This window comes from Enterobacter sp. 198 (assembly GCF_009025585.1).
Taxonomy (GTDB): Bacteria; Pseudomonadota; Gammaproteobacteria; order Enterobacterales; family Enterobacteriaceae; genus Enterobacter; species Enterobacter ludwigii.
The window spans coordinates 1-115,343 of the sequence record NZ_WCIM01000006.1; the positions used below are offsets into that span (position 1 = coordinate 1).

Genomic DNA, 115,343 nt, shown 5'->3' on the forward strand with positions numbered 1-115,343 from the left:
CACTACAAAGGCAGGTTCTTTAAGGTAAGGAGGTGATCCAACCGCAGGTTCCCCTACGGTTACCTTGTTACGACTTCACCCCAGTCATGAATCACAAAGTGGTAAGCGCCCTCCCGAAGGTTAAGCTACCTACTTCTTTTGCAACCCACTCCCATGGTGTGACGGGCGGTGTGTACAAGGCCCGGGAACGTATTCACCGTAGCATTCTGATCTACGATTACTAGCGATTCCGACTTCATGGAGTCGAGTTGCAGACTCCAATCCGGACTACGACGCACTTTATGAGGTCCGCTTGCTCTCGCGAGTTCGCTTCTCTTTGTATGCGCCATTGTAGCACGTGTGTAGCCCTACTCGTAAGGGCCATGATGACTTGACGTCATCCCCACCTTCCTCCAGTTTATCACTGGCAGTCTCCTTTGAGTTCCCGGCCGGACCGCTGGCAACAAAGGATAAGGGTTGCGCTCGTTGCGGGACTTAACCCAACATTTCACAACACGAGCTGACGACAGCCATGCAGCACCTGTCTCAGAGTTCCCGAAGGCACCAAAGCATCTCTGCTAAGTTCTCTGGATGTCAAGAGTAGGTAAGGTTCTTCGCGTTGCATCGAATTAAACCACATGCTCCACCGCTTGTGCGGGCCCCCGTCAATTCATTTGAGTTTTAACCTTGCGGCCGTACTCCCCAGGCGGTCGACTTAACGCGTTAGCTCCGGAAGCCACGCCTCAAGGGCACAACCTCCAAGTCGACATCGTTTACGGCGTGGACTACCAGGGTATCTAATCCTGTTTGCTCCCCACGCTTTCGCACCTGAGCGTCAGTCTTTGTCCAGGGGGCCGCCTTCGCCACCGGTATTCCTCCAGATCTCTACGCATTTCACCGCTACACCTGGAATTCTACCCCCCTCTACAAGACTCTAGCCTGCCAGTTTCGAATGCAGTTCCCAGGTTGAGCCCGGGGATTTCACATCCGACTTGACAGACCGCCTGCGTGCGCTTTACGCCCAGTAATTCCGATTAACGCTTGCACCCTCCGTATTACCGCGGCTGCTGGCACGGAGTTAGCCGGTGCTTCTTCTGCGGGTAACGTCAATTGCTGTGGTTATTAACCACAACACCTTCCTCCCCGCTGAAAGTACTTTACAACCCGAAGGCCTTCTTCATACACGCGGCATGGCTGCATCAGGCTTGCGCCCATTGTGCAATATTCCCCACTGCTGCCTCCCGTAGGAGTCTGGACCGTGTCTCAGTTCCAGTGTGGCTGGTCATCCTCTCAGACCAGCTAGGGATCGTCGCCTAGGTGAGCCGTTACCCCACCTACTAGCTAATCCCATCTGGGCACATCTGATGGCAAGAGGCCCGAAGGTCCCCCTCTTTGGTCTTGCGACGTTATGCGGTATTAGCTACCGTTTCCAGTAGTTATCCCCCTCCATCAGGCAGTTTCCCAGACATTACTCACCCGTCCGCCACTCGTCACCCGAGAGCAAGCTCTCTGTGCTACCGTTCGACTTGCATGTGTTAGGCCTGCCGCCAGCGTTCAATCTGAGCCATGATCAAACTCTTCAATTTAAGTTTGATGCTCGTGAATTAAACTTCGTAATGAATTACGTATGTTCACTCAGAGACTTGGTATTCATTTTTTGTCCGAAGACATTAAGAATCCATGTCACTTTGAGTGCCCACACAGATTGTCTGATAAATTGTTAAAGAGCAGTTGCGGCGCGGCTTACAGCTCACCGTCGCGAGGTGGCGTATATTACGCTTTCCTCTTTCAGAGTCAACCCTGATGTTCAGGATTTTTTCTCTTCAACCGACCGGGTTATCTGTGAAGTGATTCACATCCGCCGTGTCGATGGAGGCGCATTATAGGGAGTTCTCTGCAGGCCGCAACCTAAAAGTTGCAAAAAGATGACTGACTGCTGTATTCCCCAGCAAAACCCCGCTTTATACCCTTTTACGCACAGAGTTATCCACAATTGAGGCGGGATCTCTGTGCGATCCTACGGATTAACAGGCAAGATCAACTATACTAGCGACAAATATTCCCCCAGCAGGCCACCCCATGACCACACAACAACTGACGCGTGACTGGCGCCTTCCTACAGCAGGCATCATGTTGCTGGCGATCCTCTTAGCCGGGTTTACCCTGCATACGCACTGGAACACCTTTCTTCAGTGGTGCCTTGCCACGCAAATTACCCTGCACCGTTATCTGGTGATGTACCTGCTCCAGCTTAACAACCACCAGTACAGCGGCGGGTTATGGCTATTAACCGGCGCCTTCTTCTATGGCGTATTGCACGCCATCGGGCCGGGGCATGGGAAATTCATTGTGACGACCTACCTCACGACAAATAAAGAAAGCGAACGGGCCGCCCGGGTCGTTCCTTTTCTTGGCAGCCTGATGCAGGGCGTCAGCGCCATTCTCTTTGTCTTTATTCTGGCGGTAGGGTTTAACCTCGCATCGGGGGATATCAGTACCAGCCGCTGGTACGTCGAGAAGATAACCGCGGTGCTCATCGGTGCATTTGGTGTATTTGTCATTTACCAGGCGCTGAAAAGCCTGCGACCTCGCCGGATGGCTATCTCAGCCATCACGCCCCTTCATCAACATAATGAACACTGTGGTTGTGGTCATCACGGTGTAGGTGCAGACCTGGCGCAAGGCGACTGGAAAACCCGGTTGGGCGTCATACTGGCGATTGGTGCGCGTCCGTGCAGCGGGGCGATCATGATCCTGATGTTTTCAAATGCGCTGGGTATTGTTACCTGGGGGATGGCCGCGGTCATGACCATGTCGCTGGGAACGGCGTTGTCGATTATGGGCCTCTCACTGGCGGTACGTTATGCCCGAGAGCGGACGGTGGCCTGGTTTGGCGGCGGGGCTTCACTCAGCTGGCTGGTCCCGGTCTTTAAAATAGCCGGAGGGATAGTCCTGATCCTGTTCGCGACCGTGCTGTTCCTGACGGTACTCCCCATCAGCGCCAATGGCGATTACATCGCCGCAGGCTGCTAATAAAAGAAAACCCGCCAGCGGCGGGTTTTTTATTACTCGTTGATTCGTGGATGCTGGTCCACCAGGCGGGAGCGTTTTTGCTGCAGCTCTTCAATCTCTGCATCAATATCTTCAATCTTCTGCTCTACATTATCGTAGTGTTCGCGCAGGATCTCTTTCGCTTCCTGGATATCAGACGCCGCAGGCGTGGCCCCTTTAAGAGGACGATTCGCCGTCTCCTTCATGGTAATACCGGTAATCAAACCAATCACCGCGATAACCATCAGGTAATAAGCCGGCATCATCAGGTTCTGCGTACTTTCCACCAGCGAGGCGGCAAGCGTCGGGGTCAGACCGGCAATCAGCACCGAGATGTTAAAGGCAGCCGCCAGCGCACTGTACCGAATGTGTGTCGGGAACATCGCAGGCAGCGTCGAGGCCATCACCCCGATAAAGCAGTTGAGGATCACCGCCAGCATCAGCAGACCGGCAAAAATCAGACCCAGCACATTACTGTTAATCAGAATAAAGGCCGGGATTGCCAGGGCAAACAGCGCGACACTCCCCAGAATAATGAACGGTCGACGGCCAAAGCGGTCACTCAACAGCCCCATAATCGGCTGCACAAACAGCATACCCACCATGATGGCGATAATAATCAGCACACCGTGGTCTTCGGAATAGTGCAGGTTATGCGACAGATAGCTCGGCATGTAGGTCAACAGCATGTAGTAGGTCACGTTCGTGGAGATGACCAGACCAATACAGGTCAGCAGGCTGCGCCAGTGCTTCGTCGCAATCTCTTTAAAGGAGACTTTCGGGCCATCCTGCAGTCCTTCGCGGTCGCCCTGCTCCAGCTTCTCAACGTGCTGCTGGAACGCCGGCGTTTCTTCAAGAGCATGACGCAGGTAAAGACCGATAATCCCTAACGGCAGCGCCAGGAAGAACGGAATACGCCAGCCCCAGGAGAGGAAGTTCTCTTCACCGACGACGGTAGAAATCAGCACCACCACGCCCGCACCCAAGACAAACCCGGCAATCGAGCCGAAGTCCAGCCAGCTTCCCATAAAGCCGCGCTTACGGTCCGGGGAATACTCTGCGACAAAGATAGAGGCACCCGTATACTCACCGCCTACGGAGAAGCCCTGGGCCATCTTACAAAGCAGCAGCAGAATCGGAGCCCAAATGCCGATGCTGGCATAGGACGGTATCAGGCCGATACAGAACGTACTGATCGACATAATGACAATGGTGATGGCAAGGATCTTCTGGCGACCATATTTATCGCCAAGCATACCGAAGAACAGACCACCCAGCGGGCGAATCAGGAAGGGGACGGAGAACGTACCCAGCGCGGCAATCATCTGCAGACTGGGGTCGGCGCCGGGGAAGAACACTTTACCTAACGCATAGGCCACAAAGCCGTAAACACCAAAATCGAACCATTCCATCGCATTACCCAGCGAGGCGGCGGTGATCGCTTTGCGCAGTTTGGCGTCATCAATAATGGTGACGTCGCGAAGCGTGATGGGTTTGATTTTTTTCCTTCTGAGCATAGCTATCCTCGTAGACTCGGCCCTGTCCGTTTCACAGTCCCGTATGCGATCTGTGAACCATGGGATCCGCTCCATGCGAATCGCCTTATTCAAGCGTAGCAGGTTTACTTACATTGACGTTTTACGTCGATACAACCGAACCTGTTGACGCCTGCCTGGGCAGTTAATGACCTTTTTACCCTACCAGCGTTTATATTTGTGATCAACTTCACACATATATTTATGTTACGTCAGCTGGCTGCAGTTTTTGTCAATTAGCGCAAATCTACACGTTCTCAATCGCCATAAAAACACATCCTCACACACGTCATTATTTCCCGGAAAACGGAAAATGAAACCCCATTACTTCACATCAGATTTACATAAATTCTAACCCTCCGACGCGCGTTTAAAACGTTTACGTCAATATGTGATGCAGATAACTAAAACACTGTTTTATTTTCATTGAATCATCATTCCAATGATCGCATGATAATTCCGAATACCACGTTCCCGGTGCTGTGGCACCGCGTTTACCAGGATCGCTTTTTTAGTTTTATTGCATGGGTAATGACACCATCGAACCCAAAGACATTCAATTCATTGAATTTATTGATTTATTTTTTAGTTTTTGCCGCCCGCCATGCGGGATACGATTTGAGGGTTATCTATGAAGATTAAAGCCACGATTGAACGCATACCGGGTGGTATGATGCTGGTTCCGCTTGTACTGGGCGCTATCCTGAATACCCTGGCTCCTGAAACCGGCGCTTATTTTGGCGGGTTCACAAAAGGGATGATTACGGGCACCGTTCCCATTCTGGCCGTCTGGTTCTTTTGTATCGGCGCCTCAATTAATTTACGGGCAACAGGCACCGTATTACGGAAATCCGGCACGCTGGTGATTACGAAAATTGCCGTGGCCTGGGTAGTGGCAATGATCTGTGCGATGTTCATTCCGGAGAATGGAATTCAGACCGGATTCTTCGCCGGATTATCGGTTCTGGCAATTGTCTCTGCGATGGATATGACCAACGGCGGTTTGTATGCCAGCCTGATGAACCAGTACGGCACCAAAGAAGAGTCAGGTGCATTTGTCCTGATGTCTCTGGAGTCCGGTCCGCTGATGACCATGCTGATTCTGGGCTCTGCTGGCCTGGCGTCCTTTGAACCCCACCACTTTATCGGCGCGATCCTGCCCTTCCTGATCGGTTTTGCTCTGGGTAACCTGGATCACGATCTGCGTGATTTCTTCAGCAAAGCCACGCCGGTGCTGATCCCGTTCTTCGGTTTTGCGCTGGGTAACACCATCAACCTGAATGTCATCCTCGATACGGGTCTGCTGGGTATCGTGCTGGGCGTGGCGGTTATCATCATCACCGGTATTCCGCTGATTATTGCCGACCGGGTCATTGGGGGAGGAAACGGAACGGCGGGGATCGCCGCCTCTTCAGCCGCAGGTGCAGCCGTGGCCAACCCGGTGATCATTGCGCAGATTAACCCGGCTTTTGAACCGGTGGCCGCGTCCGCGACGGCACTGGTTGCAGCCAGCGTGATTGTGACCGCGATTCTGGTTCCCATCATCACCGCACTGTACGCAAAACGCGTCGGACATGTTGCTGAGGTTCAGACAGAGCCTAAGCCTGTTGAAACACACCACTAACCGGTGCTCCCCCTCCCGGTGAGAGGGGGATTTCAGCTACCAAAAATCTCTTCCACCATCCCATCCACAAGCCGTTTTGCCGAGCACAGCCTCGGCATACCCAGCGCGACAGTATGCCAGCTTTGCGTCACCGACCAGCTCACCGGATGGTTATCCGCCTGACACCAGTCGCCCAGCCAGCCGAGCATGTCTTTATGATCTATCAGTCCCGGCGACGCGGGCGTTGTCAGCCACTGATGGTAGAAATGGCGGGTGGAAGGAGAAGCGTTGATGCCCTGCGCAAGATAGTTTGCCGCCATACTGCGTAAGTTATCCTTGAGCATCGCCGCCACGTCTTCATTCGCCAGGCGACAGGCATCACCAAATGCACCCCAGCGCAGCTCTTCCAGGACGACATAGCAACGCCCGGCCAGCGACCAGCCATCGTAGTGGCCGGCTCGCCAGCGGGTAAAAATTTGTTCACTGTGCTCACCCGCCTGCACCGTCAGCCCTCGCTGGGAGAGCGCCTTCTCTTTATAGGCGGCTCGTTGCGTAAAATGAGCGGAAAGCTCAGCGTACTGCTGAATCAGGCCGGGCGATTGCTGGGCCCGCGGGTTAGTCTGCTGACGCAGCGCAATCAATTTGTCTGCCATCAGCGTCAGCGCAAGGTGCCCGGGGTCAAGCATACCGGCCAGCTTTTCCGCCAGCCCCAGGCGCAGCGCCGCATTTTCATTAAGCATACCCGCCATCGCCCAGGGCCGTAGCCGGGTATGCGTCATGATCTCCTGGGTCAAACGCTCACGAAACTGCAGCTGTTGTGGTCCCGGGTGGGGATGACGTGCCGCGTCTACCCCCTGAACCAGATCGACCATAAATTTTGGATGAATACACTCCAGCGTTCGCCCGGGGCCGTCCAGTAGTTGTGTTGTCATGGTTGTTCTGCCGCGAATAGGGTTTGAATATCATCGCGTAACAGTCGGGTATCTTCCTGTATCCACGTCGCAGTCGTGATACTTTGCTTTAACAGCTGGCTGAGCGCTCGGGTCGAATGCTCATTTTGCTGACGTACTGCGAGGCTATCACGCAAACTTTCCTGTAACCCGGTCAGGCATAACGAAAATTCCGCAAAGAACGTTGCCATCCCCGCCGTAACAGAGACATCGACCTGGGCGGTCAAAGCTTTACGGATTTGTTCACAGAACTGGTCGATATGCTGCTTGAATTTTTCATGCAGCTGTTCAATGTCAATGACATAGCGTGTTCGTGCGACAACATAATCTTCCCAGCCCCAGCCCGGGTTATTCAGCCAGCGAGAGACGGTTTCACGCATGCTCGCCGCGCCCGCTGGCTGGCCTGCCGGGCGGTGGTCCTGCGCAATGGCATCGTTAAACAGCGCCCGGGTGTTGAAGTTAAGTTGATGCGCCTGAAACGCCGGGAAGCTTATCCGCGCGCGAAAACCCGCATGGCTGAGTTGTTCTTTAATACGCGTTTCGATTGGCCGCATGGCTTCATTCAGCGAGCGCGCCAGCGTCGACTCCAGTTGATCGAAGCGTAATGCCAGCTCCCGGCCGATCTTCGTCTGCGCATCCAGCATGATCAGCTCGCAGGAGGAGCGGATTTTACTCAGCGCAATTTGCGCCTGCCCTTCATCATCCAGTACCAGCTGTTTCAGCGCCTGCGGCTCGTCACGGCGAAGATCCCGCGGTTCGATGCCCGCCAGGTCGAGAACAGAGCGGGCGCTAAACACATGGCTAATTGCCTGCTGGAGTGAAGTATTCTGCGACATCATAAAGTCAGCGGTGGCGTTAAGCGCCTGCTCCACTTCATGCTTCACTTCGTCGCTCACCACGCGCTGACGCGTATGCAGCAGGGCCATGTCCTCTTCCAGGCGCGCGATATTCAATTCCAGCGCCTCAAAAGCGACCGTCAGCCCCTGGTAGCGGAAGTCGAGGTACTCCCGGGCATTTTGGGCATAGTTAAGCAGCTTATGCGATGCCGAACGCAGAGCGAAGAGCGATGCATTGGCATAGGCGGCATAAATAAGCTTGCGGATCGGCTGTTCAAATAACGAATCTTCCCACAGCAAATCGGCAGCATGACGAATATGGTCGATGTCGTCCAAATCCTCCGTACGCCAGCGGCGTCCCAGCGCGGCTTCGGCGAAATCCTGAACCCAGCGCTGCTCCTTGTGATCCGGTAGCTGACCGTGGGTAGTCATCTCATAACGGGCGCGGTTCGCCAGATACGCCCACATCGACGAAACGGGATAAATTTGCCCCGGCGAAATATTCCCTTTCATTAAGGTGCCGGAGATCATCGCTTTAACCTGTTCTTCATCGTCGCTGTTACGATCTTTCTGATCGAATTTATTGACCAGCGCATACAGCGGAACCGATTTACCGGCGACTGAAATGGCCTGCCGGACCTCGTGATCGGAAATCGATTTGAGCTGGGTGTAATCCATCACCGCCAGCACCGCCGACGCGCGGGATAACTGCTCGCTCAGCATTTTTTGCAGATGCGGTTGCCCGGCCTCATTCGGCCCGGGGGTATCAAGCAGCGTCAGTTGCCCAAGGTGGGCATCCAGACCCGCGAGATGCACGAACTCCACTTCAATCACCGGAATGTGTTCGATGGCCGCATATTCAGAGAACGGAAACTCGACGCCCAACGCCTGTGAGAGCCTCACCAGATCGTTAAGGCTTTTCAGACAATGAAATATCGGCTGCGCACCAAGGTGATGCTTCTCGAAAGCCTCACCTTTTTCAATTCTTTCCAGCAGCGTAATCATGTCCTTATCAATTTCCAGACGCTGCGCCAGCTTCCCGCGATCGTAATCGCAGAGTTTTTTCTGTAACAGGAGGATTAATTCATCGATAGGAGAGACGTGAGCAAAATGGAGCACCGGCTCTTTCTGACCCGGCGTATGACGGATCAATGTCGGAAGCGCCGTCATCGGTCGGTTGCGGTTCGGCAACACTTCGGTTCCGACAATGGCATTAATGGTGGTCGATTTCCCCGCTTTCATGGTGCCCACAATTGCCAGCACCATTTCCAGACGGGTTATTTTTCGTAATTCATTATTCAGCATAGCCTGCTGGGCTTCGACACCCCGCGCACTAAAATGCAAAGGTAAGACGTTGTTCTTTTCACCCGTAATGGCTGCGGCGGTGCTTTCCAGCTTCGCCGTCGGCATTGATTTCAACGTATCAAGATTTTGCAGGGCGAGCTGTAACAAACGCTCTGCTTCCTGGCTTAATTCAAAAATGGTCTGTGTGTGCATGATAAAAGCCTTTCCTTAACGCAAATTTATTACTTTTATTAAGCCACTGGTTTTAATTATGTTGTTCAGGCTTATATGATCACGTGTGGAAAACATGTTCACCGAAATATAACTGATTGAAGATAATCAGAAATAAATCGCTATCCTTGCATGGCGTGTAAAGCTTCCCCTCTGGCATGACAGCCAAAAGATAAAAGCCTGGCCCATTTTTAAGAAACTTCAGGATATATCATCATTATTTACCCACCTAAAAAGAGAGGTAATGCGTCACCGCCATAAGATATGGATGACGGGGAAGTCAGGAGATAAATAACAATGTGTCGCTTCACCTTATCCGAAATGGAGGTGCGTAGCAATTTGCTGCAATAAAATATTCGATATATTTACTGCCATTTCTTTCCACCGTGTTAATGCCGTAAGCATCGCTTAACTGACTGACAGAAAATGTCACTGGCGACACGCTTTTTGCTTTTTTTTTAAATAGAATATCACCGACAACGGTGTGGATTTGCGTTATACTTGCCCCCTTTTTCGGCACCCAGCCGTCATTTTGCTGGCACTTTCCAGCGTGTTACGCACTTTTTGAGGATACCCTAATGCAACTCCCACACTGCCCGAAATGCAATTCTGAATACACCTATGAAGATAATGGCATGTTCATCTGCCCGGAATGCGCTCACGAATGGAATGACGCCGAGCCGTCGCACGATACTGATACGCTTGTTGTAAAAGATGCGAACGGTAATCTGCTGGCTGATGGCGACAGCGTCACCGTGATTAAAGATTTGAAGGTTAAAGGCAGCTCTTCCATGCTGAAGATCGGCACTAAAGTGAAGAATATCCGTCTGGTAGAAGGCGACCATAATATTGACTGCAAAATTGACGGCTTTGGCCCGATGAAACTGAAATCAGAGTTTGTGAAAAAGAACTGATTTACCCGCCCGGTGGCGCTTCGCTTACCGGGCTGGCGAGAACTACACTTAACGGGCTCTTCTTACGTGAGGTATAGATTATGCCGTTAAGTCCCTACATCTCTTTCGCCGGTAACTGTGCCGAGGCCTCCGCCTTTTATCAGCACGCCGTCGGCGCAGAGCTCCTCTATAAAATCACCTTCGGTGAAATGCCAAAAGGCGACAGCAGCGAAGAAGGCTGTCCGTCTGGCATGCAGTTTCCGGATTCGGCGATCGCCCACTCGAATGTTCGCATTGCGGGCAGCGATATCATGATGAGTGATGGGCAGCCGCCCGGCAGCAAAGCGCAGTATGCCGGGTTCACGCTGGTGCTGGACACCCAGGACGTGGCAGAAGGCAAACGCTGGTTCGACAATCTGGCCGCGGAAGGCCATATCGAAATGGCCTGGCAGGAGACCTTCTGGGCGCACGGTTTCGGTAAAGTCACCGACAAATACGGCGTGCCGTGGATGATTAACGTCGTTAAGCAACAGCAGTGATCTTCTGGCGGTGGGCAGTCTGCCCCCGCCTGTCATCAAACTCCCCTCAACTCTTCAAACTCCCGCAACCGAGACTTAACCCAAATGTCATATTGATGCGCCAGCATGAGGCCACATTTATTGTGAGGCCCAGCATATGCAAACTGTTATCCGCGTCGAGAAACTGAGCAAGACCTTTCATCACAACAAGGCCCTGCATGCCGTTGATCTGACCGTCCAGCAGGGCGAAATGGTGGCGCTCCTGGGGCCATCCGGCTCTGGTAAATCCACCCTTATGCGTCATTTAAGCGGCCTTATCACCTGTGATAAGACCTCAGAAAGCCACGTCGAGCTGCTGGGCAACACCGTGCAGCGTGCAGGACGCCTGGCGCGGGATATCCGCAAAAGCCGCGCCCAGACGGGCTATATCTTCCAGCAGTTCAACCTGGTCAATCGCCTGACGGTACTGGAGAACGTGCTGATTGGCGCGATCGGCAGCACCCCGTTCTGGCGCACCTGTCTGCGCTGGTTCTCCCCCTCTCAAAAGCAGGAAGCGTTGCAGGCGCTGACCCGCGTCGGAATGGCGCATTTCGCCCACCAGCGCGTCTCCACCCTGTCCGGTGGACAGCAGCAGCGCGTGGCTATCGCCCGAGCCCTGATGCAAAAAGCGCAAATCATTCTTGCCGATGAACCCATCGCCTCGCTGGACCCGGAATCGGCTCGCATCGTGATGGAAACCCTGCGCGACATCAACCTCAACGACGGCATCACCGTGGTGGTGACGCTGCACCAGGTGGATTACGCCCTGCGCTATTGCGAGCGCATCGTCGCGTTGCGTCAGGGGCATGTGTTCTTTGATGGCCCAAGCCATCAGTTTGATAACGACCGTTTCGACCATCTCTACCGCAGCATTAACCGCGTCGAAGAGAACGCGCAGGCTGCTTAATTAAAACCGATCCGAGGAAAGTACATGAGCTACAAAGCCGTTGCCGCGCTGGCGTTTACCAGCATGTTCAGCATAAGCACTCTGTTAAGCCCTGCGTACGCCCAGGAGCAGGAAAAAGCGCTGAACTTTGGCATTATTTCGACGGAATCACAGCAGAACCTGAAACCTCAGTGGGAACCGTTCCTGAAAGATATGGAAACCAAACTGGGGATCAAAGTGAACGCCTTCTTCGCCCCGGACTATGCGGGCATCATCCAGGGGATGCGCTTTAACAAAGTCGACATCGCCTGGTACGGTAACCTCTCCGCCATGGAAGCGGTGGATCGCGCGAACGGCCAGGTCTTTGCCCAGACCGTTGCCGCGGATGGCTCTCCGGGTTACTGGAGCGTGCTGATCGTCAATAAAGACAGCCCCATCAACAACCTGAACGACATGCTCGCCAAACGTAAAGAGCTGACGTTTGGTAACGGCGATCCCAACTCCACCTCTGGTTTCCTCGTGCCGGGCTATTACGTCTTTGCTAAAAACAACGCCTCTGCCAGCGAATTTAAGCGCACCGTGAACGCCAGCCATGAAACCAACGCGCTGGCCGTGGCCAATAAGCAGGTGGATGTCGCCACGAACAACACCGAGAACCTCGACAAGCTGAAAACCTCGGCACCGGACAAGCTGAAAGCGCTGAAGGTTATCTGGAAATCCCCTCTGATCCCGGGCGACCCCATCGTCTGGCGCAAAAACCTGTCTGAGACCACCAAAGACAAGGTGTACGACTTCTTTATGAATTACGGCAAAACGCCGGAAGAAAAAACGGTTCTGGAACGCCTGGGCTGGGCACCTTTCCGCCCGTCAAGCGACCTGCAGCTGGTCCCGATTCGCCAGCTGGCGCTGTTTAAAGAGATGCAGGGCGTGAAGGACAACAAGGGCCTGAAGGAGGAGGAGAAGAGCAGCAAAGTGGCTGCGATTCAGGCTCAGCTCGAAGACCTTGACCGCCTGACCGCGGCGCTCGGCGCCATGAGCAGCGTGAATAAAGCGGTGCAATAACGCTTACCGCCCTCTCCCGGTGGGAGAGGGCATTCAGACCAAAGGGGCACACATGCAAACCATCACCCTCCCACCGCCGAAACGCAGCTGGTTCTCGCTTTTTAGCTGGGCCATTTTGCTTGCGGTGCTCGTTATCTCCTGGCAGGGCGCGGAAATGGATCCGCTGCTGCTGTTTAAAGATGCCGGCAATATGGCCACTTTTGCCGCCGACTTCTTCCCGCCTGATTTCAGCCAGTGGCAGGATTACCTCAGTGAAATGGCGGTCACTCTGCAAATCGCCGTCTGGGGCACCGCCCTGGCCGTCATCCTTTCTGTTCCGTTCGGCCTGATGAGCGCCGAGAACATCGTACCGTGGTGGATTTACCAGCCGATGCGTCGCCTGATGGACGCCTGCCGCGCCATTAACGAAATGGTCTTTGCCATGCTGTTCGTGGTGGCCGTCGGCCTGGGTCCGTTCGCCGGGGTGATGGCGCTGTTTATTCATACCACCGGCGTGCTCTCCAAGCTGCTCTCCGAGGCGGTGGAAGCTATCGAGCCGGGCCCGGTCGAAGGCATCCGCGCAACGGGCGCCAACAAAATTGAAGAGATTCTCTTCGGCGTACTGCCCCAGGTGATGCCGCTGCTGATCTCCTACTCCCTGTACCGTTTCGAATCCAACGTTCGTTCCGCCACCGTCGTCGGCATGGTGGGCGCAGGCGGTATTGGCGTCACGCTGTGGGAAGCGATTCGCGGGTTCCAGTTCCAGCAAACCTGCGCCCTGATGGTGCTCATTATCATCACCGTCAGCCTGCTGGATTTTATGTCTCAACGTTTGCGTAAGCACTTCATCTGAGAAGCGAGGCTTTGATTTGTATGCACTTATCCAGACATCCGACCAGTTACCCCACCCGCTGGCAAGAGATAGCGGCAAAGCTCGAGGTGGAACTTCGCACCCACTACCGCTGCGGAGACTACCTGCCTGCCGAGCAGCAGCTTGCCGACCGCTACGAAGTGAACCGACACACGCTGCGCCGCGCCATTGATCAGCTGGTCGAGCGCGGCTGGGTGCAGCGCCGTCAGGGCGTCGGCGTGCTGGTGTTGATGCGTCCGTTTGACTATCCGCTCAATGCGCAGGCGCGTTTTAGCCAGAACCTGCTGGATCAGGGCAGCCACCCGACCAGCGAAAAACTGCTGTCGGTGCTGCGTCCGGCCTCAAGCCACGTCGCGGACGCGCTGGGCATTCAGGAGGGCGACAATGTCATCCACCTGCGTACCCTGCGTCGGGTCAACGGCGTGGCGGTGTGCCAGATAGACCACTACTTCGCCGACCTGGCGCTGTGGCCGGTGCTGCAAAATTTCTCCAGCGGCTCGCTGCATGATTTTCTTCAGGATGCCACGGGCATCGCGCTTAAACGTACCCAGACGCGGATCAGCGCCCGCCGCGCGCAGGCCAAAGAGAGCAACGTGCTGGAGATCCCCAACATGGCTCCGCTGCTCTGCGTACGCACCCTCAACCACCGTGACGGCGAAATAGACGCGACGGAATACTCCGTCAGCCTGACCCGCGCCGACATGATCGAATTCACCATGGAGCACTGAATGCATTTCGATACCTCCACCCGCCAGCGCTGGATGGGCGTCCTGGCGCACAGCCAGCCCGCTGCGCTTTCGGACCGCATGCAGGCGCTGAATCTGACGCCGGAATATGACCTCATCCGCGCGCCGGAAATCGGTCTGGTGCAGATCCAGGCGCGTATGGGCGGTACCGGTGAGCGCTTCTTCGCCGGCGATGCCACCCTCACCCGCGCAGCGATCCGCCTGAACAGCGGCACGCTGGGCTACAGCTACGTGCTCGGGCGCGACAAACCACACGCCGAACGCTGCGCGGTGATTGACGCCCTGTTACAGGAACAACCTCATTTCCAGACCCTGATGGAAACCCTTATTGCCCCGCTGGAAGCCGACCGTGCCGCACTGATTGCCGCCCGCCAGGCCCAGATAAACACCAGCCGGGTCGACTTCTTTACGCTCGTTCGCGGAGATAACGCATGACGCTTCAACCCGCTTTTACCCTGGCCGTCCAGGATGCCCAACAAAGTTTTCGTCGCCTGCTGAAAGCCATGAGCGAACCGGGCGTCATCGTCTCGCTGCATCAGCTCTCTCAGGGCTGGCTGCCGCTGAATCTGGCGACCACCAGCGTACTGCTGACGCTCGCCGACAACGACACCCCGGTGTGGCTCTCTGGCGCGTTATCGAATGATATCGCCAGCCAGAACCTGCGCTTTCACACCAACGCCCCGCTGGTTGAACAACCCCGGCAGGCGGTGTTTGCCGTGGCCGACGAGCAAATCAGCCACGAGCAGCTTAATGCCCTGAGCGAAGGAAGCGCGGTGGCACCGGAGACCAGCGCCACGCTGATTTTGCAGGTATCAAGCCTGAGCGGTGGCCGCATGCTGCGACTCACGGGGGCGGGTATTGCCGAAGAGCGCATGGTCGCGCCACAGCTGCCGGAGTGCATCATTCATGAACTGACCGAACGCCCGCACCCGTTCCCGCTCGGTATTGACCTGATCCTCACCTGCGGAGAACGCCTGCTGGCCATCCCTCGTACCACTCATGTGGAGGTGTGCTGATGTACGTTGCCGTCAAAGGGGGCGAGAAGGCTATCGCCGCCGCCCATGCCTTGCAGGCGCACAGACGACGGGGTGATGACGCGCTTCCCGAGCTCAGCGTCACCCAGATTGAGCAGCAGCTCAATCTGGCCGTCGACCGGGTAATGACTGAAGGCGGCGTCGCTGATCGCGAACTGGCGGCGCTGGCGCTGAAACAGGCCAGCGGCGACAACGTCGAAGCCATCTTCCTGCTGCGTGCTTATCGCACCACACTGGCGAAACTGGCGGTGAGCGAACCGATCAATACGGCAGAAATGCGTCTGGAACGTCGTATTTCGGCGGTCTATAAAGACATCCCCGGTGGCCAGCTGCTTGGGCCCACCTATGACTACACCCACCGTCTGCTGGATTTCACCCTGCTGGCGAACGGCGAAACGCCCCAGTTGAGCACCTCGGATGCAGAGCAGGTTCCCTCCCCGCACGTTTTTAGCCTGCTGGCGAAACAGGGTCTGGCGAAGGCCGAAGACGATACTGGCGCGCAACCTGACGACATCACCCGCACGCCGCCGGTTTACCCCTGTTCACGCTCGTCGCGCCTGCAGCAGCTGATGCGCGGCGACGAGGGGTATTTACTGGCGCTGGCCTACTCCACCCAGCGTGGCTACGGCCGCAACCATCCGTTCGCGGCGGAGATTCGTAGCGGCTACCTTAACGTCGAGATCGTGCCCGAAGAGCTGGGTTTTGCGGTGAACGTCGGCGAACTGCTCATGACCGAATGCGAAATGGTGAATGGATTTGTCGCCCCCGAGAACGAGGCCCCGCATTTTACCCGCGGTTACGGGCTGGTGTTCGGCATGAGTGAGCGCAAGGCGATGGCGATGGCGCTGGTCGACCGTGCCCTGCAGGCACCGGACTACGGCGAAGCGGTCTCCGGCCCGGCGCAGGACGAGGAGTTCGTGCTGGCCCATGCGGATAACGTCGAGGCCGCGGGCTTCGTTTCCCACCTCAAGCTGCCGCACTACGTCGATTTCCAGGCCGAACTGGAACTGCTGAAACGCCTGCAACGGGAGCGCGCACATGACTAACTTAAGCGGCTACAACTTTGCTTATCTGGATGAACAAACTAAACGCATGATCCGCCGCGCCATTTTGAAAGCGGTGGCTATCCCCGGTTATCAGGTGCCGTTCGGCGGTCGCGAAATGCCCATGCCATACGGCTGGGGTACCGGCGGCATTCAGCTGACCGCCAGCGTCATTGGCGAGTCGGACGTGCTGAAGGTCATCGACCAGGGGGCTGATGACACCACCAACGCCGTGTCGATTCGCCAGTTCTTTCAACGCGTGACGGGCGTCAATACCACCGAAAAAACCGAAGATGCGACGCTGATCCAGACCCGTCACCGCATTCCGGAAACGCCGCTGACGGAAGATCAGATTTTGATTTTTCAGGTGCCTATTCCGGAGCCCCTGCGCTTTATCGAGCCGCGTGAAACGGAAACCCGCACCATGCACGCCCTGGAAGAGTACGGCGTCATGCAGGTGAAGTTGTATGAGGATATCGCCCGCTTCGGCCATATCGCCACAACCTACGCCTATCCGGTCAAGGTCAATGGACGCTACGTGATGGACCCGTCCCCCATCCCCAAATTCGACAACCCGAAGATGGACATGATGCCTGCCCTGCAGCTGTTTGGTGCCGGGCGTGAAAAACGCATCTACGCCGTACCGCCTTACACCCGCGTGGAGAGTCTCGATTTCGACGACCACCCGTTTACGGTGCAGGAGTGGGACGAGCCGTGCGCCATTTGCGGCTCAAAACACAGCTATCTGGACGAAGTGGTGCTGGATGACACGGGCAAACGGATGTTTGTCTGCTCCGACACCGACTTCTGCCGCCAACAGAGCGAGGCGAAAAGCGAATGAAACCGCTGCTTTCGGTTAATAACCTGACCCACCTTTACGCGCCGGGCAAAGGCTTCAGCGACGTCTCGTTTGAGCTGTGGCCGGGCGAGGTGCTGGGCATTGTCGGCGAGTCCGGCTCGGGCAAAACCACCCTGCTGAAATCTATCTCTGCACGACTGACGCCGCAAAAGGGCGACATTTTATATGAGGGCCGGTCGCTGTACGGCATGAGCGAGGCCGAACGCCGTCGCCTGCTGCGCACCGAATGGGGCGTGGTGCATCAACATCCCATGGACGGCCTGCGCCGGCAGGTCTCGGCCGGAGGCAATATCGGTGAAAGGCTGATGGCCACCGGCGCACGCCATTATGGCAACATCCGCGCCACGGCACAGCAATGGCTGAGCGATGTGGAGATCCCCACCTCGCGCATTGATGACCTGCCCACCACCTTCTCCGGCGGTATGCAGCAGCGCCTGCAGATTGCCCGCAATCTCGTCACTCACCCGAAGCTGGTGTTTATGGACGAACCCACCGGTGGGCTGGACGTCTCCGTTCAGGCGCGTCTGCTCGACCTGCTGCGCGGCCTGGTGGTGGAACTGAACCTGGCCGTGGTGATTGTCACCCATGATTTAGGCGTTGCCCGCCTGCTGGCGGACCGTCTTCTGGTGATGAAGCAGGGTCAGGTGGTGGAAAGTGGGCTGACCGACCGCGTACTCGACGATCCCCACCATCCGTACACCCAGCTGCTGGTGTCATCGGTATTGCAGAATTAAGAGGCCCCCATGATCCGCGTAGAAAATGTCAGTAAGACCTTTGTACTCCACCAGCAAAACGGCGTGCGCCTGCCGGTCCTGCACAGCGCCTCTCTGGAGGTTAGCAAGGGTGAATGCGTGGTGTTGCACGGCCATTCCGGCAGCGGCAAATCGACGCTGCTGCGCTCCCTGTACGCCAACTATCTGCCGGACGAAGGCCACATCTATATTCGTCATGGCAATGAATGGGTCGATCTGGTGCAGGCGCCGGCGCGTAAGGTGCTGGACGTGCGCCGCTCGACGATCGGCTGGGTCAGCCAGTTTTTGCGGGTGATCCCACGGATCTCCGCCCTGGACGTGGTCATGCAGCCGCTGCTGGACCTGGGCGTTCCGCGCGAGACCTGCGCCGCGAAAGCCGCCGGCCTGCTCACGCGCCTGAACGTGCCGGAACACCTCTGGCACCTTGCCCCGTCGACCTTTTCCGGTGGCGAGCAGCAGCGGGTGAATATCGCCCGCGGGTTTATCGTCGACTACCCGATTTTACTGCTTGATGAACCCACTGCCTCGCTCGACAGCAAGAACAGCGCGGCGGTGGTTGAACTGATCGAACAGGCCAAAGCACGCGGCGCGGCGATCGTGGGGATCTTCCACGACGACACCGTTCGCTCCCGCGTCGCAGACAGGCTGCACCCGATGGGGACGCTCGCATGATCGTGAATAACGTAAAGCTGGTGCTGGAAAATGAAGTCGTTGATGGCTCGATTGAGATCCAGGCCGGAGAGATCCGCGCCTTTGCGGAAACCCAGAGCCGCGCCCCGGAAGCGATGGACGGTGAAGGGGGCTGGCTGCTGCCGGGCCTTATCGAACTGCACACCGATAATCTGGATAAATTCTTTACCCCGCGTCCGAAAGTCGACTGGCCAGCTCATTCCGCAATGAGCAGCCATGACGCGCTGATGGTCGCCAGCGGCATCACCACCGTGCTGGACGCCGTAGCGATTGGCGACGTGCGCGACGGCGGCGACCGTCTGGAAAACCTTGAGAAGATGATCAACGCCGTAGAAGAGACGCAAAAACGCGGCCTTAACCGCGCCGAGCATCGTTTGCACCTGCGGTGTGAACTCCCGCATCACACTACTCTGCCGCTGTTTGAAAAGCTGGTGGACCGCGAACCGGTCTCACTGGTCTCATTGATGGACCACTCGCCGGGGCAGCGTCAGTTCGCCAGAATAGAGAAATACCGCGAGTACTATCAGGGAAAATACGCACTGACCAACGAGGAAATGGCGCGTTATGAAGAGGAACAGCGACAGCTTGCTGCCCAGTGGTCTCAACCAAACCGGCTCTCCATTGCCGCTATGTGTCGGGATCGCAACATTGCCTTAGCCAGCCATGATGATGCGACGCATGAACATGTGCGCGAATCACACCAGCTTGGCAGCGTAATCGCTGAATTTCCCACCACGTTTGAGGCAGCAGAAGCCTCCCGCACCCATGGCATGAACGTCCTGATGGGGGCGCCGAATATCGTGCGCGGTGGCTCACACTCCGGCAACGTGGCGGCAAGCGCGCTCGCGTCGCTAGGTCTGCTGGATATCCTCTCGTCCGACTACTACCCCGCCAGCCTGCTGGACGCCGCCTTCCGGGTCGCGGCTGACGAAAACAATCGCTTTACGCTGCCGCAGGCGATTCGTCTGGTAACGAAAAACCCGGCAACGGCGCTTAATCTTCACGATCGTGGAGAGATAGCTGAAGGTAAACGGGCGGATCTGGTGCTGGTTCACCGTAAGGGTGAGCACATCCATATCGACCACGTCTGGCGTCAGGGAAAACGGGTGTTCTGATGGGAAGACTAATCTGGCTAATGGGGCCGTCAGGCTCCGGTAAGGACAGCCTGCTGTCCGCGTTACGGCAGCGGGAACATCCCCAGTTTCTGGTTGCGCACCGCTATATCACCCGTGCGGCGAATGCCGGGAGTGAGAACCATATCGCCCTGAGCGAGCCGGAATTTTTCACGCGCGCCGGGCAAAATCTGCTGGCGCTTAGCTGGCACGCCAACGGTTATTACTACGGGATAGGCATCGAGACAGACCTGTGGCTGCACGCCGGGTTCGACGTGCTGGTCAACGGCTCACGCGCACACCTTCAACAAGCGCGCGCTCGCTATGAAGCAGCGCTGTTGCCGGTCTGTCTGCAGGTCTCGCCTGATGTGCTGCGCAGCCGGTTGCAGAGCCGGGGTCGCGAAAACGCCAAAGAGATCGAGCAGCGGCTTGAACGTGCGGCGCGCTATACCCCATCGAACTGTCATATCCTCAATAACGACGGAAGTTTGCTACAGTCAGTCGATAACTTTTTAACGCTTATCCGTCAGAAGGAGAAACAGCATGCCTGACTGCCAGCTTCGCCCCGCCACTGCCGACGATGCGCAGATTGTTTACGCGCTGATTTGCGAACTCAAGCAGAGTGAGTTTGATCATCAGGCGTTCCACGCCGGGTATCTTGCCAATCTGCAGGACCACAATATGCGTTACCAGCTGGTTGAATTAAACGGCCAGGTGGTGGGCATGATTGGCCTGCATATGCAGTTTCACCTGCACCACGCCAGATGGATTGGCGAGATCCAGGAGCTGGTGGTCATGCCGCAGGCGCGCGGTCTCAGGGTGGGCAGCCAGCTGTTGGCCTGGGCGGAGAACGTGGCGCGGCAGGCGGGCGCTGAACTGACAGAGCTATCCACCAGCGTGAAGCGCCTGGACGCTCACCGTTTTTATGCGCGTGAAGGGTATACGCAGAGCCATTTTCGTTTCACCAAACTGTTGTAGAGGTGCACGATGAGTCTGACGATTACGTTAACGGGAACCGGTAGCGCTCAGCTGGTGCCGGTGTTTGGCTGCGACTGCGCCGCGTGTCGCCGGGCGCGTCTGCAGGATAACCATCGCCGTCGCCCCTGTAGCGCGGTAGTCAAATTCAACGATGCGGTAACGCTGCTGGACGCCGGTATCCCGCACCTGATGGACGACTGGCCGGCAGGCAGCTTTCAGCAGTTTTTACTGACCCACTACCATATGGATCACGTCCAGGGGCTGTTCCCCCTGCGCTGGGGCGTCGGTGCCCCTGTTCCGGTGTACGGTCCGCCAGACGAGTCGGGGTGTGACGACCTGTTTAAACACCCGGGAATTCTGGATTTCAGCCATACGGTAGAGCCGTTTGTGGTGTGTGAACTGCAGGGCCTGCGGGTCACGCCGCTGCCGCTGAATCACTCGAAAATCACCTTTGGCTACCTGCTGGAGTCCGCCCACAGCCGCGTGGCCTGGCTCTCCGATACCGCCGGATTACCCGATAAAACGGTAAAATTCCTGCTCAATAACCGGCCGCAGGCGATGATCATCGACTGCAGCCACGAGCCGCGTGACGAAACGCCGCGCAACCATTGCGATCTGAATACGGTTATTGCCTTAAATGAGATCATCGGCTGTCCGCAGGTGATCCTGACCCATATCAGTCATCAGTTCGACGTATGGATGATGGATAACCCGCTACCCGACGGGTTCGAGGCGGGATATGACGGAATGACGTTGTTGCTGGATTAGGTCACTCCCTCTCTGAATGAGAGGGCGAAGCGTATGGATGCTAAGCCGCGCGTATCAGCGATCGTAATCGTCTTCTAACCGGCGCTCATCTTCTTCTAACTGACGTCTGTCATCATCCAGCTGGCGTTGACGCTCATCCAGACGGCGACGGCGATCCTCCAGTTGCCTGCGGCGATCGTCATACTGACGGCTGTCGGTCTGGCGGCTGCGATCGTAGCGATCGTCGTCATCATCGCTACTGCGACTGCTGCTGGGGTTATAGGCATCGTTGATCGCCTGCTGAATATTGCCAATGGCTTCATCAATAACATCGGCGTGAGCCAGTTGGCTGGTAAGTGACAGCAGACCAAATAACAGAGCGGTAGAGTAACGTTTCATAAGACCAGACTCGCAGGTGGACTGGCCTTACGGTAATGAACAACAGCTGGCTGGGGTAGCGGAGGAATCTCATTTCTGCGCCTGTTCAATCACCCCTATCGCTTCCACTCTCACCTGGTGTCTCCCGCCCTCAAATTCTGCATTGAGCCAGGCATCGACAATCATTTTTGCCAGCTCAAGGCCAACAACACGTGAGCCAAATGCCAGGATATTGGTGTTGTTATGCTGCCTTGAAAGCTGCGCAGAATAAGGCTCACTACATACCACTGCACGAATGCCGGGGTATTTGTTGGCCGTAATAGAGATCCCAACGCCGGTACCACAAATTAAGATACCGCCATCAACCTCACCGTCGAGCAGGGACGTCGCAACAGCGCTGGCATAATGCGGGTAATCGGTGCGTTCGGGCGACCAGGTGCCCTTATCCACCACCTCTACACCACGCCTACGCAGATGGGCCAGTATGTCCTCTTTCAGTATGAAGCCAACGTGATCGCAACCAAACGCAATCCTTTTCATGATTTGCCTCTCAGTGAGTAAACTTTACAAACGCGATGTATTTTGTGATTTAAGACCGGTTAGTTGTGCAATAAAACCACAAAAACATCGCGTTCTGAGCGTGTTCTACACCCCTGAGGATCGCATTTCAACCCTGACCTGATGGTTAAGTTTGCCTGTAAGTCTTAGGCCATTAAATGCAGAAGAAATTAAATGATTGATTTACAACGAATGAAGCAACAACACACAGCCCAAAACTTCACAAGCAATAAAACTTTATGAATTTATAAATATTGTGAAGTTGACAGCATATTTCCCGGGGAGGTTGTGATGATATAGTGTCGTCTTCATTTTTAAGGACAACAGAGAGCGATGAGTCAGTCAGAATTTGAAAAAGAGCTGCCTAATGGCATCGGTCTGGCACCTTACCTGCGTATGAAACAGGAAGGGATGACCGACAACGAGAGCCGTATCGTCGACTGGCTGCTTCAGCCAGGTAACCTGAGCGGTGCGCCGGCAATTAAAGATGTTGCCGAAACACTGCTGGTCTCGGAAGCGATGATCGTCAAAGTAGCCAAGCTGCTCGGGTTTAGCGGTTTTCGTACTCTGCGCGCAGCGCTTGTGGACTATTTCTCTCAATCCGAGCAGGTGCTCCCCGCTGAACTCGCCTTTGATGAAGCACCACAGGATGTGGTTAATAAAGTGTTCAACATTACGCTTCGCACCATTATGGAAGGCCAGTCGATTGTTAATGTGGATGAAATTCATCGCGCAGCACGTTTCTTCGCTCAGGCTAACCAGCGCGATCTGTACGGCGTCGGCGGCTCTAACGCCATTTGTGCCGACATCCAGCACAAGTTTTTACGTATCGGCGTGCGCTGCCAGTCCTATCAGGACGCCCATATCATGATGATGTCAGCATCGCTGCTGAAAGAGGGAGACGTAGTGCTGGTGGTAACACACTCAGGACGCACCAGCGATGTGAAAGCTGCAGTAGAGTTAGCGAAAAAGAACGGTGCGAAGATTATCTGCATTACCCATAGCTATCATTCACCCATTGCCAAACTCGCTGATTATATTATTTGTTCGCCAGCACCAGAGACCCCTTTATTAGGGCGTAACGCCTCCGCGCGTATATTACAACTCACACTATTAGATGCTTTATTTGTATCCGTTGCACAACAGAATATTCAACAGGCCACACTTAATATGCAAAAAACCGGTGCTATTGTGGATTTCTTCTCCCCTGGCGCCCTGAAGTAACTATAAAATGTTGATCCCGTATTAGCGGGATCAACAAAATATACCCTACATTGAGAACACTGCTATGAATAAATATCTGAAATATTTCAGCGGCGCCGCTATGGGCTTAATGTTATCTACCAGCGCATTTGCTGCCGCAGAATATGCAATAGTATTAAAAACATTGAACAATCCATTCTGGGTGGATATGAAGAAAGGGATCGAAGATGAAGCAAAAACCCTGGGGGTAAGTGTTGATATTTTTGCTTCGCCGTCAGAGGGGGATTTTCAGTCTCAACTGCAGCTTTTTGAAGACTTGAGTAATAAGAAATACAAAGGCATTGCCTTTGCCCCACTCTCCTCGGTCAACCTGGTGATGCCCGTCTCACGCGCCTGGCAGAAAGGCATTTTTCTGGTCAACCTCGATGAAAAAATCGATATGGATAACCTGAAAAAAGCCGGCGGTAACGTTGAAGGTTTTGTCACGACGGATAACGTAGCCGTTGGGGCAAAAGGCGCAGGCTTTATCATTGATAAACTCGGTGTGCAGGGCGGTGAAGTCGCGATTATTGAAGGGAAAGCCGGAAATGCATCGGGAGAGGCACGCCGCAATGGCGCTACAGAAACCTTCAAAAAAGCAAGTCAAATCAAGCTCGTTGCCAGCCAACCCGCCGACTGGGATCGCATTAAAGCCCTGGATGTCGCCACCAACGTTTTGCAACGCAACCCGAATTTGAAAGCCTTCTACTGTGCAAACGATACCATGGCAATGGGCGTGGCACAGGCGGTGGCAAACGCCGGTAAAACAGGAAAAGTACTGGTCGTTGGCACGGATGGCATTCCTGAAGCACGTAAGATGGTCGATGCCGGACAAATGACCGCCACCGTCGCGCAGAACCCAGCGGATATTGGTGCTACGGGCCTGAAGTTGATGGTGGATGCGGCGAAAACCGGCAACGTGATCCCCCTAGAAAAAACGCCTGAATTCAAACTGGTTGATTCGGTTCTGGTGACGAAATAACTGATATCCGGTGCGGTCAGAAGCCCACACCCCAGCTCTCTCCCGCAGGATGAGAGGGAAAACATAAGGAGTAAACATGGTCACGCCATATATCTCAATGGCGGGGATCGGCAAATCCTTTGGTCCGGTTCACGCATTAACGTCGGTTGATTTAACTATTTATCCCCACGAGATTCATGCGTTATTAGGGGAGAATGGCGCCGGTAAATCAACCTTAATGAAAGTATTGTCGGGAATACATGAACCGACCAAAGGAACTATTACTATCAACGAGGTAAATTACGACAAGCTCGATCATAAACTGGCAGCACAGTTGGGCATTGGCATAATTTACCAGGAGCTTAGCGTTATCGATGAATTAACCGTTCTGGAGAATTTATATATTGGCCGTCATCTGACGAAAAAAGTCTGTGGCGTCAATATCATCGACTGGAAAGAGATGCGTATTCGCGGCGCAATGATGCTTTTACGCGTGGGATTGAAAGTCGATTTAGATGAAAAGGTGGCGAATTTATCCATCAGCCACAAGCAAATGCTGGAAATTGCAAAAACATTAATGCTCAACGCTAAAGCGATCATTATGGATGAGCCCACATCGTCTTTAACCAATAAAGAGGTGGATTATCTTTTCCTGATCATGAATCAATTACGTAAAGAGGGCACAGCAATTGTGTATATCTCGCATAAGCTCGCAGAAATCCGCCGCATTTGCGACCGCTTTACCGTGATGAAAGATGGAAGCAGCGTCTGCACGGGCATGGTGAGTGATGTCACAAACGACGATATTGTGCGCCTGATGGTGGGCCGCGAGTTGCAAAACCGCTTTAACGCGATGAAAGAAAGTACCGGCAACCTCGAACGCGATACCGTGTTCGAAGTGAAAAACGTCACCAGCCGGGACAAGAAAAAAGTACGTGATATCTCGTTCAGCGTGAACCGCGGTGAAATCTTTGGCTTTGCAGGACTCGTCGGCTCAGGCCGCACCGAGCTGATGGACTGCCTCTTCGGGGTGGATAAACGCGCTAGCGGTGAAATCCGTCTCAACGGTAAAACCATCTCCCCACACTCGCCGTTGGATGCGTTGAAAAAAGGGATGGCCTACATCACTGAAAGTCGTCGGGAAAACGGCTTCTTCCCCAACTTCTCTATTGCTCAGAACATGGCGGTCAGCCAAAGCCTGAAAAATGGCGGCTACAAAGGCGCCATGGGCCTGTTTCGCGAACATGAAGAGCGCAAAACTGCTGAAACGCAGCGCCAGCTGCTGGCGTTAAAGTGCCATAGCGTGGAGCAAAACATCACTGAGCTCTCAGGCGGAAACCAGCAGAAGGTGCTGATTTCCAAATGGCTGTGCTGCAACCCGGACGTCATCATTTTTGATGAACCTACCCGCGGCATCGACGTCGGCGCAAAGGCCGAAATCTACAAGGTGATGCGCCAGTTGGCTGACGAGGGCAAGGTCATCCTGATGGTGTCATCCGAGCTACCTGAAATTATCGCCGTCTGCGACCGCATCGCCGTGTTCTGCGAAGGGCGACTGACGCAAATCCTGACCAATCGCGACGACATGGGCGAAGAGGAGATTATGGCATGGGCATTACCACAAGAGTGAAACGCGATATGGACGAAAAAAAACCGTTTAATTTCGCGCTGTTCTGGGACAAGTACGGCACCTTTTTCATCCTCGCGATCATCGTTGCCATCTTTGGCACGCTGTCGTCGGAATACTTCCTGACCACCAACAACATCACTCAAATTTTTGTCCAGAGTTCGGTGACGGTGCTGATCGGGATGGGCGAGTTCTTTGCCATTCTGGTGGCAGGTATCGATCTGTCCGTCGGGGCGATTCTGGCGCTGTCCGGGATGGTGACCGCCAAGCTCATGCTGGCCGGCGTCGACCCGTTCCTGGCAGCGCTCATTGGCGGCGTGCTGGTTGGCGGTGCGTTAGGCGCGATCAACGGCTGTCTGGTCAACTGGACCGGGCTGCATCCGTTCATTATCACCCTGGGCACTAACGCCATTTTTCGCGGCATTACGCTGGTGATTTCGGATGCCAACTCGGTATACGGCTTCTCGTTCGACTTTGTAAACTTTTTTGCCGCCAATCTCTTAGGTATTCCCGTGCCGGTGATCTTCTCGCTGGTAGTGGCGGTGATCCTCTGGTTCCTCACCACCCGTATGCGGCTGGGACGCAACATCTACGCGCTGGGCGGTAACAAGAACTCGGCGTTCTACTCCGGTATTGACGTGAAGTTTCATATCCTGGTGGTTTTCATTATCTCCGGTGTGTGTGCAGGGCTGGCAGGCGTGGTGTCAACGGCACGACTGGGGGCAGCAGAGCCGCTGGCTGGGATGGGCTTTGAAACCTACGCCATTGCCAGCGCCATTATCGGCGGAACCAGCTTCTTTGGCGGTAAAGGGCGCATCTTCTCTGTCGTGATTGGGGGGCTCATCATCGGCACCATCAATAACGGACTCAATATTTTACAAGTACAAACCTACTACCAGCTGGTGGTGATGGGCGGGTTGATTATCGCCGCTGTCGCCCTCGATAGATTGATCAGTAAGTAAGGAATTGACGATGAAAATTTCCCCCTCCCTGATGTGTATGGACCTGCTGAAATTCAAAGAGCAGATCGAATTCATAGACCAGCACGCGGACTACTTCCATATCGATATCATGGACGGTCACTTTGTGCCCAATTTGACACTATCACCGTTCTTTGTCAGCCAGGTGAAGAAGCTCGCCACCAAACCGCTGGATTGCCATCTGATGGTGACGCGCCCCCAGGATTACATTAGTCAACTGGCACAGGCCGGAGCGGATTTCATCACCCTGCATCCGGAAACGATTAACGGTCAGGCCTTCCGCCTGATTGACGAAATTCGCCGTCATGGCATGAGAGTCGGTCTGATCCTCAACCCTGAAACGCCCGTTGAAGCGATGAAATATTACATTCACAAGGCGGACAAAATTACGGTCATGACCGTCGATCCTGGCTTTGCCGGGCAGCCTTTCATTCCGGAAATGCTCGAAAAAATTGCCGAGCTGAAAGCCTGGCGCGAACGTGAAGGGCTGCGCTATGAGATTGAGATCGATGGCTCCTGCAATCAGTCCACCTACAAAAAACTGATGGCCGCCGGGGCTGATGTCTTTATCGTCGGGACGTCAGGACTGTTCAACCACGCAGAGAATATCGACGACGCATGGCAACTGATGGCCGGACAGATTCTTTCGGCAAAGAACGAGGCCCTTCCTCATGCAAAAACAGCCTGATGTCGTTGCCGGAGTGGATATGGGCGCTACCCATATCCGTTTTTGCCTGCTTACAGCCGACGGGGCCGTGCTGCACTGTGAAAAACACCGTACAGCAGACATTATCCGTTCAGGCGTCATGTGCGGCGTCGCAGAAATGATCGTTGCAAGGCTTCGTCACTATCAGGTTCGCTGTCGGGGTCTGGTGATGGGTTTTCCTGCACTGGTCGGCAAAGACAAACGCACCATTATCTCGACACCAAACCTGCCATTACAGGCAACAGACCGACGGGACCTGGCGGGCAAACTGGCGGACGCGCTGGGATGCCCGGTCGAATTCTACCGTGACGTTAACCTCCAGCTCTCTTTTGATGTTATGCAGCACAACTTGCAGCATCAGCAGGTTCTGGCAGCCTATCTCGGTACCGGCATGGGGTTCGCCATCTGGCTGAACGGCGCGCCCTGGACAGGTGCACACGGGGTCGCGGGCGAGCTTGGACATATTCCGCAGGGCGATATGTCACGCCATTGCGGTTGTGGTAACACAGGATGTCTGGAAACCGTCTGTTCCGGTATTGCCCTGAAACAGTGGTATGAACAACAGCCCCGTGATTACGCGATTGGCGAGATTTTTACCTCAGCATGTCATGACCCCTTTGTCATACAGCTCTTAAATCATGCAGCCCGAGCCATTGCCACCAGCGTAAATCTCTTCGACCCGGATGCGGTGATCCTCGGCGGCGGCGTGATGGATATGGTCGATTTTCCACGCGACGCGCTGATTGCCAGAATTAAACAGCATCTGCGCCGTCCGCTGCCGTATGAGGCAGTCCGTTTCATTACAGCATCATCGTCATCCTTTAACGGTGCTCAGGGGGCGGCGACCCTGGCTCTCAGCCAGTTCCTGTCATCACCTTGCGCAACGCCTGCGCCAGCTGTACACGGGTAAAAGGCTTACGCAGTAACGCCACGTCCGGCAGTTGCGGGTTATGCGTCGGACGCAGATCCTGGCCGCTGATCAGCAACACCGGAAGCTGCGGATAATGGCTGCGCACATGGTTGATCACCTCGGCACCGCTGAGGTTGCCGGGCAGCATTAAATCGCTAATAAACATGCCAATATCCGGTGACGCGTCCAGCATCTTCAGGGCCTGTTCGCCGTTGTCCGCTTCAAGCGTCAGATAGCCCAGCTGATGCAGCTGCTCGCACAGGGTCTGGCGGACATCGGCTTCATCTTCCAGCACCAGTACCAGGCGTTCATTTTCAACGGCAGCCGCGGCGGCCTGAGTCTCATCAGCAGAACGAACAGGCAGCGTCGAGCGTGGCAGATGCAGCCGCACGGTGGTCCCCTGCCCCGGCGCGCTTTCAATCTCCACGCGCCCACCGGACTGGCGCACAAAACCGTAGACCATCGACAGGCCTAATCCGCTACCGCTCCCGGTTTGCTTGGTCGTGAAGAACGGTTCGAAGACCCGGGATTTGACCTCCTGCGACATTCCACTTCCCCGGTCAATAACCTCCAGCGCCACCATATCCTGCCTGCGTCCGTCACTGCGGGTCACGCGCTGATTCCACGTGCGGATCTTAATAACCCCCGTCTGTCCCTCCATCGCATCGCGGGCGTTCATCACCAGGTTAATAATGGCGTTTTCCAGCTGGCTGACGTCTATCCACGCCGGCCACGCCGGTGATTGCGCTTCAATTTCCAGCGTCAGGGTGGCCGGCAGCGAGTGGTACATCAGCTCCCGCAGGTTCTCGAGCAGCGGTTTCATCTCTACCGCGTGCGGGGTCAGGGATTGCTTGCGGGAAAACGCCAGCAGGCGCTGGGTCAGCACCGCACCACGCTCGGCGGCCTTGAGTGCCCGGGTGATACGCGGGGCGTCATGTGAGTCAGGATCGGTGAGTTCCAGACTGCCAATGATCACCGCCAGCAGGTTGTTAAAGTCATGAGCCAGACCGCCCGTCAGCTGCCCGACGGCCTTCATCTTCTGGCTGTGCACCAACGCCTCTTCCAGCCCCTGACGCTCGATGCGGTCGATCTCCATCTGCGTGGTTTTTTCTTTCAGCAGGCGGGTGGTGTGGACAAGCGAGGCGGTGTTGCGGGCAAAAACGTTAAACGCTCGCGCCAGCTCACCCAGCTCATCACGGCGCTGCAGCCCGGGGACAGAAACATCCTGCTCACCATGAGCAAGGCGCGACATCGCCCGGGAGATGGCCGTCAGGTTGGAGGCCAGATTACGGTAGATATACCAACAGGCGCACCCGGTGATGATCAGCGCCAGCACGGCGAACACGCTGATAAATACGCTGATGGAGCGCAGCTCCTGGTGACTCTGGGCAGTGCGCAGCCGGGAGGCCTGCGCCACCTGTTCAACGTACTGATTGATGTCGCTGTTTAATATCGCCACCAGCGCCTTGATGTGGAACATATACCAGCTGATCGCCAGATCGCTCTCCTCCAGCTGCGTCGAGAGCGGAACAAGCTTGTGAAGCTCGGCATTAAAATCGGGCAGGATAGCGTTCACCACGGGCTGCGTCACGCTCCGGGGCAGCGTTGCCGTCACGGCATCCAGCTGTTGAACCGTGGCGCGCGGCGAGGGCGTTTCAATAGCGGCGATGATTAGCCTGTCCATTTCCATAAGCTGTTGCGCATCCGGGACGTTGCTGGCGTAACGGCGGTTGATGTCCTGCAGATGGCGCAAATAGCTCTGGCTTTGATAGAGCGCGCTGAGAAGCGCATTACGCTCCAGATGACGCCGCTGCCCGCGCTCCAGCATGCCCGTCACGCTCTGCTGTAACTCATTACTTCTCTGAATAATTCGCGCCACCAGCGCGGGCTCCTGTTGCGCCAGTGGCGCATCGGCAAGCTGTTCCAGCGAGTGACGCAGCGCCATCTGCGTCTGCTTCAGGCGCTCGGCTTCGCCCTTGTATTCCAGCGCGCCTACAACTTGCGAGAGCCGCACCGCCGCCGTTGCCACATTGGCGGTATCGCGGGCGAGGTTCATGCTGCCGGTCATGTCATCCAGCGTCTGCTGCTGCACCTGTTCCTGGATCTGGCTGGCATGACGAAAGCCGAGCACCGCCACGCCGCTGACCATCAGCGTCACCGCCACCACCAGCAGATTAAAAATCAGCAGGCGACCACGGGCGCTGGCAAAGAAGGGCGGACGGTGTGATGGCATACGGTAAGCTCCGGTGCAATGTGATGCCCTCACCCTGGCCCTCTCCTGCTGAGAGGGAAAAAGCGGGGAATTGTGATGTAAGTTAACTATTCATAACTATGACAAATATGAACGGCTTCTGACATTTTGCATTTACCAACCTGTGATGAAGTGCGGATATCGACATTCAAGGAGATCCGCCATGAGCAGAACCCCGGTACTGGAGATGCGCAACATTGCCAAAACGTTTGGCCATTTCCACGCGCTCAAGGGTGTGGATTTGACGGTATACCCCGGTGAGATCCACGCGCTGATGGGGGAAAACGGCGCAGGAAAGAGTACCCTGATGAAGATCCTCGCGGGGGCCTATACCGCCACCAGCGGCGAGATCCTGATTGACGGACAGCCGTTTCACATCAAAGGGCCAAAGGATGCGCTGGCCGCGGGTATCACCCTCATTTATCAGGAGATGCAGCTTGCCCCCAATCTGACCGTCGCTGAAAACATTTTCCTGGGCAGCGAGCTGTCGCGCGCCGGGCTGGTACAGCGCAAAGAGATGGCCGCACAGGCGCAGGCGGTGATTGACCGTCTGGGCGCGCACTTCAAGGCGACCGACCTGGTAATGAGGCTAACCATCGCCGAGCAGCAGCAGGTTGAAATTGCCCGCGCGCTACACCGCAACAGCCGCATTCTGGTGATGGATGAACCCACCGCCGCCCTCTCCTCACGTGAAACCCATCGCCTGTTCGAGCTGATACTGCGCCTGCGAGAGGAAGGAATGGCGATTATCTATATCAGCCACCGCATGGCGGAAGTGTATGAACTCTCCGATCGCGTCAGCGTTCTGCGTGACGGGCAGTACGTCGGTAGCCTGACGCGCGACAAACTGAACGCCTCTGAGCTGGTGAAGATGATGGTCGGCCGTCCGCTAAGCGATCTGTTTAACAAAGAGCGCGATATCCCGCTCGGCAGCCCGCGTCTTAACGTGCATCACCTTACCGACGGCAAGAAAGTGCTCCCCTGCAGTCTGCAGGTGCGTTCCGGAGAAATTGTCGGGCTGGCAGGTCTGGTGGGCGCCGGACGTTCCGAACTGGCGCAGCTGATCTTCGGCGCGCGCAAAGCCACGGGCGGCATGATTGAGGTCGACGGCGAACCGGTGGTGATCCACTCCCCGCGTGCAGCCATCGACAACGGGATCGGTTTTCTCACCGAGAACCGCAAAGAACAAGGGCTGTTCCTCGAGCTGGCCGCACAGGAGAACATCACCATGGCGACGCTGGAGCGCGACGCCACCTTCGGCATGCTGAACCGCAAAAAAGCGCAGACCATTTCTGACGATGCGATCGCCCTGCTTAACATCCGCGTGCCGCATTCACAGGTCCGCGCGGGTGGCTTGTCTGGGGGCAATCAGCAAAAGCTGCTTATCTCCCGCTGGGTGGCCATCGGCCCACGCATTCTGATTCTGGACGAACCGACGCGCGGCGTCGACGTCGGGGCGAAAAGTGAAATCTACCGCATCATGAACCAGATGGCGCGCAAGGGCGTGGCGATCCTGATGATCTCCAGCGAGCTGCCGGAAATCGTCGGCATGAGCGACCGCGTCTATGTCATGCGTGAAGGCAGCATTGCAGGTGAACTTCACGGAGCAGAAATTTCTCAGGAAAACATCATGACGCTGGCGACCGGCGTGAACGACTCTCATCATCAGGCGGTGCAACTATGACAAATTCAACCCATCCGCAGCAGGTGGCGAAGTCCGCCTCTGCCAAAAAAATGCTGATGAGCGATCTGATGCAGACGGTCGGCATTTTGCCCATCTTGATCCTGATTGTGGCGGTATTTGGTTTTATCGCGCCTAACTTCTTTACCGAAAGTAATCTGCTCAATATCACCCGCCAGGCGTCGATCAACATCGTACTGGCCGCAGGGATGACCTTCATCATTCTGACCGGCGGGATCGACCTCTCCGTCGGCTCCATTCTGGGCACCACGGCCGTGGCGGCGATGGTGGTGTCGTTAATACCTGAGTTCGCCATGCTTTCTATTCCGGCAGCGCTCATGCTCGGCCTGGTGCTGGGTTTGTTCAACGGCGCGCTGGTGGCTTTTGCCGGGCTGCCGCCGTTTATCGTGACGCTCGGTACTTATACGGCCCTGCGCGGTGCGGCTTACCTGCTGGCGGACGGTACGACCGTCATTAACTCCAACATTAGCTTTGAGTGGATCGGCAATAACTATCTTGGACCCATTCCGTGGCTGGTGGTGATCGCGCTGGCGGTCATTGTGCTGTGCTGGTTTATTCTGCGCCGCACCACGCTTGGCGTTCACATTTATGCGGTTGGCGGCAACATGCAGGCGGCGCGTCTGACAGGCATTAAGGTCTGGCTGGTGCTGTTGTTTGTGTACGGCATGAGCGGGCTGCTCTCGGGCCTGGGCGGCGTGATGAGTGCCTCGCGTCTCTACAGCGCCAACGGCAACCTGGGCATGGGCTACGAGCTGGATGCGATCGCGGCGGTGATCCTCGGCGGCACCAGCTTTGTCGGCGGGATCGGCACGATCACCGGCACGCTGGTGGGGGCGCTGATCATCGCCACGCTTAACAACGGCATGACGCTGATGGGCGTCTCCTACTTCTGGCAACTGGTGATCAAAGGGGCGGTGATCATCATAGCGGTGCTGATCGACAAATACCGTACCCGACACCATCAAAGTGCATAACAACAATACCCTACAAGCGAGGAAGAGAAGATGCGTTTGAAACCGTTAGTGACCGCGCTCTGTGCTGGCGCGCTGCTTGCCGCAACGCCGTTTGCGCAGGCGAAAGATCTGAAGTCCATCGGCGTGACGGTGGGCGACCTGGCCAACCCATTCTTCGTGCAGATCACCAAAGGTGCCGAGCTGGAAGCGCGCAAACTGGCGGGGGATAACGTCAAAGTGACGCTGGTTTCCAGCGGTTACGATCTCGGCCAGCAGGTAGCGCAGATAGACAACTTTATTGCGGCCAAAGTGGACATGATCATCCTTAACGCCGCGGATTCCAAAGGGATCGGCCCGGCGGTTAAACGCGCGAAAGAGGCCAGGATCGTGGTTGTCGCGGTTGACGTCGCGGCGGAAGGGGCGGATGCCACCATCACCTCCGATAACACCCAGGCGGGGGAAATGGCCTGTAAATACATTACTGACCGCCTGAAAGGCAAAGGCAACGTGGTCATCATCAACGGGCCGCCAGTGTCCGCGGTGCAAAACCGCGTCGAAGGCTGCCAGACCGAGTTCAAAAAACATCCGGATATCAAGGTGCTCTCTGATAACCAGAACGCCAAAGGTAGCCGTGAAGGCGGTCTGGAAGTGATGACCTCACTGCTGGCGGCCAATCCGAAGATCGACGGCGTGTTCGCGATTAACGATCCGACGGCGATCGGTGCCGATCTGGCGGCAAAACAGGCCCAACGCAATGAATTCTTTATCGTTGGCGTAGACGGCAGCCCGGACGGCGAAGAAGCGCTTAAGCGTGAGAACTCCCTGTTTGTCGCGACGCCGGCTCAGGATCCGCAGGTAATGGCGGCAAAAGCGGTTGAGATCGGCTATGACATTCTGCAGGGCAAACCTGCGCCTAAAGAGCCTGTGCTGATCCCGGTGACGATGATCGATAAAAAGAACGTCGGATCCTATAAGGGGTGGACAGTGAAGTGATGTAGTGCGGTTTGATGCCCTCACCCTGATCTTCTCTTCGCGGGAGAGTTGGGGTGAGGCCTGACATAGCGTCCAGGGGGCCCCATGAAACGCTCCGAAATCAATGAAATCCTTGGCCACACGCGGCAATTCTTCTCCATGCACGATGTGCATCTCCCTCCCTTTGCCAGTTTTCCGCCGACGAAATGGCAGCAGCTTGACCCGGCCGCCTGGCAGGAAGTGTTTGATCTCAGGCTTGGCTGGGACGTAACGGCATTCGGCGGCGACCATTTTGCCGGACAGGGGCTAACGCTCTTTACCCTGCGCAATGGCTCACCGAACGGCGTGCCCTATGAAAAGTGCTATGCCGAAAAAATCATGCACGTCCGGGATGGTCAGGTGACGCCCATGCATTTTCACTGGCGTAAACGGGAAGACATCATCAACCGTGGCGGCGGAAACCTGATCGTCGAGTTATGGAATGCCGGCGCACATCAAGAACCTGAAAATACCGACGTGACCGTTACCCTCGACGGCTGTCTGCAGACCCACGCGCCCGGCAGTCAGTTACGCCTGCAACCCGGGGACAGCATCTGCCTCCCCCCCGGCCTGTACCACAGTTTCTGGGGCGAACGCGGCTTTGGCGACGTACTGGTGGGGGAAGTGTCATCGGTGAATGACGATGAACACGATAACCATTTTTTACAGCCCATTGCCCGCTATAACAATATCGAAGAAGACGAACCGGCGGTGCTGGTGTTGTGCAACGAGTACCACCTGTTTCGGAAATAAGGAGTAAATAATGCCATTGATTTCTCTTGCCGACGGTCTTGAGCACGCCAGGAAACACCGCTACGCGCTCGGCGCGTTTAACGTTCTCGACTCCCATTTTTTGCGCGCGCTGTTTGCTGCCGCGAAACAGGAACGCTCGCCGTTTATCATTAATATTGCGGAAGTCCACTTTAAGTATGTCTCCCTGGAGTCGCTGGTCGAAGCGGTCAGGTTTGAAGCCGCCCGTCATGATATTCCGGTGGTGCTCAACCTCGATCACGGCCTGCATTTCGAGGCGGTGGTACGTGCGCTGCGCGTAGGCTTCAGCTCCGTGATGTTTGATGGCTCCACCCTGAGCTATGAAGAAAACATTCGCCAGACGCGGGAGGTGGTGAAGATGTGCCACGCGGTTGGCGTATCGGTAGAAGCGGAACTGGGTGCGGTAGGCGGTGATGAAGGTGGCGCGTTGTATGGCCAGGCGGATGAAGCGTTGTTTACGGACCCGCTGCGGGCGCGCGAGTTTGTCGATGCCACCGGCATTGATGCGCTGGCGGTCGCCATTGGCAACGCGCACGGTAAATACAAAGGCGAGCCGAAACTCGATTTCCCTCGTCTGGACGCCATTCGCCAGCAGACCGGCCTGCCGTTGGTCTTACACGGCGGCTCCGGCATCAGCGATGCCGATTTTCGTCGCGCCATCGAACTGGGGATCCATAAAATCAACTTTTATACCGGCATGTCACAGGCCGCGCTCTCTGCCGTTGAGCAACGGATGGCAAAACGTCAGCCTCTGTACGATGAATTTGCAGAACTGTTGCTGGGCATAGAAGAGGCGATTACCGATACGGTCGCCGCGCAAATGCGCATCTTTGGCAGCGCGGGGCAGGCATAATGGAACGTAAAGGGATTATCGCCGCCGGCAATATGCTGGTGGATCATGTCCACCAGATTGTGCAATGGCCGGAGCGCGGCTGGCTGGCGGAAATTACCCACAGCGAACGTTCAACCGGCGGTGCGCCGCTGAACGTCCTGCTGACGCTGGCCAAAATGCACGTTGGCCTGCCGCTGCAGGCCGTCGGCCTGATTGGCGAAGATAGCGACGGCGATTACATCCTGGCGATGCTCGACCAGTATCACGTCAACCGCCAGCGGGTGCAGCGCACGACCTTTGCGCCAACCTCTATGTCGCAGGTTATGACCGACCCCAGCGGGCAGCGCACTTTTTTCCACTCCCCGGGCGCCAACCGTCTTCTGGATCTGCCCGCCTTCGACCGCCTCGACGGCGCGATGAAGATTTTCCACCTCGGCTACCTGTTACTGCTCGACAGCCTGGATATGCCCGATGACGAGTACGGCACCCGCAGCGCACGGCTGCTGGCCCAGATGCGCGATCAGGGGTATGAAACATCGCTCGATCTGGTCTCGCGAAAGGGTGACCCTCGCTATCAGCCGCTGGTTCTCCCTGCCCTGCGCCATCTTGATTATCTGGTCATCAACGAACTGGAAGCCGGCGAGTTTAGCGGGCTGGAGATGCGCGACGAGAACGATGCCCCGCACATTGCCCATATCGCGGAAGCCGCCTCACAGCTTCTGGCGGCTGGCGTGCGTCAGCGGGTGGTGATCCACTGTCCGGAAGGGGCGTGGGGGTTAACACCGGACGATGAAGGGCGCTGGATCCCCTCCTGGTTGCTGGAGCGGGAAGAGATTATCGGCAGCGTCGGGGCGGGTGATGCCTTCTGCGCAGGCTTCTTATACGGCTGCCATGAAGCGTTGCCGCTGGTCGAGAGTATTTACCTGGCCCATGCCTGCGCGCGGGCAAGCCTGCTGGCTGCGAACGCCATTGATGGGGCAAAAACGCTGGCCGAGCTGCAGCTGTTTATTAAAGAGAATATTTAAGCCGCTTTCTCGCTGTGAGACACATCGGCAGCAAAGACGTAGCCCAGCCCACGGACGGTTTTAATGAGTACGGGCTGATGCGGGTTGGCTTCTATTTTACGGCGCAGGCGCATGATCAACACATCGATTGTGCGGTCGAACACCTCGGCACTTTCGCTGTGCGTCAGCTCGAGCAGTTGTTCCCGGCTGAGCACCCGCCGGGCGTTCTGGGTGAGCGCCAGCAGCAGACCATATTCTCCCTGGGTCAACGGTACGGGGTTACGCTGCGGATCGCTGAGTTCACAGCGGGAGGTATCCAGCGTCCAGCCATTGAACGTCACGCCCGCCACGCGTGGCACCGGGGTGTCTGCGGCCAGCGCCCCGGTCCGGCGAAGCACGGCTTTAACCCGGGCAACCACCACGCGCGGGTTAAACGGTTTGCCAATATAATCGTCGGCCCCCATCTCCAGCCCCACCACCACGTCTGACTCACTGCCCAGCCCGGTCAACATCACCACCGGCAGCTCCGGACGTTGCTTTTGCAGGTGCAGTAATACCTGCAGGCCGTTGATATCCGGCAGCATCATATCCAGCAGGACAAGGGCGATGTGTGGCTCATGCTGAACCAGACTCAGCGCGTCCTGGCCGTTATGGCAGACGAGCACGCTAAAGACGTGCTCACTCAGCACATCCTGCAGCAGCTCGCAGACTGCGGTATCGTCATCAACCACCAGAATCGCCGGTTTCATCGCATGCTTCCATCAGGGGATTATGTTAAGTCTGAACTATTCTGCCGTCGGCTCCAGCCAATTTGACTTTTACATGACGGAATTACAACCCATGTCACATCCACTGCCCATTCGACACGTCAATTTTGACGATTGGCTGTTTTTCGTCAGGGTTTTGCCCCTCTGTTGGCCGTAAAGTCTGTTGATACCCACAATAAAAACATGGCATAGAAGCTGCATAGTGGGGCGTAAGCATTGATTAACTGGAGCAGACTGATGAAAAAAGTCGTCACGGTTTGCCCTTATTGTGCCTCGGGTTGCAAGATCAACCTGGTGGTCGATAACGGCAAAATCGTCCGGGCGGAGGCCGCCCAGGGGAAAACCAACCAGGGCACGCTGTGCCTGAAAGGCTACTACGGCTGGGATTTTATTAACGATACCCAAATCCTTACCCCACGCCTGAAAACCCCTATGATCCGCCGCGAGCGCGGTGGCAAGCTGGAAGCCGTCTCCTGGAGCGAGGCGCTGGATTATGTCGCCACGCGCCTGAGCGCCATCAAAGCCAAGTATGGCCCGGATGCGATCCAGACTACCGGCTCTTCACGCGGTACCGGTAATGAAACCAACTATGTAATGCAAAAATTCGCGCGCGCCGTTATTGGTACCAATAACGTCGACTGCTGCGCTCGCGTCTGACACGGCCCATCGGTTGCAGGTCTGCACCAGTCGGTCGGTAACGGCGCTATGAGTAATGCGATCAACGAGATAGATAACACCGATCTCGTGTTTATTTTTGGCTATAACCCGGCGGATTCTCACCCTATCGTCGCGAACCACGTGATTCGCGCCAAACAGAATGGGGCGAAAATCATCGTCTGCGATCCGCGCAAAATTGAAACGGCACGTATTGCGGATATGCACATTGCCCTGAAAAACGGCTCGAATATCGCGCTGTTGAATGCGATGGGCCACGTCATTATTGAGGAGAATCTGTACGACCAGGCGTTCGTCGCGACCCGTACGGAAGGGTTTGACGAGTATCGGAAAATTGTCGAAGGCTACACGCCGGAGTCCGTCGAAGCGATAACCGGCGTAAGCGCGCAAGAGATCCGCCAGGCAGCGCGGATGTACGCCGGGGCGAAAACCGCGGCCATTTTGTGGGGCATGGGCGTAACCCAGTTCTATCAGGGCGTGGAAACCGTACGCTCCCTGACAAGCCTCGCGATGCTGACCGGAAATCTGGGCAAACCGCATGTGGGCGTGAACCCGGTACGTGGTCAGAATAACGTGCAGGGTGCGTGTGACATGGGCGCACTGCCGGATACCTATCCGGGCTATCAGTACGTTAAGTTCCCGGAAAATCGGGAGAAATTCGCGAGGGCCTGGGGCGTGGAGAGCCTGCCGGAACATACCGGGTATCGCATCAGCGAGCTGCCGCACCGTGCGGCGCACGGTGAAGTGCGTGCCGCCTACATTATGGGTGAAGATCCGCTGCAGACCGACGCCGAGCTGTCAGCGGTGCGTAAAGGCTTTGAGGATCTCGAACTGGTGATTGTCCAGGACATCTTTATGACCAAAACCGCGGCGGCGGCGGATGTGATTTTACCGTCAACGTCATGGGGCGAGCATGAAGGTGTTTACACGGCGGCAGACCGCGGCTTCCAGCGCTTCTTCAAAGCGGTGGAGCCGAAGTGGGATCTGAAAACCGACTGGCAGATCATCAGCGAAATCGCCACCCGCATGGGTTATCCGATGCACTACAACAACACTCAGGAAATCTGGGACGAGTTGCGCAAACTGTGTCCGGACTTCACCGGTGCCACCTATGAGAAAATGGGTGAACTGGGGTATATCCAGTGGCCGTGCCGCGATGAGTCAGAGGCCGATCAGGGCACGTCGTATCTCTTTAAAGAGAAGTTCGACACCCCGAACGGACTGGCGCAGTTCTTCACCTGCGACTGGGTCGCGCCAATCGATAAACTCACCGATGAGTATCCGATGGTGCTCTCTACCGTGCGTGAAGTGGGCCACTACTCCTGTCGTTCGATGACCGGTAACTGCGCTGCGCTGGCGGCACTGGCGGATGAACCGGGCTATGCGCAGATCAACACCGCTGACGCAGAGCGTCTGGGTATTGAAGATGAAGCCCTGATCTGGGTGCACTCGCGTAAAGGACGCATCATTACCCGTGCGCAGGTCAGCGACCGACCTAACAAAGGGGCGGTCTATATGACCTACCAGTGGTGGATTGGTGCCTGCAACGAACTGGTGACGGAGAACTTAAGCCCGATAACCAAAACGCCGGAATATAAGTACTGCGCCGTACGCGTGGAGCCGATTGCTGACCAGCACGCCGCGGAACAGTATGTGATTGACGAATATAGCAAGCTGAAAGCCAGACTGCGCGAAAGCGCGTTGGGTTAATGCTGTTAATTAATCGATGAATAAAAGGGGGTGACTTATTCACCCCTTTTTTATTTCTTAATAAGCTATTTATATTATCAATATATATTGTGCACGCTGCCCCGCAGCAATAATGTCATTAGCACCGAAATAAATACCCGGCTTTGTATTTTAATTCAGTGAGAGAATCTCCCCCGCGAGCGTCTAATGCCCTCTTTCACAAGCATTATTGTGAGACGAAACGCGGCGGACACCGGGAAATGTTCATTCACCTTTACCGCGCCCGTTTTTTTCTTCTGCGACGACGATTATACTGCGCGGCGTGTACCCAGATGATAAGAATCCATGAAATCAATTTTTCTGATGTTGTTATTTTTTACGTCACTCGTCCACGCGGATGAGATTGGCAGCCAGTACAAGCAACAGGCGGAAGCGGGTGACGCCCGCGCCCAGTATTACCTTGCCGATACCTACTTCAGTTCCGGCGACAGCAAGCAGGCCGCGCAGTGGGCAGAGAAAGCAGCAAAAGGGGGCGATGTCGACGCCATGGCGTTGTTATCGCAAATCCAGTTTACACAGGGCGATTACGCGCAGGCCAAAGCGCTGGCGCAGCAGGCCACTATCGCCGGCAGTAAACGCGGCGCAATTATGCTGGCACGCGTGCTGGTCAACACCCAGGCAGGGAAAACCGACTACCCACAGGCCATCGCACTGCTGCAAACGGCAACCGAAGATATCGACAACGATTCCGCGGTGGATGCGCAAATGCTGCTGGGGATGATTTATGCCAACGGCGTTGAGGTGGCGCAGGACGACGTCAAAGCCGCGTCGTGGTTCAAACGCAGCTCCTCCCTTTCGCGTACGGGTTACGCGGAGTACTGGGCCGGAATGCTATTCCAGCAGGGCGAGAAAGGCTTTATAACGCCGAATAAGCAGAAAGCGCTCTACTGGCTGAACCTGAGCTGTACCGAAGGGTTTGATACGGGATGTGAAGAATTTGACGCGTTGAGTGGGGAGTAAAGTCTCTTACACGGCCCTCTCTTTTGGACAGAGAGGGAATGCGAAAAGGCCGGGTTAACCCCGGCCTTTTTATTTTACTGGTCTGCGGTCTTATCAAAACGACCCAGCACTTCGCGTTCATACGCCAGCGCTTTTTTACGGTCGAATTTGTGCTCCCACTTAGCGATAACCAGCACCGCCAGGGCGTTACCCACCACGTTCAGCGCCGTACGCGCCATATCGAGGATACGGTCGACACCGGCGATAAACGCCAGACCTTCCAGCGGGATCCCTACGCTGCCCAGGGTTGCCAGCAGGACGACAAAGGAGACGCCAGGTACGCCTGCGATGCCTTTTGAGGTCACCATCAGGGTCAGCACCAGCACGATCTCCTGCCACAGAGACAGGTCAATGCCGTACAGCTGAGCAATAAAGATAGCCGCAATACTCTGGTACAGCGTTGAGCCGTCCAGGTTAAAGGAGTAGCCGGTTGGCACCACAAAGCTGGTAATCGACGCCGGCGCGCCGTAGGCCTCCATCTTCTCGATAATACGCGGCAGTACGCTTTCAGAGCTTGCCGTGGAGTACGCGAGAATCAACTCATCTTTGAGAATACGGATCAGGATCCAGATGCTCAGCCCACACAGGCGCGCCACAATTCCCAGTACCACCAGCGCGAAGAACAGGATGGCGAAGTGAACCAGAATCACCAGCTTCGCCAGCGGCCACAGGGAGGCGAAACCGAAGTTCGCCACGGTTACCGCGATAAGCGCAAACACCCCAACCGGCGCGTAGCGCATCACCATGTGAGTCACTTTGAACATGGTTTCAGAAATTGAGCGGAACACGGTGACCAGCGGTTCACGGTGCGTGGCAGGCAGGGAGGAGAGACCCAGACCAAACAACACCGAGAAGAAGATGATCGGCAGCATCTCGCCCTTCGCCATGGAAGCCACGATGTTGGTCGGCACCAGCGAAAGGATGGTTCCCATCAGGCCATGCGCGTGGCTCTGTACTTCAGCGGTAGTGCTTTGATATTTCGAAATATCCACCGTCGCCAGCTGCGACATATCGATCCCGGATCCTGGCTGGAACACGTTCGCCAGCGTGATCCCCAGAATGATGGCAATCGTCGTGATCACTTCGAAATAAAGAATTGTCTTCGCGCCGATACGGCCTAACTGTTTTGCATCCCCCACACCGGCAATGCCGACGACCAGCGTTGAGATAACAATCGGTACGACAATCATCTTGATCAGATGAATAAAGATATCCCCTGCCGGCGAGAGCAGGTTTGCAATCAGCCACTCGCGGCTGTCGCTGTGATAATGCAGGTAGCTACCCAGCAGGATACCCAGCATAAGGGCTAGCAAGATTTGCCAGGCCAGGCTGACTTTAACGTTTTTCATAGAAACTGACTTCCTCAATGAAGCGCCCTATTCACATAAAGTGCATGAATATGGATACATACTGAAAGGGTATGAATTGTGTTGCGTTGGTTTATGGGATTTTTTAACGCGGCGTATGAGTATCATTTGCGCGGCATGTTGCGCAAGCCTTAAAGAACGGCACATTTCGCTGCAAAAAGCGGTCATGACGTGAGTTTGTCACAATTCCCATCAATAACTTTTTGTTATAAAAAGGCTTTTTTAATGGAAATTGTGAATAATCGGCACGGTGAATTATTTTCCTTCAAAGTTTCATTCGCTCATTTTTCATACTCTTCAAACAATGCGTGATCTGTAGCCCAAATAATAAACAAAGCTTGTAAAGCCCCTACTATTAACGTTTTTGCGACATATTATTAACATCTTACAAGGAGAAAAAAAGCCATGAGCCAAGTACATAAACACGACATTCCCGCAAACATTGCGGACCGTTGCCTGATAAACCCGGAGCAGTACCACGAGAAGTATCAGCAATCCGTCTCCAGCCCTGACGTCTTCTGGGGTGAGCAGGGCCATATTCTTGACTGGATTAAACCTTATCAGAAGGTGAAGAACACCTCCTTTGCGCCCGGCAACGTCTCCATTAAATGGTACGAAGACGGCACGCTGAACCTGGCAGCAAACTGTCTTGACCGCCACCTTGCCGAACGCGGTAATGAAACGGCCATTATCTGGGAGGGCGACGACGCCTCTCAAAGCAAACACATTACTTATAAAGAACTGCACCGCGACGTGTGCCGCTTTGCCAACGTTCTGCTGGAAAGGGGCATTAAAAAAGGCGACGTGGTGGCTATCTATATGCCAATGGTGCCTGAAGCGGCCGTAGCCATGCTGGCCTGCGCGCGCATCGGTGCGATTCACTCGGTGATTTTTGGCGGCTTCTCACCGGAAGCGGTAGCCGGACGTATTGTCGACTCCAGCTCGAAACTGGTGATCACGGCCGATGAAGGCGTGCGCGCTGGCCGTGGCATTCCCCTGAAGAAAAACGTCGATGAAGCGCTGAAAAATCCGAACGTGAAAACTGTCAGCAACGTCATCGTTCTCAAGCGTACCGGCGGCAAGATCGACTGGAATGAAGGACGCGACCTGTGGTGGAGCGATCTGATTGAAAAAGCCAGCGACCAGCATCAGCCGGAAGAGATGAACGCGGAAGACCCGCTGTTTATTCTTTACACCTCCGGCTCAACCGGCAAACCGAAAGGCGTGTTGCACACCACCGGCGGCTATCTGGTCTATGCCGCTACCACCTTCAAGTACGTATTCGACTACCATCCGGGCGACATTTACTGGTGTACTGCCGACGTAGGCTGGGTCACCGGTCACAGCTACCTGCTATACGGCCCGCTGGCCTGTGGTGCCACTACGCTGATGTTTGAAGGCGTACCGAACTGGCCAACGCCGGCACGCATGTGTCAGGTGGTCGACAAACACAAGGTCAATATTCTCTATACCGCCCCAACGGCGATCCGCGCATTAATGGCGGAAGGCGATAAGGCCATTGAAGGCACTGACCGCTCTTCGCTGCGCATCCTCGGTTCCGTTGGCGAGCCCATCAACCCGGAAGCCTGGGAGTGGTACTGGAAGAAAATCGGCAACGAAAAATGTCCGGTAATGGACACCTGGTGGCAGACCGAAACCGGCGGCTTTATGATCACCCCTATGCCGGGTGCGACGCAGTTAAAAGCCGGTTCAGCAACTCAACCGTTCTTCGGCGTACAACCTGCTCTGGTGGATAACGAAGGCAATCCGCTGGACGGGGCCACCGAAGGCAATCTGGTGATCACCGATTCCTGGCCGGGCCAGGCGCGTACCCTGTTCGGCGACCACGAGCGCTTCGAGCAGACCTACTTCTCGACCTTTAAAAACATGTACTTTAGCGGTGACGGCGCCCGGCGTGACGAGGACGGTTATTACTGGATAACCGGGCGCGTGGACGATGTGCTGAACGTCTCCGGCCACCGTCTGGGTACCGCGGAGATTGAATCCGCGCTGGTATCTCATCCGAAGATCGCCGAAGCCGCCGTCGTCGGGATCCCACACAACATTAAAGGCCAGGCGATTTACGCCTACGTCACGCTGAATCATGGCGAAGAGCCGTCACCAGAGCTGTATGCCGAGGTGCGCAACTGGGTACGTAAAGAGATTGGCCCGCTTGCCACGCCGGACGTGCTGCACTGGACCGACTCTCTGCCGAAAACCCGCTCAGGCAAAATTATGCGCCGCATATTGCGCAAAATCGCAGCCGGTGACACCAGCAACCTCGGTGATACCTCAACGCTTGCCGATCCTGGCGTGGTGGAAAAACTGCTCGAAGAGAAGCAGTCCATCGCAATGCCATCGTAACGCGATCCCCCCTCTCCCCCCCGGGAGAGGGAATAAAAAAACCTCCCCTATAAATACTTCTGGAGACCTCTGATGAATAACGATATTTGTCAGCAGATAGAGAATAGTGCGCACTACAGGGAGCTCGTGGATAAACGGCAACGGTTTGCCTTCTTACTTTCCATCATCATGCTGATTATTTACGTCGGCTTTATTCTGCTGATTGCCTTTGCCCCACACTGGCTCGGTACGCCGCTGCACGCGGGCACCAGCGTCACGCGCGGAATTCCGATTGGGATTGGCGTGATAATCATTTCGTTTGTGCTGACCGGCGTGTACGTCTGGCGCGCCAATGGCGAATTCGATCGTCTCAACAGAGCAGTCCTGGCAGAGGTAAAAGCATCATGAAGAGAGTCCTGACGGCGCTTGCCGCCACACTTCCCTTTGCCGCCAACGCCGCTGATGCCATCACCGGCGAGGTGCAGCGCCAGCCAACCAACTGGCAGGCGATTATCATGTTCCTGATTTTCGTGCTGCTGACGCTGTACATCACGTACTGGGCCTCGAAACGCGTGCGCTCCCGTAATGATTACTACACCGCAGGCGGCAACATTACCGGTTTTCAGAACGGGCTGGCGATTGCAGGCGACTTTATGTCCGCTGCCTCCTTCCTCGGTATCTCCGCGCTGGTGTACACCTCCGGCTACGATGGTCTGATTTACTCCCTCGGCTTCCTCGTGGGCTGGCCGATTATTTTGTTCCTGATCGCAGAACGCTTGCGCAACCTGGGCCGCTATACCTTCGCAGACGTGGCCTCCTACCGGCTGAAGCAGGGGCCGATTCGTACCCTCTCCGCCTGCGGCTCGCTGGTGGTGGTCGCGCTGTATCTGATTGCGCAGATGGTCGGCGCGGGTAAATTGATCGAACTGCTGTTCGGCCTGAACTACCACATCGCGGTGGTGCTGGTGGGTGTGCTGATGGTGATGTACGTCCTGTTCGGCGGCATGCTGGCCACGACCTGGGTGCAAATCATCAAAGCGGTCCTGCTGCTGTTCGGCGCCAGCTTTATGGCCTTTATGGTCATGAAACACGTCGGGTTCAGCTTCAATAATCTGTTCACTGAAGCGATGGCGGTACACCCGAAAGGGGAAGCGATCATGAGCCCTGGCGGGCTGGTGAAAGACCCTATTTCTGCGCTTTCGCTCGGTTTGGGTCTGATGTTTGGTACGGCTGGCTTGCCACACATCCTGATGCGTTTCTTCACCGTGAGCGATGCGCGTGAAGCGCGCAAAAGCGTCTTCTACGCCACGGGCTTTATGGGTTACTTCTACATCCTGACCTTTATCATTGGTTTTGGCGCCATCATGCTGGTGGGGGCGAATCCGGCGTTTAAAGACGCGGCGGGCGGGCTGATTGGCGGTAACAACATGGCGGCAGTGCATCTGGCCGACGCGGTAGGCGGTAACCTGTTCCTTGGCTTTATCTCGGCCGTGGCCTTCGCCACCATCCTCGCGGTGGTTGCCGGGCTGACGCTGGCGGGCGCGTCTGCGGTATCGCACGACCTCTATGCCAACGTTATCCGCAAAGGGGCAAGCGAACGTGATGAGCTGAAAGTCTCGAAAATCACCGTGCTGGTGCTGGGCGTGGTCGCTATTCTGCTGGGGATTTTGTTCGAGAAGCAGAACATCGCCTTTATGGTGGGGCTGGCCTTCTCCATTGCCGCAAGCTGTAACTTCCCTATCATCCTGCTCTCCATGTACTGGTCAAAACTGACCACCCGTGGGGCGATGATTGGCGGCTGGCTGGGGCTTTTGACGGCAGTGATTCTGATGGTCCTTGGCCCGACGATTTGGGTACAGATCCTCGGTCACGAAAGCGCTATCTTCCCGTATGAATACCCGGCGCTGTTCTCCATTGCCGTGGCGTTTATTGGTATCTGGGTCTTCTCCGCGACCGATAACTCGCCGGAAGGTAACCTGGAGCGTGAGAAATTCCGCGCCCAGTTTATCCGCTCACAAACGGGTCTGGGCGTCGAGCAAGGCCGCGCGCACTAACCTCGTCTCCCCGGCATTACTGGCCGGGGAAATCAGAACATCACCCACGCCACCAGCGGTGCAATCAATACCATCACCACGCCCGAGAGCATCATCACCAGGCTTGCCACCACCCCTTCCTGCTGCCCGAGTTCATACGAACGTGCCGTTCCCGCACCGTGCGATGCCGCGCCAAATCCCGCCCCTTTCGCCATTCCTTCACGGATCGACAGCCGCAAAAAAAGCATGTCGCCAACCGCCATCCCGAAGACGCCCGTCACGACCACAAATAACGCGACCAGATCCGGCTGTCCGCCGAGCGGCTTGGCCGCGGCCAGCGCAAACGGGGTGGTGACCGAACGGACGGCCAGGCTGCGCTGAATTTCATCGGGCAGCGTAAACAGCCGGGCCAGCCAGACGGAACTGCAGACCGCCACCACCGTGGCCGTGATCACGCCAGCGCTGAGCGACATCCAGTGGCGTTTGATGATCGCCAGGTTGTCATACACCGGTACCGCAAAGGCAATGGTCGCAGGCCCCAGTAGCCACAGCAGCCAGTGGGATTCCCCAATGTAGTTCTGCCAGGAGATATGCCCGAAGACCAGCATCAGGACCAGCAGGATCGGCGTGAAGACCAGCGGCATCAGCGGCAGCGCGTGAAAACGGCGATACAGCCGTTTATTGGCAAAGTAGATCGCCAGGGTGGCAATCAGGCACAACACGCTTATCTGGAAGTTAGTCATGCTTTTGCCTGCTGATTTCAACCCGATACACTTTATCAACCACCCAGGCGGTGGCCCCCAGCACCATCAGCGTGCTCAGCGCAATGACCGCGAAGATACGCCAGCCATCTACCCTCAGCAGTTGCGCATAGTTCACCACCGCGACCACGGCAGGCACAAAGAACAGCAGCATCTCCGCCAGCAGCCAGCGCGCGCCGGCGCGTACCCAGTTGAGGGGGATAACGCGGCAGAGGATAAGCGTCAGCATCAGCACCATTCCGACCAGGTTGGCAGGCAGCGGCAGATGCAACCAGTTGACAAGATATTCAGCGAAAACAAACAGTCCCGCATAAAGCAGTACCTGAACCGGTACCTGAAGTCGTTGCACAACGGCAGGCGTAACACGGCTTAACGCCACGGCCATGGGGATTTTCCTCAAAAATGAGACGAGGCGCCAGTATAGTGAGCGCACGTAATGGACTGAAATGAATTAAAATCATCAAAGGTATAGTTCCGAGGAATAATCATGGACATAAGAACGCTGCGCTATTTTGTCGAAGTGGTTCGTCAGCAAAGTTTTACCCGCGCAGCGGAGAAGTTGTTTGTCACCCAACCCACCATCAGCAAGATGCTGAAAAACCTCGAAGATGAACTGAACTGCACCCTGCTTATCCGCGACGGACGCAAGCTGCTGCTGACCGATACCGGGCGGGTCGTCTTTGAACGCGGGCTGGCGATCCTGGCGGAGTTCCGCCAGCTGGAAGCGGAGCTTGGCGATATCAATCACCTGACAAAAGGGCTGCTGCGCCTCGGCATCCCGCCGATGGTTGGGATGATGATGGCCGGCCCCATCAGCCTGTTTCGCCGGCGTTATCCCGGCGTTGAGCTGAAGATTTCCGAGTTTGGCGGCTTAACGGTTCAACAGGCGGTCACCAACGGCGAGCTGGATGTCGCCATGACCGCCCTCCCCGTGGAGGAAGAGAGCGGTCTGGCGACGCTGCCGCTCTTTAGCCACCCGCTGTGCGTGCTGGTACCCCGCTCTGGTGACTGGCTGAAGGTCGACACGGTGAAACCCGAACGGCTCGGTGAACACCCGCTGCTGATTTACAACGAAGATTTCGCCCTCAGCCGCCAGCTGATGGCGCTGTTTAATCAACACAACGTGAAGCCGCGCATTGCGGTGCGCAGCGGGCAGTGGGATTTCCTGGCCGCGATGGTGCAGGCAGGCGTCGGCATTGCGATATTGCCGCAGCCGATTTGCGAACGGCTCGATAAAAACACCCTGCGCTGGATCCCGCTGGAAAGCGATTTGCACTGGCAGTTAGGGATGATTTGGCGCGAAGGGGTTTATTTATCGCACAGCGCGCAGGCGTGGCTGAAATGCTGTGAAGGGTTTTGGGTCCCCTGACCCTCTCCGGGAGGAGAGGGTCAGGGTGAGGGCATCAGCCCGCACGGACTACTGATTCTCAATCAGCAAGGCTTCCAGCAAATCCAGATCGTGCAGCAGTTTTTGCAGCGTCTCATTGCTGATTTGCCGCGTGGCGCGCAGATGGTACAGCTCGGCACGCTCTGAGCGCAGCGCCGCCAGACGGAACCGGCGCTCCAGGTTCTCCTCCTGCAGCGAACTTTCCACATCGTTGCGGCCATCGGCACGACGACGCAGGTTACCAATCACGCGCGAGCTCACTTCGGTCAGCAGCTGGTTGTCGATGTTCTCTTCCGTGTCCGCCGCAAGACGTTCTTCCATCTTCTGAATGGCCACAATCGCCACTTCGGCGGTCGCCGCGCGGGCAATACGCTCCTCTTTATGCTGCTGAGTCGAGTCACCCGTCTCAATATGCTGCAGCAGAAGAGGCAGCATTATCACGCCGACAAACAGTGAGAACAGAATCACCCCTGCCGCCAGGAACACCAGTTCATAGCGCGCCGGGAAGACATCGCCCGTGGGCAGCAGCAGCGGAATGGATAGCACACCGGCAAGCGTAATCGCCCCGCGAACGCCAGCAAAAGAAGCAATCAGCAGCTCCCGCGTGGTCCACGAGCCGAACTCCATCGGTTTTTTCGTCAGGAAGCGCATGCTGAATTTTTTCATCGTCCACAGCCAGCCGAAACGCACCAGCATCAGCGCCATGTAGATCAGCACGATATCGGTGAACAACATCCACGTTTCGACGTTCGGGTCGGCCTCGGCCGCCACCAGCGAGGATTCCATGATGCCCGGCAACTGCAGGCCCAGGAGCAGGAACACCATACCGTTAAAGACAAATTCCAGCATCGCCCAGGTGCTGTTCGCACGCAGGCGCATGGCCAGCGGCGCGCGGCGCATTACGCCGGAGCGGGTGATGGTCATCCCTGCCGCCACCGCCGCCAGAATGCCCGACACGCCGATATGTTCGGCAATCAGGTAAGAGGCAAACGGCAGAAGGAACAGCAGCACAATCTGTGTCGCCGGTTCATCGCCGCCCCAGCGGCTGAGGAAGCGCAGCGAACGACCATACAGCCAGCTCACCACAAACCCGGCCAGGATACCGCCAATCGCCACCTTGAAGAATTCCAGGGTCGCGCCGCCTACGGTAAAGATCATCGTGCCCATCGCGACGGCCACGGCAAATTTCAGGGCAACCAGGCCAGAGGCGTCATTCATCAGCGCCTCACCCTGTAAAATCCCCATGATTTTCTTCGGAATACGGCCTTCACCGACAATGCCGGACAACGCCACGGCATCGGTTGGTGACAGCACCGCGGCCAGCGCAAAGGCCGGAATTAACGGAATGCCCGGTACCGCCCAGTAGATCAGGAAGCCAATCCCGACCACCGTGACCACCACGAGCGCCAGCGCCAGACCTAATATCTCTCGCCCGTGCTCAAGGAATTCACGCGTGGGCGTTTTCCAGCCATCGGCAAACAGCAGCGGCGGAATAAACAGCACGAGGAACAGTTCGGGGTCGAACTCCACGTGCAGGCCAAACGTCGGCCACGCCAGCAGCGCGCCGATGGCAATTTGCATTAATGGCAGGGGGACCTGAAAGGGCAGTACGCGTGTGACTACCCCGGATAGCGAGACCACAAGAGTCATGATGAGTATTGTGAAGAAGATTTCCATGCGTTCCCTGTTTGCTGTGTTTCTTAAAAGCCAAACCTAAGGCGTCGTGCCTGTTATTCTATCTTCCCCAGAGTAACGCAAAAGACAACGGGATGAGTCCTGAAAATAAAAACGGGCGGCCTGAGCTACCCGTTTTCGCATCAATGGACAACTTAGATTGCCCAGCCGCCCGCGTAGAACGCCACCAGCGCGACGGCAATCACAACGGTGCCGATGTTCAGCTTGCGCCACTCGCCGGAGACCAGACGCCCAATCACCAGCGACGCGAAACCGATCATGATGCCGGTCACGATATTACAGGTCAGCACGATAAAGACCGCCGTGATGAGGCCTGACATCGCATCCACAAAATCAGCAAAATCGATTTTCGCCACGTTACTCAGCATCAGCAGACCAACGTACATCAGCGCAGGTGCGGTCGCGTAGGCCGGCACCAGGTAGGAGAGCGGAGAGAGGAACAGGATAAGCAGGAACAGCACGCCAACGGTAATGGCCGTCAGGCCGGTTTTACCGCCTGCCGCCGTACCCGCAGCGGACTCGATATACACCGCAGCCGGAGCCGCGCCCACCAGACCCGAGAAGACGCTGCTCAGGGAGTCGGTGGTCAGCGCTTTGCCGCCATCGATAATCTGACCGTCTTTATCCAGCAGGTTCGCCTGACCCGCGACGGCACGGATGGTACCCGTTGCATCAAACACCGCGGTCATCACCAGCGCCAGCACGCTTGGCAGGATCACCGGGTTCAACGCCCCCATGATATCCAGACTGCCAATCAGAGAGTTGCCTTTGTCATCACTCAGCGACGGCATGGCGAAAATCCCGGAGAAGTGAACGTTAGGATCGAAAATCAGGCCAACAATGGACACCCCGATAATGGTCAGCAAAATGCCGCCCGGGACTTTCAGTTTTTCCAGACCAATAATCACCGCCAGACCGATCAGGGACATAATGACCGGGAAGCTCGCGAAGTGCCCCAACGCCACCGGCAGACCGTCCAGCGGATTCTTGATCACCAGGCCGACGCCGTTTGCGGCAATCAGCAGCAGGAACAGCCCGATACCAATGCCGGTGCCATGCGCCACGCCCTGAGGCAGGTTGCGCAAAATCCAGCTACGGATGCCGGTGGCGGAGATAACGGTAAACAGTACACCCATCAGGAACACGGCACCGAGCGCAACCGGTACGCTGATGTGCTGACCCAGAACCAGGCTGAAAGCGGTAAAGGCGGTCAACGAGATTGCACAACCGATCGCCAGCGGCAGGTTCGCCCACAGGCCCATCACGATGGAGCCAACGCCCGCCACGAGACAGGTAGCAACAAAGACAGCAGCCGGCGGGAAGCCCGCTTTACCCAGCATACCCGGAACGACAATGACGGAGTAAACCATCGCCAGAAACGTGGTCAGACCGGCAACGATTTCCTGACGCACGGTGCTGCCGCGAGCCGAAATTTTAAAGATGGCGTCAAGCGAACCGCCAGTACGCGCAGATGGCGTAGACATAGAAAACATCCCCTGAGAGTTTTTATAGAAAGTCCGTAAGCGTGGTGGAGACGCCACTGCCAGCTAAACGTCAAATCCGTGTTTTGCATTTGCGACGAAAGGGGCGTCACAGAAAAAGCAAACGTTTAGCTCCGCGCTTACAAACGGGTGGTCAAATTAAGGCAAACGATTATCTAGCCTAATCCCCGCCCTTTTCAACTGAACTTTATCGTTTTTCGCTAAAATTCCCTTATGACGCTGAAGAAATAAACAGAGGATGCGCAAACGTTATCGTCTGTGCGCAATTTGTTTACATTTCACTCCCCACCCGGAATCGATAACGGGCCACCTTGCTCCAGCGTTTTTTGCCAGCCAGGGCTGCTCTCTACTTTTTTCTTCCAGGCCTGGGTATGCGGGAGGTTATCGATGCCACCGCGCGCCAGCAGGGCAAAAATCGGGAAACTCATCTGAATATCCGCCATGCTGAGCGCGTCGCCGGCAAACCAGCTGTTTTCGGCAAGATGCGACTCAATAAAGCGTGCATGGGTTTCAAGCTGGCGGTTGAGATACGCTTTTTGCACTCCCTGCCCCAGCGCTTTACCCAACGTGCGGATACCAAACGGCACGGGCGGCTTACCGAGGCTACTGAAAACCAGCTTCATCAACAGCAGCGGCATTAGCGAACCTTCGGCATAGTGCAACCAGAAGCGGTATTGCACCTTATGCGCAGGATCCAGAGGCTTAAGCCGCGACTCCGGATCGTAGGTTTCCTGAAGATATTCGAGGATGGCCCCCGACTCGGCGAGGATCAGGCCGTTATCTTCAATAACCGGCGATTTGCCCAACGGGTGCACTTTTTTGAGCGACTCAGGCGCCAGCATGCTCTTTTCGCGCTGGTAACGAACAATCTCATAGGGCAGGGAAAGTTCTTCCAGCGCCCAGATCACACGGTGTGAGCGGGACTGGTTCAGGTGGTGTACCGTGAGCATTGTGTTCTCCTTTTATTCATACTTTTTAACTATAGAAAATCGAACAACACCGCGAAAAAAATTCGCCTAAAAAACGGCCTGACCGACTGGCGAAAAGACGGGTCTTGCATAGAATTAAAGTGTCAGCACAATCCGGAACCTCCCCAACACGCTCGACATGAGGGGTGCTGATGTCGGGGGAAACCCTCCCGTGAACCAGCGGGATAGAGTGAAAGACAAAGACCGGGAAAAACTAAAGCGCCCTTTTGTGGCGCTTTAGTTCTTTATGAGGTGCGGTATGAGGTGCGGTTTTCCGCCGGATCTCAGTCTTCCTCCAGCAACCGCGCCCCTGTCCCCTGCTCACCCAGCCTGTCGCCCGGGTTACGCAACGGACAATCACTGCGCGACAAACAGCCGCAGCCAATACATCCGTCCAGTTCATCACGCAGCGCTACCAGCGTGTGAATGCGTCGATCCAGCTCTTCACGCCACTGAGAGGAAAGCTCTTTCCACTCTTTCGGGCTGAGAGAGTGCCCTTCCGGCAGCACGCCGAACGCATCGCCGATGGTGGCCAGGGGGATTCCGATTCGTTGGGCAATTTTGATAATCGCGACATAACGGAGCACATCACGCGTGTAGCGTCGCTGGTTTCCGGCGTTTCGGATGCTTTTAATTAACCCTTTGCTTTCATAGAAGTGGAGCGCCGACACCGCAACGCCGCTTCGCTTCGCCACTTCGCCGGGGGTTAACAACGCTTTAATTCGCGGCAATCTCTTTTCCATAAAACCTCTTTACCTCAAGTTAACTTGAGGAATTATACTCGCCCGCAGAGAAAACGACGAATCAACCAGGGCAGTTGTATCTACAGAGGGGCAACCTTATGTCGCATCAGCAAATTATTCAGACACTTATTGAATGGATTGATGAACATATCGACCAACCGTTGAACATTGATGTGGTCGCTAAAAAATCCGGCTATTCGAAATGGTATTTACAGAGAATGTTCCGTACCGTTATGCACCAGACGCTGGGTGAGTACATTCGTCAGCGCAGACTGCTGCTGGCGGCGCAGGCCTTACGCTCAACGCAGCGGCCCATTTTTGATATCGCGATGGATCTGGGATATGTGTCGCAACAAACCTTTTCCCGCGTGTTTCGCCGCGAGTTTGACCGCACACCGAGCGACTATCGCCACCAGTTGAATTAATGACTCTCAATGCAAAGGTTGCTGCTGCCAGGTCATAAACTCCTGGGGCGGCATCGCTTTCGCGAAGTGCCATCCCTGACAGAACTGAACGCCACGTTTCAACAACCAGCTCACCTGTTCTGCCGTTTCCACCCCTTCCGCAATGGTTTTAAGCCGCAGGCTTTGTGCCATCTCAATAATATGCTCGGCGATAAGGTGGCTGGTGCTGTTGGTTGTTAGGGTGTCGATAAAGGATTTGTCGATTTTCAGAATATCGACATTCAGCGAATAAAGGTTGTGCAGGTTAGAGTAACCCGTTCCAAAATCATCAATCGCCACTTCGTAACCCGCCTGACGGAACGCCTGAATAACCGGAGTGGTTTTAGGGACATCAATAAAACCGCGCTCCGTGACTTCGATTTTAATTTGCTGCGCACGCACGGCGTAGTGTCTGGCCTTGTCCGAAATCATGGCGATCAGCCGTGAAGAGTGGAAATCCGTGGCCGACAGGTTAATCGAAATATAGAGATGCGGATGCGTTGCCAGGAATGTGCCCAGATCGCTGAATACCTCTTCGACAACATAATCCGTAATTCGCTCGCTCATGCCCTCTTTTTCCGCCAGCGGAATAAATTCAGCCGGGCTCATGACCGGCCCGTTAAAGCCAGGCCAGCGTAATAACGCCTCGGCTCCCACGCACTGGTTGTTCTTGATATCAATAATCGGCTGATAGTGGACACAAAGCTGGCGTTTATTGAGCGCTCGCTGCAGTAACCGCCCGGGAGAATTGAGTTCACGATGGGTGCGAGACCACACCAGCAAAATAATTATGCTGCAGATCATCCCCAGCGGTAGCGTCAACGTTGCCTGGTGATAAAGCATTTCATAAAAACGTTTATTCGACGTCGACACGATAGCGGCAATAGGCCGTTTTGGGGATTTGACGACTGTATAAAAACGGTTATCTTTTTGAAATACCGATTCCTTATCCCGAATCATCGAACTTAATAAAGAAACATTCGCGCGCTGACTGACGGAAAAGAATGCATTCGTTACCGTGTCGTATACCCCCCACGAAAGGGAATGATCTGTCGACATTACTTCGCTGTAGGAAAGCGGATTGACCACCACAACATAATTTCCGCGCTGCATATATGTCATTTTATAGCCAGTAAAAAATGGCGTATCGCGATAATAATAGATAGCAACGTCAGGTTTACGTGTGTAATTAGCCGTGGATATCAGATAAGGTTTGGCGGGTGTAAAAACGGTCGAACAAAGAAAATTCTGACCTTCTGCATAAATTAAATCCGCAACAAACAGACGACCCCGAACAACGTTCAACATATATTGGCGATGTTCTGGTGTACAACGCTCACCCTGATATTTTTCAGCCTCGTCGCGGGCCAGATCAACCTGTTGAATTACCAGCTCTGTTTTGTCTAACGCCAGTTCAGCAAAGGTGCGTAGTTGGGCGCTTGTTTCCGACACGGCTCTTATCTGGGCAAACCATAGCGCAAGCATCACCGGCAGCATAACTACCATGATGATCCCTACCACCCTGAGCATCTTGCGCCGCGCGCTACGATTCATTTCCCGCCCTATATCCCTGCATGTTGTACGCCTGTAGTAATGAAGGCCGGATGCTTTGTTTAACAGGTGATTACGTTGCATGAATCATGCGAAGTTAGCAACTGACTTTTAGTATTAAAAATCTTAATTTTCGTTATGACGATAATATTTTCCCGTAAGCTAAACTGTAAGTATTCGTTCCGTTTCAATTAAGGAAAATAATTATCCAGCGGGTACGGGAGGTTTGAAGATAACACAACAGAGGATCGTTGATTAAGCCAAACTTCTGGCAGTGTGAAAAAACAACAACGGCAACATGACATTTTATGCTATTTACTCGCGCGTATTTTGTTTTTTGATTTATAAATAATCAGCAGCCACCACCGTTTTCCCCCGACCCGTACGCTTGGCGTCATATAATGCTTTATCGGCACGCATCAGTAATCCTGAAGTATCGCGTTGGCCCTGGCAAACCTCCACCGCCCCGGCGCTGAATGACAGCACCAGCTTTTTCTCTCCCACCACGAGCGGGTTGGTTTTGAGGGCAGTACGTAGCCTCGCCGAAAAAAGGGCGCCCGCGTTGCCGTCGGTTCGTGCCAGCAGGAGCAAAAACTCCTCGCCGCCCACACGGCCAAGCGCAGCGTTCTCGGGGCTTAACTCACGGATAGCCTGGCAAAAGTGGATAAGCGCCCGATCGCCCACCTGATGCCCCCACCGATCGTTGATCTGTTTGAAAAAATCCAGGTCAAACATGAGCACGCAAAAATGGCTGTCAGCATCCTGCCTGGCATTTGCCGCCAGCGCGGATTCCAGCTGCTGTAAAATGGTTGAACGGTTAAAACACCCGGTAAGATCGTCCGTGGTCGCTTTCACTTCCAGCTGCTGTTCGGCTTTTTTACGTTCGGTAATATCAAGCCCGATATTCAGGACTGAGCTGTCCGGCAGCAGAATGTTTGACCACAAAACCGTCAACGGCGTACCGTCTTTACGCAGTGGATGCCACTCGTACATATCCTTTAGCGGCGAGACATTTATCGACTCCCTGACCCGTCGCCGCTCTTCCGGGTCGGGGTAAAACAGTGAGAGCGGATCGGCATGGGCGCTGATCTCCGCCATTGTCCAGCCAAACACTTTTTCACACTCAGCATTCCACAGCACGCAGCGGTTAAATTTATCGAATGAGTTCATTAAAACAGGCGCTCGTTCAAACAGGGTTTTATATTGGGTCACCACACGCTGCATTTCCTGCGCTGTTTTTTCACGAACGATAATTTCTGAAAAATAGTCTTTTAATTTTTCGACCAGTACCGCAACAATACTTTTCAGGATGGCCAGAGAATATAACGGTTCAGCAAACGCCAGAAAGAAATAGCCGCTGCCTTGTCCGTTATGGGTTGAAAGCTTGCATAACACCCCGCTTTGCAATTGCGAATAGCCAGGATGATGAGCGGAGAATAATGCGCGGCCGATATTCTCTTTCCAGTAGACGACCCGCCACGCACGGTGATGCTTCTCCAGCAGGGTACCGGCAAGAAAATCGGCCACCTCAAATGAGTGACAGGTCACTTCACCGGCACAGACCACGCGCTGTAGCCCGTCAGTATCAACGCTAATCCAGGCCAGGCTTGCCCCGAAGGCCCGGTTGATCGTCTCAAGCATCTCACCCAGCGAACAATGGGCGTGAAGCTGGGGCATCAGATCTGCCAGCGCATGCAACGCCCGCAGGCTGTCATTAACAATCTCACGTCGTTTTTCTTTCATTTTTTTCGCAGATTATTAAGCGTTAAACCGGACGCAACTTTCTTCAGATTCAAAAATCGGCGAGCCAGAGCAGGATGCTGAATATCAGCACAGCTGGAGTACGAGACGTTGTGTGTAATTAAAAACGTACAAAGAGAAAAAAACCAATAAAATTCAAAAACCTGAATTATAGAATGCGAGTAAATTTATTTATCCACTCAAGCATAATCCAAAGGATTGTTGCTGTAAACGTTCTACAGCACACCTCAATTTGCAGAGGATTTGTTATCTCAATGAATTTATTACCTGGAAGCGATAAAAGGGGGTCATTAGCGTGCAAAGATATATTTTCCCCTCAATCCTCGTGCGACGCCTGGCTGTGATAATTCCTGCTTTTTTCACCCGTCTGAGGCTGGCGAATAAATCAACAAATGTGATATAGTTCACACATATTGTGTAACGAGAAACACTGTTTCATTCAGTTCGTCTGTTTTGTTGAGGATGGGTTTTATGGCAACCATTACTACCAGCATGGTTCTCCTGCGCTGGCCTTTGTTAAGTGCGGTGCTGATGTTCCTGGCCAGCACGCTAAACATTCAGTTTCGTAAATCTGACTATGCTGGCCTTGCTGTCATCAGCACCCTGTTGGGGTTGGGCGCAGCATGCTGGTTCGCAACGGGCCTGCTTGGCATCACCCTGCTGGATCTCGCTGTCGTCTGGGAAAATATTAAAGTCGTCATGGTGGAAGCCATGAGCCATACCCCGCCAGACTGGCCGATGGTGATTACCTGATCCCAGAGATGAAGAAAAAAACCCAGACCGAGGTCTGGGTTTTTTGCTTTAAACCGTCGGATATCAAAATGGTTCTAATTACCTGATAGTGGAAAATAAAACAAAAAATATAATAATTTCATATTGTTATATAATAAGTTATTAACTATGTGAAGTTTTTAGTAAAAAATAGCCTTTATTACGACTAAAAACTTTACTTTCCTCTCTTGGCTGTTGCTCACCGCAATCATTCCAATTTTCTGGAATTAGTCTAAAAGAGAATCAGAGCAACTCTTTGCCTATTAGCAGCCTGAAGTCAACTCTGTTGTGAAGATTAACCTCATAAATTCCCTCAATAAGATTTTCAAGGGAATATTTAACCAGTTCCGCTGGGCCAATAATGATACAGCCATTTTTGACTTCAATATCAATAGCATCGCCGATACTGAAGCCAGCTTTTTCCATAATTGCTTCTGGTATTTTGAATACCGGGCTATCTCCGCATTTCTCAATAATTGTCTGGATCATTAGAGCTCCCCCGCTAGTACCATCACACATCATTTCTATAACTATACTTATATATCAACAACTTATATCACATGATTTCAAACCATTTAGTACGCATCATTCCACTAATCAGTATTAGTAAAAATAATTCAACTATCTTTTATTAATAGATAATTGATACATCCCGCTACAGCACATCGTCCGAACCAAATAGTATCTAATTGATTAGAAATGATTTTAAGTTAAAACAGATGAAAAAAGTCAGATGTGCTGTAGTGGGAAAATGATTTTTAATGGAGTGGCTTGCGGTGCCGAAACCTCCTGATCGATCACCATTTAACAAATGAACATCTACACAAACTTACAGACAGGCTCAAAAATTTGTATACATAGCGCAGTTGAGGTTAGGATAATCAAAGCTTCCCGCCTCCGGGTTGCTACTTACCAAAAATACCAAAGCGGGGTGCTACCCCCGCTTTTTTTGTATCTGGTACTTATTCAGTAACCGTGACTTTCGGCCCAGTGACGCGCAGGATGCTGAGTTAGCAATAGAGCTTATGCTATCCAAAAAAACCATAAAACCCGACAATACTGATAAGGATTGAGCCCCCCTGAAAACAGGGCCAGGGTCAACTTCTATTTCATCGTGCTCACGGTTTGCCATGTGCAGAGGGAACATCAGAGTCTGTCAAAGATTGATCCTTTGCGCGGAACAAAGATTTTCTCATACAGCCGAGTCGCGTACTCGTCCGTCATACCTGAAACATAGTCGCTGATGACCCGCATTTTTTTATCGTCAGCTTTTTCAGCTTCTCTATACTTCTTGCACGTCTCAGCCGGGAGAAAACGTGTGGGGTCGCTTGCCAGCACATTGAACAGTTCTACAATCAGCTTCTGACCTTTGAACTCCAGTAGCTGAACGTTTTCGTGCCGGATCACCTTGTCCTCAACCAGACTGAAAATGGCCTCACGTAGGGCTTCGACTTCGGCAGGTAGTGCCACTTTATAGCGAAGCATTCCGCACTTGAAATCAGGATGCTGCACCTGAAGCGTGACGCTTGTGATCATCAGGTGGACCAGCGTTCCGATGCATTCCTTGCGAAGGTAGCTTCTGCCGAACAGCTTATCGGCTACGTCTTCAGCGGTCAGGTCAAACGAGCTGCGTTGGCATGCTTCAAACAGGTGTGACTTGTCACTGAAGTAGTCCATCCACATGCTTTTGTCGATCATTCTCAGCGAAATCGCGTCCTCAAGATCATGGAGTGAATAGGAAATCTCATCAGCTAAGTCCATAATCGTTGTGTCCAGCGCTTTATATTTCGTTTTTCTGTGCTCAACCGGCTTGGTGGTCTTTCTTCCGGATCTGAATAACAGCGCATCATCATCATCAAAAGGTCGGAGTGCAAAGCTGACAGTATCCGCTTCGGAGTCCAGATAGCATTTCGGGGGCTTAAAGCCGGAGGATTTAAACAGCCATTCACGGCTTCCTGCCTGTGGCTGGCCGTAAGCGCTCTCGTTGACTACCTCAGAGTAGCTTGCCGGGTATTTCAGCACGCCTAGAATAAGCCTGCGCGTGGGATCCAGCCCGTTGGACTCGGTGTACTTATCCAGTTGGGTGAGTATACGCAGCGTCTGTCCGTTACCCTCAAAGCCTCCATAGGCTCTCATGCAGTAGTTAAGCGCAACTTCACCGCCATGACCGAAGGGGGGATGGCCGATATCGTGGGCAAGACAGATAGCCTGCATAAGGCTTGGGTGAGGCAGGAATTCCGCCTCAGTCGCTATCCCAACGGGATAGCGTATATTCAGCTGCGACAGGATGCCGCTGCCAATCTGCGCTACCTCCATAGAGTGAGTCAGCCGTGTGCGGTAGAAGTCGCTCTCGCCCAGACCCAGCACCTGCGTCTTCGACTGTAATCGCCTGAACGCGGAAGAGTGGATTAGTCGGGAAAGATCGCGTTCGTATTCCGACCTTATTTCATCTGGCCTACGGGTATTGCTCCCTTGGCGTTCAGACCAGATCTGTTCTTTGCTGTGTGTCATACAGGCTCCTGTGGGCAGGATATAGCAATCAGCCTGCTTAAGTGCAGACGTGAGAAATGTAAACCCGGGGCTGAGTTTCGTCCCTGTTATTCGGAATGAATCCTCTGTGCCAGCAAACTACCCAGGTTTTATCATCGTTAAAGAGTTCCGGGCGAGCGATCGTCCGTGCTGCACTCTGGAAGTGAAAATGCATCCGTCGCATACATCATTGAGCAGAATAAATTATCTATCACATCTATTCCTGTAACGAGAAAAGTTATTTTTTAAAATCATCACGTTGCTATGCGTTAGTGTGAACAGCTCTGCAATAGAGTTTATAAAAAACGAACTATCAGGTTATTGATTATGTACTTTGTAGTAAAGGAGCGCGAACACCAATATCGATTGAAATTGACATCATCGTCAGAAATGACGATGATTAGTGCATGAGATATCCCGGTGGTAAAGGCAAGTGCTATCAGAGACTCATCAACCTGATGCCAGTGCATGAGACATATATTGAAACCCACCTTGGTGGAGGAGCTGTGATGCGCAACAAACGGCCCGCAGCCCGTAATATTGGAATCGATATTGATCAACAGGTTATTGATGTATGGCGCGGCGGGGATATTCCCTGCGAACTCATTCAGGATGACGCTATAGCGTATCTCAGTACGTTTCCGTATCAGGGTAGTGAGCTAGTTTACGCCGACCCACCCTATGTTCATAGCACGCGTAAACGTAGCAAAATCTATCGTCATGAATATTCAGATGACGATCATCGCCGGCTGCTGCAAGTGCTTGCCAAGTTGCCCTGCATGGTCATGATATCCGGTTACGGAAATACTATCTATGACGAAATGCTCAGCGGATGGCGCTGCGAGCGATTTAACGCCAAGACTCATACGAACGTGCGTGAAGAATGCGTATGGATGAACTTTGATGTTCCTGACAGGTTGCATGACGCGCGATACATGGGCAGCAGTTATCGGGAAAGACAGACTCTGGCCCGCAGACGCACTCGGCTTTATGACCGCATAGAACGAATGGAACCCGCAGAGCGCAACGAACTGATCAACTGGCTGAACGCAACTTATGGTCTGGAGGCTGTATGACACAGCGCGGAGCGGTCTTCATTGGACCGACAATTATCAATCTTGACTTTCCGGCTCCGGAACAGGATATCCTCCCGGGTGTTCAGTGGGGAAGAATTGAGGCGTTCCCATCGCCAGCGTACTGGGCCTATCAAATACTCGCCCGTCGTCTGGAAGTCAACGCCGTCAATTACAAGCTTGGGCGAACGCTCAAAGAGGAAGTGGGTGCCTGCCTGCTGGGTGGACACGGCATACCAGCTGCGATAGGCCTTGCCGCATTCAATAAGCTGAAGGATTGCGGTGCGTTTGATGCTCAGCCACCATCTGAAGCCACTCTTTACGAATGGCTATCAGAGCCCATTAAAACTGGTAAAAAATCAGTACGTTACCGCTTCGCTCGGCAAAAATCGCGCTATCTCTCGGTTGCGCTAAACAGGCTGGATGTAGAGATGCCGCCGACGGATTCGGGCCGTGCTCTCAGAGACTGGCTGACCTCCATTCCCGGTATTGGTCATAAAACGGCATCATGGATAGCACGTAACTGGCTCTGTGCGGATGATGTCGCTATTCTGGACATTCACATCCTGAGGGCGGGACTACTTGCAGGTTTTTTCCCGGGAGACCTTACTGTTGAACGTGACTACCTGAAGCTGGAACAAATCTTTCTGAAGTTCAGTGAAGCTATGGGCGTAAAAGCATCTGAGCTGGATGCGCTTATCTGGTATGAAATGCAGGCCTCTTCCAGTACAGTGTTCAGTCTTATCGAAAACATGCGCGGCCAGCCTCTTGCGAAATTGCGCCCCCGTTCATCGCGAGCCAAAAACCGCCAGTCCGGTACCAGCCAGACGACCTTCCAGTTTTAATCCGGAGCACCAGTCATGGCCTGTAATGCCCAGCGGGCAAAAATTGCATTCCAGCGCTTCGGCAACAAGCGCCATCTGCCCTACAAGAACACCGGAATCGCGCCAAACAAGGCTATCAGCATCTGAATATTTTGCTGACGTTTTTCCTGGCTCAGCGATAAGTCTGACAATAATTCCGCTCTGGATATCAATTACCGGCAAAAGCTCATCGCGTATTTCGAATCGGGTCTGCTCAGGGATCCGAAGCGGTGCCAGCGCATGCATGTCAGGCAGATACAGCTGCCACCCATCCCGTTCAGGGAGGGAAAGAACAATGTGAATAGGATGTATGGCCCCGGCGGAGGGCACGGGGCGTTGAGTTAGTGGAAAGCCATAGCCTGAATGTCCCACAGCCATCACTCTGCCGGTTAGCCATAGCCAGTGAGATAGCTGGACCTGACTGACGTGGCTGAAGTTTCGCTGTGTTCTACGGGTTTCGATCACGTCATTCAATCCGGGAAGCACTGCATTCTCCGAAGGAGGCGGCAGAAAAAACGGATCTCCGGCGGGCCAGTTAACGGGTTGATAGCTGAGTGGCTGTTCACGGGGAACAGGACTAGCGGGAACGGTCCAAGTCATATCCGACATCATCCAGAACCTGAAAATACTTATTGCACCCCCGGCAGTTGCCGCATGGGATGTTTGCCTTATGGCAGCTATGGGCCCAAGCGAGGCCACCTGGCGTAACATCTGAAATTCTGATCAGCTCAGAGGTTGATAACGTAATTGCCGGAGCTTCGACAACCATGCCTCCTTCCTGAAACGACATAAGCTCACTGATTCTGCTGATGAAGCCTATAGTACCATCTAGATGCGTTTCATCTGACTTCACTGTGCCGATCCACAGGTGCGTGACGCCAAGCGTTATTGCCTTCATGGCCGCCAGAGAGATGAGCATCTGGTTACGATACGGCCACCAATCGCTCGATGGTGCATTCGGATCCGTAGCGGTACCAGCCATATCTCCTGATCCCAGCGAACGGCAGTCAATGCGTATAATGTGATGCTCAATTCCAAGGGTCTCACAGGTGGCAGTGGCAGCTTTAATTTCGGCATTGGCGGCTTGCTGACCGTAGTCGAGTGTCAGTGCTATATCCGGGCGTTTCCACCAGGCAATAGCAATGGAGTCCATTCCGCCAGAAAGTAAGAGTGCGGTTTTCATTTTTGAGCGGCCACCCAGAGCGTTTTATAAATTGCTGTGACGTAATCTTTGCTCAAGATACATCCTGATCCTTCCATCATTTTCTGATCCTCTTCCGATTCGTTCTCGGCATAGAACACCACCGGAGTGCCTAGCGCCCGCGCGTAACCGACTTCATAGATGGTGCCGGAGTCGAGCGCATCGCCTATTGCAAAAACGATGTCGGCCTGCCGTATCGCATCAAGATCCTTTTCGACTACTTCTTCTGCGGGTCCGTGTCCAACCATGTGATAGGGGGAAAAAACGTCCAGCCCAAGATCGCTCAGGTTCCGTCGCGCTTGCTCAACAAGCCAGAGCTGTGCCAAGGTAAAGAAGGGGCCAGCCAGATAGACTTTTCTGTTGCCACCCTCAATAAACGCCTGAGAAAGCTTGATGGGGCTGGGACTGAAAGCAGCCAGCCCTTCTGCTGAAGGAAAAAGCCCACTTTCGCAGTAACATGCGGTAGCAAGTGAGGCGTAATTCGCAGCATCGTGGGCTGTTTTTTTGTTCAGCATCCACTCACGGGAAAAATAGGCTACGAATGCGTCACCAGAGCCAATTTTGTTGACCCGACTTGTCTCATAGGCAGGGATATAGGATATGTTACCTTTATCGCAGATGAGTGCACCAGCTGGGCCCTGCTTGATAATGATGACTTCGGCATGACCGCTTTCGTAAAGAAACTCTGCATGCTCTCTGTCGGATAATTCGCGCTGGCCACTGAGGGACTTCGCCTCATAGCGGTTAAGGATCAAAGCGAGGTGCTTTGCTCTGGATCCGTTTGCTGTGAATGGCTCCGGGTTGGTCACATTCTGGGGGTCATATACTGCGTATTCCGCGTCTATTACAGCGGATCCCTCCAGCATTCCATAGCGTAGAACACAGGGCGCTTTCACTGTAATGACCGGGTAAGGGGTGTCCGGGTAATTGAAAATTCGAGGTTCCGCCAGCCCATGCTCATAATGGAATATGACGGATTCACGTACTTCATTCGTATGAAGCGTGAAGTTTTCAAAACAGGCGCGTTCTCGAAGAACCGAATTGACTATTTCATCAGCGTAGGTGTACAAATCAACGTTTACACCGAGCGTTGCCAGTGCTGATGCCGCCCTTCCCGCTGAACCGTAAACCTGGTGATTTCCTGGATGAAGGCTAATTTCATGATATGTACCGCCTGCAATAGTGATGATCTCCGTACTGAACGTTTTGCTGTTGCTCATATCGCGTACACACTGACCCTGACCTGACCACCATTAATGGCGGTTACTTTGGCAACGTAGGTTGTACCATTACTCATACAGTCACGGAGGCGCTGGATGTAGGGAGAAGCGATACCCCCAGCCTGCAAACCGTTGTGCATAGCAACCGTTAGCAGAGTTCCGTTTGAATTGATTTGCATAATCCCCATAATCACGCCGACTGACAGCTGCGCTACGACCTGCGGATCGGGCGAACTTAGCTGAGTATCAATCGTAAGTTTTTCACAGGTCACTTCAAAATCATCCTGACCGAACTGGCCGCCAAAGCTACCCCCACCAGAGCCTGACATAGACACCTCGCGTTACAATTATTAATATATTTGATATTTGTATATCAATAAAATTTGTCGGTGTATAGAAAAATTGTTTGCTTTATGTGCAGGTATCAGGTGTTATTTTTTAACTAACATTAATCATGATTTGTCTTGATAGTCATCTCGGTAGTGTCAGCCTAAGGCCCTTCGAGCAGACCTCGTCGTGAGGACAGAAAGTGCCTATAATTACAGCACCGCCTCAATTAATTTATTGAATAAATTGCCTTTTACAGATAAAGCAATCGTTCTTCGGGATAAAACTTCCGTTGCCCTAATTAAACATGTATTCTACCCGGCTGGGCTTTTTCCAGCGAAAAAACGCGGAGTTAGCACACATGAAGCGGAAAAACAGAGTATTCACCTCCCTTTCGCGCCGTAAACGCCGCGCTAAAACCCGAGAAATCAAAAACCTTATCCACCGTGAACGGCATCGCTGTGGTGGTATATTCTATGACGAGTGCGATATAGATGAGGCATTTGCATGCGGAAACTGGAAGTGGAGCGACATACTTTTCTTGGGAAGAGACTCTGCGGTTTTCTGGAATGCGGAGATAATTACGGCCAGTGTAGAATTTAGTGATAGAGTCGAATCAATCGCATTCAATGAAGCATGGTCGATGCTGGATGATGGCGAACGGTTCTGTGATTTGTGCAATAAACCAGCACTCTCCGAATTCGCAGGGCTGACATGGATGGAATATATTGAGAAGCGAGAACAGGAAATAGCCCGAGAAAACCCACCAGTAGTTCACAGTGGTTATCGTATCCTACCCGGCTATGCAAATGGTATTGGTTTGCAGATTATCGTTGATGTTGATGTTTTGAGCCGTGACGTCATTGAATCCGCTATCGCAGATTTCATTACGCGAGGTGAGCGAGAATGGGTCTCGAATGAACCAGCGTACACCAAGGTATTTCAAGAAACTTCCGCTGTAGATTAGAAGGAAAATATCGAGTCTTGAGAGAAAAATACCATTACAGATAAAGTAGTTAATTAAATTATAAGCATCCCGGTAAGCCAACACATAATATGTATATTGAGAGCTTTAACGAAGATTTCGCTACGAATATCTGAATGAACGCGGTTCAATGTTATTGTACATAAAATGATTAATGCATGATGACAATCACCGACAACACTCAGCGCTGGATTCTCTGCCCCTCCTTCTAAATTTTCAGCAGGTTGGAAGAACATAAAAACCTTTCGGAACAGCGTGAAAAAAAATCAGAGCTGCTCTTTACCTGTTGGTAAACCGAAGCCAATTTTTGGGTGAAGATTAACTGCGGAAATTCCTTCCAAGAGAGTATCCAAGGAATACATTTTCAGTTCCGTATGGCCAATGATGATGCAACCATATTGGTCTTTAATATCAATAACATCATTTGCACCTAAGCCAAATTTTTTCATACCAAACTCCGGGACTCTAACCATCGGGCTGCTCCTCCATTTTTCAATAATAAGAACCATTATAGCCCCCTCATGGGTATCCGCATACAGAGTTTCGATAATCCTGCAAGTGTAGCAGTGAGCTGAATCACTGGACTAAAAGTCATATAGGATCCCTCTTGAGCACATCCGTACAATAATGCTCACATATCATTGATTAAAATATATTTTTAACTAAAACTGAATACCAGACGTTGATGTGCTGTAGCGGGGTACTTACAGTCTGATTGATGTCAGCTTTGTATAAAATAAGCGTCAAAGATGGTTGCCAGAACAGCCAAGGTTACTGATGATTACGGGTGTAAGAACCATCGAATTACGTGCTGCATTATGGTCGGAATTTGATCTAAATAGCTGCGCGGAATAGTAGATCACTGAAAGGGAACTCAGCCCGGATTGTGCGATCTGATCAATCGCCAAACCAACCAAAATCACCAACCGGACTGAGCGATGCCGATCATAGTACCAATACCCCGTGGCGAACGACGCCTGATGCAGAAAGCTATTCATAAAACGCGTGATAAAAATCATGCCCGCAGACTCACGGCCATGCTGATGCTTCATCGGGGTGAACGGGTCAGCGATGTTGCCAGAACTCTCTGTTGTGCCCGTTCATCCGTTGGTCGCTGGATTAACTGGTTTACGCACTCAGGTATTGAAGGCCTGAAATCCTTACCCGCAGGGCGCTCCCGACGCTGGCCTTTTGAACATATCTGCACCCTGTTACGTGAGCTGATAAAGCATTCTCCCGGCGATTTTGGTTATCAACGTTCACGCTGGAGCACCGAATTACTGGCAATAAAAATCAATGAGATAACCGGTTGCCAGTTACATGCAGGAACCGTTCGCCGCTGGTTGCCATCTGCGGGGCTTGTATGGCGCAGGGCCGCGCCAACTCTGCGTATCCGTGACCCACATAAAGATGAAAAGATGGCGGTAATCCACAAAGCGCTGGATGAATGCAGCGCAGAGCATCCGGTATTTTATGAAGATGAAGTGGATATCCACCTTAATCCTAAAATCGGTGCGGACTGGCAGTTGCGCGGACAGCAGAAACGGGTAGTGACGCCGGGGCAGAACGAAAAATACTATCTGGCCGGCGCACTGCACAGTGGCACGGGTAAAGTCAGCTACGTGGGCGGCAACAGCAAAAGTTCAGCGCTGTTTATCGCTCTGCTGAAGCACCTGAAAGCCACTTACCGGCGGGCGAAAACAATCACGCTGATCGTTGATAACTACATTATCCATAAAAGCCGCGAAACACAGCGCTGGTTGAAAGCAAATCCCAAGTTCAGGGTAATTTACCAGCCGGTTTACTCGCCGTGGGTGAATCATGTGGAACAGCTATGGCAGGCACTTCATGACACGATAACCCGTAATCATCAGTGCCGCTCAATGTGGCAGTTACTGAAAAAGGTCCGCCATTTTATGGAAACCGCCAGCCCATTCCCCGGAGGAAAACATGGTCAGGCAAAAGTGTAGCGGTATTAGGCGCAGCTATTTAGGTAACGCTTCCTGCTGAAAGGATAAAAATGCGCAGGCTACACCTTGTGCCTTTATCGACTCAAGCGTTAGATTTACTCAATGAACTCAAAATGATGGCAGGGAACTATCGTTATGTTTTTCCGAGGCGGAATGATCCGAACAAATCGATGAGTGAAGCGAGCATTAATCAACTAATCAAGCGAATAGGTTATGGTGGACGACCTACCGGCCATGGGTTTCGACATACTTTTTCAACAGTATTGCATGAAGCAGGGTTCAACCGTATTTGGATAGAGTTACAGTTTGCTCATGTTGATAGAAATAGTATCCGCAGAATATATAACCATGCTAATTATATCGAAAGCCGAATAGATATAATGCAATGGCATTCGAATAAAATTAACCAGAAGAATTAATAAATGTATATTAAAAACTTATCAATACGTAATTTTAGAAATTTTCAAAGTACGAAGTTGAACTTTAAGAAGGAATGTGTGAATACGATAGTTGGAGAGAACTCATCAGGTAAAACAAATGTTTTTGAGGCTATGAGATTAATACTAGATGATTCTCTCCCATATTATAAAAGATTCCTTACTGAAAGAGATTTTCACAGAGGATGTTTGCCGGTTTTTGGTCAATGGATATTAATCAGTTTGGAGTTAGGTGACATTTCTGGAGATGAGGAGTCTGAAATTTTATGTCAATTAAATACGACAGTTGATGCGGGTGGTACAGGTCGAGTAACATACATATATCGACCTCAATTCCATATTAGAGAGAAACTTTTTAATTTATCATCTATTGCAGACTTGCAAAAAAGGAGAGAGGCATATGATAAGTTGCTAAAGGAATATATTATTGATAAAACGACCTACGAGGCCTGGACTGTTTATCAAGGAACCTGTGATTTCTCCGATGAAAATGAATATGTCAGGATTGCTGGTGATTTTTCAAACTTCATTTTCCCAAATCCTTCTGTAGAATATATAGATTTATTAGGAAATAGGCAGCGTGGATATAATTTACTAGACCATATTAGTTGCACATACGCAAGGGCGCTGAGGGATGTTGTTAGTGAGTTAAAAAATAATAGATTCAATCCATTCCAAAAACTATTGGATTTCATCTCTAAAGATATTTCAAATGATGAAGAGCTCACAAGTAATATTATAGACGTAAATAATAAGATATCAACAATATCAGAGGTTAGAAAGCTTTCTACAGGTATTCTAACATCCATTACTAATGCTGTCGGCTCTACTTATTCCCCCTTAGTAAATATTTCATCAGAACTTCCTAGTGACGTCAAAGATCTTGTGAAGGTTTTACAGCTCAAAGCAGGAGATTCGTTGAGTGATGGGTACACGGCTGATTTATCCGAAATGAGCTTGGGTGGAGCTAATTTAATATATCTTGCTCTTAAATTGTATGAGTATGAAGAAGGGGTGAGTAAGAATCTATTGTCAAACTTCCTGATCATAGAAGAACCTGAATCGCATATTCATACTCATATTCAAAAAACACTTTTCAGTAATTTAAAAAACAAAAAAACTCAAGTTTTTATTTCCACGCATTCAACACACATCTCATCAGTCTCTAATATATCATCAACTAATGTTTTGGTGAAAAAACTTGGATACACTCAAGCTTGTTCTCCTTCCTCAGGCCTCGATGAACCAACGATCAATAAGATAGAGCGTTTTCTTGATGCGATACGTACAGATATTTTATTTGCTAAAAATGTGATATTAATTGAGGGGGATGCAGAGGAAATTCTAATACCTCATTTAGTAAAAAACTCTTTCGGTGTAACACTGGATGAGTTAGGAGTATCTCTTATTTCTGTGAGAGGAACCGGGTTTGAATTACTCTCATCGCTTTTTCATCCATCGAGAATAACTAAAAAATGCGCAATACTCACGGATGATGATATTAATATCTATAACGAAGATAAACCGGAGTACATCACTCAGGTAATGTATGATGATGCCATTTCCTCAGAAAAATCAGGGAAAGAGAGAGTTGAGGCGTTAAAGTTATTAACTGCAAATAATAATCTTCTCAAAGCATATTTTACAAAACATACCTTTGAAATTGATTTAGCTCTAAGCGGTTCAAAAAAATATTTTGAGATAATAGCACGAGAATCGTTCGAAAAAGATTTTTATTTAACTCCTTACTTAGATGCTTTCCAATCTTCTGACGATACGAAAATTGGTTCCTTTGCTTTAAAATTGGCAAATAAACATAAGAAAGGTTGGTTTGCAATGAAAGTTGTTGAGAAACTTGACCACAATTTCCCTATCCCTATGGCTTTGTGTAAAGCACTTGGATTTACCAGCGATTTTAATAAGTTAACTCTCGCAAGAGTGATTAAATATAGGTGTGATTATTACACTAAAACTTTAGGTGATAATATAATCGAAGTGGCTTTCTCAGATGATAGCCTTGAATATATTGTTGACAATATAGAACCAGTTTTGGATATTTTCAAAGGACACTATAGCAATGATCCTTTAGTGCATCTTTTAATGGAGGCGTAATAATGGACGATGAAAAAAAAGAATTATTAAAGATCAAAAAAAATCTTTTTGTCTCTGCTTGCCCAGGCGCAGGGAAAACTAAGTTTCTTTTGGGTATGCTTGGCGATAATATTAGGTGTGACTCAGGGTTTAAGTGGCATATAGTTCTTACACATACTAATGCTGCCGCCGATGAAATAAATTTACGATTAGATAACCAAAACATTCTAAATGATAGAGTTTGGTGTGGAACAATACATTCATTTTTACTCGAGTGGGTGGTAAGAAAATATGCGGGGGCAATGGCTAGAACAAAAGATGGAGTAAGGTTAATATCTGAGCGTGAACATCGTGACTTAATACGTAAGATTGAGAAGGAAAAATTCCCCAGTACAAGATTAAAATTTAAATGGGATGAATATGGTGATCCTCATGTTGAGCCATTTTGTTTATTAAATGAGCCTGAAAAAATAATTGATGCTCAAAAAAACGAGGCAATAGTGTGTGAGGAATATGAAAAAAATAAGATAGATGCAAGCCTCATAGATTTTAACGACATATTAACTCTTAGCCTGGAATTTTTGACTCAAAACGAGAAGATCGCAGAGTATTTATCGAAACTTATAGGTTATATTTACTTGGATGAGTCTCAGGACACTAGTTATATCCAGTTGGAAGTTCTTTCATTTATTACAAGATATAATAAAACAATAGTTCTTGTTGTGGGTGATAATGATCAAGCTATATATCAAGATCTTGGTGTGTCTATAAAAGATGAAGTTAGTATTAAGAAAATACTCAAACTCGATGAGTTGGAGGTAAGGCAACTTACGGGATGTTACAGATCTACAAAATCATTAGTAGATTACTATAAAAAATATTCTTATTTGAAATCGAATATAGAATCTATCCGTGAGGATTTAGGTAAGTCACCTATTATTAGACACACGTTGCAAACTGATTTGGCCGGTAGGGTGATGAATCTTATTGAGGCATATAATAAGTCTAAAGGTAGTGTTGAGAGTTTGGCTATAATAGGTCCGAATAGATATTACTTAAATGATCTTATCAATAGTATTTATGAACGTTCAAATGAGTTTGTATTTGATTTTTATTCAACCAATCCTTTGTATACATTGAAAGATACCATTTATAATGATCTTGTTCGTCTTGTGTTGCTTGATGTGTCAGTTAATAATTACAGAGCCAGACATGCGTTATGCATTTCTATAAAAGACAAACTTCCTGAATTTGATGGTTTATCTTGTAGTGACTTGAAAAAAGCAGTAAAGCAATTCAATACAAAGCGAACTGTTTTTATTCTTTGGTTAAAAGATTTTTATGAGTTCCTTTTATCTGCTTTACCTCATTCTCCAAAAATAAATTCTGATTATTTGATCTGTCAGTCCAATCTTTCAGCTTTTCCAGTAAAGGCTGACATAATTTCAATACGAAAAATAATAAATAAAGAGGCTAACGTTGTGAAAGTGACAACAATACATGGTTGTAAGGGTGAAGAATACGATTATGTAATATCTATTGGATATCATGATCAAGTTGTTCCCCATTCTTCGGCGGTTGAAAAGGGTGCTGAATACTCAGAAAGCATCGCAAAAAGATTAATGTTCGTTGCATTTTCGCGCGCTAAAAATCACATGAATATATATATCGATGACCGGAGAGTTGTTAGCCCTTATTTTATAGCTGATACTTGACTTGAAGAGAAACAGTGTTCTTCTGTTTTTCATATGTACCACAGCGCGCAATGCTCTGCCCGCTAAAGGGGCCGCTTTTAATGCAGATGCAATAGCGACCTCAGACCGTACCAGAGATAGCACTGTAAATAGAACGACTCACTTTTAAATATCGTCCGGTTGTAGTAGTCAACTAATTATGGCCACTACAAACTCAATAACTATCTTTTTTCTCCGTCAGTACGCTCACGGTCAATCTTTGTCAACGATGCATTAAGTTGATGTTCTGTCATTCCATGTTTGTATGCATTGTATTGCCAGATTACAAACTGCTGTTTGTACCTCCGGTTTTCTTCTTTAAGCTCTTCGATTTCACTTCCAAGATTCACAATCCTGGCGGCTGCAATATTCAAACTAGCTGGGCGCGGATTTTTGCGGCCCCTGCCTTTCAGCGCCTCTTTTTTTGTTTGATAGGCAGTCACTATTGCCTCATGTGCATTAAGGGATTGCCTTGATGGTAACTTTCCTACCAATGGCTCTGCCGCCTCACAGATTGCTAACCAAGACAATTTTGGTTCTTGCCATCCTCGAATTAGGTTCACGATGGAATCAATATCTCTATTATTCAGATGTTTAGCCAAAACCACCTCCTAGAAAAGTTGTCAAATCATCTAACATCACAGCTTCTTCGCTTGCTTTTCCTTTCTGCTCAATGGACTCAATGGACTTCTTTTCTGCAACACGCCGAAGCTGACTGAAATCATTGCCCCGAAGCTTAATCTGCGCACCATTTTCAATATCTGGCTCTTCTAAAATAGCGACTAACTCCCGAAGTCTGGTGACGGTTTTCTTGTGGTACTGATACCAGCGATCAGCCCCCATCTCGCCGCTTGCCACAGCCGTTTCGGCAAGCGAAAACAATCGTTCCGACTTCACCAGCCGTCTTTTAATTCGATCTAATTTTTCTGTATCATCGCCCTTGATACAAACCTGCTCAATACAATTGACGCAATCTCGGAACTTCTCACAGGGGCTCATGGTGTAGTCATGTACACAGTAGCCATACTCCGTCACATGGACTGAGGAATGCTCTAATGTATTGAATTCCTGCATAGTCACGGGCAAATGCTTTGCCACCTCGCCGACAGGCCCAAATAGCGCTTTTGTGGGGTCTAGGCGTTCAGCCATACCAACCAGCTCGTATTCGGTCATGTGGTTGTAAGTTCGATTCTGCTTAACATCGGCCCGCCCTGACCACTTGGCAATTTCCAGGTTTGACAGTCCGCCGCGCTGGGCAATGGTGTTGAGCAGGTGCCGTGCCTGATGCGAGGTCATTTTAACCCGTTCTCCGTTTTCAGCACGATAACCATGGCGATCAAAGATGCTGGCATGTTTTCCATCCAGAGCCTCACGAGGCACCAGATCATTGTTGCAGAAGTTATTGGTTGGCTTATGTAATTCAACCGGTAGGCATCCTCGGTTTCCGTGGAGCTGATTAGCATTTAGTGCAAACAAGGCATTGCTGTACTTAATTTCCTTGTCTTTATCAAACCACGGAAAGTCAACGGGCAAACGCGCCATAGTATGCTGCCACAGGCTGTTTAACGTATGTACATAATCTTCTTTAGCTAAACGTCGATTACCAAGAGACGACCTACACGTCTTTTTTGAGTCATGTGCGAAACCTAGCGCCATACAAGCCTGCTCCATCGTCAATGGCTCATCATCAGCGATATCGGGGCAGCTAGCATGTCGGTAAAACTTATTCGGGTGTTTCTCAATCCACTTGGCCAGCTGACGGGCATCCTCTGACAACTTTTTCGCTCTGGCGATGGCTGTTTTAGCAACTGAGACCATCACCGTTGGTATCCATTTGATATCGCCCTCGTAGCCTTTTCCTGAGAAAAAACGCCAGCCATAGCGTTCTATCCCTTCACGATCCGTTTCACACACCTCGCAATCCACAGGCAGAGCTAACACTTCAGTAATGCGTGAAGGTGCTGACATCAACATGGCAAAAACCGATGTTGTAAATATGTCTCGCTCATGAATTGGGTCATTGGCAAAAATTTCCGCCAACGCATTAAGAGCAATATCACTCGGAAGTTTCTCTTCCCTATTTTTCTTCGCCTCTCGGCCTGTTTTGTTCTTGTCCTCTACACGCTTAATTGGATTGACCCAATTTTGCATAGCACTTGATACAAGCTGGTTTTCAGTTAAAAACTTAGCCAGCCGCTCAATCTCACGGCCGCAATGATATGCTGAACCATCGGAGTAGTGCTGCCTTGCCAATTCAGCTGCTTCGTCCAGGACAGAAATCGATATGCCATCAATATTTGCGTTCCCGTTTACTTGAAGCAAAGCCGCTTCGACCGAACGGAGAGCCTTACTTTCATTCTTTGTCCCCGTGGGATGATGCCCCTGCTGGTAACGGAAATAGGCTTTGGCGAAATCAATGAACTCAGGGTTTTGTACCTCTCCCTGCATGGGCTTTCGCGTAATAATACCTAACTTGGAAAACACAGTTATGTTTGGCCAAACAGCATCTTCCCAATTTAGATCAGAACCGAATACAGTCAATTGATCTCGGCACTTGGATATGAATGCTTCAAGGTTTTCTGCTGCTGCCAGTGTAGCCTTTGGCTTGAACAGGAAAAGCTCAGCCATTGGTTATTTCCCCCTGTGGACTAAGCTCTTCGCGACGTTTTACACAACGTATGATCACATCTGCCACAGCGATAATGCTGCGATCAAGTACGGCAGCAATCTGTATGTCGCCAGTTATCTCTTTCACCCGTTCACGCTCGTTGAGCAGACCCTCATAGACCTCCTCATGTGGGCCATCCAGCCAAGGCTGGAAATGCATGCAGGTGTAGCAAGGAATAGGAATATTGGCACCACAAAAGCCATGTTCTCCACAAGTACCAACACCCTGGCCCATCTCGGTCCGAATACGACTGGTAGGATCGTTACCTCGATGCGCGTCCCTCTCTGAATCGACAAGTACCCCGACAAAGGCCTGAGCGTATGGTGCCAACTGGAAGCCAACCGCCTCATCAAGCTTTTTCACATGTTCGGGGATATTCTTAATGTAAACGCCTGCGTTTTGGGTGTCCGTATGGTCAAGCAGTTCCGCAATCACCAACTCGCCAAAGCCTTCCCGGGCAGCTCGTGTGCCCGTGGTATAACGAAAACGACGAGCATTGATATGCAATAGCTCACCGGTTCGTTCCGACCGGATATCGGACTTTTCTACGATGTACTGAAGTGTGTAAGTTATCTCTGCTGCGGGGATGTGGAGTTTGTCGGTAGCAAGCAGTTGGCGGAATTCATAAGGAGATTGGACGGCAGCTAACACATTAAGATCCGGAAACAGAGGAATTTGCTGCCGATCATCTTCCTGCAATTCAAACCCCAGACGCTTCTCAACCAGTGCAATTGCATTCCTTGCCTGAGCATTCAGGATAGCCCATAGTTCAAGTGATATCGCGAAGGGCTTGAAGTTTGTTCGAAAAGTGCTGCTGCGCTGTTTAGCTCGCGGCACATTCAACACATAGAAGGGTTCTCCTTTACCATTTTTGCCACAAAGGACATCGACCACACGAAGTAACGATATTTGGATGGGACGACGTCCCGTATGACTGATACAAAGTGTCATAGCCAACTCAGCTATCGTAATTAAGCTCTTTTCATAAGCCCGAATAGCCCCCTCATTAACTGCTGTCAGCTCATTATCCGTCAGAGGCCCCTCTCGAGGATCCATGCGCTTAACCGCATCCCCCTTACGATTACCCTTTAGCGTCCAGCCATCTAGCAATCGGATCACCTCCTTACTGATGCCGGGATAGCCCAGTTCGTGCCAGGATCGAAGAAAGCCACGGATAGTTGCCAGATACCATTCTGTTGCAGGCGACAGCATCGACCGATAATTAATCAATACAATATCAGTAATTTCTCTCGCGCCAGTCTTTCGCAGCATGTGCTGAAACCGTTCAAAAATATTTTTTGTATGAGAAGAAGAACGATTGGAAGCATAAAACGCCAGTGTCCGCAGGCAGCCATCTAGCGACCCATCTGGCAAGTAATAGTGAATATCAGCAAGGTTAATAGTGATATTTCTATCCAATGTCCACGATGTGTCATACAGCAGAAAAGAGTAGCCATTGGCGCTAGCACGGATTTGCTCGGATGCTAATGCAGATAAGGAGTTATTCGTCATCATTCTTCATGTCCTCTGGCAAGCGGGTGCCGCTACCTTCTTGTAATGCCAGAGCGGCCTCAAAACCTTTTTGCCGAATGAAGCGTTTGTTGTAAGTCGCTGCGGTTCCTGAGCCATCCCTCCAGCCCATTAAATACGAACGGAGTTGTTCTTGGCGTTCCTCGCTGACTTGCTCATCCATGGCATCCATTCTTTCTGAAAACTTGCGATTCCAGGTGTGACGGAGCGAGTGCCCTGTCGCTGCATACAACTGCGGTGATACAGTCCTGACCACAGAAAAAATTTTGTGGTATCCCCCTTTGGAGATAGGATTTCCCACAGTTGGCCCTGGCTTGTAAGTTACAAACAGGTAGTCATTTTTCTTCGCATTTCGGACTTTCCGGCGGTCTTGAATGATATAACTATGCAGTTCTTGAACTAAGGATTCAGCCAACGGTAAGAGCCGTTCTCTGGTTTTAGCATTAGGCTGATTGGTTCTAGAGTCAACCCGCTCATCTGCTCGCCTAACGATACGGATCCTGTTAGTACTAAAATCAACATCCTGTATTCTGATATTCAATAATTCACCACCTCGAATACCAAGATAAAACAGAAGCAAGATCATCAGCCGATTCCGGCGCTGCACATCTATTGAGAAAGGATTTGACTCCGATCCAGGCTGGATGACTTCAAATAGCGAATCCAATTGAACATCACTCAATGACCTGTCTTGCAACTCACTGCTTCTGTGCTTTTTAGACGGTCGGCGCGTCTTTATTTGCTGCGCCATAGCATTGATCTGTTCGACAACTTCCAGTTCTGCCGTCTTTAAGATATGCATCGCATACCAGTGTAAATAGTTGGCAAACGTTGTCAGCCGGGAATGCTGTGTCCCGTTATCAACGGTATCGGTCATCACATCTGCCAACCAAGGGGTAGAGGACGCTATTAATGGCCTCTTTCCTTGTTTGCACTGAGCAAAATCTCGCAGATCGTCCAGCTCATGTGGTCTGAAGAAGTCCTTGGTCAAAAACCGCTGCTCAAGGTCAATGTCTCGACTCTCTACAAAGCTTAACAACATAACAAGGTTGCTAGCCGCCGCCAACATCGTTGAAAAAGCATCCCCTCTATTGCGGATTTGAGTTGTTAGAAACAGAGTGGGGTAATACAGGGGAAGGCCAGAAGAACGATCCACCACCATGCAGTAGCGCTCACCACTATCCATAACAAATTTTGTAACCCCGTAGAGTTTCTTCATGCGCACACAACCAACAAACTTTACATAATTGCAAGGTGAACGATGCACCAAAGATTGTCAATTAATGCTTGACGATTTTCCAAGCTCAATAAATAAAAAACCCCTGAATTAACAGGGGGCTGTGTATTTATTCTTTACAAATAACTCTCAGGTCAACTCTAGAACGGAATATCGTCGTCGAAGTCCATTGGGGGTTCGTTAGACGGTGCTGGCGCGGACTGCTGCTGTGGGCGAGACTGCGCGCCACCGCTGAACTGGTTGCCGCCCTGTGGCTGCTGAGGCTGACCCCAACCGCCCTGCTGCTGCTGACCGCCACCTGCTGGTGCACCACCGCCCTGACGGCCGCCGAGCATCTGCATGGTGCCACCCACGTTGACCACAACTTCCGTGGTGTACTTCTCAGCGCCGGCTTGATCGGTCCATTTGCGGGTACGCAGCTGGCCTTCAATATAAACCTGAGAACCTTTACGCAGATACTCACCAGCCACTTCCGCCAGTTTGCCAAACAGCACAACGCGGTGCCATTCAGTCTGCTCTTTCATCTCACCGGTCGCTTTATCACGCCAGGATTCGGAAGTAGCCAGCGTAATGTTGGCAACTGCGCCACCACTCGGCATGTAGCGTACTTCCGGGTCCTGGCCCAGATTACCGACGAGAATCACCTTGTTTACGCCTCTGCTGGCCATGTTCGTGTCTCCTGAATACGTTTCTTAATAGTGTAAACGCGCGAGTGTACCATTTCCACGCTGCAATTTGCATAGTTGCGTAGTCGGTTCCGAAATCTCTCGCGAACTCGACATTGTTACACAGTGAATCAGAAAATGCATTCCAATACTGTATATTCAAACAGGTCATTTTGTGTCATAATTAGCCGTTTCTGACAGCCGTTTGTCCTTCAAACAAACCAGGCAATCCGTGTTCCAACCGGGAAAGGTGAATGGATAAGATCGAAGTTCGGGGCGCCCGCACCCACAATCTCAAGAATATCAACCTCATAATCCCTCGCGACAAACTCATCGTCGTGACCGGGCTTTCGGGGTCTGGCAAATCCTCACTGGCTTTCGACACTTTATATGCCGAAGGACAGCGTCGTTACGTGGAGTCACTCTCTGCATACGCACGTCAGTTCCTGTCACTGATGGAAAAACCGGATGTAGACCATATTGAAGGGTTATCACCTGCTATCTCCATTGAGCAGAAATCCACCTCGCATAACCCGCGTTCAACGGTTGGTACGATTACCGAAATTCATGACTACCTGCGTCTGCTGTATGCACGCGTGGGTGAGCCGCGCTGCCCGGATCACGACGTCCCGCTGGCCGCGCAGACCGTAAGCCAGATGGTGGATAACGTGCTGTCGCAGCCGGAAGGTAAACGCCTGATGCTGCTGGCGCCCATCATTAAAGAGCGTAAGGGCGAGCACACCAAAACGCTGGAGAACCTGGCAAGCCAGGGCTATATCCGCGCCCGTATCGACGGCGAAGTGTGTGACCTGTCGGATCCGCCTAAGCTGGAGCTGCAGAAGAAGCACACCATCGAAGTGGTGATTGACCGTTTCAAAGTCCGTGACGATCTGGCGACCCGCCTGGCCGAATCCTTCGAAACCGCGCTGGAACTCTCTGGCGGTACGGCCGTGGTCTCCGATATGGACAACCCGAAAGCGGAAGAGCTGCTCTTCTCCGCCAACTTTGCCTGTCCGATTTGTGGTTACAGCATGCGCGAGCTGGAGCCGCGTCTGTTCTCGTTCAACAACCCGGCGGGCGCCTGTCCGACGTGTGACGGACTGGGCGTACAGCAATATTTTGACCCGGACCGCGTGATCCAAAACCCGGAGCTGTCGCTGGCTGGCGGTGCGATCCGCGGATGGGATCGCCGCAACTTCTACTATTTCCAGATGCTGAAGTCGCTGGCAGAGCACTATAAATTCGACGTCGAAGCCCCGTGGGCCAGCCTGAACCCGAACGTGCACAAAGTGGTGCTGTTCGGTTCCGGCAAAGAGAACATCGAGTTCAAGTACATGAACGATCGCGGTGATACCTCCGTGCGCCGTCACCCGTTTGAAGGGGTGCTGCACAATATGGAGCGCCGCTACAAAGAGACCGAATCCAGCGCGGTTCGCGAGGAGCTGGCGAAGTTTATCAGCAACCGTTCCTGTGCGACCTGTGAAGGTACGCGTCTGCGCCGTGAAGCTCGCCATGTGTTTGTTGAAAACACGGCGCTGCCGACCATCTCAGACATGAGCATCGGTCACGCGATGGACTTCTTCAACAACCTGAAGCTCTCCGGCCAGCGCGCGAAAATCGCGGAAAAAGTGCTGAAAGAGATCGGCGATCGTCTGAAGTTCCTGGTGAACGTCGGCCTGAATTACCTGACGCTTTCCCGCTCCGCAGAGACCCTCTCCGGTGGCGAAGCTCAGCGTATCCGCCTCGCGAGCCAGATTGGCGCAGGCCTGGTCGGCGTGATGTATGTGCTGGATGAACCCTCAATCGGCCTGCACCAGCGTGACAACGAGCGTCTGCTCGGCACGCTTGTCCACCTGCGTAACCTCGGTAACACGGTGATTGTGGTTGAGCACGATGAAGACGCGATCCGCGCCGCTGACCACGTTATCGATATCGGCCCGGGCGCTGGCGTACACGGCGGCCAGGTGGTCGCGGAAGGGACGCTGAAAGATATTATGGCGGTGCCGGAGTCATTGACCGGCCAGTACATGAGCGGCAAGCGCAAGATTGAAGTGCCGAAACAGCGTGTACCGGCGAACCCGGAAAAAGTGCTAAAGCTGACCGGCGCCCGCGGCAACAACCTGAAAGATGTGACGCTGACGCTGCCGGTTGGGCTGTTTACCTGTATCACCGGCGTATCCGGTTCCGGTAAGTCGACGCTGATCAACGATACGCTGTTCCCGATTGCGCAGACGCAGCTGAACGGCGCGACGCTGGCCGAACCGGCGCCATACCGTGACATCCAGGGGCTGGAGCATTTCGATAAAGTGATCGATATCGATCAGAGTCCAATCGGGCGGACTCCGCGTTCCAACCCTGCCACCTATACGGGCGTGTTCACACCCGTACGTGAACTGTTTGCAGGTGTGCCGGAAGCGCGTTCACGCGGGTATACGCCAGGACGTTTCAGCTTTAACGTGCGCGGCGGACGCTGTGAAGCGTGCCAGGGCGACGGGGTTATCAAGGTTGAGATGCACTTCCTGCCGGATATCTACGTGCCGTGCGACCAGTGCAAAGGCAAACGCTATAACCGCGAAACGCTGGAGATTAAGTACAAAGGCAAAACTATTCACGAAGTGCTGGATATGACCATCGAAGAGGCGCGTGAGTTCTTTGACGCGGTCCCTGCGCTGGCGCGTAAGCTGCAGACGCTGATGGATGTGGGCCTGACCTATATTCGTCTGGGGCAGTCTGCCACCACGCTGTCTGGCGGTGAAGCACAGCGCGTGAAGCTGGCGCGTGAGCTCTCCAAACGCGGTACCGGCCAGACGCTGTACATTCTCGATGAGCCGACCACCGGTCTGCACTTTGCCGATATCCAGCAGCTGCTTGATGTTCTGCATCAGCTTCGCGATCAGGGCAACACGATTGTGGTCATTGAACACAACCTGGACGTGATTAAAACCGCGGACTGGATTGTCGATCTCGGCCCGGAAGGCGGCAGCGGCGGCGGTGAAATCCTCGTCTCCGGTACGCCAGAGACCGTTGCAGAGTGCGAAGCCTCGCACACCGCGCGCTTCCTCAAACCGTTGCTGTAATTGTCACACGGAGAGTTGCTGTCGGGTCGCTTCCGGCAGCAGCTCTACCGCCTGCTGATAAGACGCGTCCACCAGATAGTAAATTTGCGAACCCGGCAGTGAACCGTCGAGATAAACGGTGCTCCAGTGCGCTTTGTTGAGATGCTTGCTTGGCCGGACGTCATGGTGCTGCTGGCGTAACAGCTCCGCCAGTTCCGGGCTGGTTTTCAGCGACGCCGCCGGGCGACCCTCAACCTCTTTCACCATCGCAAACAGAATATCCCCCACTTTAATCTGCGTGGCTTTCCAGTCGCTGTGAACGCTCTGCTCCGCGCCAGGTTTACTCATGCAGTACTGAAGTAGCTCCGAAATTGTCATCTTTATTCCCCTTGTAGCGTTGCGATAATTTTACGCGAACCACCGTGAATACGATGTTCTCCCAGCCAGATCCCTTGCCACGTTCCCAGCAGTAACCGACCATTGTGCACCGGCAGCATCAGCGATACGCCCAGCAGAGAGGATTTGATATGCGACGGCATGTCATCTGCTCCCTCATAGTCGTGTTCATAAGGGGCGTTGTCCGGAACGGTTTTGAGAAAATGCTGCTCCATGTCAGACCGGACGGTGGGATCGCAATTTTCATTAAGCGTGAGAGAGGCTGACGTGTGCTGAAGCAGCAGATGCAGTAACCCCGTCCTGATGCGCGAGAGGTCGCGAATTTGCCCAATGACTTCATCAGTCACCAGATGAAATCCACGAGGTTTCGTGCTTAAGGTCAGGGTCTGTTGATACCACATGTGCTGCTCCGTTATGAAAGATGAATCTTTCTAAGTGTGCAGCAAGAAAGCGAAAGGTAAAACCCACAGCGGCGAGATTTGATTAAAAAAGAGGCAACCTCGCCGCCCGGCGGTTAATACTCAGAATTAACAATCACTTCTTCGCCAAACTTTCCGGCCATGGGCAACGGTCGATACGTAGAGTTTGAGGCGCGTAACACCCTGATCCCTCTGGCTCCGACGTCATGCGCGGCGGTGATATCGTTATCTGAATCGCCATAGAAGACTTTGATGTTCTTCTGTTCAAGCCATTGGGTTTTGGTGTTTTGGCCAGGTTTGTCGCCGGCAAAAATAACCGGATTCATGCTGGAAGCCGGGATCTGAAAATCATCCTGCAGCGTTTTAGAGACGGTTTCGGTTTTGGTCTGGCTGCGTCCGGTCACAAAGTAAATGCTGTCGCCGCGTTTAACGTGCATGGCGATAAGCGCGCGCGCCACCTCTTTAGGAATGCTGAACTCGTCCCAGCCGTTATTCATCTTTTCCCAGAACTCGGGGTTCTTCAGATACGCTTCGCTGTCCGGTGAGTAGGTTTTTTTGCCCCGCCAGAATCCCGGGCTGGAAAACAGGACCGTATCATCGATATCAAAGCCTACAGCCATTGGCGGGCGCCCTAACAGGCTATTTTCGATTTGGGCTACGGATACCCAGTGAACAGGTGCTTGCTCGGCAAGCATGGCGGCGGTTGTGCCGGTGTAAAGCGGCGTCGGTGCGGAAGCGCGCGCGACGACGGCACTATTTAGCGAGAACAATAAGCAGGCGGCGCTGAGCGCCAGTGTGATCTTGCGCATGTTTTCCCCTGAATATTCAGTTTGTTATCGTTTTATTTTGAGTGAATGGTCAAAAAACTATCCGACCATAACCCCGGGGGGAGATGAAGGGAAGGAGTTTTTACTTATGAAGCTGAATAAAAAGAAGAAGATCACAAAGCGCGGATGAGGTCTGAAAGCCCGGTAGACGCAGCGCCACCGGGCAAGATTTTTGTGCGTCCTGACGCTCTCACCCGGCCCTCTCCCGCAGGGAGAGAGGGATGATAGTGAGTGCTTACATCACTGCGGCAAACGCCTGCGCAACACGATGAACGTTGCTGGCATTAAGCCCCGCCACGCACATACGGCCGCTGGAAATCAGGTAGACGCCGAACTCTTCACGCAGGCGATCGACCTGAGCCGCGCTGAGGCCGGTGTAGCTGAACATCCCACGCTGCTTAAGCAGATAGTCAAAATTATGCCCTGGGACGGCCTCTTTCAGCACGTCGACCAGCTCCTGACGCATCGTCAGGATGCGCTTGCGCATAGATTCTACTTCGGCGAGCCACGACGCTTTCAGCCGATCGTCACCCAGCACCGTGGCGACTACCTGCGCACCAAAGTTTGGCGGGCTGGAGTAAATGCGGCGCACGGTCGCCTTCAGCTGACCGAGCACGCGTCCGGCCGCTTCAGCGTCCTCACAGACCACTGACAGGCCGCCGACGCGCTCACCGTACAGGGAGAAGATTTTTGAGAACGAGTTGCTGACCAGCGCAGGCAGTCCGGCGCTGGCAACGGCGCGGATAGCGTAGGCATCTTCTTCCATGCCCGCGCCAAAGCCCTGATAGGCGATGTCGAGGAAGGGGATCAGGTTACGCGTCTTCAGCACGTCGATTACCGCATCCCACTGGGCATTAGTCAGGTCTGCACCGGTCGGGTTATGGCAGCACGGATGCAGCAGAACAATACTGCGCTCCGGCAGCGTATTCAGTTTTTCCAGCAGCGCGTCAACACGCACGCCGTTGGTTTCGCTGTCAAACCACGGATAGGTCTGCACCGTAAAGCCAGCGCCCTCAAAAATCGCCACGTGGTTTTCCCACGTCGGGTCACTGACCCACACGCCAGAATCCGGGAAGTATTTTTTCAGAAAGTCAGCGCCAACTTTTAATGCGCCCGAGCCACCCAGCGTCTGGATGGTCGCCACCCGTTTTTGTGTCAGCACGGCGTGATCGGCACCAAACAGCAGCGGCGCAATGGTGTTGCGGTAGCTGTTTAACCCTTCCATTGGCAGATAGAGCGAGGCTCCGTGCGGGACGGCGTTAAGACGCGCTTCCGCTTCTGCTACGGCTTGCAGCTGAGGAATAATGCCCTCCTCGTTGTAATACAAACCAATACTGAGGTTGACTTTGTCGCTGCGAGGATCTTCTTTGAAACGCTCCATTAAGGAGAGAATGGGGTCGCCGGCATAGGCGTCAACTTTCTGAAACACGCGATGATTCTCCGGAATTCGATGAGGCAGGGATTTCAACAATAAACCGGATATGACAGAAGATCGAGAGCGATATCAGATCCGTTCCTGCAGATGTCGTCGAATCTGTTCAATGCGTTCAGCAAGCGAACCAGAAACAGGCAGATAGGGGATATTTCTGTCAGTTAACGCGCGGATGTACCATGCCTGTTGTCGCTGGCGGAATGCAGCCCCCTGACGGGTACCATCCTGAACAAAAGGAAACTCATCGCCACAGAGCACCACCAGAGAATATGCGCGCCCGGCTAATTCCTCTAGCTCGCGTGGCGCGCTGCCAAACTGGTCGAGCATATAAAACAGCGTGGTTAAGGGCGAGGTATCGCAAACCAGGAAGGGAGCCGTGCTGGCCATCGCTTCACGACGCACCTGCTCGCGGGCAATATGCAGCAGATCGTCGCATCCCAGCACGCCATTCTTCTCTTCCCAATATTCTCGGCCAAACTCGGCGACAAATGGGGCGTTGAGCGTCGTCGCCAGTGCGCGGGAAAGCGTGCTTTTTCCTGTCGATTCGCCCCCCAATAAACAAATCCGAAAGACAAAGCTACGGTAGACCTCCGGGGACATCATCGTGCGGTAGCGATGGACGTCAGAACGTATCAGGGTTCCCGAGGGCGCATCAGGCCCCTTCGGACGCTGGAGGCGGACATGCGTAACCTGCTTGCCAAAACGCTGGCTTAACACCGCCGCAAATCCGTCGCCGTAGTCTTCGGCGGTAAATACGGCCTGTGGCTGGCAGTGAAGTATTTTTTCACACAGCGTTGCCACGTAATGCCGGTGAAGATCGGCATCCGCATCATTATGCGGCAGTGGTTCAAGCGCATGGGTCGCGATGACCTCCGGTGTCAGCACAAGGTGATGACATTGCGGGAAGCGCGCGCTTAACCAGTGAAGGCGCTTGTCGGGGTCATAACCCGGGATTTCCGGACGCGAATAACTGATGATATAGACCGTCTCACACTGGGCCAGCGCAGCATTTATCAGCGCTTCATGCCCCACGTGTAATGGCGCAAATTTGCCCACAACCAGACCGTCGCGATAAGGCTTCACTGGGCGCGAATCTCCTTACGCCACTGATATAAACCGTGCCAGGCATTAAACCAAAACACCAGATATAAACCCGCGGTCAAATGCAGATCTCTCATCGCATATAACGGGACCGCCAGCGTGTTTACAGCCAGCCAGACGTACCAGTTCTCCAGGCGTCGCCCCATTAACATAAACTGTGCAAGCACGCTGAATGTCAAAATAACGGAGTCCACCCAGGGGGCCCAGGCGTTAGTGTAGCGATGCAAGATCAGGCCATAAATCGCGGCCACCAGCAGGGCGCAGGCGAGCAGGATGAAGAAATGTCTGAGCCGGGTACGCCGAACGGGCAATACCTCCCCGCGATGACCTTTGAGCCAGTGCACCCAGCCGGTGATGCTGGTGATGATGAAAAAGAGCTGCAGGGTAACGTCTGCGTAAAGCTGAACCGAATAAAAGACCCAGCCATAAAGCCCACTGCCGATGATGCCTATCCACCACGTGTGAATACTGTTTCTGGCAGCCAGCCAGACCGAGAGGGCATAAGCCAGACAAGCGGCCATTTCGGATGGTGACATTACCCCTCCCTGGAAAGGTCTGTTAGTCGATGTACTTCATCGCAACCCTTGATGTCAGGCGCGTGATAAGTTCGTAAGCACTCACTTTTGTGATTTCAGCGATGCGTTCAACAGGCAAACCCTCACCCCACATCACCACGTCATCACCCGGTTTATCCTGTGCATCTGGCCCGAGGTCAATACAGATCATGTCCATCGCCACGCGGCCCACGATGTTCGCTTCACGGCCATTGACCAGTACCGGCGTGCCAGACGGCGCGGCGCGGGGATAACCGTCGCCATAGCCCATCGCCACCACGCCAAGGCGTGTGTCGCGCTCACTGGTCCAGGTTCCGCCGTAGCCCACGGGCTCACCCGCTTTGTGATCGCGCACGGCAATCAGGTTAGACACAAGGGACATTACCGGCTGGAAACCAAAATCCGGCCCCCAGGGTCTGTTCTCCAGCGGAGAGACGCCGTAAAGAATAATGCCTGGACGCGCCCAGTCGAAGTGCGACTGCGGCCACAGCAAAATACCGCCAGACGCGGCAATGGAGCGCATTCCTGGCTTGCCTTCGCAGAAAGTATTAAAAATATCCAGCTGCTGCTCGGTCGCGCCACACTCGGGTTCATCGGCACGGGCAAAGTGGCTCACGATATTCACCGGCTGACGGACGTTTTTGCACTGACACAGACGCTGATAAAACGCGTCCGCCTTTTCCGGGCGCACGCCCAGACGGTGCATGCCGGTATCGAGCTTCATCCAGACGGTGACAGGCTCACTCAGTTCGGCAGTTTCCAGCGCCGCGAGTTGTTCTTCGTTATGTACCGCGGTGTGCAGATGCTGGTCAGCAATGGTCGGCAGATCTGCCGCTTCAAAAAAGCCTTCCAGCAGCAAAATCGGTTGAGTGATCCCACCCGCGCGCAGGCGGATGGCTTCTTCAAGACGGGCGACGCCAAAGGCGTCGGCATCGGGGAGCGTTCGCGCGGTCTCAATAAGACCGTGTCCGTAAGCGTTCGCTTTCACGACTGCAACGAGTTTACTGGCGGGAGCCAGTTCACGCAGACGTTGCAGGTTGTGTCGCAGAGCGCGGCGGTTAATGACTACAGTTGCCGCTTGCATTTGAATTCCTTAGAAATTACTCATCATCATATTGAGGACCGGCGTAGTTGTCGAAACGCGACCACTGTCCGTTAAAGGTCAGACGTACCGTACCGATAGGGCCGTTACGTTGTTTACCAATAATAATTTCGGCGATCCCTTTCAGGTCGCTGTTCTCGTGATAAACCTCATCACGGTAGATGAACATGATTAAGTCGGCATCCTGCTCGATGGAGCCCGATTCACGCAGGTCGGAGTTGACCGGGCGCTTATCAGCACGTTGTTCCAGGGAGCGGTTAAGCTGCGACAGCGCCACCACGGGCACATGCAACTCTTTGGCTAACGCCTTGAGCGAGCGGGAAATCTCCGCGATTTCCAGCGTACGGTTGTCGGACAGCGACGGCACGCGCATCAGCTGAAGGTAGTCAATCATGATAAGGCCAATACCGCCATGTTCACGGGCGATACGGCGCGCACGGGAGCGCACTTCCGTCGGCGTCAGGCCGGAGGAGTCATCGATATAAATATTCCGTTTTTCCAGCAGGATACCCATGGTGCCGGAGATACGCGCCCAGTCCTCATCGTCGAGCTGGCCGGTACGGATACGGGTCTGATCCACGCGCGACAGCGACGCCAGAGAACGCATCATGATCTGTTCTGATGGCATCTCAAGACTGAAGATAAGAACCGGCTTGTCCTGCAACATCGCCGCATTTTCGACGAGGTTCATCGCAAATGTCGTTTTACCCATGGAGGGACGCGCCGCGACGATAATCAAATCCGACGGCTGCAGACCCGCGGTTTTCTTATTGAGATCGTCATAGCCGGTGTTCACGCCGGTGACACCGTCGTGCGGCTGCTGGAACAGTTGCTCAATACGCGCGACGGTAGCATCAAGCACATCAGCGATATTTTTCGGGCCTTCGTCTTTATTTGCCCGACTTTCCGCGATTTTAAAGACGCGGGACTCGGCGAGATCAAGCAGGTCTTCGCTGGTACGCCCCTGCGGATCAAAACCGGCGTCGGCGATCTCATTCGCCACCGAGATCATCTCACGAACAACAGCACGTTCGCGCACGATATCGGCATAAGCGCTGATATTCGCCGCACTTGGCGTATTTTTTGACAGTTCCGCCAGGTAAGCAAACCCACCCACGCTGTCCAGTTGCCCCTGACGCTCCAGCGATTCCGCGAGCGTGATAAGGTCAATCGGGCTGCCCGACTCCTGCAGACGTGCCATTTCAGTAAAGATATGACGGTGCGGACGGGTATAGAAATCCTCGGACACCACGCGCTCGGCGACGTCGTCCCAGCGTTCGTTATCCAGCATTAAACCGCCCAACACCGACTGTTCCGCTTCAATCGAGTGCGGCGGGACTTTTAATCCTGCGACCTGGAAATCACGCTCGCGAGGTTCAGTCTGTTTGTTGAAGGGTTTGTTTCCTGCCATAGTGAATGGAGTTACCGAGATAAAGAGTGGGTCGAAAGATTACCATATTTTTCTGACGGAGGGAGCATGGCAACGCGCATTGAATTCCAGAAACATGGTGGGCCAGAAGTGTTAAACGCGGTGGAGTTTACCCCCGCAGCGCCTGGTGAAAACGAAGTACAGGTTGAAAACAAAGCCATCGGCATTAACTACATCGACACCTATATTCGCGGCGGTCTCTATCCGCCTCCCTCCATGCCAAGCGGACTGGGAACGGAAGCGGCAGGCGTCGTGCTCAAAGTGGGCAGCGCCGTTAAGCATATTAAAGAGGGCGATCGCGTGGTGTACGCGCAATCCGCGCTGGGTGCCTACAGTTCCGTGCACAACGTGCCGGCCGATAAAGCCGCCCTTCTGCCAAATGCCATCTCGTTTGAACAAGCGGCCGCCTCATTCCTGAAAGGGCTCACGGTCTATTATCTGCTGCGCAAAACCTATGAGATCAAACCTGACGAGCAGTTCCTGTTTCATGCCGCAGCGGGCGGCGTGGGGCTGATCGCCTGTCAGTGGGCCAAAGCGCTCGGTGCAAAACTTATCGGCACGGTGGGCAGTGCACAAAAAGCCCAGCGCGCGCTTCAGGCCGGCGCCTGGCAGGTGATTAACTACCGTGAAGAGAGCATTGCTGAGCGCCTCAAAGAGATAACCAACGGCAAAAAGGTGCGCGTGGTTTATGACTCGGTGGGTAAAGATACCTGGGAGGCGTCGCTGGATTGTCTGCAGCGTCGCGGGCTAATGGTGAGCTTCGGCAACGCCTCGGGCGCTGTGACCGGCATTAATCTTGGCATTCTCAATCAGAAAGGGTCGCTGTATGTGACTCGCCCTTCCCTGCAGGGGTATATCACTAACCGGGAAGAGCTGATCGAGGCCAGCAACGAGCTCTTTTCGCTGATCGCCAGCGGTGTGATTAAAGTGGATGTGGCGGAGGCGCAGAAATACGCGCTAACCGATGCCAGGCGTGCACATGAGGTGCTGGAGAGCAGAGCGACACAGGGTTCAAGTCTGTTAATTCCCTGACCCCTAAAAAGAAATTGGGCTTCCCGTGGGAAGCCCTTTCTTTTTTTTAGTTCGGCTGTATGTAGGGTACAGCTCGATGAATTCTTTAGCGGCAGTCATAGTGACAGATTCGATAAGTAAATCCTATTCTGTTCTAAGCAATGCTGCCGGAAAAGTTGCAGGTATGTGACGAACACCTCAATACCTTAGTAACGAAAACGGTTATTGCGCTGATAAGTGGGCAGTTTTGGTGATTTAATCGCCCGTATTACCCACACCACGGCAATGGCCAGCAGCAGCCACGGCAGGAGCTTCAGCGTCAGGGCAAATAATCCCCCGATAAACATGACCACCGTCGCCACGACGATAGCCGCCAGAATCCCGAGCAGGGAAATCCCCGTCATCATCAGCATGACAAAAAAGCCAATCACAAAAAGTAGTTCTAACATGGTGCTCTCCCACGCGTTCCCGAATGATACCGCGATCATTACAAGAATCATGCCAACCATAACCCGCTGTTCTTAAAGCAAAACGCCCCGCACGGGTGTGCGAGGCGTGGTGAATTTGACGATCTTTTAGCGAAAATTATCGCTTATCAGCGACAAGACGTAGCGCGTGTTCCAGCACCTCGATATCTGCACCGGCTTTATGCGCGTTCTCGCTAAGGTAGCGACGCCACTGGCGTGCTCCCGGGATCCCCTGGAACAGGCCCAGCATATGACGGGTGATATGACCAAGATACGTCCCGTTACTCAGCTCACGCTCAATGTAGGGATACATGGCGCGTACCACGGCCACCGGGTCGGTATCTGCGCCTTGAACGCCAAAGATTTCCCTGTCGACCGTCGCCAGAATGCCTGGATTTTGATACGCCTCGCGCCCGACCATTACGCCATCCATATGCTCCAGGTGTGTTTTGGCCTCTTCCAGCGATTTAATGCCGCCGTTGATCGACATCGTGAGCTGCGGGAAGTCACGTTTTAGCTGGTACACGCGCGGGTAGTCCAGCGGCGGGATTTCACGGTTCTCTTTCGGGCTAAGTCCGGAGAGCCAGGCTTTACGCGCATGGATGATAAACATCTCGCACTCGCCTTTCCCGGAGACCGTATTGATAAAATCGCAGAGAAATTCGTAGCTGTCCTGGTCGTCAATGCCGATACGGGTCTTGACCGTCACCGGAATGGAAACCACATCGCGCATCGCCTTGATGCAGTCTGCCACCAGGGATGCATTGCCCATCAGACACGCGCCGAACATGCCGTTCTGCACACGATCAGACGGACAGCCAACGTTAAGGTTAATTTCGTCATAGCCGCGCGCTTCTGCAAGCTTCGCACACTGCGCCAGCGCAGCGGGATCGCTACCGCCAAGCTGCAGCGCAACCGGATGCTCTTCTTCGCTGTAGGCCAGATAGTCGCCCTTTCCGTGAATAATTGCTCCGGTGGTCACCATTTCGGTGTACAGCAACGTATGGCGGGAGAGCTGACGCAGGAAGTAGCGACAGTGTCTGTCCGTCCAGTCGAGCATCGGCGCAATGGAGAAACGGTGTGCAGGGAAAGCAGTCTGTAATTCTGACGACATGGCGAAGTTTTAAGCATCTGGTGAAAAGGGCGCGCTACTATAGCACAAAGAAAAGCCGGAGGCGCAGCGCCTCCGGTGCACTTTAGAAGGTCATGCTCAACTGGGCGCCTGCGCCCCAGGTCTCGTCTTCACCATACAGGCCCATCAGGTCGACATGGACCGTGTTAAACGGTGCAAAACCGACACCGCCTGTGAAGACATTGCTGTCATTACCTTTCATGTCAGCACGGAAACCCGCACGCACCGCCAGCCAGTTCAGCGGCGTCACTTCGGCGCCTACGCCAACATACTGAGAAGTGTCTTCGCTTTTGAAGCCTTTGGTTTCCGTCAGATCGCCATCGGCGGTTAACGTCACCAGATCGTTATGCCAGGCGGCACCCGCGGTAACCAGAGGGCGGATCTGGTAGGTGTCTTTATAGCTCACCACCTCCCCCGTGCGCCCGTTGCGGATGCGAATGTCTTTGGTGTCGATATCGCGTGACATCAGGTTTTGTCCGCTCACGCCGACCGTCCAGTGCTCACCAAAATCGGCCGCGATACCGGCATCAACGTTAAAGCCGGTGTCGTCAGTACGGTAGCGGCTGTCGTTCCACTTGTTGCTGTCATAATCGTAAATGGAGGTGGTGTAGTTATAGACCCAGGTCTTTTGCAGTTTTGGAGTCACGCCAACAGACACCGGAACACCGCCAAGCTCGAACTGACGCGCCACCGCGATACCATAGTCGGAGACAATTGCCGCCCGGCCAGACGCCGTTGAGTTGAGGTTTTTCGTGATTTGATCGGTGCCGTTCAGCGCAGCGTCCAGTGCAACGCCGGCAGCCACCGCATCGCTGCGTTGAATACCGCGCAGGTAATCAATATCTTGCTGATCAATAGAAGAACTGACGCGTCCGTGGGCATAGCCTTTAGCCATAAAGGCCACGGAAAGGACATCGTTAGGAATACTGACGGCTATCCCCGCACCCGCCGTGGCGCGTGCCGTTTTGCCCTTGAGATAATCCAGCTCATCGGCGAGATCTTTCGCCGCGCCCTGGAACTGGTTGATGGAACCTAACGGGTTGGTAATGATCTCAATCGGTGTAAGGTTATCAACCACGTCTTTGTAATGGTTGATTTTATCGTTGATGGTATCAATCTCATCCTGAAGATTGTCTTCATCGGTCACCTGCACGCCAGCGGACGGTAAAATGACCGTCACATCGTCGTCCGGTTTCGCCTTCGCCAGTAGCGCAGGGTTGATTAACGCCCCGCTGCCATAGTTTCCGGCCGCGACACCCGTGCCCCCCATGGCGTCGCTACGTGATTCTGTCCAGGTATTGGCTGCTCCCGCCTGATTTGCCATAAACAAGGAGACAGCGATGCTAACCACCGAAAATTTAAAATGTTTTTTCACAGTATGCTCGTCTTATAGTCTGTTATTAAATAACCCCTGTCTGTTATCTCCCAAACAGGAACGAACTATTGCTGTGAATAAGTGCAAAAAGACCCGCCATTTCCTTAAGTTAAATTCCCGCCAGGCCTGTTGTTATTTGTGACGGCCCTCAATATTTATAGAAGAGGAAATTATTTTTTCCCAGGTTTTCCATCGTGCGGTCCGAAAAACTGAGGAGGGTGGTCTACCCAGCGATCGTCGCGCGTGGCGGCGTACTCCGGATTAAGCGGGTAATAGATACGGTTATGCTTCTTGTTGGCCTCACCCACCACCAGAAGCCGTACCTCTTCGCCGGTGTTGTTGATGAAGGTATGACAGACCCCGGTTCCGGCGGGAAAGCCCACGCTGTCGCCAGGTTCAAGTTTCCATAAATATCCGTTAATCCAGGCCTCAGGGTAGCCTTCAAGCACGTAGATAAACTCTTCTTCGTCGCTTTCAGCATGTGGATAAGAGGTCCGTCGGCCTGGCGGTAAACGCTCATGGTGTATACCAATGCGTCCAAGACCGAGCTTACGCGCCAGCGGTGCGCCAATGGAAAAACGTTCACTACTGTCGGGATAGGTTGAGTCATCTGCGCCTTCTATGTCGCGCCAGTGTCGAATACAGTCAGGTCTTTTCATCGTTTATTCCCCGGATTGCGTTGCGTCAGGTATAGCACAGCCTGGCGGATCTCGGTGTTTTTAGCAGAACATGATAAAGTGGGGGTTTTCCAGCCTATAACATCCGGGGTGCTAAATGGATAAGTCCACAAAAGAGCTGTTAGCGCAGGCAGAAAAGCTGTGCGTGCAACGCAATGTGCGCCTGACTCCGCAGCGCCTTGAAGTATTACGTTTGATGAGCCTGCAGCAGGGCGCGATCAGCGCGTACGATCTGCTTGATCTGCTGCGCGAAAGCGAGCCACAGGCTAAACCACCAACGGTGTACCGCGCGCTGGATTTCCTGCTGGAACAGGGCTTTGTGCATAAAGTTGAATCGACAAACAGCTATGTGCTGTGCCATCTGTTCGATCAGCCAACCCATACGTCGGCCATGTTTATCTGCGATCGCTGCGGCAGCGTGAAGGAAGAAGGTGCGGAAGGCGTTGAAGATATTATGCATACGCTGGCAGCCAAAATGGGCTTTGCGTTGCGTCATAACGTGATTGAAGCGCACGGCCTGTGCTCAGCCTGCGTAGAGGTAGAAGCCTGTCGACACCAGGATGAGTGCCAGCACGACCATTCGGTACTGGTGAAGAAAAAGCCGCGTTAACGGCAAAAGAAAAGGCGGCCCGAAGCCGCCCTCAGGGGGAGTAAAGGATTACCAGCGATAATCGTTACGGGTTTCCCAGTCTTTCACTTCGTTTTCAGCACGATCTTTCTCGTAGCCGTAACGTTCCTGAATTTTACCCACCAGCTGATCGCGTTTACCTTCGATGATGGTCATATCATCATCCGTCAGCTTACCCCACTGTTCTTTCGCTTTACCTTTGAACTGCTTCCAGTTGCCGCCGATTTCGTCTTTATTCATAATCGTGTCCTCGTGTTAAGCGTCTGTAAGTTTCGCCCGCTTCGTTCTTTTCTGCTGGACGTGATTATTATTGTAGTTAAGGATCCGGCAGTTGTTTTTATATTCGGAATCTTTAACCGTCACGATATATCGTGGCGGGAAGGCAACCAGGTGTTATTTCGCCAGTGACGATGCCAGATAAAGGCCAGCGACAGACCACGTAACGCGAGGAAAACCGCCAGAGCCAGCCACAAACCGTGGTTGCCCAGATACGGCAGCGTCAGTAACGTCAGACCAAATCCCGCCGCAGCGACCGCCATGCTATTGCGCATCTCCGCACCTCGCGTCGCGCCAATAAACATGCCGTCCAGCAGATAACACCACACGCCCACCACCGGTAAGATTGCCTGCCAGAAGAGATAGTGACTCGCCAGTTCGCGCAGCGATGGGAGGGAGGTGAGTAAGGCAACGATCTGTTCACCCAGACAGGCGTAAATGAGTGCAAACGCCAGCGCCACCAGGCCTGACTGACGACAGGCGGCCCGCCACACCTCGCGGAGCTGGCCGCTTTCGCGTGCACCATACGCTTGCCCGGAATGGGCTTCAACGGCATAGGCAAAGCCATCCAGCGCATACGCGGTAAAGGTGAGCAGCGTCATCAGGACCGCATTAACCGCGACGATCTCCGGCCCAAGTCGCGCCCCAAAGACCGTCAGCGCGCCAAAGCAGAGCTGAAGCAGTAACGAGCGCAGCATAATGTCGCGGTTAAGCGCCAGCAGCGTGCGGATATTACCGCGCCACGCGGTTTTGAGCATCGCAAGCGAGATACCGCGCAGGGCCAGCACGCGCCAGACCATCCACAGGCCGATGAAAAAGGTACCGTATTCTGCAATTGCCGTCGCCAGCGCGGCGCCCTGCACGTTCATATGCAGACCCATCACCAGCCAGACATCAAGCACGATGTTGAGAAGATTGCCTGCCACCAGCAGAATGACTGGCGCACGGGCATACTGCACGCCGAGTAACCAGCCAAGCAGGACCAGGTTCGCCAGTGATGCAGGCGCGCTGAGCCAGCGAATTTCAAGGAAGCGTCGCGCCTGCTCAAGTACCGCCTCGCTCCCGCCAACGACATGCAGCGCCAGATCAATCAGTGGCGTGCGCAACACCACGATCAGCGCACCCGCGCCCAGTGCAAGGATCAAGGGTTGTACCAGCGCTCGCGCCAGACGCAACGGATCTTTTGCGCCGTACGCCTGAGCCGTAAGCCCTGTGGTACTCATGCGCAAAAAGAGCAGCAGCATAAAAAGGAAGCTGGTTGCCGTCGCGCCGATCGCGACGCCGCCCAGATAAACGGGGGAATCCAGATGACCAATAACAGCCGTGTCTACCAGTCCCAGCAGAGGGACGGTGATATTGGAAAAAATCATTGGCAGTGCAAGACGCCACAATGCCTTATCTGATGTCGTCAGCAGTGACATGAAAAATACCGGCAGTGGAGATTGAATCAGGCTACGGCAGGTCCGTAGCCTGTTATGACATGATTACAGCCATTCACCGTTGCGGATAACCCCAACAGCCAGCCCTTCAATAGAGAAGTTATGTTCGCGGAGATCCACCACAATCGGGGAGAACTCGTTGTTTTCAGGCAGTAACTGGACGGTGTTACCCTGCTTTTTCAGACGCTTAACGGTAACTTCATCGTCAATACGCGCGACCACAACTTGCCCGTTGCGCACGTCCTGGGTTTTATGAACTGCGAGCAGATCGCCGTCCAGAATACCGATATCTTTCATCGACATGCCGCTGACGCGCAGCAGGAAATCTGCGCTCGGTTTAAACATGCCCGGGTCAACCTGGTAGTGACCTTCAATATGCTGTTGTGCCAGCAAAGGTTCACCTGCCGCGACACGGCCCACCAGCGGAATGCCTGTCTCTTCTTCCACCAGCAGACGGATGCCACGCGAAGCGCCCGATACAATCTCAATGACGCCTTTACGCGCCAGCGCTTTCAGGTGTTCTTCGGCAGCATTCGGAGAACGGAAACCCAGACGCTGAGCGATCTCCGCACGCGTGGGTGGCATACCCGTCTGGCCGATATGATCCCGGATGAGATCAAACACCTCTTGCTGCCTGGTCGTTAACGCTTTCATTCCGCCCCCTGGGTGTATATACAGTTATGCTGTGAGTATATACAGTCAAAGGCGATTTTGGAACCAAAAACTGCACAAAAAACCAGGGACTTAATTATTTCTCGAGGCTTATCGGAAATGTGACCAAAGCAGCGTGACCCAGGTGATGACCGCAGTGATAATCGCCAGCAATACGGCAGCAGACCCCATGTCTTTCGCCCGGCCGGAGAGCTCATGGAAATCAGAGCCGATACGGTCCACCACGGCCTCAATAGCGCTATTGAGAATTTCCACTATCATCACCAACAGCACGGAGCCGATCAACAAAACGCGGGTAATCGCATCAACATCAAGGAAACAGGCGATAATCACCGCGATGATAGCGGCGACGCCCTCCTGGCGAAACGCGGCTTCATTGACCCACGCGGCACGGAAACCTTTCCATGAATAGCCGGCGGCTTTGATGATTCGGGTTAACCCAGTGGTATTATTGGCCATTAAAAGAACCTTTTAATTAAAATAGCGTCAGTAACAGTAGGCGCAGCGTGTTTCGCTGCTGCCTGAAGTATGACGGGTAACAACAGAAATTTTGCGCGCTTTCTGTTATCCTTGCGCCGCAATTGCATTATTAACCAGAGGCTTTACATCGTTTATGTCCGGCTGGCCACGAATTTACTACAAATTACTTAATTTACCATTAAGCGTCCTGGTAAAAAGCAAGTCTATCCCAGCGGAACCCGCGCTGGAATTGGGGCTCGATACGTCACGCCCAATTATGTACGTTTTGCCTTATAACTCGAAGGCAGACCTACTGACGCTTCGCGCCCAGTGTCTGGCGCATGATTTACCTGACCCGCTTGAACCCCTCGAAGTCGACGGCACTCTGCTGCCGCGCTATGTGTTCATTCACGGCGGGCCGCGCGTGTTTACCTATTACACGCCAAAGGAAGAGTCCATCAAGCTTTTCCACGACTATCTCGACCTGCACCGCAGCAATCCGGGTCTGGATGTGCAGATGGTGCCGGTATCGGTGATGTTTGGTCGTCGCCCGGGCAGAGAGAAAGGTGAAGAGAACCCACCGCTGCGCATGCTTAACGGCATTCAGAAATTCTTCGCGGTCTCCTGGCTGGGACGTGACAGCTTCGTGCGTTTCTCCCCGTCCGTTTCGCTGCGCCGTATGGCGGACGAACACGGCACCGACAAGATTATCGCGCAGAAACTGGCGCGCGTGGCGCGTATGCACTTCGCCCGTCAGCGTCTGGCTGCCGTCGGCCCGCGTCTTCCTGCACGTCAGGACCTCTTCAACAAGCTGCTGGCCTCCAAAGCGATTGCCAGGGCCGTTGAAGACGAAGCGCGCAGCAAAAAGATTTCCCATGAGAAAGCACAGCAGAACGCTATTGCGCTGATGGAAGAGATTGCCGCGAACTTCTCTTACGAGATGATTCGTCTTTCCGATCGTATTCTGGGCTTTACGTGGAACCGCCTCTATCAGGGAATCAACGTTCATAACGCCGAGCGCGTACGCCAGCTGGCCCATGATGGCCATGAGATTGTCTATGTCCCCTGCCACCGCAGCCACATGGACTATCTGCTCCTCTCCTATGTGCTCTATCACCAGGGTCTGGTACCGCCGCACATCGCTGCCGGCATTAACCTGAACTTCTGGCCAGCCGGCCCGATTTTCCGTCGCCTGGGGGCGTTCTTTATTCGTCGTACCTTTAAGGGCAACAAGCTCTACTCCACCGTATTCCGTGAATATCTTGGCGAGCTGTTCAGCCGCGGTTATTCCGTTGAATACTTCGTGGAAGGGGGTCGCTCCCGTACCGGTCGTCTGCTCGATCCTAAAACCGGCACGCTGTCGATGACCATTCAGGCGATGCTGCGCGGGGGAACCCGCCCGATCACGCTGGTACCCATCTACATTGGCTACGAGCACGTGATGGAAGTGGGCACCTACGCCAAAGAGCTGCGCGGTGCGACCAAAGAGAAAGAGAGCCTGCCGCAGATGCTGCGCGGCCTGAGCAAGTTACGCAACCTTGGCCAGGGCTACGTCAACTTTGGCGAGCCGATGCCGCTGATGACCTACCTGAACAACCATGTTCCGGAGTGGCGCGAGTCTATCGATCCTATCGAAGCGATTCGCCCGGCCTGGCTGACGCCTACGGTCAACAGCATCGCCTCTGAACTGATGGTGCGTATTAACAACGCCGGTGCGGCAAACGCCATGAACCTGTGCTGTACGGCGCTTCTGGCCTCTCGTCAGCGTTCACTGACCCGTGAACAGCTTACGGAGCAGCTGGATTGCTATCTGGATATGATGCGCAACGTGCCGTACTCGGTGGATTCGACCGTACCGGTAAGCACGGCAAGCGAGCTTATCGAGCATGCCCTGCAGATGAACAAGTTTGAAGTCGAAAAGGACACCATCGGCGACATCATCATTCTCCCGCGTGAGCAGGCGGTGCTGATGACTTACTATCGCAACAACATCGCGCATATGCTGATGCTGCCCTCGCTCATGGCGGCCATCATCACCCAGCATCGTCGCATCTCGCGTCAGGAGCTGTTGCGTCATGTTGAAACGCTCTATCCAATGCTGAAAGCGGAGCTGTTCCTGCGCTGGGACAAGGACGAACTGGCGACTGAGCTGGATAAACTGACCGAAGAGCTGCGTCGTCAGGGGCTGATTACCGTCACGAACGACGAGCTGCATATCAATCCGTCACGGTCCCGTACCCTGCAACTGCTGGCGGCGGGCGCGCGTGAAACGCTGCAGCGCTACGCCATCACCTTCTGGTTGCTGAGCGCGAATCCGTCCATTAACCGCGGTACGCTCGAGAAAGAGAGCCGGACGCTGGCACAGCGCCTGTCTGTTCTGCACGGGATTAACGCCCCGGAATTCTTCGACAAAGCGGTCTTCAGCTCTCTGGTGCTGACGCTGCGTGATGAAGGGTTTATCAGTGATACGGGCGATGCCGAGCCGGAAGAGACGCTGAAGGTGTACCAGATGCTGGCCGAACTGATCACGTCTGATGTGCGTTTAACGATTGAAAGTGCGACGCAAGGCGAGTGAAGCGTGCAGCGGTCTGATGACCTGTGATGAAAGCAAAAACGGCAGCCTTCTGGCTGCCGTTTTTTTACGAAAAGTAGCTCATCGCCAGCCCTAAAAACAGCACCAGACCGACATAGTTGTTATTCATAAACGCCTTGAAGCAGGCTTCACGCTCCCGTTTCGCAATCAGCTTCTGCTGGTAGACAAACAGCATTCCCGCCACCAGCACGGCCCAGTAAAACGCCCAGTTGAGCCCGTTCAGGTAACCCATCGTCACCATCAACGCCAGCACCGCAACCTGCAGGATACCGATGATCAGCTTGTCATGACGTCCAAAGAGGATCGCCGTCGATTTAATGCCAATCTTCAGGTCATCGTCGCGGTCTACCATCGCGTATTGCGTGTCGTATGCCACGGCCCAGAGAATGTTCGCCAGGAACATCAGCCAGCAGCTTAACGGGACGGACTCACTCACCGCTGCAAACGCCATCGGGATCGACCAGCCAAACGCCGCGCCCAGCACCACCTGAGGCAGGTGGGTGTAGCGCTTCATGAACGGATAAACCCAGGCCAGAGCCAGGGCCGCGACTGAAAGCAGAATGGTCATGGTGTTCAGGGTTAACACCAGCAGGAAAGAGAGCAGCACCAGTACGATAAACAGCGTACGGGCCTCTTTTTCGGTCACTTGCCCGCTGGGCAACGGACGATGGGCCGTACGTTTTACGTGCCCGTCGAATTTACGATCCGCATAGTCATTGACCACGCAGCCCGCCGCACGCATCAGCCAGACGCCTGCAATAAACACCCCCAGGATCCACAGCGGCGGTACCCCTGGTGTTGCTACCCATAACGCCCATAGGGTCGGCCACAGCAGCAACAGCGCGCCGATGGGTTTATCTGTACGCATCAAGCGGTGATAAGCCAACAGCTTATTCTGCGTCAGGCTCCACTCCATTTTTTCTTCCTCTTAGTACAACGGCGATGCCGGTAAAAAAAGCTCCGTCAGTATTAACGGTTTACCGCTCAGGCGAAGGCGGGAACGACGCCCCCACAGTTCGGCATCGCGACCAATCTCAATAAAATCCCGGGTAAGCTCGGACGACGTGAAAAGATAACGCCCCAGCGGCGTATTCCCCAGCCGTTGTAGCGCCAGCTCTGGCCCGGAAAGGGTGGACTCGGGAACAACCGTTCGTCCGGCAAGCCATGGCTCACCGTCTGCACAGAGTAAAATTTCGCGCAGCCAGTAGCGTTCTTCCTGCGGCAACAGGGGCAGCTCAGAGGCGATCTCAGCGCAAGAGACAAACCCTTCCTGAACCAGGGTTACCGTAACGGTTTTGCCCTGCTGCTCGAAACGTTTAGTCATGGAATCTTCCAGCAGCAGCCAGTCCAGTTGCTCCGGGTCAAGCGCAGGTATTTGGTCGAAATAGCGCAGCGCACGCAGTTGCGTTAGCGCGGGGTGTGACATGCCAGACTCTCCGATACATAACGTAATGGCATTGTATCGCAGAAAAGCGGATTGAGGGGGGCCAAACGTTATTTAACGATCACGATCTCAACAAGAGCGCAACAGCGCGTGTGACACCAAAAAAAGTGCGCCCACTCAGGCGCACTAAACTACTAACAAATCAGCACTGTGGGGAAACGGTTACCCCTTGCCTTTTACACTGCTGATAAAGGTGGAACGGGCAGTGGTTGAACCTAAACGTTCGGCTTCATCAAGCAGTTTCAGCGCTTTGTCGACATCGCCGCGCTTCACCGCCTGCTTAATGGCGTTATTGAAGTATTCTTCGGTGTCGTTCAGTACCGGCTCGGCTTTCTTCGCCGGAGCTGGGGCTGGGGCTGCGGTTGCAGCCGGAGCCGCCGCCGTAGCAACGGGTGCGGCATACACAGGCGCAGCAGTGTTCCCCACCGTGACCGGGCCTGTACCGGATGAACCAAACAGAGGGCCAACCAGTACGCTGGAAGCACTGTTTGTTGAGACTTTCAGCTTCAGCAACCCGTCGGTGACATGACGCGCTAACGGATCCGGGATGTCCGGAACAGAGTTACCGGTTCCTTTGGCATAGGCTTTTGCCGGATCGGTGAGCTTAGTGGTCTGCTGCAAATCTTTGTCCGTGGTGAAGACCAGGACATAAATCTTCTGCTGTCCCAGAGCAGGCGTCAGGCGCATTTTGCCTTCGAGGCGGTCAGCGCTCATGACGCCAGGTTCCTGGTAGCCAAAATAGTCGCTCGGGAAGAAGGCAGATGGCGTCAGGTTTTGGTCCAGAATCAGTACGTTAGGCGCAAATACGCTGGTCTGCTTGCTTACTTCGCTGGTCAGCGTCAGGGTCAGCTCACCAATATTGGCCGGGACGCTGAAAGCGGCAACCGGACCGGCAATCCCCGGCACGTTAAGCTGTTGGCCTGCCGCAGAAAGTTGGGTTGACTGGGTTTTGGATTGGTCAACCGGCGTCCAGGTCAGTTGCTGGAGCGCCGCCGCCGGGATGGCAGGCGCAGCGCTGGTATTTTGTGGCACGAAATTGACATCTGCGAAGGTGATCGCCGGAACACAGGCCAGCAGCCCCGCAGAGAGGCACAGCGCGACGAGACTTTTCTTCATTTTCATTGTTATTACCTCTGATAGCGTGAGCACTGCGGTGGCCAGGCAATAGCGCGCAGCACCCTAAGGATAGAGGGGCTTGCGCCCCTCTTTTTAGGTCATTACGTCAGGTCTACCGAATTACCACCAGATTTCCATCTGGGCACCGAAGGTCCACTCGTCGGAGTCGCCACGGCTGAAGGTTTTCGCGGAAGTGTCGCTATACGCTACGCCAGAGGTGTAACCTGCGCCTGAGTCGTTGTTCGCATAGCCCCATTTCTCATCCCACTTCGCGTAGGTTGCGAAGACACGGATAGCCGGGCGAGACCAGATGCTGTCGCCTGCCTGCCATTGCTGTGCCAGGGTGATTTTGTATTGGCTGTTTTTCTCGTCAGTTTTCTGAGACTTAACGTTGTCGTAGCCCACTTCAAGCAGGGTGCTCATGATTGGCGTCCATTTGAACATTGGACGCACGCCGACAGTCCACCACTCTGTACCATTGTTGTTGTCACGATCGATATTCTGGTACATACCGACGTACATCAGGTCCCAACGGTCTGCCAGGGTGATTGCACCGTGGTCCAGCACACGCCACATGGAACCGTCGTTATCAATGCTACCGCCCTGCGGAATACCTTTGCCGTTAGAGGTCATGGAGTCCGTACCGTACTGCAGCACGAACTTGTTGAAGCCTTTCAACATGCTCTGGGTGTGTTCAGCGGTGAACAGCCAGCCATCTTTAGAGGCGCCAGGCTGCAGATAGTAGTCGTCAGGAATGTTGGTGTGACCATAGTCAACACCCAGTTCCAGTGTACCACCCGGGTTGGTTTCCAGGCCGGCCAGACGGACGTCGAAGACATCGTTTGGTACTACGTTGTCATAAATACGGTCGCCGTTCGCATCACGATCGGCGAAGGTTGCAGAACCGCCGGACTCAGAAGAACGGGTCGCGGCCAGAGACAGTTTACCGAAGCCCAGATCGATGTTTTCGATACCCGCACCAGGACCAGAGATATCCCAGTAGTAGAAGTCGATCATGTGGACGTCATGACGCTGATAGAAACGCTTACCGGCCCAGATGGTGGAGCCTGGCAGCCATTCAATCAGGTTTTTACCCTGCACGTTTGCTTCACGGAAGGCCGGGCTGGTGGATTCCCAGTCATTCTGCTGAGAAACGGAATACGCAACGTTAGTGTCGAAATAGAAGCTCTTATCGCCCTCTTTCCACACTTCCTGACCCAGTTTCAGTTCGGCGTAGGTTTCACATTCGTTACCAAGACGGTATTTACTTTGTGCACCGGTTGCCTGGAAACATTGTTGTTCACCGCCACTCCCGGTCCAGCCAATGCCAGAACGAGCATAACCTTTAAAGTCCACGGCACCCGCGTGTGCAGACAAAATGCCTGCCGTCACGGCGATTGCCAGAGGAAGTTTGCGCAGAGTAATCATCATTCTATCTCCTGAGATCATTGCTTTTCTTTGTAATTGGAATGCTTAAACGCCTGGCTCTTTGTGCAACCGACGACATGCGGTGCCATCCTCACGGAACAGATGGCAACGCTCTGGCGGCAAACCGATAGCGAATGTGGCACCCTCTTCTACCAACACCACGTCATTCTGGCGGTAGACCAGGTTCTGACGGATGGCGGGGATCTGGATATGAATCTGTGTTTCGTGACCAAGTTGTTCGACGACCTGAACGTCACCTTCCAGCGTCACATCGGCGATGTGGCTCGGCAGTAAATGCTCAGGACGAATACCGAGGGACATATTGGCCCCCACCTGTACGTTGGCGCTGTCGACCGGCAGCCACACTTGCTGACGGTTTGGCAGCTCCACCTGTACCTGTTCAATGGCTGTCGCGGTCACTTTGACGGGCAGGAAGTTCATCTTTGGCGAGCCAATAAAGCCCGCAACAAAGCGGTCTGCCGGGTAGTGATAAAGCTCCAGCGGTTTACCCACCTGCGCCACGCGACCGGCGTCCAGCACCACAATTTTGTCGGCCAGCGTCATCGCTTCGACCTGATCGTGGGTGACGTAAATCATCGTGCGGCCAAGACGTTTGTGCAGACGGGAGATTTCGATACGCATCTGGACGCGCAGGGCGGCATCCAGGTTAGAAAGCGGTTCATCGAGCAGGAACACACGCGGTTCGGCGACCAGCGTACGGCCAATTGCCACACGCTGACGCTGACCACCGGAAAGGGCTTTTGGTTTACGCTCAAGCAGGTGTGCCAGCTGTAACACTTCCGCCACCTGCGTGACGCGCTGGTTAATCACCTCTTTTTTCGCGCCCGCCAGCTTCAGACCGAAGGACATGTTCTCGGCTACGGAAAGGTGGGGATAGAGTGCATAAGACTGGAAAACCATGCCGACGCCACGTTCGGCAGGCGGAATGTCATTCATTCGGGTATCACCAATCAGCAAATCGCCGCTGGTGATGGTTTCAAGACCGGCAATCATACGCAGCAGAGTTGATTTACCGCAGCCAGATGGGCCGACAAATACCACGAATTCACCTTCGTGGATGTCCAGATTGATGTCTTTCGACACCACAACGTCACCCCAGGCTTTCGTTACATTACGCAGCTGTACGCTCGCCATGCCCTTCTCCCTTCGTTACAACCTGTCACCGACAGAAACATTCAAGATAAGTTCACTATGGGGTATCCATTACTTTCGTGAATCCTCCACCCCCCGGCTTTTTTATGGGGGAGGAGGCGGGAGGATGAGAGAGCAGGCTCTGCGACCGCCGCTGGAGGGCTGAGGCGAAATTCGTGAAGCCACCTGCAAAATTCACTGTGTTTTTATGTGCGCCAGCACTCATAACTTAAATTTATGTAACGGAGATCACACAAACGGGGGGTGGGGCGTAGGGGTTGGGAGGATGGAAAGAGGATGTCAAATAAGGAGACTGAGTCACGTTGAACCACCTCAGTGTATCCACGAGCACATCACCAAAAAAGGATGGCAGATATGAAGATCAAGACTGGCGCACGCGTTTTCGCATTGTCCGCCCTTGCAGCAATGATGATTTCCGCACCGGCTCTCGCCAAAATTGAAGAAGGTAAGCTGGTTATCTGGATTAACGGCGATAAAGGCTATAACGGCCTGGCCGAAGTGGGCAAGAAATTCGAGAAAGACACCGGTATCAAAGTTACCATTGAACACCCGGACAAACTGGAAGAGAAATTCCCGCAGGTGGCTGCAACGGGTGACGGTCCGGACATCATCTTCTGGGCACATGACCGTTTCGGTGGCTACGCCCAGTCGGGTCTGCTGGCTGAAGTGACGCCGGACAAAGCTTTCCAGGACAAACTGTACCCGTTCACCTGGGATGCCGTTCGCTATAACGGCAAGATCATCGCTTACCCAATCGCGGTAGAAGCGCTGTCTCTGATTTACAACAAAGACCTGGTACCCAACCCACCGAAAACCTGGGAAGAGATCCCGAAACTGGATAAAGAGCTGAAGGCGAAAGGTAAGAGCGCGCTGATGTTCAACCTGCAGGAACCGTACTTCACCTGGCCGCTGATTGCTGCCGACGGCGGTTACGCGTTCAAATTTGAAAACGGCAAATATGACGTGAAAGACGTGGGCGTGGACAACGCTGGCGCGAAAGCAGGCCTGACCTTCCTGGTTGACCTCATTAAGAACAAACACATGAACGCGGATACCGACTACTCCATCGCAGAAGCGGCGTTCAACAAAGGCGAAACCGCGATGACCATCAACGGTCCGTGGGCCTGGACCAACATCGACAAGAGCAAAATCAACTACGGCGTAACCCTGCTGCCAACCTTTAAAGGCAAGCCGTCTAAACCGTTCGTTGGCGTGCTGAGCGCAGGTATTAACGCTGCCAGCCCGAACAAAGAGCTGGCGAAAGAGTTCCTGGAAAACTACCTGCTGACCGATCAGGGTCTGGATGAAGTGAACAAGGACAAACCGCTGGGCGCGGTTGCGCTGAAATCCTTCCAGGATCAGCTGGCGAAAGACCCACGTATCGCGGCAACCATGGATAACGCCCAGAAAGGCGAAATCATGCCGAACATCCCACAAATGGCAGCGTTCTGGTACGCCACCCGTACCGCCGTCATCAACGCAGCAAGCGGTCGTCAGACGGTTGATGCTGCGCTGAAAGATGCTCAGGGTCGTATCACGAAGTAAGGCTTTTATCCCCTCTCTCCCCTGCGGAGAGAGGGAGAACAAAATGTGTTGTAGAGGAAGAACCCCATGGATGTCATTAAAAAGAAACACTGGTGGCAAAGCTCTGCCCTGAAGTGGTCTGTAATGGGTCTGCTGTGTCTGCTGGTGGGTTACCTTGTTGTTTTAATGTACGTACAAGGGGAATATCTGTTCGCCATCATGACGCTGATTTTAAGCTCTGCTGGCCTGTATATTTTCGCCAACCGTAAAGCCTATGCCTGGCGATATGTTTACCCGGGCGTGGCCGGGATGGGCCTGTTTGTCCTGTTCCCGCTGATTTGTACCATTGCTATCGCGTTCACCAACTACAGCAGCACCAACCAGCTTGCGCAGGAACGCGCCCAACAGGTGCTGATGGACCGCTCTTATCAGGCGGGCAAAACCTTTAACTTCGGCCTGTATCCTGCGGGCAGCGAGTGGAAGTTAGCACTCACTGACGAAGAAACCGGCAAAAATTATGTCTCTGACGCTTTCAAATTTGGCGGCGAGCAGAAGCTGGCCTTAAAAGAGGCTGCGGCCCTGCCGGAAGGCGAACGCGCTAACCTGCGCATCATTACGCAGAACCGTCAGGCGCTGACGCAGCTTACCGCCCAACTGCCGGACGAAAGCAAAGTGACCATGAGTTCACTGCGCCAGTTCTCCGGGACACAACCGCTCTATACGCTGGCGGACGACGGCACGCTGACCAACAACCAGAGCGGCGTGAAGTACCGTCCAAACAACGACATTGGTTTCTACCAGTCCATTACGGCTGATGGCAAATGGGGTGATGACAAGCTCAGCCCGGGCTACACCGTGACGATAGGCTGGGACAACTTCACCCGCGTCTTCACCGATGAAGGGATCCAGAAACCGTTCTTCGCCATCTTTGTCTGGACCGTAGTGTTCTCCATACTGACGGTGATCCTGACCGTTGCCGTGGGCATGGTGCTGGCGTGTCTGGTGCAGTGGGAATCTCTGAAAGGGAAAGCCATTTACCGCGTGCTGCTTATTCTGCCGTATGCCGTCCCGTCGTTTATCTCGATTCTGATTTTCAAAGGGCTGTTTAACCAGAGCTTCGGTGAAATCAACATGATGCTGAGCGCGCTGTTCGGCATCAAACCGGCCTGGTTCAGCGACCCAATCACCGCCCGCTCGATGATTATCATCGTGAACACCTGGCTCGGTTATCCGTACATGATGATCCTGTGCATGGGCCTGCTGAAGGCGATTCCGGACGATTTGTACGAAGCCTCGGCAATGGATGGCGCGGGTCCGTTCCAGAATTTCTTTAAGATTACGCTGCCGCTGCTCATTAAGCCGCTGACGCCGCTGATGATTGCCAGCTTTGCCTTCAACTTTAACAACTTCGTGCTGATTCAGCTGTTGACCAACGGTGGGCCTGACCGTCTTGGCACCACCACGCCGGCAGGCTATACCGACCTGCTCGTCAGCTACACCTACCGTATCGCCTTCGAAGGCGGCGGCGGTCAGGACTTCGGTCTGGCGGCAGCGATTGCCACCCTGATCTTCCTGCTGGTTGGCGCTCTGGCGATTGTGAACCTGAAAGCAACACGCATGAAATTCGACTAAGGAGGGCACAGAATATGTCTATGGTCCAACCCAAATCTCAGAAACTGCGCCTCTTCGCGACGCATTTAGGGCTGCTGATTTTTATCGCGGCAATCATGTTCCCGCTGCTGATGGTCATCGCCATCTCCCTGCGTGCCGGTAACTTCGCGACCGGGAGCCTGATCCCGGATGAAATCTCCTGGGAGCACTGGAAGTTAGCGCTGGGCTTCAGCGTTGAACACGCGGATGGCCGCGTCACGCCACCGCCGTTCCCGGTGCTGTTATGGCTGTGGAACTCGGTGAAAATTGCCGGGATTACCGCGATTGGTATTGTCGCACTCTCCACGACCTGTGCTTACGCCTTTGCCCGTATGCGTTTCCCGGGTAAAGCCACGCTGCTGAAAGGGATGCTGATTTTCCAGATGTTCCCGGCGGTACTGTCACTGGTGGCGTTGTATGCCTTGTTTGACCGACTGGGCCAGTATGTGCCGTTTATCGGCCTGAACACCCACGGTGGCGTCATCTTCGCCTATCTTGGCGGTATCGCGCTGCATGTGTGGACCATCAAAGGGTATTTCGAAACCATTGACGGCTCGCTGGAAGAAGCGGCGGCGCTGGATGGCGCGACCCCGTGGCAGGCATTCCGTCTGGTGCTTCTGCCGCTGTCGGTGCCGATCCTGGCGGTGGTCTTTATCCTGTCGTTTATCGCAGCCATCACCGAAGTGCCGGTCGCTTCCCTGTTACTGCGTGATGTCAACAGCTATACGCTGGCCGTCGGTATGCAGCAATACCTCAATCCGCAGAACTATTTGTGGGGCGACTTTGCTGCGGCGGCTGTACTCTCCGCCATCCCTATCACTGTCGTGTTCCTGCTGGCGCAGCGCTGGCTGGTGAATGGCCTGACGGCGGGCGGTGTGAAAGGTTAAGTTTCATTTGTTATGCCACTGCAACCCTCAACTTTAGACGTATTGTATTGACCCAACTTGTGACTGTTGTTAGGCGGCCTCCGGGCCGCCATTTTTTTATTCCCGTTTCAGCCGTTTCGAATTGCACAGCCAGAGCGTGATCACCAGCAGCAGGATCGCCGCCGAATAGATCAGTACGTCGAGCGGGGAGGTATGATCCACGATGATCAGCCGCACAATCGCGGTGATCCCGATGTAAACAAAATAGCGTAGCGGGAAGTGAAAGCCCGACTGGAAATACTTCACAATCAGCGCGATAAATTCAAAGTAGAGAAAGTAAACCACCAGGCCTTCCACCAGCTCATATTTGCTGGTTTGTTCAGGGGCGAACAGCACATCCGCCAGATGCACCGTCTCTTTGCCTAAAAAGACGACCAGTATCAGGCCAAGGCTCAGCAGACCGAGGTTCAGCACGGTCTGGAGGATTGTTGAGATAAACTCAACGCGCGGGCGAGTCAGGGATGTCATAGAGCACCTCATTCTCCAGGGCGAGGTTCCTGTATAACGCAAAAATGTGACGGTGATCTATATTTTTTGTTTATATTATGTTCAGCGCTGTGGCATGTTGCACTGTGACACGCTTATTTCGACGAAGGGATGATGAAATTAACCATTCAACGCGCCACCGTGGATGATGCAAAACAGCTGAGTGAAATGGGGTATGCCAGCTACCGGCATCACTTTGGGCATCTATGGGAAAGCCAGACAGAGCTTGCCGCCTTTCTTGAGCAGGAATACGCGCCGCAGGCGATAGCAGACAGCCTGATGCAGCCGGGCACTTACTGGCTCATTGCCAGCGCACAGACACCCGTCGGTTTCGCAAAATTCTCAACCCAGCAGACCATCGAGCCCGAGGGGCTGTCGGGTACGCTCCTGCATAAACTCTATTTATTGCCGGATGCCACGGGACACCGCTACGGCGAGCAACTCCTTGCGGAAGTGATTCGCCAGGCAAAAGCCTGTTCGGAAAATCTGCTGTGGCTGGAAGTCCTCGAAAAGAACCCTCGCGCACGCCGGTTTTACGAAGCGCAGGGGCTGAAACATGTCAAAGACACCCTCTTCGTCACTGCGGCACAAACCAGCACCCTCCATATTATGTCGATGCCAGTCTAAGGAGATGTATGCCAGAGCAACGCCAGGCGGCTATTCGTCATGTTGTCTGCGGCGAAAACGTCGTCATTTACGAACCCGCGAATCTTTATGAATGTTCGCTGGGCGATAACGTCTTTATCGGCCCGTTTGTTGAAATCCAGGCTAACTCGCACATCGGTGCTGATAGCAAAATTCAGTCCCATACCTTCATCTGCGAGTATGTCACCGTCGGCGAGCGCTGTTTCATTGGCCATGGGGTGATGTTCGCCAACGATATGTTCCGCGACGGTAAACCCAATGCCGACCGGCGCAGCTGGGGACACATTCGCGTGGGCAACGACGTTTCAATCGGCAGCGGGGCCACCATTCTGGCTGTCTCAATTTGCGATGGGGCGGTGATTGGGGCGGGAAGCGTGGTGACAAAGTCCATCACCGAGAAAGGGGTTTACGCCGGGAACCCGGCGAGACTGTTGCGGCGTTTGTAAGGTGCCCGGCAGGCGTAACGCTACCGGGCACTCACGCATCATCTGAAGTTGATGTTCTTATCGCTGGTCATGTCGTACAGCTGGAATTTACGCCCCAGCTGCTGACCACCGTCACGCGTCAGCGGCGTCCAGCCAATTGCCGCACGGCTGCGGGTTGGGCCTGACGAGAACAGATCCAGCGGAATGGAGACGTACACGCCTTTGGTGAAGTCCCCTTCCCCGTACTCGTCCGGCGAGACGTTAGTGATCGTGGCATAGCCACCGACCACCACACCGCTGTCGAAGTGTTTAGAGATATCCAGCGTGCCGCCTTTATCCCCCGCCAGATACTGACCAACGCTGGCTTTCACCAGTACGTCGGGGGCAAACGACGGCGTCCAGTAGGCCGTCAGATGGCCGGTTTTAACGCTGTAGTCGGTGAACTTCATCATGTCCTGCGCGCTGCGCCAGTCACGCTGTTTCACGTAGTTGGCATCAAGACCAAACGCCCAGTTGCTGTCTACCGGACGGTAGAGCACTTCAGCCCCCGCGCCGCCAAACATCGTTTCAAGATAACCGCCGTAAACCTGGCCGTAGAAACCGTTACCAAAGTACTGGAAGTAGTTGGCCTGCAGGTTGTTTACGTAAGCGTCGTTCTGCACATATTCACGTACGCGAGTACGCACGCGCGGCAGCTTCGAGTCGTTCGGCGGGTTGGTATAGTTGAACTTGTCGTAGTTGTTGGCAAGGTTACCGAACAGGCTGCCGGTGGTCAGCAGGTGGTCGGTGACCCACAGATCCGCCGTCGCCATGACGCCCAACTGATACATGTAGAAGTTTTCTGGCCCACCAACAGACTGGTTCAGTACCGGATCGATATGGAAATCAAAGCGCGACTTATCGATATACCAGCCCTGCTCGGTGGTGTCTGGCACCACTGGCTCAACGCGTTTTTGCACCAGCTCGGTTTCATGCCCAAGCGGTTCGCCTTCCAGATGGCGCTTAAGGCTGGCGACATCCGTTTCCGTCGTGACCTGCGGCATGTTCAGACGGTTTTCGGTCACGCGGATCGTGCTGATCCCGTCCGGCAGATCGTTCATGATAATCCGGTTGGCGCGCTCGATCCCTTCCCGCGAGTCGCGGTATTTCACCTGCTCGCCGGTCACGTACAGCGTATCGCCTTTCACCTGAATCTTCGGATCCGCCAGGCCGGCGTTGTATTTCAGCAGGGTCAGTTGGTTCGCCACGACGGAGTGCTGCAGAATGGCATCCTGCGGCTCCGGCTGGTAGGCAGGCCGCGCGTTGTCGTTGTAGTGTGGCCGCATATCGTTAAAGTTGGTACGCAGCGTCACGCCAAACATCACGGTATTGCCACGCTCATAGCTGAGGTTAACGTCAGCCCAGTCAGCCACACGGTAAATGGCACCGACGTTAAATTTGCTCTTCTGCTCAATCTTGCCGGCGAAATCCTGTGAATAATCATTCCCTTCGTATTCCAGCTTCAGGCGCAGCGGCTGCCAGGGCGTCTGGTACTCTACGCCGCCAAACAGCGAGGCCGGGCCGTGGAACATCTGGTCGCCGTTGATGGAGCCCGCTTTCTGATAGCTGTTATCGCGATAGCAATATTTGTCGCTGTAGGAGCAGAACGGGTTTTTCACGTTGCCGCTGGTCCCCAGATACCCCCAGCCGAGACCGAGTGAGAAATCAAACGGTCCCCAGGCTTTGCTGGCCACCACGTATTCCGCATCAAACAGACCGGTACCGCCGATATCCCGTGCGCCAACAGAGACCTGCGGCATCCAGTAACTCTCTTCCCACAGACGCAGCTTCACGTCGAACGCTTTATCTTTGTAGGTCTGATCGCCGGAGAAGGACTCGACGCTGCTGTACCGTTTGGTGCGCACATCAGTGTAGCGCAGCGTGGTTTCGAGCCACGGAAACAGCTGTACAGCGGCGGAGTAGTAGCGATACTGATCGTTATCGCGGTAGTTGAGGCTGATTTCCCCTTCCCGCGCCATGCGCGCGGTAGGCGTTTGCAGTAAACCGACGCCGCCGAAATCTGACTGAGACGGGCCAATGGGTGCCGGATACGTTTCTGCATGGCAGGCGGCACTCACGCACAACGCCAGCATGCTATAGAGATAGGTTCTTTTCATTATTCCGGTATCCGCTGTTTCAGGGAGTGAAGGATATCGGCGTTCAGCCCGTCATATGCCTTCGTCCAGAAATGGTCGGCAAAACCGACAAAAATGACGCTGCCTGGCATCGGTTCGATATGGCGTTTATTCCAGTAGGCTACCGGTGCTTTTTGCGTTTGGCCGTCCGGGTACACCACCCATGCGTAGCTCTTATCAGCACCGCTCAACAGATGTTGTTCATCGAGATAGCTCGCCACATCGCGACCCGGCATAAACGGCTTGTCACCCGGACTGCTGACAAGCCCGAACACGGTAATGGTAGAAGGCTGAACAGGTAGCCAGAGCGTGTACTCGCCTTCCAGTGACGGGTTAGCCGTTTCCGCGACGCGAACGTGGTCCGGATCGAGATTGACCGGCAACCGTCCGGTGACCTTCAGCGCCTTAAGCTGCTGGCGAAGGCTGTTAATGGCCGCCGCGTCGTCACCCTCTTCCTGCTCCGCCAGCCCTGTCAGCCTGGCGAGCAGCGCGTTATGTTGTTGCTCCGCCACCACCGTCGCCTGTCGTTCACTGATGACCGCACCCGGCCACCAGCTGTTCGCCAGCCTTGGCTGGCCGACGAGATCGATCAAGTGTCCGGCGTTGGTCAATGTTTTAGGCTTCGTATTGTCCTGCGTATAGACTTTTACCGTCCCGGCAGACCATGCGAGCGGCGTAGCAAAGCTTGCGATCAGCGCCACGCGAATTAGTGTTTTCATGATTTCGCGGCCTTGATCAGCGTGGTTTTGACCGGGAAGAATCCGGCACCAAGATACTGTAACGACTGGCGTATCTGGCCGTCATCGTCCACCCAGAAGCGGTTATGCCAGGTTGCCTGATCGGTAGTGACCTCTTCATCCAGCACGCGAACCCGGGTTTCGTCGCTGCCCACATTGACGCTGTCCGTGCCATCCCAGCGGAAGGTGGAGCGGGCGGTGGCATAGCGAACCTGCTTGTGTTCGGTCCAGCCCATCGTGCGGGTCCAGCTTGCCCCGTCGGTTATCTGGTTCGGCTTGTTCAGCGGATCGGCGGCGAGATTGTTGACTTCAAGCAGGTTGTCGCCCCCGAGCAGGGTTTTCACGATACGGCTATGCTGCGTTACGATGGTGGCCTGATCCTGCGTCACCCATTTCTGCTGCCCGTTTTCATCGAAAGCGAGCACCACAAACAGCTGTGGGCCATCGTTGAGCTGCATGTACTGACTGGCATAGGGCATGTTCTGAAGTTCGTCATCGGTCAGATGCACGCCCGGCGTACCGAACATGCTTTCCCACAGTGAATGGCCCAGCCCTTTGGTGGTGGCCGAGCATGCCTGCAAAAGCAGACAAATCAGGATGATCCCAGGTCGCTTCACGACTCTTCTCCGCATTATTGCCGGGTGATGCTGCGCTTACCCGGTCTACAGGTCCCGAAGGCTACTGAAAAGCCAGAATAACCACACCGAAGTGTGGTTATGATTAAAACACCCGTTATTACTGGGTGCTGGTGGTCGTGGTGGTCGTGGTTCCGGTATTGGAGCCATCACCGCCACCGGTTGCCGCCAGGGCGACACCCACGGCTGAACTTACGGTGCTGGCGCTGGACGCGGTAGAAATCCCCGCAGACGCAGACGTCGCAGCCGAACCTGCCGCTTCTCCGACCTGAACCGGAGCCGCATTAACAGATGTCGCCGCAAGCGCAGATATGGCGAAAATGCCAT

General features: G+C 53.5%; 107 protein-coding genes, 1 rRNA gene and 2 pseudogenes (1 of these 110 running past the window's edge). 55 read left to right on the forward strand and 55 right to left on the reverse strand.

Going from position 1 to position 115,343, the window contains the following annotated elements; all coding sequences use genetic code 11:
* Positions 1-25 precede the first annotated feature (25 nt).
* Positions 26-1,565 (reverse strand): 16S ribosomal RNA (locus F8561_RS01320).
* Between the two features lie 493 nt (positions 1,566-2,058).
* Here F8561_RS01320 and F8561_RS01325 point away from each other — a divergent pair.
* Positions 2,059-3,012 carry a nickel/cobalt transporter gene (locus F8561_RS01325; protein WP_151887068.1) on the forward strand — a complete coding sequence of 318 codons (954 nt, stop codon included), beginning with the start codon at positions 2,059-2,061 and terminating at the stop codon, positions 3,010-3,012.
* A gap of 32 nt (positions 3,013-3,044) precedes the next feature.
* Here the strand turns inward: F8561_RS01325 and proP are convergent, their stop codons facing one another.
* Entirely contained in the window at positions 3,045-4,547 is a 1,503-nt protein-coding gene (proP, locus tag F8561_RS01330) for a glycine betaine/L-proline transporter ProP (RefSeq protein ID WP_020882807.1), read from the reverse strand.
* Positions 4,548-5,196: 649 nt separating this feature from the next.
* Here proP and kdgT point away from each other — a divergent pair.
* A complete protein-coding gene (gene kdgT, locus F8561_RS01335; RefSeq protein ID WP_014168273.1) occupies positions 5,197-6,189 on the forward strand; it encodes a 2-keto-3-deoxygluconate transporter in 993 nt (330 codons plus the stop codon).
* Between the two features lie 32 nt (positions 6,190-6,221).
* On the opposite strand, the gene F8561_RS01340 is transcribed toward kdgT, so the two are convergent.
* Both F8561_RS01340 and crfC read right to left on the reverse strand, forming a co-directional pair.
* Positions 6,222-7,100: a diguanylate cyclase regulator RdcB family protein gene (locus F8561_RS01340; RefSeq protein ID WP_151887069.1), complete on the reverse strand. Its 879-nt coding sequence runs from the start codon at positions 7,098-7,100 to the stop codon at positions 6,222-6,224.
* Positions 7,097-9,451 carry a clamp-binding protein CrfC gene (crfC, locus tag F8561_RS01345; RefSeq protein ID WP_047355930.1) on the reverse strand — a complete coding sequence of 785 codons (2,355 nt, stop codon included), beginning with the start codon at positions 9,449-9,451 and terminating at the stop codon, positions 7,097-7,099. The genes F8561_RS01340 and crfC overlap by 4 nt, the downstream gene beginning before the upstream one ends.
* Before the next feature lie 596 nt (positions 9,452-10,047).
* On the opposite strand from crfC, the gene F8561_RS01350 reads away from it, so the two are divergent.
* The 16 genes from F8561_RS01350 (at position 10,048) to phnP (ending at position 21,699) form a co-directional block, all read left to right on the forward strand.
* Positions 10,048-10,383 carry a zinc ribbon domain-containing protein YjdM gene (locus tag F8561_RS01350; protein ID WP_020882810.1) on the forward strand — a complete coding sequence of 112 codons (336 nt, stop codon included), beginning with the start codon at positions 10,048-10,050 and terminating at the stop codon, positions 10,381-10,383.
* Between the two features lie 80 nt (positions 10,384-10,463).
* Positions 10,464-10,901: a VOC family metalloprotein YjdN gene (gene yjdN, locus F8561_RS01355; protein WP_014168269.1), complete on the forward strand. Its 438-nt coding sequence runs from the start codon at positions 10,464-10,466 to the stop codon at positions 10,899-10,901.
* A gap of 136 nt (positions 10,902-11,037) precedes the next feature.
* Positions 11,038-11,826 (forward strand): phosphonate ABC transporter ATP-binding protein, encoded by a 789-nt coding sequence (phnC, locus tag F8561_RS01360; protein ID WP_121338992.1) that lies wholly within the window; start codon positions 11,038-11,040, stop codon positions 11,824-11,826.
* Between the two features lie 24 nt (positions 11,827-11,850).
* Positions 11,851-12,867, forward strand: a complete 1,017-nt coding sequence (gene phnD, locus F8561_RS01365; RefSeq protein ID WP_014168267.1) for a phosphonate ABC transporter substrate-binding protein — start codon at positions 11,851-11,853, stop codon at positions 12,865-12,867.
* A 52-nt stretch (positions 12,868-12,919) separates the two neighbouring features.
* A complete protein-coding gene (gene phnE, locus F8561_RS01370) occupies positions 12,920-13,699 on the forward strand; it encodes a phosphonate ABC transporter, permease protein PhnE (protein WP_025206369.1) in 780 nt (259 codons plus the stop codon).
* A 20-nt stretch (positions 13,700-13,719) separates the two neighbouring features.
* On the forward strand, positions 13,720-14,445 hold the full coding sequence (gene phnF / locus F8561_RS01375) for a phosphonate metabolism transcriptional regulator PhnF (RefSeq protein ID WP_032679404.1): 726 nt from the start codon (positions 13,720-13,722) through the stop codon (positions 14,443-14,445).
* Positions 14,446-14,898, forward strand: a complete 453-nt coding sequence (gene phnG, locus F8561_RS01380) for a phosphonate C-P lyase system protein PhnG (protein WP_151887070.1) — start codon at positions 14,446-14,448, stop codon at positions 14,896-14,898. It begins immediately after the preceding gene.
* Positions 14,895-15,479 (forward strand): phosphonate C-P lyase system protein PhnH, encoded by a 585-nt coding sequence (gene phnH / locus F8561_RS01385; RefSeq protein WP_014168263.1) that lies wholly within the window; start codon positions 14,895-14,897, stop codon positions 15,477-15,479. Before phnG ends, phnH begins: the two co-directional genes overlap by 4 nt.
* Positions 15,479-16,543 (forward strand): carbon-phosphorus lyase complex subunit PhnI, encoded by a 1,065-nt coding sequence (locus F8561_RS01390; RefSeq protein WP_032679402.1) that lies wholly within the window; start codon positions 15,479-15,481, stop codon positions 16,541-16,543. Before phnH ends, F8561_RS01390 begins: the two co-directional genes overlap by 1 nt.
* Positions 16,536-17,381 carry an alpha-D-ribose 1-methylphosphonate 5-phosphate C-P-lyase PhnJ gene (gene phnJ / locus F8561_RS01395; RefSeq protein ID WP_073397718.1) on the forward strand — a complete coding sequence of 282 codons (846 nt, stop codon included), beginning with the start codon at positions 16,536-16,538 and terminating at the stop codon, positions 17,379-17,381. The genes F8561_RS01390 and phnJ overlap by 8 nt, the downstream gene beginning before the upstream one ends.
* Positions 17,378-18,133 (forward strand): phosphonate C-P lyase system protein PhnK, encoded by a 756-nt coding sequence (phnK, locus tag F8561_RS01400; protein WP_020882816.1) that lies wholly within the window; start codon positions 17,378-17,380, stop codon positions 18,131-18,133. The genes phnJ and phnK overlap by 4 nt, the downstream gene beginning before the upstream one ends.
* Before the next feature lie 9 nt (positions 18,134-18,142).
* Positions 18,143-18,823, forward strand: a complete 681-nt coding sequence (gene phnL / locus F8561_RS01405; RefSeq protein ID WP_020882817.1) for a phosphonate C-P lyase system protein PhnL — start codon at positions 18,143-18,145, stop codon at positions 18,821-18,823.
* The gene (gene phnM / locus F8561_RS01410) at positions 18,820-19,956 is read left to right on the forward strand and encodes an alpha-D-ribose 1-methylphosphonate 5-triphosphate diphosphatase (RefSeq protein ID WP_014168258.1); all 1,137 of its coding nucleotides are present in this window, start codon (positions 18,820-18,822) and stop codon (positions 19,954-19,956) included. Before phnL ends, phnM begins: the two co-directional genes overlap by 4 nt.
* A complete protein-coding gene (gene phnN / locus F8561_RS01415) occupies positions 19,953-20,504 on the forward strand; it encodes a ribose 1,5-bisphosphokinase (RefSeq protein WP_151887071.1) in 552 nt (183 codons plus the stop codon). Before phnM ends, phnN begins: the two co-directional genes overlap by 4 nt.
* Positions 20,497-20,931 carry an aminoalkylphosphonate N-acetyltransferase gene (gene phnO, locus F8561_RS01420; RefSeq protein ID WP_151887072.1) on the forward strand — a complete coding sequence of 145 codons (435 nt, stop codon included), beginning with the start codon at positions 20,497-20,499 and terminating at the stop codon, positions 20,929-20,931. Before phnN ends, phnO begins: the two co-directional genes overlap by 8 nt.
* Positions 20,932-20,940: 9 nt before the next feature.
* Positions 20,941-21,699: a phosphonate metabolism protein PhnP gene (phnP, locus tag F8561_RS01425; RefSeq protein WP_151887073.1), complete on the forward strand. Its 759-nt coding sequence runs from the start codon at positions 20,941-20,943 to the stop codon at positions 21,697-21,699.
* 54 nt (positions 21,700-21,753) lie between these two features.
* Here phnP and yjdP read toward each other — a convergent pair whose 3' ends face one another.
* The gene (gene yjdP, locus F8561_RS01430; RefSeq protein ID WP_014168254.1) at positions 21,754-22,077 is read right to left on the reverse strand and encodes a DDRRRQL repeat protein YjdP; all 324 of its coding nucleotides are present in this window, start codon (positions 22,075-22,077) and stop codon (positions 21,754-21,756) included.
* Positions 22,078-22,146: 69 nt separating this feature from the next.
* Positions 22,147-22,596, reverse strand: a complete 450-nt coding sequence (gene rpiB, locus F8561_RS01435; RefSeq protein ID WP_014168253.1) for a bifunctional allose-6-phosphate isomerase/ribose-5-phosphate isomerase RpiB — start codon at positions 22,594-22,596, stop codon at positions 22,147-22,149.
* Between the two features lie 351 nt (positions 22,597-22,947).
* On the opposite strand from rpiB, the gene F8561_RS01440 reads away from it, so the two are divergent.
* The 6 genes from F8561_RS01440 (at position 22,948) to alsK (ending at position 29,040) form a co-directional block, all read left to right on the forward strand.
* A complete protein-coding gene (locus tag F8561_RS01440; RefSeq protein ID WP_014168252.1) occupies positions 22,948-23,838 on the forward strand; it encodes a MurR/RpiR family transcriptional regulator in 891 nt (296 codons plus the stop codon).
* Between the two features lie 64 nt (positions 23,839-23,902).
* Positions 23,903-24,838, forward strand: coding sequence for a D-allose transporter substrate-binding protein (gene alsB / locus F8561_RS01445; RefSeq protein ID WP_151887074.1), 936 nt, complete (start codon positions 23,903-23,905; stop codon positions 24,836-24,838).
* A gap of 76 nt (positions 24,839-24,914) precedes the next feature.
* Positions 24,915-26,447, forward strand: coding sequence for a D-allose ABC transporter ATP-binding protein AlsA (alsA, locus tag F8561_RS01450; protein WP_014168250.1), 1,533 nt, complete (start codon positions 24,915-24,917; stop codon positions 26,445-26,447).
* Positions 26,426-27,406, forward strand: a complete 981-nt coding sequence (gene alsC, locus F8561_RS01455) for a D-allose ABC transporter permease (RefSeq protein ID WP_014168249.1) — start codon at positions 26,426-26,428, stop codon at positions 27,404-27,406. The genes alsA and alsC overlap by 22 nt, the downstream gene beginning before the upstream one ends.
* A 10-nt stretch (positions 27,407-27,416) precedes the next feature.
* The gene (gene alsE, locus F8561_RS01460; RefSeq protein WP_020882821.1) at positions 27,417-28,112 is read left to right on the forward strand and encodes a D-allulose 6-phosphate 3-epimerase; all 696 of its coding nucleotides are present in this window, start codon (positions 27,417-27,419) and stop codon (positions 28,110-28,112) included.
* On the forward strand, positions 28,096-29,040 hold the full coding sequence (alsK, locus tag F8561_RS01465; RefSeq protein WP_020882822.1) for an allose kinase: 945 nt from the start codon (positions 28,096-28,098) through the stop codon (positions 29,038-29,040). The genes alsE and alsK overlap by 17 nt, the downstream gene beginning before the upstream one ends.
* On the opposite strand, the gene F8561_RS01470 is transcribed toward alsK, so the two are convergent.
* On the reverse strand, positions 28,985-31,273 hold the full coding sequence (locus tag F8561_RS01470) for an ATP-binding protein (RefSeq protein ID WP_025206376.1): 2,289 nt from the start codon (positions 31,271-31,273) through the stop codon (positions 28,985-28,987). The two genes, alsK and F8561_RS01470, sit on opposite strands and share 56 nt — an antisense overlap.
* A 181-nt stretch (positions 31,274-31,454) precedes the next feature.
* On the opposite strand from F8561_RS01470, the gene F8561_RS01475 reads away from it, so the two are divergent.
* From F8561_RS01475 to F8561_RS01500, 6 genes are all read left to right on the forward strand, one after another.
* The gene (locus tag F8561_RS01475) at positions 31,455-32,975 is read left to right on the forward strand and encodes a sugar ABC transporter ATP-binding protein (protein ID WP_020882824.1); all 1,521 of its coding nucleotides are present in this window, start codon (positions 31,455-31,457) and stop codon (positions 32,973-32,975) included.
* Positions 32,972-33,967, forward strand: a complete 996-nt coding sequence (locus F8561_RS01480; protein ID WP_073397722.1) for an ABC transporter permease subunit — start codon at positions 32,972-32,974, stop codon at positions 33,965-33,967. The genes F8561_RS01475 and F8561_RS01480 overlap by 4 nt, the downstream gene beginning before the upstream one ends.
* A gap of 30 nt (positions 33,968-33,997) precedes the next feature.
* The gene (locus F8561_RS01485) at positions 33,998-34,939 is read left to right on the forward strand and encodes an ABC transporter substrate-binding protein (protein WP_151887075.1); all 942 of its coding nucleotides are present in this window, start codon (positions 33,998-34,000) and stop codon (positions 34,937-34,939) included.
* An 84-nt stretch (positions 34,940-35,023) separates the two neighbouring features.
* A complete protein-coding gene (locus F8561_RS01490; protein ID WP_044857684.1) occupies positions 35,024-35,710 on the forward strand; it encodes a D-lyxose/D-mannose family sugar isomerase in 687 nt (228 codons plus the stop codon).
* A gap of 10 nt (positions 35,711-35,720) precedes the next feature.
* On the forward strand, positions 35,721-36,581 hold the full coding sequence (locus F8561_RS01495) for a ketose 1,6-bisphosphate aldolase (protein WP_044857685.1): 861 nt from the start codon (positions 35,721-35,723) through the stop codon (positions 36,579-36,581).
* Complete coding sequence (locus tag F8561_RS01500; RefSeq protein WP_086462941.1) at positions 36,578-37,585, forward strand: carbohydrate kinase family protein; 1,008 nt, start codon at positions 36,578-36,580, stop codon at positions 37,583-37,585. The genes F8561_RS01495 and F8561_RS01500 overlap by 4 nt, the downstream gene beginning before the upstream one ends.
* Here the strand turns inward: F8561_RS01500 and F8561_RS01505 are convergent.
* Positions 37,582-38,313: a response regulator gene (locus F8561_RS01505; RefSeq protein WP_025206379.1), complete on the reverse strand. Its 732-nt coding sequence runs from the start codon at positions 38,311-38,313 to the stop codon at positions 37,582-37,584. The two genes, F8561_RS01500 and F8561_RS01505, sit on opposite strands and share 4 nt — an antisense overlap.
* A gap of 255 nt (positions 38,314-38,568) precedes the next feature.
* Here F8561_RS01505 and fdhF point away from each other — a divergent pair, with 255 nt between their 5' ends.
* Positions 38,569-40,716, forward strand: a complete 2,148-nt coding sequence (gene fdhF, locus F8561_RS01510; protein WP_080471945.1) for a formate dehydrogenase subunit alpha — start codon at positions 38,569-38,571, stop codon at positions 40,714-40,716.
* 324 nt (positions 40,717-41,040) lie between these two features.
* On the forward strand, positions 41,041-41,715 hold the full coding sequence (locus F8561_RS01515) for a tetratricopeptide repeat protein (protein ID WP_014168236.1): 675 nt from the start codon (positions 41,041-41,043) through the stop codon (positions 41,713-41,715).
* 74 nt (positions 41,716-41,789) lie between these two features.
* Here F8561_RS01515 and gltP read toward each other — a convergent pair whose 3' ends face one another.
* Entirely contained in the window at positions 41,790-43,103 is a 1,314-nt protein-coding gene (gene gltP, locus F8561_RS01520; protein ID WP_151887076.1) for a glutamate/aspartate:proton symporter GltP, read from the reverse strand.
* Between the two features lie 423 nt (positions 43,104-43,526).
* Here gltP and acs point away from each other — a divergent pair, with 423 nt between their 5' ends.
* From acs to actP, 3 genes are all read left to right on the forward strand, one after another.
* Positions 43,527-45,485: an acetate--CoA ligase gene (acs, locus tag F8561_RS01525; RefSeq protein WP_020882831.1), complete on the forward strand. Its 1,959-nt coding sequence runs from the start codon at positions 43,527-43,529 to the stop codon at positions 45,483-45,485.
* Positions 45,486-45,557: 72 nt separating this feature from the next.
* On the forward strand, positions 45,558-45,872 hold the full coding sequence (locus tag F8561_RS01530; RefSeq protein WP_014168233.1) for a DUF485 domain-containing protein: 315 nt from the start codon (positions 45,558-45,560) through the stop codon (positions 45,870-45,872).
* Positions 45,869-47,518, forward strand: coding sequence for a cation/acetate symporter ActP (gene actP, locus F8561_RS01535; protein WP_014168232.1), 1,650 nt, complete (start codon positions 45,869-45,871; stop codon positions 47,516-47,518). The genes F8561_RS01530 and actP overlap by 4 nt, the downstream gene beginning before the upstream one ends.
* Before the next feature lie 32 nt (positions 47,519-47,550).
* On the opposite strand, the gene F8561_RS01540 is transcribed toward actP, so the two are convergent.
* The gene (locus F8561_RS01540; RefSeq protein ID WP_023310063.1) at positions 47,551-48,240 is read right to left on the reverse strand and encodes an LrgB family protein; all 690 of its coding nucleotides are present in this window, start codon (positions 48,238-48,240) and stop codon (positions 47,551-47,553) included.
* A complete protein-coding gene (locus F8561_RS01545; protein WP_151887077.1) occupies positions 48,233-48,643 on the reverse strand; it encodes a CidA/LrgA family protein in 411 nt (136 codons plus the stop codon). The genes F8561_RS01540 and F8561_RS01545 overlap by 8 nt, the downstream gene beginning before the upstream one ends.
* A 102-nt stretch (positions 48,644-48,745) precedes the next feature.
* Here F8561_RS01545 and F8561_RS01550 point away from each other — a divergent pair, with 102 nt between their 5' ends.
* On the forward strand, positions 48,746-49,627 hold the full coding sequence (locus F8561_RS01550) for a LysR family transcriptional regulator (RefSeq protein WP_151887078.1): 882 nt from the start codon (positions 48,746-48,748) through the stop codon (positions 49,625-49,627).
* A gap of 48 nt (positions 49,628-49,675) precedes the next feature.
* Here F8561_RS01550 and F8561_RS01555 read toward each other — a convergent pair whose 3' ends face one another.
* From F8561_RS01555 to soxR, 4 genes are all read right to left on the reverse strand, one after another.
* Positions 49,676-51,322, reverse strand: coding sequence for a Na+/H+ antiporter (locus F8561_RS01555; RefSeq protein WP_014168228.1), 1,647 nt, complete (start codon positions 51,320-51,322; stop codon positions 49,676-49,678).
* A 152-nt stretch (positions 51,323-51,474) separates the two neighbouring features.
* A complete protein-coding gene (ghxP, locus tag F8561_RS01560; RefSeq protein ID WP_020882835.1) occupies positions 51,475-52,824 on the reverse strand; it encodes a guanine/hypoxanthine transporter GhxP in 1,350 nt (449 codons plus the stop codon).
* A 296-nt stretch (positions 52,825-53,120) separates the two neighbouring features.
* Entirely contained in the window at positions 53,121-53,792 is a 672-nt protein-coding gene (locus F8561_RS01565; RefSeq protein ID WP_025206386.1) for a glutathione S-transferase family protein, read from the reverse strand.
* Between the two features lie 302 nt (positions 53,793-54,094).
* The gene (gene soxR / locus F8561_RS01570) at positions 54,095-54,553 is read right to left on the reverse strand and encodes a redox-sensitive transcriptional activator SoxR (protein ID WP_014168225.1); all 459 of its coding nucleotides are present in this window, start codon (positions 54,551-54,553) and stop codon (positions 54,095-54,097) included.
* 98 nt (positions 54,554-54,651) lie between these two features.
* Between soxR and soxS the strand changes: the two genes are divergently transcribed.
* The gene (gene soxS, locus F8561_RS01575) at positions 54,652-54,978 is read left to right on the forward strand and encodes a superoxide response transcriptional regulator SoxS (RefSeq protein ID WP_013095071.1); all 327 of its coding nucleotides are present in this window, start codon (positions 54,652-54,654) and stop codon (positions 54,976-54,978) included.
* A gap of 6 nt (positions 54,979-54,984) precedes the next feature.
* Here the strand turns inward: soxS and F8561_RS01580 are convergent, their stop codons facing one another.
* Positions 54,985-56,550 carry an EAL domain-containing protein gene (locus F8561_RS01580; protein ID WP_063858548.1) on the reverse strand — a complete coding sequence of 522 codons (1,566 nt, stop codon included), beginning with the start codon at positions 56,548-56,550 and terminating at the stop codon, positions 54,985-54,987.
* 339 nt (positions 56,551-56,889) lie between these two features.
* Positions 56,890-58,290, reverse strand: a complete 1,401-nt coding sequence (locus F8561_RS01585) for a sensor domain-containing diguanylate cyclase (RefSeq protein ID WP_078774724.1) — start codon at positions 58,288-58,290, stop codon at positions 56,890-56,892.
* Between the two features lie 489 nt (positions 58,291-58,779).
* On the opposite strand from F8561_RS01585, the gene F8561_RS01590 reads away from it, so the two are divergent.
* Positions 58,780-59,061 carry a YjcB family protein gene (locus F8561_RS01590; RefSeq protein ID WP_032681916.1) on the forward strand — a complete coding sequence of 94 codons (282 nt, stop codon included), beginning with the start codon at positions 58,780-58,782 and terminating at the stop codon, positions 59,059-59,061.
* A gap of 261 nt (positions 59,062-59,322) precedes the next feature.
* Here F8561_RS01590 and F8561_RS01595 read toward each other — a convergent pair whose 3' ends face one another.
* On the reverse strand, positions 59,323-59,568 hold the full coding sequence (locus F8561_RS01595) for a hypothetical protein (protein WP_048216952.1): 246 nt from the start codon (positions 59,566-59,568) through the stop codon (positions 59,323-59,325).
* A 657-nt stretch (positions 59,569-60,225) separates the two neighbouring features.
* Complete coding sequence (locus tag F8561_RS01600) at positions 60,226-61,590, reverse strand: anti-phage deoxyguanosine triphosphatase (protein ID WP_059347288.1); 1,365 nt, start codon at positions 61,588-61,590, stop codon at positions 60,226-60,228.
* A gap of 425 nt (positions 61,591-62,015) precedes the next feature.
* Here F8561_RS01600 and F8561_RS01610 point away from each other — a divergent pair, with 425 nt between their 5' ends.
* Together F8561_RS01610 and F8561_RS01615 are read left to right on the forward strand one after the other, a co-directional pair.
* A complete protein-coding gene (locus F8561_RS01610; RefSeq protein WP_048216954.1) occupies positions 62,016-62,684 on the forward strand; it encodes a DNA adenine methylase in 669 nt (222 codons plus the stop codon).
* Entirely contained in the window at positions 62,681-63,526 is an 846-nt protein-coding gene (locus tag F8561_RS01615) for an 8-oxoguanine DNA glycosylase (protein WP_048216955.1), read from the forward strand. The genes F8561_RS01610 and F8561_RS01615 overlap by 4 nt, the downstream gene beginning before the upstream one ends.
* On the opposite strand, the gene F8561_RS01620 is transcribed toward F8561_RS01615, so the two are convergent.
* From F8561_RS01620 to F8561_RS01635, 4 genes are read right to left on the reverse strand one after another with little or no spacing between them, the layout of a single operon-like run.
* On the reverse strand, positions 63,470-64,144 hold the full coding sequence (locus F8561_RS01620; protein ID WP_223862018.1) for a dehydrogenase: 675 nt from the start codon (positions 64,142-64,144) through the stop codon (positions 63,470-63,472). The genes F8561_RS01615 and F8561_RS01620 overlap by 57 nt on opposite strands.
* Entirely contained in the window at positions 64,122-64,727 is a 606-nt protein-coding gene (locus F8561_RS01625; RefSeq protein WP_048216956.1) for a 7-cyano-7-deazaguanine synthase, read from the reverse strand. The genes F8561_RS01620 and F8561_RS01625 overlap by 23 nt, the downstream gene beginning before the upstream one ends.
* Positions 64,724-65,965 (reverse strand): PfkB family carbohydrate kinase, encoded by a 1,242-nt coding sequence (locus F8561_RS01630; protein WP_081051438.1) that lies wholly within the window; start codon positions 65,963-65,965, stop codon positions 64,724-64,726. Before F8561_RS01630 ends, F8561_RS01625 begins: the two co-directional genes overlap by 4 nt.
* Positions 65,962-66,294, reverse strand: a complete 333-nt coding sequence (locus F8561_RS01635; protein WP_048216957.1) for a hypothetical protein — start codon at positions 66,292-66,294, stop codon at positions 65,962-65,964. The genes F8561_RS01630 and F8561_RS01635 overlap by 4 nt, the downstream gene beginning before the upstream one ends.
* Before the next feature lie 359 nt (positions 66,295-66,653).
* Here F8561_RS01635 and F8561_RS01640 point away from each other — a divergent pair, with 359 nt between their 5' ends.
* On the forward strand, positions 66,654-67,259 hold the full coding sequence (locus tag F8561_RS01640) for a hypothetical protein (RefSeq protein WP_048216958.1): 606 nt from the start codon (positions 66,654-66,656) through the stop codon (positions 67,257-67,259).
* Positions 67,260-67,543: 284 nt separating this feature from the next.
* Here the strand turns inward: F8561_RS01640 and F8561_RS01645 are convergent, their stop codons facing one another.
* A complete protein-coding gene (locus tag F8561_RS01645; RefSeq protein ID WP_048216959.1) occupies positions 67,544-67,786 on the reverse strand; it encodes a hypothetical protein in 243 nt (80 codons plus the stop codon).
* Between the two features lie 259 nt (positions 67,787-68,045).
* Between F8561_RS01645 and F8561_RS24295 the strand changes: the two are divergent.
* The 5 genes and pseudogenes from F8561_RS24295 to F8561_RS01665 form a co-directional block, all read left to right on the forward strand.
* Positions 68,046-68,120: pseudogene (locus F8561_RS24295) on the forward strand (hypothetical protein); the annotation flags it as partial.
* 95 nt (positions 68,121-68,215) lie between these two features.
* On the forward strand, positions 68,216-69,247 hold the full coding sequence (locus tag F8561_RS01650) for an IS630-like element ISEc33 family transposase (RefSeq protein ID WP_001752311.1): 1,032 nt from the start codon (positions 68,216-68,218) through the stop codon (positions 69,245-69,247).
* Between the two features lie 29 nt (positions 69,248-69,276).
* Positions 69,277-69,666: pseudogene (locus F8561_RS01655) on the forward strand (tyrosine-type recombinase/integrase); the annotation flags it as partial.
* Positions 69,667-69,669: 3 nt separating this feature from the next.
* Positions 69,670-71,796, forward strand: coding sequence for an ATP-dependent nuclease (locus F8561_RS01660; RefSeq protein WP_059347289.1), 2,127 nt, complete (start codon positions 69,670-69,672; stop codon positions 71,794-71,796).
* Between the two features lie 2 nt (positions 71,797-71,798).
* A complete protein-coding gene (locus F8561_RS01665) occupies positions 71,799-73,490 on the forward strand; it encodes a UvrD-helicase domain-containing protein (protein WP_151887079.1) in 1,692 nt (563 codons plus the stop codon).
* A 200-nt stretch (positions 73,491-73,690) separates the two neighbouring features.
* Here F8561_RS01665 and F8561_RS24160 read toward each other — a convergent pair whose 3' ends face one another.
* The 5 genes from F8561_RS24160 to ssb1 all read right to left on the reverse strand — a co-directional run bounded on the left by F8561_RS24160 (position 73,691) and on the right by ssb1 (position 79,611).
* Positions 73,691-74,110, reverse strand: coding sequence for a hypothetical protein (locus F8561_RS24160; RefSeq protein ID WP_048216962.1), 420 nt, complete (start codon positions 74,108-74,110; stop codon positions 73,691-73,693).
* On the reverse strand, positions 74,103-76,136 hold the full coding sequence (locus tag F8561_RS01675; RefSeq protein ID WP_048216963.1) for an integrase: 2,034 nt from the start codon (positions 76,134-76,136) through the stop codon (positions 74,103-74,105). Before F8561_RS01675 ends, F8561_RS24160 begins: the two co-directional genes overlap by 8 nt.
* The gene (locus F8561_RS01680; protein WP_048216964.1) at positions 76,129-77,691 is read right to left on the reverse strand and encodes a site-specific integrase; all 1,563 of its coding nucleotides are present in this window, start codon (positions 77,689-77,691) and stop codon (positions 76,129-76,131) included. The genes F8561_RS01675 and F8561_RS01680 overlap by 8 nt, the downstream gene beginning before the upstream one ends.
* Positions 77,678-78,925 carry a tyrosine-type recombinase/integrase gene (locus F8561_RS01685; RefSeq protein ID WP_048216965.1) on the reverse strand — a complete coding sequence of 416 codons (1,248 nt, stop codon included), beginning with the start codon at positions 78,923-78,925 and terminating at the stop codon, positions 77,678-77,680. The genes F8561_RS01680 and F8561_RS01685 overlap by 14 nt, the downstream gene beginning before the upstream one ends.
* 158 nt (positions 78,926-79,083) lie before the next feature.
* Positions 79,084-79,611, reverse strand: a complete 528-nt coding sequence (ssb1, locus tag F8561_RS01690) for a single-stranded DNA-binding protein SSB1 (protein WP_020882840.1) — start codon at positions 79,609-79,611, stop codon at positions 79,084-79,086.
* Between the two features lie 251 nt (positions 79,612-79,862).
* Here ssb1 and uvrA point away from each other — a divergent pair, with 251 nt between their 5' ends.
* On the forward strand, positions 79,863-82,685 hold the full coding sequence (gene uvrA, locus F8561_RS01695) for an excinuclease ABC subunit UvrA (RefSeq protein ID WP_014168220.1): 2,823 nt from the start codon (positions 79,863-79,865) through the stop codon (positions 82,683-82,685).
* A 3-nt stretch (positions 82,686-82,688) separates the two neighbouring features.
* On the opposite strand, the gene F8561_RS01700 is transcribed toward uvrA, so the two are convergent.
* The 8 genes from F8561_RS01700 to dnaB form a co-directional block, all read right to left on the reverse strand.
* On the reverse strand, positions 82,689-83,042 hold the full coding sequence (locus tag F8561_RS01700; RefSeq protein ID WP_014168219.1) for an MmcQ/YjbR family DNA-binding protein: 354 nt from the start codon (positions 83,040-83,042) through the stop codon (positions 82,689-82,691).
* 2 nt (positions 83,043-83,044) lie between these two features.
* A complete protein-coding gene (locus tag F8561_RS01705) occupies positions 83,045-83,461 on the reverse strand; it encodes a secondary thiamine-phosphate synthase enzyme YjbQ (RefSeq protein ID WP_151887080.1) in 417 nt (138 codons plus the stop codon).
* A gap of 113 nt (positions 83,462-83,574) precedes the next feature.
* Positions 83,575-84,288 carry an acid phosphatase AphA gene (aphA, locus tag F8561_RS01710; RefSeq protein ID WP_014168217.1) on the reverse strand — a complete coding sequence of 238 codons (714 nt, stop codon included), beginning with the start codon at positions 84,286-84,288 and terminating at the stop codon, positions 83,575-83,577.
* 253 nt (positions 84,289-84,541) lie between these two features.
* Entirely contained in the window at positions 84,542-85,735 is a 1,194-nt protein-coding gene (tyrB, locus tag F8561_RS01715; protein ID WP_032679391.1) for an aromatic amino acid transaminase, read from the reverse strand.
* Positions 85,736-85,810: 75 nt separating this feature from the next.
* The gene (locus tag F8561_RS01720; RefSeq protein ID WP_025206390.1) at positions 85,811-86,821 is read right to left on the reverse strand and encodes an AAA family ATPase; all 1,011 of its coding nucleotides are present in this window, start codon (positions 86,819-86,821) and stop codon (positions 85,811-85,813) included.
* Entirely contained in the window at positions 86,818-87,375 is a 558-nt protein-coding gene (gene pnuC, locus F8561_RS01725) for a nicotinamide riboside transporter PnuC (protein WP_151887081.1), read from the reverse strand. The genes F8561_RS01720 and pnuC overlap by 4 nt, the downstream gene beginning before the upstream one ends.
* A gap of 22 nt (positions 87,376-87,397) precedes the next feature.
* Positions 87,398-88,477 (reverse strand): alanine racemase, encoded by a 1,080-nt coding sequence (alr, locus tag F8561_RS01730; RefSeq protein WP_014168212.1) that lies wholly within the window; start codon positions 88,475-88,477, stop codon positions 87,398-87,400.
* A 16-nt stretch (positions 88,478-88,493) separates the two neighbouring features.
* On the reverse strand, positions 88,494-89,906 hold the full coding sequence (dnaB, locus tag F8561_RS01735) for a replicative DNA helicase (RefSeq protein WP_151887082.1): 1,413 nt from the start codon (positions 89,904-89,906) through the stop codon (positions 88,494-88,496).
* Between the two features lie 66 nt (positions 89,907-89,972).
* On the opposite strand from dnaB, the gene F8561_RS01740 reads away from it, so the two are divergent.
* On the forward strand, positions 89,973-90,956 hold the full coding sequence (locus tag F8561_RS01740) for a quinone oxidoreductase (protein WP_014168211.1): 984 nt from the start codon (positions 89,973-89,975) through the stop codon (positions 90,954-90,956).
* Positions 90,957-91,141: 185 nt separating this feature from the next.
* Here the strand turns inward: F8561_RS01740 and pspG are convergent, their stop codons facing one another.
* From pspG to F8561_RS01760, 4 genes are all read right to left on the reverse strand, one after another.
* On the reverse strand, positions 91,142-91,384 hold the full coding sequence (pspG, locus tag F8561_RS01745; RefSeq protein ID WP_020882842.1) for an envelope stress response protein PspG: 243 nt from the start codon (positions 91,382-91,384) through the stop codon (positions 91,142-91,144).
* A gap of 136 nt (positions 91,385-91,520) precedes the next feature.
* Positions 91,521-92,516 carry a tRNA dihydrouridine(20/20a) synthase DusA gene (dusA, locus tag F8561_RS01750; RefSeq protein WP_151887083.1) on the reverse strand — a complete coding sequence of 332 codons (996 nt, stop codon included), beginning with the start codon at positions 92,514-92,516 and terminating at the stop codon, positions 91,521-91,523.
* An 82-nt stretch (positions 92,517-92,598) separates the two neighbouring features.
* On the reverse strand, positions 92,599-93,858 hold the full coding sequence (gene traF / locus F8561_RS01755; RefSeq protein ID WP_153853120.1) for a conjugal transfer protein TraF: 1,260 nt from the start codon (positions 93,856-93,858) through the stop codon (positions 92,599-92,601).
* Positions 93,859-94,079: 221 nt separating this feature from the next.
* On the reverse strand, positions 94,080-94,568 hold the full coding sequence (locus tag F8561_RS01760; protein WP_149377033.1) for a cupin domain-containing protein: 489 nt from the start codon (positions 94,566-94,568) through the stop codon (positions 94,080-94,082).
* Positions 94,569-94,683: 115 nt separating this feature from the next.
* Here F8561_RS01760 and zur point away from each other — a divergent pair, with 115 nt between their 5' ends.
* Entirely contained in the window at positions 94,684-95,196 is a 513-nt protein-coding gene (zur, locus tag F8561_RS01765; RefSeq protein WP_014168206.1) for a zinc uptake transcriptional repressor Zur, read from the forward strand.
* 48 nt (positions 95,197-95,244) lie between these two features.
* Here zur and F8561_RS01770 read toward each other — a convergent pair whose 3' ends face one another.
* From F8561_RS01770 to F8561_RS01785, 4 genes are all read right to left on the reverse strand, one after another.
* Entirely contained in the window at positions 95,245-95,454 is a 210-nt protein-coding gene (locus F8561_RS01770) for a CsbD family protein (RefSeq protein WP_014168205.1), read from the reverse strand.
* Positions 95,455-95,573: 119 nt separating this feature from the next.
* Positions 95,574-96,911: an MATE family efflux transporter DinF gene (dinF, locus tag F8561_RS01775; RefSeq protein ID WP_014168204.1), complete on the reverse strand. Its 1,338-nt coding sequence runs from the start codon at positions 96,909-96,911 to the stop codon at positions 95,574-95,576.
* A 63-nt stretch (positions 96,912-96,974) separates the two neighbouring features.
* Positions 96,975-97,583 carry a transcriptional repressor LexA gene (gene lexA / locus F8561_RS01780; RefSeq protein ID WP_014168203.1) on the reverse strand — a complete coding sequence of 203 codons (609 nt, stop codon included), beginning with the start codon at positions 97,581-97,583 and terminating at the stop codon, positions 96,975-96,977.
* Between the two features lie 108 nt (positions 97,584-97,691).
* Positions 97,692-98,060, reverse strand: a complete 369-nt coding sequence (locus tag F8561_RS01785) for a diacylglycerol kinase (protein ID WP_014168202.1) — start codon at positions 98,058-98,060, stop codon at positions 97,692-97,694.
* A gap of 154 nt (positions 98,061-98,214) precedes the next feature.
* Between F8561_RS01785 and plsB the strand changes: the two genes are divergently transcribed.
* Entirely contained in the window at positions 98,215-100,635 is a 2,421-nt protein-coding gene (plsB, locus tag F8561_RS01790; RefSeq protein ID WP_020882845.1) for a glycerol-3-phosphate 1-O-acyltransferase PlsB, read from the forward strand.
* Between the two features lie 64 nt (positions 100,636-100,699).
* Here the strand turns inward: plsB and ubiA are convergent, their stop codons facing one another.
* The 5 genes from ubiA to malK all read right to left on the reverse strand — a co-directional run bounded on the left by ubiA (position 100,700) and on the right by malK (position 105,796).
* Positions 100,700-101,569: a 4-hydroxybenzoate octaprenyltransferase gene (gene ubiA / locus F8561_RS01795; RefSeq protein ID WP_025206398.1), complete on the reverse strand. Its 870-nt coding sequence runs from the start codon at positions 101,567-101,569 to the stop codon at positions 100,700-100,702.
* 12 nt (positions 101,570-101,581) lie between these two features.
* Entirely contained in the window at positions 101,582-102,079 is a 498-nt protein-coding gene (ubiC, locus tag F8561_RS01800; RefSeq protein WP_014168199.1) for a chorismate lyase, read from the reverse strand.
* 180 nt (positions 102,080-102,259) lie between these two features.
* The gene (malM, locus tag F8561_RS01805; RefSeq protein ID WP_063157170.1) at positions 102,260-103,219 is read right to left on the reverse strand and encodes a maltose operon protein MalM; all 960 of its coding nucleotides are present in this window, start codon (positions 103,217-103,219) and stop codon (positions 102,260-102,262) included.
* Positions 103,220-103,333: 114 nt separating this feature from the next.
* On the reverse strand, positions 103,334-104,644 hold the full coding sequence (locus F8561_RS01810) for a maltoporin (protein ID WP_020882848.1): 1,311 nt from the start codon (positions 104,642-104,644) through the stop codon (positions 103,334-103,336).
* A 42-nt stretch (positions 104,645-104,686) separates the two neighbouring features.
* Positions 104,687-105,796 carry a maltose/maltodextrin ABC transporter ATP-binding protein MalK gene (gene malK / locus F8561_RS01815; protein WP_014168196.1) on the reverse strand — a complete coding sequence of 370 codons (1,110 nt, stop codon included), beginning with the start codon at positions 105,794-105,796 and terminating at the stop codon, positions 104,687-104,689.
* Between the two features lie 372 nt (positions 105,797-106,168).
* Here malK and malE point away from each other — a divergent pair, with 372 nt between their 5' ends.
* From malE to malG, 3 genes are all read left to right on the forward strand, one after another.
* Complete coding sequence (gene malE, locus F8561_RS01820) at positions 106,169-107,359, forward strand: maltose/maltodextrin ABC transporter substrate-binding protein MalE (protein ID WP_020882849.1); 1,191 nt, start codon at positions 106,169-106,171, stop codon at positions 107,357-107,359.
* 66 nt (positions 107,360-107,425) lie between these two features.
* Positions 107,426-108,970: a maltose ABC transporter permease MalF gene (malF, locus tag F8561_RS01825; protein WP_020882850.1), complete on the forward strand. Its 1,545-nt coding sequence runs from the start codon at positions 107,426-107,428 to the stop codon at positions 108,968-108,970.
* Between the two features lie 14 nt (positions 108,971-108,984).
* A complete protein-coding gene (gene malG / locus F8561_RS01830) occupies positions 108,985-109,875 on the forward strand; it encodes a maltose ABC transporter permease MalG (RefSeq protein WP_014168193.1) in 891 nt (296 codons plus the stop codon).
* Between the two features lie 96 nt (positions 109,876-109,971).
* Here the strand turns inward: malG and psiE are convergent, their stop codons facing one another.
* The gene (gene psiE, locus F8561_RS01835) at positions 109,972-110,382 is read right to left on the reverse strand and encodes a phosphate-starvation-inducible protein PsiE (RefSeq protein ID WP_020882851.1); all 411 of its coding nucleotides are present in this window, start codon (positions 110,380-110,382) and stop codon (positions 109,972-109,974) included.
* A 129-nt stretch (positions 110,383-110,511) separates the two neighbouring features.
* Between psiE and F8561_RS01840 the strand changes: the two genes are divergently transcribed.
* Both F8561_RS01840 and F8561_RS01845 read left to right on the forward strand, forming a co-directional pair.
* Complete coding sequence (locus F8561_RS01840; protein WP_063925897.1) at positions 110,512-111,027, forward strand: GNAT family N-acetyltransferase; 516 nt, start codon at positions 110,512-110,514, stop codon at positions 111,025-111,027.
* Between the two features lie 8 nt (positions 111,028-111,035).
* Entirely contained in the window at positions 111,036-111,491 is a 456-nt protein-coding gene (locus tag F8561_RS01845) for an acyltransferase (RefSeq protein ID WP_020882853.1), read from the forward strand.
* 38 nt (positions 111,492-111,529) lie between these two features.
* Here F8561_RS01845 and F8561_RS01850 read toward each other — a convergent pair whose 3' ends face one another.
* The 4 genes from F8561_RS01850 to yjbE form a co-directional block, all read right to left on the reverse strand.
* Entirely contained in the window at positions 111,530-113,626 is a 2,097-nt protein-coding gene (locus F8561_RS01850; RefSeq protein WP_014168189.1) for a YjbH domain-containing protein, read from the reverse strand.
* Positions 113,626-114,363: a capsule biosynthesis GfcC D2 domain-containing protein gene (locus F8561_RS01855; protein WP_047954910.1), complete on the reverse strand. Its 738-nt coding sequence runs from the start codon at positions 114,361-114,363 to the stop codon at positions 113,626-113,628. Before F8561_RS01855 ends, F8561_RS01850 begins: the two co-directional genes overlap by 1 nt.
* Positions 114,360-114,998, reverse strand: a complete 639-nt coding sequence (locus F8561_RS01860) for a YjbF family lipoprotein (RefSeq protein ID WP_025206403.1) — start codon at positions 114,996-114,998, stop codon at positions 114,360-114,362. Before F8561_RS01860 ends, F8561_RS01855 begins: the two co-directional genes overlap by 4 nt.
* Positions 114,999-115,116: 118 nt before the next feature.
* On the reverse strand, positions 115,117-115,343 hold the 3' portion of the coding sequence (yjbE, locus tag F8561_RS01865) for an exopolysaccharide production protein YjbE (RefSeq protein WP_014168186.1). The gene runs 16 nt beyond the window's last position; the window shows 227 of its 243 coding nt (coding positions 17-243); its start codon lies beyond the right edge, outside the window; the stop codon is at positions 115,117-115,119.

Excerpts from the sequence above, each read along its gene's own strand:
- F8561_RS01325 (WP_151887068.1), top strand. The coding sequence starts at position 2,059 with ATGACCACACAACAACTGACGCGTGACTGGCGCCTTCCTACAGCAGGC.
- proP (WP_020882807.1), bottom strand. The coding sequence starts at position 4,547 with ATGCTCAGAAGGAAAAAAATCAAACCCATCACGCTTCGCGACGTCACC.
- kdgT (WP_014168273.1), top strand. The coding sequence starts at position 5,197 with ATGAAGATTAAAGCCACGATTGAACGCATACCGGGTGGTATGATGCTG.
- F8561_RS01340 (WP_151887069.1), bottom strand. The coding sequence starts at position 7,100 with ATGACAACACAACTACTGGACGGCCCCGGGCGAACGCTGGAGTGTATT.
- crfC (WP_047355930.1), bottom strand. The coding sequence starts at position 9,451 with ATGCACACACAGACCATTTTTGAATTAAGCCAGGAAGCAGAGCGTTTG.
- F8561_RS01350 (WP_020882810.1), top strand. The coding sequence starts at position 10,048 with ATGCAACTCCCACACTGCCCGAAATGCAATTCTGAATACACCTATGAA.
- yjdN (WP_014168269.1), top strand. The coding sequence starts at position 10,464 with ATGCCGTTAAGTCCCTACATCTCTTTCGCCGGTAACTGTGCCGAGGCC.
- phnC (WP_121338992.1), top strand. The coding sequence starts at position 11,038 with ATGCAAACTGTTATCCGCGTCGAGAAACTGAGCAAGACCTTTCATCAC.
- phnD (WP_014168267.1), top strand. The coding sequence starts at position 11,851 with ATGAGCTACAAAGCCGTTGCCGCGCTGGCGTTTACCAGCATGTTCAGC.
- phnE (WP_025206369.1), top strand. The coding sequence starts at position 12,920 with ATGCAAACCATCACCCTCCCACCGCCGAAACGCAGCTGGTTCTCGCTT.
- phnF (WP_032679404.1), top strand. The coding sequence starts at position 13,720 with ATGCACTTATCCAGACATCCGACCAGTTACCCCACCCGCTGGCAAGAG.
- phnG (WP_151887070.1), top strand. The coding sequence starts at position 14,446 with ATGCATTTCGATACCTCCACCCGCCAGCGCTGGATGGGCGTCCTGGCG.
- phnH (WP_014168263.1), top strand. The coding sequence starts at position 14,895 with ATGACGCTTCAACCCGCTTTTACCCTGGCCGTCCAGGATGCCCAACAA.
- F8561_RS01390 (WP_032679402.1), top strand. The coding sequence starts at position 15,479 with ATGTACGTTGCCGTCAAAGGGGGCGAGAAGGCTATCGCCGCCGCCCAT.
- phnJ (WP_073397718.1), top strand. The coding sequence starts at position 16,536 with ATGACTAACTTAAGCGGCTACAACTTTGCTTATCTGGATGAACAAACT.
- phnK (WP_020882816.1), top strand. The coding sequence starts at position 17,378 with ATGAAACCGCTGCTTTCGGTTAATAACCTGACCCACCTTTACGCGCCG.
- phnL (WP_020882817.1), top strand. The coding sequence starts at position 18,143 with ATGATCCGCGTAGAAAATGTCAGTAAGACCTTTGTACTCCACCAGCAA.
- phnM (WP_014168258.1), top strand. The coding sequence starts at position 18,820 with ATGATCGTGAATAACGTAAAGCTGGTGCTGGAAAATGAAGTCGTTGAT.
- phnO (WP_151887072.1), top strand. The coding sequence starts at position 20,497 with ATGCCTGACTGCCAGCTTCGCCCCGCCACTGCCGACGATGCGCAGATT.
- phnP (WP_151887073.1), top strand. The coding sequence starts at position 20,941 with ATGAGTCTGACGATTACGTTAACGGGAACCGGTAGCGCTCAGCTGGTG.
- yjdP (WP_014168254.1), bottom strand. The coding sequence starts at position 22,077 with ATGAAACGTTACTCTACCGCTCTGTTATTTGGTCTGCTGTCACTTACC.
- rpiB (WP_014168253.1), bottom strand. The coding sequence starts at position 22,596 with ATGAAAAGGATTGCGTTTGGTTGCGATCACGTTGGCTTCATACTGAAA.
- F8561_RS01440 (WP_014168252.1), top strand. The coding sequence starts at position 22,948 with ATGAGTCAGTCAGAATTTGAAAAAGAGCTGCCTAATGGCATCGGTCTG.
- alsB (WP_151887074.1), top strand. The coding sequence starts at position 23,903 with ATGAATAAATATCTGAAATATTTCAGCGGCGCCGCTATGGGCTTAATG.
- alsA (WP_014168250.1), top strand. The coding sequence starts at position 24,915 with ATGGTCACGCCATATATCTCAATGGCGGGGATCGGCAAATCCTTTGGT.
- alsC (WP_014168249.1), top strand. The coding sequence starts at position 26,426 with ATGGGCATTACCACAAGAGTGAAACGCGATATGGACGAAAAAAAACCG.
- alsE (WP_020882821.1), top strand. The coding sequence starts at position 27,417 with ATGAAAATTTCCCCCTCCCTGATGTGTATGGACCTGCTGAAATTCAAA.
- alsK (WP_020882822.1), top strand. The coding sequence starts at position 28,096 with ATGCAAAAACAGCCTGATGTCGTTGCCGGAGTGGATATGGGCGCTACC.
- F8561_RS01470 (WP_025206376.1), bottom strand. The coding sequence starts at position 31,273 with ATGCCATCACACCGTCCGCCCTTCTTTGCCAGCGCCCGTGGTCGCCTG.
- F8561_RS01475 (WP_020882824.1), top strand. The coding sequence starts at position 31,455 with ATGAGCAGAACCCCGGTACTGGAGATGCGCAACATTGCCAAAACGTTT.
- F8561_RS01480 (WP_073397722.1), top strand. The coding sequence starts at position 32,972 with ATGACAAATTCAACCCATCCGCAGCAGGTGGCGAAGTCCGCCTCTGCC.
- F8561_RS01485 (WP_151887075.1), top strand. The coding sequence starts at position 33,998 with ATGCGTTTGAAACCGTTAGTGACCGCGCTCTGTGCTGGCGCGCTGCTT.
- F8561_RS01490 (WP_044857684.1), top strand. The coding sequence starts at position 35,024 with ATGAAACGCTCCGAAATCAATGAAATCCTTGGCCACACGCGGCAATTC.
- F8561_RS01495 (WP_044857685.1), top strand. The coding sequence starts at position 35,721 with ATGCCATTGATTTCTCTTGCCGACGGTCTTGAGCACGCCAGGAAACAC.
- F8561_RS01505 (WP_025206379.1), bottom strand. The coding sequence starts at position 38,313 with ATGAAACCGGCGATTCTGGTGGTTGATGACGATACCGCAGTCTGCGAG.
- F8561_RS01515 (WP_014168236.1), top strand. The coding sequence starts at position 41,041 with ATGAAATCAATTTTTCTGATGTTGTTATTTTTTACGTCACTCGTCCAC.
- gltP (WP_151887076.1), bottom strand. The coding sequence starts at position 43,103 with ATGAAAAACGTTAAAGTCAGCCTGGCCTGGCAAATCTTGCTAGCCCTT.
- acs (WP_020882831.1), top strand. The coding sequence starts at position 43,527 with ATGAGCCAAGTACATAAACACGACATTCCCGCAAACATTGCGGACCGT.
- F8561_RS01530 (WP_014168233.1), top strand. The coding sequence starts at position 45,558 with ATGAATAACGATATTTGTCAGCAGATAGAGAATAGTGCGCACTACAGG.
- actP (WP_014168232.1), top strand. The coding sequence starts at position 45,869 with ATGAAGAGAGTCCTGACGGCGCTTGCCGCCACACTTCCCTTTGCCGCC.
- F8561_RS01540 (WP_023310063.1), bottom strand. The coding sequence starts at position 48,240 with ATGACTAACTTCCAGATAAGCGTGTTGTGCCTGATTGCCACCCTGGCG.
- F8561_RS01545 (WP_151887077.1), bottom strand. The coding sequence starts at position 48,643 with ATGGCCGTGGCGTTAAGCCGTGTTACGCCTGCCGTTGTGCAACGACTT.
- F8561_RS01550 (WP_151887078.1), top strand. The coding sequence starts at position 48,746 with ATGGACATAAGAACGCTGCGCTATTTTGTCGAAGTGGTTCGTCAGCAA.
- F8561_RS01555 (WP_014168228.1), bottom strand. The coding sequence starts at position 51,322 with ATGGAAATCTTCTTCACAATACTCATCATGACTCTTGTGGTCTCGCTA.
- ghxP (WP_020882835.1), bottom strand. The coding sequence starts at position 52,824 with ATGTCTACGCCATCTGCGCGTACTGGCGGTTCGCTTGACGCCATCTTT.
- F8561_RS01565 (WP_025206386.1), bottom strand. The coding sequence starts at position 53,792 with ATGCTCACGGTACACCACCTGAACCAGTCCCGCTCACACCGTGTGATC.
- soxR (WP_014168225.1), bottom strand. The coding sequence starts at position 54,553 with ATGGAAAAGAGATTGCCGCGAATTAAAGCGTTGTTAACCCCCGGCGAA.
- soxS (WP_013095071.1), top strand. The coding sequence starts at position 54,652 with ATGTCGCATCAGCAAATTATTCAGACACTTATTGAATGGATTGATGAA.
- F8561_RS01580 (WP_063858548.1), bottom strand. The coding sequence starts at position 56,550 with ATGAATCGTAGCGCGCGGCGCAAGATGCTCAGGGTGGTAGGGATCATC.
- F8561_RS01585 (WP_078774724.1), bottom strand. The coding sequence starts at position 58,290 with ATGAAAGAAAAACGACGTGAGATTGTTAATGACAGCCTGCGGGCGTTG.
- F8561_RS01590 (WP_032681916.1), top strand. The coding sequence starts at position 58,780 with ATGGCAACCATTACTACCAGCATGGTTCTCCTGCGCTGGCCTTTGTTA.
- F8561_RS01595 (WP_048216952.1), bottom strand. The coding sequence starts at position 59,568 with ATGATCCAGACAATTATTGAGAAATGCGGAGATAGCCCGGTATTCAAA.
- F8561_RS01600 (WP_059347288.1), bottom strand. The coding sequence starts at position 61,590 with ATGACACACAGCAAAGAACAGATCTGGTCTGAACGCCAAGGGAGCAAT.
- F8561_RS01610 (WP_048216954.1), top strand. The coding sequence starts at position 62,016 with ATGAGATATCCCGGTGGTAAAGGCAAGTGCTATCAGAGACTCATCAAC.
- F8561_RS01615 (WP_048216955.1), top strand. The coding sequence starts at position 62,681 with ATGACACAGCGCGGAGCGGTCTTCATTGGACCGACAATTATCAATCTT.
- F8561_RS01620 (WP_223862018.1), bottom strand. The coding sequence starts at position 64,144 with ATGACTTGGACCGTTCCCGCTAGTCCTGTTCCCCGTGAACAGCCACTC.
- F8561_RS01625 (WP_048216956.1), bottom strand. The coding sequence starts at position 64,727 with ATGAAAACCGCACTCTTACTTTCTGGCGGAATGGACTCCATTGCTATT.
- F8561_RS01630 (WP_081051438.1), bottom strand. The coding sequence starts at position 65,965 with ATGAGCAACAGCAAAACGTTCAGTACGGAGATCATCACTATTGCAGGC.
- F8561_RS01635 (WP_048216957.1), bottom strand. The coding sequence starts at position 66,294 with ATGTCAGGCTCTGGTGGGGGTAGCTTTGGCGGCCAGTTCGGTCAGGAT.
- F8561_RS01640 (WP_048216958.1), top strand. The coding sequence starts at position 66,654 with ATGAAGCGGAAAAACAGAGTATTCACCTCCCTTTCGCGCCGTAAACGC.
- F8561_RS01645 (WP_048216959.1), bottom strand. The coding sequence starts at position 67,786 with ATGGTTCTTATTATTGAAAAATGGAGGAGCAGCCCGATGGTTAGAGTC.
- F8561_RS01650 (WP_001752311.1), top strand. The coding sequence starts at position 68,216 with ATGCCGATCATAGTACCAATACCCCGTGGCGAACGACGCCTGATGCAG.
- F8561_RS01660 (WP_059347289.1), top strand. The coding sequence starts at position 69,670 with ATGTATATTAAAAACTTATCAATACGTAATTTTAGAAATTTTCAAAGT.
- F8561_RS01665 (WP_151887079.1), top strand. The coding sequence starts at position 71,799 with ATGGACGATGAAAAAAAAGAATTATTAAAGATCAAAAAAAATCTTTTT.
- F8561_RS01675 (WP_048216963.1), bottom strand. The coding sequence starts at position 76,136 with ATGGCTGAGCTTTTCCTGTTCAAGCCAAAGGCTACACTGGCAGCAGCA.
- F8561_RS01680 (WP_048216964.1), bottom strand. The coding sequence starts at position 77,691 with ATGATGACGAATAACTCCTTATCTGCATTAGCATCCGAGCAAATCCGT.
- F8561_RS01685 (WP_048216965.1), bottom strand. The coding sequence starts at position 78,925 with ATGAAGAAACTCTACGGGGTTACAAAATTTGTTATGGATAGTGGTGAG.
- ssb1 (WP_020882840.1), bottom strand. The coding sequence starts at position 79,611 with ATGGCCAGCAGAGGCGTAAACAAGGTGATTCTCGTCGGTAATCTGGGC.
- uvrA (WP_014168220.1), top strand. The coding sequence starts at position 79,863 with ATGGATAAGATCGAAGTTCGGGGCGCCCGCACCCACAATCTCAAGAAT.
- F8561_RS01700 (WP_014168219.1), bottom strand. The coding sequence starts at position 83,042 with ATGACAATTTCGGAGCTACTTCAGTACTGCATGAGTAAACCTGGCGCG.
- F8561_RS01705 (WP_151887080.1), bottom strand. The coding sequence starts at position 83,461 with ATGTGGTATCAACAGACCCTGACCTTAAGCACGAAACCTCGTGGATTT.
- aphA (WP_014168217.1), bottom strand. The coding sequence starts at position 84,288 with ATGCGCAAGATCACACTGGCGCTCAGCGCCGCCTGCTTATTGTTCTCG.
- pnuC (WP_151887081.1), bottom strand. The coding sequence starts at position 87,375 with ATGTCACCATCCGAAATGGCCGCTTGTCTGGCTTATGCCCTCTCGGTC.
- alr (WP_014168212.1), bottom strand. The coding sequence starts at position 88,477 with ATGCAAGCGGCAACTGTAGTCATTAACCGCCGCGCTCTGCGACACAAC.
- dnaB (WP_151887082.1), bottom strand. The coding sequence starts at position 89,906 with ATGGCAGGAAACAAACCCTTCAACAAACAGACTGAACCTCGCGAGCGT.
- F8561_RS01740 (WP_014168211.1), top strand. The coding sequence starts at position 89,973 with ATGGCAACGCGCATTGAATTCCAGAAACATGGTGGGCCAGAAGTGTTA.
- pspG (WP_020882842.1), bottom strand. The coding sequence starts at position 91,384 with ATGTTAGAACTACTTTTTGTGATTGGCTTTTTTGTCATGCTGATGATG.
- dusA (WP_151887083.1), bottom strand. The coding sequence starts at position 92,516 with ATGTCGTCAGAATTACAGACTGCTTTCCCTGCACACCGTTTCTCCATT.
- traF (WP_153853120.1), bottom strand. The coding sequence starts at position 93,858 with ATGGCAAATCAGGCGGGAGCAGCCAATACCTGGACAGAATCACGTAGC.
- F8561_RS01760 (WP_149377033.1), bottom strand. The coding sequence starts at position 94,568 with ATGAAAAGACCTGACTGTATTCGACACTGGCGCGACATAGAAGGCGCA.
- zur (WP_014168206.1), top strand. The coding sequence starts at position 94,684 with ATGGATAAGTCCACAAAAGAGCTGTTAGCGCAGGCAGAAAAGCTGTGC.
- F8561_RS01770 (WP_014168205.1), bottom strand. The coding sequence starts at position 95,454 with ATGAATAAAGACGAAATCGGCGGCAACTGGAAGCAGTTCAAAGGTAAA.
- dinF (WP_014168204.1), bottom strand. The coding sequence starts at position 96,911 with ATGTCACTGCTGACGACATCAGATAAGGCATTGTGGCGTCTTGCACTG.
- lexA (WP_014168203.1), bottom strand. The coding sequence starts at position 97,583 with ATGAAAGCGTTAACGACCAGGCAGCAAGAGGTGTTTGATCTCATCCGG.
- F8561_RS01785 (WP_014168202.1), bottom strand. The coding sequence starts at position 98,060 with ATGGCCAATAATACCACTGGGTTAACCCGAATCATCAAAGCCGCCGGC.
- plsB (WP_020882845.1), top strand. The coding sequence starts at position 98,215 with ATGTCCGGCTGGCCACGAATTTACTACAAATTACTTAATTTACCATTA.
- ubiA (WP_025206398.1), bottom strand. The coding sequence starts at position 101,569 with ATGGAGTGGAGCCTGACGCAGAATAAGCTGTTGGCTTATCACCGCTTG.
- ubiC (WP_014168199.1), bottom strand. The coding sequence starts at position 102,079 with ATGTCACACCCCGCGCTAACGCAACTGCGTGCGCTGCGCTATTTCGAC.
- malM (WP_063157170.1), bottom strand. The coding sequence starts at position 103,219 with ATGAAAATGAAGAAAAGTCTCGTCGCGCTGTGCCTCTCTGCGGGGCTG.
- F8561_RS01810 (WP_020882848.1), bottom strand. The coding sequence starts at position 104,644 with ATGATGATTACTCTGCGCAAACTTCCTCTGGCAATCGCCGTGACGGCA.
- malK (WP_014168196.1), bottom strand. The coding sequence starts at position 105,796 with ATGGCGAGCGTACAGCTGCGTAATGTAACGAAAGCCTGGGGTGACGTT.
- malE (WP_020882849.1), top strand. The coding sequence starts at position 106,169 with ATGAAGATCAAGACTGGCGCACGCGTTTTCGCATTGTCCGCCCTTGCA.
- malF (WP_020882850.1), top strand. The coding sequence starts at position 107,426 with ATGGATGTCATTAAAAAGAAACACTGGTGGCAAAGCTCTGCCCTGAAG.
- malG (WP_014168193.1), top strand. The coding sequence starts at position 108,985 with ATGTCTATGGTCCAACCCAAATCTCAGAAACTGCGCCTCTTCGCGACG.
- psiE (WP_020882851.1), bottom strand. The coding sequence starts at position 110,382 with ATGACATCCCTGACTCGCCCGCGCGTTGAGTTTATCTCAACAATCCTC.
- F8561_RS01840 (WP_063925897.1), top strand. The coding sequence starts at position 110,512 with ATGATGAAATTAACCATTCAACGCGCCACCGTGGATGATGCAAAACAG.
- F8561_RS01845 (WP_020882853.1), top strand. The coding sequence starts at position 111,036 with ATGCCAGAGCAACGCCAGGCGGCTATTCGTCATGTTGTCTGCGGCGAA.
- F8561_RS01850 (WP_014168189.1), bottom strand. The coding sequence starts at position 113,626 with ATGAAAAGAACCTATCTCTATAGCATGCTGGCGTTGTGCGTGAGTGCC.
- F8561_RS01855 (WP_047954910.1), bottom strand. The coding sequence starts at position 114,363 with ATGAAAACACTAATTCGCGTGGCGCTGATCGCAAGCTTTGCTACGCCG.